Origin of the sequence: Alcanivorax profundi, from assembly GCF_003597125.1 — a bacterium.
GTDB lineage: Bacteria > Pseudomonadota > Gammaproteobacteria > Pseudomonadales > Alcanivoracaceae > Alcanivorax > Alcanivorax profundi.
In genome coordinates this window covers 230,686-342,683 of sequence record NZ_QYYA01000002.1, presented here as the reverse complement: position 1 = coordinate 342,683, position 111,998 = coordinate 230,686, and the positions used below count along the sequence as shown (strand labels likewise).

110 protein-coding genes (2 of these 110 only partly in view) are annotated in these 111,998 nt (G+C 58.4%); 62 read left to right on the top strand and 48 right to left on the bottom strand.

Features of this window, described 5'->3' with window-relative positions:
- The 3 genes from D4A39_RS06825 to D4A39_RS06815 all read left to right on the top strand — a co-directional run.
- Positions 1-1,424: the 3' portion of a hypothetical protein gene (locus D4A39_RS06825; protein ID WP_147393890.1), read on the top strand. Its footprint begins 820 nt before the window's first position; only the last 1,424 of its 2,244 coding nucleotides appear in the window; the start codon falls outside the window, past its left edge; its stop codon occupies positions 1,422-1,424.
- A gap of 104 nt (positions 1,425-1,528) precedes the next feature.
- Entirely contained in the window at positions 1,529-2,179 is a 651-nt protein-coding gene (locus D4A39_RS06820; protein WP_022984871.1) for a TetR/AcrR family transcriptional regulator, read from the top strand.
- A 535-nt stretch (positions 2,180-2,714) separates the two neighbouring features.
- Complete coding sequence (locus tag D4A39_RS06815; protein ID WP_022984870.1) at positions 2,715-2,969, top strand: DUF1841 family protein; 255 nt, start codon at positions 2,715-2,717, stop codon at positions 2,967-2,969.
- A 21-nt stretch (positions 2,970-2,990) separates the two neighbouring features.
- Here D4A39_RS06815 and D4A39_RS06810 read toward each other — a convergent pair whose 3' ends face one another.
- Complete coding sequence (locus D4A39_RS06810; protein WP_022984869.1) at positions 2,991-3,767, bottom strand: SDR family NAD(P)-dependent oxidoreductase; 777 nt, start codon at positions 3,765-3,767, stop codon at positions 2,991-2,993.
- 43 nt (positions 3,768-3,810) lie between these two features.
- Positions 3,811-4,647, bottom strand: coding sequence for a GIY-YIG nuclease family protein (locus tag D4A39_RS06805; RefSeq protein ID WP_081703621.1), 837 nt, complete (start codon positions 4,645-4,647; stop codon positions 3,811-3,813).
- A 51-nt stretch (positions 4,648-4,698) separates the two neighbouring features.
- Between D4A39_RS06805 and D4A39_RS06800 the strand changes: the two genes are divergently transcribed.
- Positions 4,699-5,664, top strand: a complete 966-nt coding sequence (locus D4A39_RS06800) for a helix-turn-helix transcriptional regulator (RefSeq protein ID WP_052017487.1) — start codon at positions 4,699-4,701, stop codon at positions 5,662-5,664.
- Here D4A39_RS06800 and D4A39_RS06795 read toward each other — a convergent pair whose 3' ends face one another.
- A complete protein-coding gene (locus D4A39_RS06795; RefSeq protein ID WP_052017486.1) occupies positions 5,665-6,264 on the bottom strand; it encodes a hypothetical protein in 600 nt (199 codons plus the stop codon).
- A gap of 232 nt (positions 6,265-6,496) precedes the next feature.
- A complete protein-coding gene (locus tag D4A39_RS06790) occupies positions 6,497-7,396 on the bottom strand; it encodes a metal-dependent hydrolase (protein ID WP_022984865.1) in 900 nt (299 codons plus the stop codon).
- A 119-nt stretch (positions 7,397-7,515) separates the two neighbouring features.
- Between D4A39_RS06790 and D4A39_RS06785 the strand changes: the two genes are divergently transcribed.
- Positions 7,516-8,601, top strand: coding sequence for an AraC family transcriptional regulator (locus D4A39_RS06785; protein ID WP_233552433.1), 1,086 nt, complete (start codon positions 7,516-7,518; stop codon positions 8,599-8,601).
- On the opposite strand, the gene D4A39_RS06780 is transcribed toward D4A39_RS06785, so the two are convergent.
- The gene (locus D4A39_RS06780) at positions 8,602-9,525 is read right to left on the bottom strand and encodes an alpha/beta hydrolase (protein ID WP_022984863.1); all 924 of its coding nucleotides are present in this window, start codon (positions 9,523-9,525) and stop codon (positions 8,602-8,604) included.
- Positions 9,526-9,621: 96 nt separating this feature from the next.
- On the opposite strand from D4A39_RS06780, the gene D4A39_RS06775 reads away from it, so the two are divergent.
- Positions 9,622-10,167, top strand: a complete 546-nt coding sequence (locus tag D4A39_RS06775) for a TetR/AcrR family transcriptional regulator (RefSeq protein ID WP_022984862.1) — start codon at positions 9,622-9,624, stop codon at positions 10,165-10,167.
- Between the two features lie 3 nt (positions 10,168-10,170).
- Here D4A39_RS06775 and D4A39_RS06770 read toward each other — a convergent pair whose 3' ends face one another.
- A complete protein-coding gene (locus D4A39_RS06770) occupies positions 10,171-10,797 on the bottom strand; it encodes a TetR/AcrR family transcriptional regulator (protein ID WP_022984861.1) in 627 nt (208 codons plus the stop codon).
- A 27-nt stretch (positions 10,798-10,824) separates the two neighbouring features.
- Here D4A39_RS06770 and D4A39_RS06765 point away from each other — a divergent pair, with 27 nt between their 5' ends.
- The 6 genes from D4A39_RS06765 (at position 10,825) to yghU (ending at position 16,557) form a co-directional block, all read left to right on the top strand.
- Complete coding sequence (locus D4A39_RS06765; protein ID WP_119917742.1) at positions 10,825-11,973, top strand: oxygenase MpaB family protein; 1,149 nt, start codon at positions 10,825-10,827, stop codon at positions 11,971-11,973.
- 161 nt (positions 11,974-12,134) lie between these two features.
- Complete coding sequence (locus D4A39_RS06760) at positions 12,135-13,022, top strand: oxygenase MpaB family protein (RefSeq protein WP_022984859.1); 888 nt, start codon at positions 12,135-12,137, stop codon at positions 13,020-13,022.
- 97 nt (positions 13,023-13,119) lie between these two features.
- On the top strand, positions 13,120-13,623 hold the full coding sequence (locus tag D4A39_RS06755) for a hypothetical protein (protein WP_022984858.1): 504 nt from the start codon (positions 13,120-13,122) through the stop codon (positions 13,621-13,623).
- Positions 13,624-13,746: 123 nt separating this feature from the next.
- Positions 13,747-14,703 carry an MBL fold metallo-hydrolase gene (locus D4A39_RS06750; protein WP_022984857.1) on the top strand — a complete coding sequence of 319 codons (957 nt, stop codon included), beginning with the start codon at positions 13,747-13,749 and terminating at the stop codon, positions 14,701-14,703.
- Between the two features lie 59 nt (positions 14,704-14,762).
- Positions 14,763-15,596: a subclass B3 metallo-beta-lactamase gene (gene bla, locus D4A39_RS06745; RefSeq protein WP_119917741.1), complete on the top strand. Its 834-nt coding sequence runs from the start codon at positions 14,763-14,765 to the stop codon at positions 15,594-15,596.
- 94 nt (positions 15,597-15,690) lie between these two features.
- Positions 15,691-16,557, top strand: coding sequence for a glutathione-dependent disulfide-bond oxidoreductase (yghU, locus tag D4A39_RS06740; RefSeq protein ID WP_119917740.1), 867 nt, complete (start codon positions 15,691-15,693; stop codon positions 16,555-16,557).
- Between the two features lie 13 nt (positions 16,558-16,570).
- Here the strand turns inward: yghU and D4A39_RS06735 are convergent, their stop codons facing one another.
- Positions 16,571-17,509, bottom strand: a complete 939-nt coding sequence (locus D4A39_RS06735) for an AraC family transcriptional regulator (protein WP_119917739.1) — start codon at positions 17,507-17,509, stop codon at positions 16,571-16,573.
- Between the two features lie 162 nt (positions 17,510-17,671).
- Between D4A39_RS06735 and D4A39_RS06730 the strand changes: the two genes are divergently transcribed.
- Positions 17,672-19,759 carry a TonB-dependent receptor domain-containing protein gene (locus D4A39_RS06730; RefSeq protein WP_233552432.1) on the top strand — a complete coding sequence of 696 codons (2,088 nt, stop codon included), beginning with the start codon at positions 17,672-17,674 and terminating at the stop codon, positions 19,757-19,759.
- A gap of 308 nt (positions 19,760-20,067) precedes the next feature.
- Here the strand turns inward: D4A39_RS06730 and D4A39_RS06725 are convergent, their stop codons facing one another.
- Together D4A39_RS06725 and D4A39_RS06720 are read right to left on the bottom strand one after the other, a co-directional pair.
- Positions 20,068-21,519, bottom strand: coding sequence for a protein adenylyltransferase SelO (locus D4A39_RS06725; protein ID WP_119917738.1), 1,452 nt, complete (start codon positions 21,517-21,519; stop codon positions 20,068-20,070).
- A gap of 177 nt (positions 21,520-21,696) precedes the next feature.
- Entirely contained in the window at positions 21,697-22,710 is a 1,014-nt protein-coding gene (locus tag D4A39_RS06720) for a putative solute-binding protein (protein ID WP_022984851.1), read from the bottom strand.
- Between the two features lie 285 nt (positions 22,711-22,995).
- Between D4A39_RS06720 and D4A39_RS06715 the strand changes: the two genes are divergently transcribed.
- From D4A39_RS06715 to D4A39_RS06705, 3 genes are all read left to right on the top strand, one after another.
- On the top strand, positions 22,996-24,369 hold the full coding sequence (locus tag D4A39_RS06715; RefSeq protein WP_119917737.1) for a cytochrome ubiquinol oxidase subunit I: 1,374 nt from the start codon (positions 22,996-22,998) through the stop codon (positions 24,367-24,369).
- Positions 24,366-25,367 carry a cytochrome d ubiquinol oxidase subunit II gene (locus tag D4A39_RS06710; protein ID WP_233192235.1) on the top strand — a complete coding sequence of 334 codons (1,002 nt, stop codon included), beginning with the start codon at positions 24,366-24,368 and terminating at the stop codon, positions 25,365-25,367. The genes D4A39_RS06715 and D4A39_RS06710 overlap by 4 nt, the downstream gene beginning before the upstream one ends.
- A gap of 138 nt (positions 25,368-25,505) precedes the next feature.
- Positions 25,506-26,702 carry a GGDEF domain-containing protein gene (locus D4A39_RS06705; protein ID WP_158586920.1) on the top strand — a complete coding sequence of 399 codons (1,197 nt, stop codon included), beginning with the start codon at positions 25,506-25,508 and terminating at the stop codon, positions 26,700-26,702.
- A 16-nt stretch (positions 26,703-26,718) separates the two neighbouring features.
- Here D4A39_RS06705 and D4A39_RS06700 read toward each other — a convergent pair whose 3' ends face one another.
- Entirely contained in the window at positions 26,719-27,618 is a 900-nt protein-coding gene (locus tag D4A39_RS06700) for a haloalkane dehalogenase (protein ID WP_119917735.1), read from the bottom strand.
- 190 nt (positions 27,619-27,808) lie between these two features.
- Between D4A39_RS06700 and D4A39_RS06695 the strand changes: the two genes are divergently transcribed.
- Entirely contained in the window at positions 27,809-28,714 is a 906-nt protein-coding gene (locus D4A39_RS06695) for a recombination-associated protein RdgC (RefSeq protein WP_119917734.1), read from the top strand.
- 60 nt (positions 28,715-28,774) lie between these two features.
- On the opposite strand, the gene rloA3 is transcribed toward D4A39_RS06695, so the two are convergent.
- Positions 28,775-29,344 carry a retropepsin-like aspartic peptidase RloA3 gene (rloA3, locus tag D4A39_RS06690; RefSeq protein ID WP_119917733.1) on the bottom strand — a complete coding sequence of 190 codons (570 nt, stop codon included), beginning with the start codon at positions 29,342-29,344 and terminating at the stop codon, positions 28,775-28,777.
- 153 nt (positions 29,345-29,497) lie between these two features.
- Between rloA3 and D4A39_RS06685 the strand changes: the two genes are divergently transcribed.
- The 6 genes from D4A39_RS06685 (at position 29,498) to D4A39_RS06660 (ending at position 34,019) form a co-directional block, all read left to right on the top strand.
- Positions 29,498-30,208, top strand: coding sequence for an esterase/lipase family protein (locus D4A39_RS06685; RefSeq protein WP_102792296.1), 711 nt, complete (start codon positions 29,498-29,500; stop codon positions 30,206-30,208).
- Positions 30,205-30,420, top strand: a complete 216-nt coding sequence (locus D4A39_RS06680) for a DUF1653 domain-containing protein (RefSeq protein ID WP_119917732.1) — start codon at positions 30,205-30,207, stop codon at positions 30,418-30,420. The genes D4A39_RS06685 and D4A39_RS06680 overlap by 4 nt, the downstream gene beginning before the upstream one ends.
- A gap of 114 nt (positions 30,421-30,534) precedes the next feature.
- Positions 30,535-31,893, top strand: a complete 1,359-nt coding sequence (locus tag D4A39_RS06675; protein WP_022984842.1) for a DEAD/DEAH box helicase — start codon at positions 30,535-30,537, stop codon at positions 31,891-31,893.
- A gap of 162 nt (positions 31,894-32,055) precedes the next feature.
- Positions 32,056-32,700 (top strand): paraquat-inducible protein A, encoded by a 645-nt coding sequence (locus D4A39_RS06670; RefSeq protein WP_022984841.1) that lies wholly within the window; start codon positions 32,056-32,058, stop codon positions 32,698-32,700.
- Positions 32,693-33,187: a paraquat-inducible protein A gene (locus D4A39_RS06665; protein ID WP_022984840.1), complete on the top strand. Its 495-nt coding sequence runs from the start codon at positions 32,693-32,695 to the stop codon at positions 33,185-33,187. Before D4A39_RS06670 ends, D4A39_RS06665 begins: the two co-directional genes overlap by 8 nt.
- On the top strand, positions 33,174-34,019 hold the full coding sequence (locus D4A39_RS06660) for a PqiB family protein (protein WP_022984839.1): 846 nt from the start codon (positions 33,174-33,176) through the stop codon (positions 34,017-34,019). The genes D4A39_RS06665 and D4A39_RS06660 overlap by 14 nt, the downstream gene beginning before the upstream one ends.
- Positions 34,020-34,189: 170 nt before the next feature.
- On the opposite strand, the gene D4A39_RS06655 is transcribed toward D4A39_RS06660, so the two are convergent.
- The 3 genes from D4A39_RS06655 to D4A39_RS06645 form a co-directional block, all read right to left on the bottom strand.
- The gene (locus D4A39_RS06655) at positions 34,190-34,942 is read right to left on the bottom strand and encodes an SDR family oxidoreductase (protein ID WP_022984838.1); all 753 of its coding nucleotides are present in this window, start codon (positions 34,940-34,942) and stop codon (positions 34,190-34,192) included.
- A 66-nt stretch (positions 34,943-35,008) separates the two neighbouring features.
- Positions 35,009-35,698, bottom strand: a complete 690-nt coding sequence (locus D4A39_RS06650; RefSeq protein WP_022984837.1) for a histidine phosphatase family protein — start codon at positions 35,696-35,698, stop codon at positions 35,009-35,011.
- Entirely contained in the window at positions 35,698-36,528 is an 831-nt protein-coding gene (locus D4A39_RS06645; RefSeq protein ID WP_022984836.1) for an SDR family oxidoreductase, read from the bottom strand. Before D4A39_RS06645 ends, D4A39_RS06650 begins: the two co-directional genes overlap by 1 nt.
- A 144-nt stretch (positions 36,529-36,672) precedes the next feature.
- Here D4A39_RS06645 and D4A39_RS06640 point away from each other — a divergent pair, with 144 nt between their 5' ends.
- Positions 36,673-37,605, top strand: coding sequence for a LysR family transcriptional regulator (locus tag D4A39_RS06640; RefSeq protein ID WP_022984835.1), 933 nt, complete (start codon positions 36,673-36,675; stop codon positions 37,603-37,605).
- 70 nt (positions 37,606-37,675) lie between these two features.
- Here D4A39_RS06640 and D4A39_RS06635 read toward each other — a convergent pair whose 3' ends face one another.
- Positions 37,676-38,155, bottom strand: coding sequence for a winged helix-turn-helix transcriptional regulator (locus D4A39_RS06635; protein ID WP_022984834.1), 480 nt, complete (start codon positions 38,153-38,155; stop codon positions 37,676-37,678).
- A 110-nt stretch (positions 38,156-38,265) separates the two neighbouring features.
- Here D4A39_RS06635 and D4A39_RS06630 point away from each other — a divergent pair, with 110 nt between their 5' ends.
- From D4A39_RS06630 to D4A39_RS06620, 3 genes are all read left to right on the top strand, one after another.
- The gene (locus D4A39_RS06630) at positions 38,266-39,003 is read left to right on the top strand and encodes an SDR family oxidoreductase (protein WP_022984833.1); all 738 of its coding nucleotides are present in this window, start codon (positions 38,266-38,268) and stop codon (positions 39,001-39,003) included.
- A 115-nt stretch (positions 39,004-39,118) separates the two neighbouring features.
- Positions 39,119-39,712, top strand: a complete 594-nt coding sequence (locus D4A39_RS06625) for a 2-hydroxychromene-2-carboxylate isomerase (RefSeq protein ID WP_022984832.1) — start codon at positions 39,119-39,121, stop codon at positions 39,710-39,712.
- A gap of 169 nt (positions 39,713-39,881) precedes the next feature.
- Entirely contained in the window at positions 39,882-41,093 is a 1,212-nt protein-coding gene (locus tag D4A39_RS06620) for a trypsin-like serine peptidase (protein WP_022984831.1), read from the top strand.
- Positions 41,094-41,289: 196 nt separating this feature from the next.
- Here D4A39_RS06620 and speE read toward each other — a convergent pair whose 3' ends face one another.
- Positions 41,290-42,150, bottom strand: a complete 861-nt coding sequence (speE, locus tag D4A39_RS06615; RefSeq protein WP_022984830.1) for a polyamine aminopropyltransferase — start codon at positions 42,148-42,150, stop codon at positions 41,290-41,292.
- Between the two features lie 197 nt (positions 42,151-42,347).
- Here speE and speA point away from each other — a divergent pair, with 197 nt between their 5' ends.
- From speA to D4A39_RS06600, 3 genes are all read left to right on the top strand, one after another.
- Complete coding sequence (speA, locus tag D4A39_RS06610) at positions 42,348-44,231, top strand: biosynthetic arginine decarboxylase (protein ID WP_022984829.1); 1,884 nt, start codon at positions 42,348-42,350, stop codon at positions 44,229-44,231.
- Positions 44,232-44,314: 83 nt separating this feature from the next.
- On the top strand, positions 44,315-44,659 hold the full coding sequence (locus D4A39_RS06605) for a Rieske (2Fe-2S) protein (protein WP_022984828.1): 345 nt from the start codon (positions 44,315-44,317) through the stop codon (positions 44,657-44,659).
- On the top strand, positions 44,659-45,114 hold the full coding sequence (locus tag D4A39_RS06600; RefSeq protein WP_022984827.1) for a DUF4112 domain-containing protein: 456 nt from the start codon (positions 44,659-44,661) through the stop codon (positions 45,112-45,114). The genes D4A39_RS06605 and D4A39_RS06600 overlap by 1 nt, the downstream gene beginning before the upstream one ends.
- A gap of 34 nt (positions 45,115-45,148) precedes the next feature.
- Here D4A39_RS06600 and D4A39_RS06595 read toward each other — a convergent pair whose 3' ends face one another.
- Positions 45,149-45,817 (bottom strand): 2-thiouracil desulfurase family protein, encoded by a 669-nt coding sequence (locus D4A39_RS06595; RefSeq protein WP_022984826.1) that lies wholly within the window; start codon positions 45,815-45,817, stop codon positions 45,149-45,151.
- 37 nt (positions 45,818-45,854) lie between these two features.
- Between D4A39_RS06595 and D4A39_RS06590 the strand changes: the two genes are divergently transcribed.
- The gene (locus tag D4A39_RS06590; protein WP_022984825.1) at positions 45,855-46,805 is read left to right on the top strand and encodes a 2-hydroxyacid dehydrogenase; all 951 of its coding nucleotides are present in this window, start codon (positions 45,855-45,857) and stop codon (positions 46,803-46,805) included.
- A gap of 10 nt (positions 46,806-46,815) precedes the next feature.
- Here the strand turns inward: D4A39_RS06590 and D4A39_RS06585 are convergent, their stop codons facing one another.
- Positions 46,816-47,622 (bottom strand): SDR family NAD(P)-dependent oxidoreductase, encoded by an 807-nt coding sequence (locus D4A39_RS06585; RefSeq protein ID WP_022984824.1) that lies wholly within the window; start codon positions 47,620-47,622, stop codon positions 46,816-46,818.
- Positions 47,623-47,738: 116 nt separating this feature from the next.
- Between D4A39_RS06585 and D4A39_RS06580 the strand changes: the two genes are divergently transcribed.
- Together D4A39_RS06580 and D4A39_RS06575 are read left to right on the top strand one after the other, a co-directional pair.
- Positions 47,739-48,722 carry a ketopantoate reductase family protein gene (locus tag D4A39_RS06580; RefSeq protein WP_081703619.1) on the top strand — a complete coding sequence of 328 codons (984 nt, stop codon included), beginning with the start codon at positions 47,739-47,741 and terminating at the stop codon, positions 48,720-48,722.
- Between the two features lie 25 nt (positions 48,723-48,747).
- On the top strand, positions 48,748-49,167 hold the full coding sequence (locus D4A39_RS06575; protein WP_022984822.1) for a secondary thiamine-phosphate synthase enzyme YjbQ: 420 nt from the start codon (positions 48,748-48,750) through the stop codon (positions 49,165-49,167).
- 117 nt (positions 49,168-49,284) lie between these two features.
- Here the strand turns inward: D4A39_RS06575 and D4A39_RS06570 are convergent, their stop codons facing one another.
- The 3 genes from D4A39_RS06570 to D4A39_RS06560 all read right to left on the bottom strand — a co-directional run bounded on the left by D4A39_RS06570 (position 49,285) and on the right by D4A39_RS06560 (position 50,653).
- Positions 49,285-49,956 (bottom strand): DUF2057 domain-containing protein, encoded by a 672-nt coding sequence (locus D4A39_RS06570; RefSeq protein ID WP_022984821.1) that lies wholly within the window; start codon positions 49,954-49,956, stop codon positions 49,285-49,287.
- Positions 49,957-50,024: 68 nt separating this feature from the next.
- Positions 50,025-50,363, bottom strand: coding sequence for a DUF4870 family protein (locus D4A39_RS06565; protein ID WP_022984820.1), 339 nt, complete (start codon positions 50,361-50,363; stop codon positions 50,025-50,027).
- Complete coding sequence (locus tag D4A39_RS06560) at positions 50,363-50,653, bottom strand: BPTI/Kunitz domain-containing protein (RefSeq protein ID WP_022984819.1); 291 nt, start codon at positions 50,651-50,653, stop codon at positions 50,363-50,365. Before D4A39_RS06560 ends, D4A39_RS06565 begins: the two co-directional genes overlap by 1 nt.
- A 212-nt stretch (positions 50,654-50,865) precedes the next feature.
- Between D4A39_RS06560 and D4A39_RS06555 the strand changes: the two genes are divergently transcribed.
- Complete coding sequence (locus D4A39_RS06555; protein WP_022984818.1) at positions 50,866-51,507, top strand: hypothetical protein; 642 nt, start codon at positions 50,866-50,868, stop codon at positions 51,505-51,507.
- Positions 51,508-51,684: 177 nt separating this feature from the next.
- Here D4A39_RS06555 and D4A39_RS06550 read toward each other — a convergent pair whose 3' ends face one another.
- Both D4A39_RS06550 and D4A39_RS06545 read right to left on the bottom strand, forming a co-directional pair.
- Complete coding sequence (locus D4A39_RS06550; protein WP_233552431.1) at positions 51,685-52,203, bottom strand: mechanosensitive ion channel domain-containing protein; 519 nt, start codon at positions 52,201-52,203, stop codon at positions 51,685-51,687.
- A gap of 17 nt (positions 52,204-52,220) precedes the next feature.
- Positions 52,221-52,862, bottom strand: a complete 642-nt coding sequence (locus D4A39_RS06545; protein ID WP_031226203.1) for an MBL fold metallo-hydrolase — start codon at positions 52,860-52,862, stop codon at positions 52,221-52,223.
- 176 nt (positions 52,863-53,038) lie between these two features.
- On the opposite strand from D4A39_RS06545, the gene D4A39_RS06540 reads away from it, so the two are divergent.
- The gene (locus D4A39_RS06540) at positions 53,039-53,869 is read left to right on the top strand and encodes a mechanosensitive ion channel family protein (RefSeq protein ID WP_119917731.1); all 831 of its coding nucleotides are present in this window, start codon (positions 53,039-53,041) and stop codon (positions 53,867-53,869) included.
- Between the two features lie 129 nt (positions 53,870-53,998).
- Here the strand turns inward: D4A39_RS06540 and D4A39_RS06535 are convergent, their stop codons facing one another.
- Positions 53,999-55,366: a cytochrome P450 gene (locus D4A39_RS06535; RefSeq protein WP_022984814.1), complete on the bottom strand. Its 1,368-nt coding sequence runs from the start codon at positions 55,364-55,366 to the stop codon at positions 53,999-54,001.
- A gap of 154 nt (positions 55,367-55,520) precedes the next feature.
- Between D4A39_RS06535 and moaB the strand changes: the two genes are divergently transcribed.
- From moaB to cobU, 4 genes are read left to right on the top strand one after another with little or no spacing between them, the layout of a single operon-like run.
- Positions 55,521-56,033 (top strand): molybdenum cofactor biosynthesis protein B, encoded by a 513-nt coding sequence (moaB, locus tag D4A39_RS06530; RefSeq protein WP_022984813.1) that lies wholly within the window; start codon positions 55,521-55,523, stop codon positions 56,031-56,033.
- Entirely contained in the window at positions 56,030-57,271 is a 1,242-nt protein-coding gene (locus D4A39_RS06525) for a molybdopterin molybdotransferase MoeA (protein ID WP_022984812.1), read from the top strand. Before moaB ends, D4A39_RS06525 begins: the two co-directional genes overlap by 4 nt.
- A 50-nt stretch (positions 57,272-57,321) precedes the next feature.
- On the top strand, positions 57,322-57,903 hold the full coding sequence (locus tag D4A39_RS06520; protein ID WP_031226201.1) for a PhnA domain-containing protein: 582 nt from the start codon (positions 57,322-57,324) through the stop codon (positions 57,901-57,903).
- Complete coding sequence (gene cobU, locus D4A39_RS06515) at positions 57,900-58,418, top strand: bifunctional adenosylcobinamide kinase/adenosylcobinamide-phosphate guanylyltransferase (protein ID WP_022984810.1); 519 nt, start codon at positions 57,900-57,902, stop codon at positions 58,416-58,418. Before D4A39_RS06520 ends, cobU begins: the two co-directional genes overlap by 4 nt.
- A gap of 63 nt (positions 58,419-58,481) precedes the next feature.
- On the opposite strand, the gene D4A39_RS06510 is transcribed toward cobU, so the two are convergent.
- Both D4A39_RS06510 and cobT read right to left on the bottom strand, forming a co-directional pair.
- Positions 58,482-59,081 (bottom strand): histidine phosphatase family protein, encoded by a 600-nt coding sequence (locus D4A39_RS06510; protein WP_022984809.1) that lies wholly within the window; start codon positions 59,079-59,081, stop codon positions 58,482-58,484.
- A 4-nt stretch (positions 59,082-59,085) separates the two neighbouring features.
- A complete protein-coding gene (gene cobT, locus D4A39_RS06505) occupies positions 59,086-60,153 on the bottom strand; it encodes a nicotinate-nucleotide--dimethylbenzimidazole phosphoribosyltransferase (RefSeq protein WP_119917730.1) in 1,068 nt (355 codons plus the stop codon).
- A 113-nt stretch (positions 60,154-60,266) separates the two neighbouring features.
- Between cobT and cbiB the strand changes: the two genes are divergently transcribed.
- Both cbiB and cobD read left to right on the top strand, forming a co-directional pair.
- Positions 60,267-61,190: an adenosylcobinamide-phosphate synthase CbiB gene (gene cbiB / locus D4A39_RS06500; RefSeq protein WP_022984807.1), complete on the top strand. Its 924-nt coding sequence runs from the start codon at positions 60,267-60,269 to the stop codon at positions 61,188-61,190.
- Positions 61,169-62,173: a threonine-phosphate decarboxylase CobD gene (cobD, locus tag D4A39_RS06495; RefSeq protein WP_022984806.1), complete on the top strand. Its 1,005-nt coding sequence runs from the start codon at positions 61,169-61,171 to the stop codon at positions 62,171-62,173. The genes cbiB and cobD overlap by 22 nt, the downstream gene beginning before the upstream one ends.
- Positions 62,174-62,182: 9 nt before the next feature.
- Here the strand turns inward: cobD and D4A39_RS06490 are convergent, their stop codons facing one another.
- Both D4A39_RS06490 and D4A39_RS06485 read right to left on the bottom strand, forming a co-directional pair.
- Positions 62,183-63,160, bottom strand: a complete 978-nt coding sequence (locus D4A39_RS06490) for an NAD(P)H-dependent flavin oxidoreductase (RefSeq protein ID WP_022984805.1) — start codon at positions 63,158-63,160, stop codon at positions 62,183-62,185.
- A 92-nt stretch (positions 63,161-63,252) separates the two neighbouring features.
- A complete protein-coding gene (locus D4A39_RS06485; RefSeq protein WP_022984804.1) occupies positions 63,253-63,750 on the bottom strand; it encodes a DUF4282 domain-containing protein in 498 nt (165 codons plus the stop codon).
- Between the two features lie 420 nt (positions 63,751-64,170).
- Between D4A39_RS06485 and D4A39_RS06480 the strand changes: the two genes are divergently transcribed.
- Genes D4A39_RS06480 through D4A39_RS06470 form a run of 3 tightly spaced genes read left to right on the top strand, consistent with a single transcriptional unit; the run spans position 64,171 to position 67,554 of the window.
- Complete coding sequence (locus D4A39_RS06480) at positions 64,171-65,100, top strand: metal-dependent hydrolase (protein ID WP_022984803.1); 930 nt, start codon at positions 64,171-64,173, stop codon at positions 65,098-65,100.
- A gap of 34 nt (positions 65,101-65,134) precedes the next feature.
- The gene (locus tag D4A39_RS06475; RefSeq protein ID WP_022984802.1) at positions 65,135-65,971 is read left to right on the top strand and encodes an SDR family NAD(P)-dependent oxidoreductase; all 837 of its coding nucleotides are present in this window, start codon (positions 65,135-65,137) and stop codon (positions 65,969-65,971) included.
- 59 nt (positions 65,972-66,030) lie between these two features.
- Complete coding sequence (locus D4A39_RS06470; RefSeq protein ID WP_119917729.1) at positions 66,031-67,554, top strand: flavin-containing monooxygenase; 1,524 nt, start codon at positions 66,031-66,033, stop codon at positions 67,552-67,554.
- A gap of 61 nt (positions 67,555-67,615) precedes the next feature.
- Here the strand turns inward: D4A39_RS06470 and D4A39_RS06465 are convergent, their stop codons facing one another.
- Positions 67,616-68,227: a TetR/AcrR family transcriptional regulator gene (locus D4A39_RS06465; protein WP_022984800.1), complete on the bottom strand. Its 612-nt coding sequence runs from the start codon at positions 68,225-68,227 to the stop codon at positions 67,616-67,618.
- 126 nt (positions 68,228-68,353) lie between these two features.
- On the opposite strand from D4A39_RS06465, the gene D4A39_RS06460 reads away from it, so the two are divergent.
- The 4 genes from D4A39_RS06460 (at position 68,354) to D4A39_RS06445 (ending at position 73,953) form a co-directional block, all read left to right on the top strand.
- Positions 68,354-69,187, top strand: coding sequence for an SDR family NAD(P)-dependent oxidoreductase (locus D4A39_RS06460; protein WP_022984799.1), 834 nt, complete (start codon positions 68,354-68,356; stop codon positions 69,185-69,187).
- Between the two features lie 31 nt (positions 69,188-69,218).
- Entirely contained in the window at positions 69,219-70,151 is a 933-nt protein-coding gene (locus D4A39_RS06455; protein ID WP_022984798.1) for a ferritin family protein, read from the top strand.
- A 68-nt stretch (positions 70,152-70,219) separates the two neighbouring features.
- Complete coding sequence (locus D4A39_RS06450; protein WP_119917728.1) at positions 70,220-71,788, top strand: flavin-containing monooxygenase; 1,569 nt, start codon at positions 70,220-70,222, stop codon at positions 71,786-71,788.
- Positions 71,789-72,045: 257 nt separating this feature from the next.
- Positions 72,046-73,953 carry a choice-of-anchor I family protein gene (locus D4A39_RS06445; RefSeq protein ID WP_119917727.1) on the top strand — a complete coding sequence of 636 codons (1,908 nt, stop codon included), beginning with the start codon at positions 72,046-72,048 and terminating at the stop codon, positions 73,951-73,953.
- Positions 73,954-74,073: 120 nt separating this feature from the next.
- Here the strand turns inward: D4A39_RS06445 and D4A39_RS06440 are convergent, their stop codons facing one another.
- Both D4A39_RS06440 and D4A39_RS06435 read right to left on the bottom strand, forming a co-directional pair.
- Complete coding sequence (locus D4A39_RS06440) at positions 74,074-74,394, bottom strand: DUF1244 domain-containing protein (protein WP_119917726.1); 321 nt, start codon at positions 74,392-74,394, stop codon at positions 74,074-74,076.
- 19 nt (positions 74,395-74,413) lie between these two features.
- Entirely contained in the window at positions 74,414-75,997 is a 1,584-nt protein-coding gene (locus D4A39_RS06435; protein ID WP_022984794.1) for an ABC-F family ATPase, read from the bottom strand.
- A 176-nt stretch (positions 75,998-76,173) separates the two neighbouring features.
- On the opposite strand from D4A39_RS06435, the gene D4A39_RS06430 reads away from it, so the two are divergent.
- Together D4A39_RS06430 and hemH are read left to right on the top strand one after the other, a co-directional pair.
- Entirely contained in the window at positions 76,174-76,590 is a 417-nt protein-coding gene (locus D4A39_RS06430; RefSeq protein ID WP_022984793.1) for an acyl-CoA thioesterase, read from the top strand.
- Between the two features lie 284 nt (positions 76,591-76,874).
- Positions 76,875-77,957, top strand: coding sequence for a ferrochelatase (hemH, locus tag D4A39_RS06425; RefSeq protein ID WP_022984792.1), 1,083 nt, complete (start codon positions 76,875-76,877; stop codon positions 77,955-77,957).
- 99 nt (positions 77,958-78,056) lie between these two features.
- On the opposite strand, the gene D4A39_RS06420 is transcribed toward hemH, so the two are convergent.
- Positions 78,057-79,070 carry an isocitrate dehydrogenase gene (locus D4A39_RS06420; RefSeq protein WP_022984791.1) on the bottom strand — a complete coding sequence of 338 codons (1,014 nt, stop codon included), beginning with the start codon at positions 79,068-79,070 and terminating at the stop codon, positions 78,057-78,059.
- 122 nt (positions 79,071-79,192) lie between these two features.
- Positions 79,193-79,639: a redox-sensitive transcriptional activator SoxR gene (gene soxR, locus D4A39_RS06415; RefSeq protein WP_022984790.1), complete on the bottom strand. Its 447-nt coding sequence runs from the start codon at positions 79,637-79,639 to the stop codon at positions 79,193-79,195.
- A gap of 177 nt (positions 79,640-79,816) precedes the next feature.
- Between soxR and D4A39_RS06410 the strand changes: the two genes are divergently transcribed.
- The 3 genes from D4A39_RS06410 to D4A39_RS06400 are packed head-to-tail and all read left to right on the top strand — an operon-like array spanning position 79,817 to position 82,953.
- A complete protein-coding gene (locus tag D4A39_RS06410; protein WP_119917725.1) occupies positions 79,817-81,211 on the top strand; it encodes a PhoPQ-activated protein PqaA family protein in 1,395 nt (464 codons plus the stop codon).
- Between the two features lie 27 nt (positions 81,212-81,238).
- Complete coding sequence (locus D4A39_RS06405; RefSeq protein WP_022984788.1) at positions 81,239-82,189, top strand: ABC transporter ATP-binding protein; 951 nt, start codon at positions 81,239-81,241, stop codon at positions 82,187-82,189.
- A 2-nt stretch (positions 82,190-82,191) separates the two neighbouring features.
- Positions 82,192-82,953: an ABC transporter permease gene (locus D4A39_RS06400; RefSeq protein ID WP_031226193.1), complete on the top strand. Its 762-nt coding sequence runs from the start codon at positions 82,192-82,194 to the stop codon at positions 82,951-82,953.
- Between the two features lie 99 nt (positions 82,954-83,052).
- Here D4A39_RS06400 and D4A39_RS06395 read toward each other — a convergent pair whose 3' ends face one another.
- Positions 83,053-84,003, bottom strand: a complete 951-nt coding sequence (locus tag D4A39_RS06395; RefSeq protein WP_022984786.1) for an AraC family transcriptional regulator — start codon at positions 84,001-84,003, stop codon at positions 83,053-83,055.
- Between the two features lie 667 nt (positions 84,004-84,670).
- Here D4A39_RS06395 and D4A39_RS06390 point away from each other — a divergent pair.
- The 4 genes from D4A39_RS06390 to D4A39_RS06375 all read left to right on the top strand — a co-directional run bounded on the left by D4A39_RS06390 (position 84,671) and on the right by D4A39_RS06375 (position 91,598).
- The gene (locus D4A39_RS06390) at positions 84,671-85,867 is read left to right on the top strand and encodes an efflux RND transporter periplasmic adaptor subunit (protein WP_022984785.1); all 1,197 of its coding nucleotides are present in this window, start codon (positions 84,671-84,673) and stop codon (positions 85,865-85,867) included.
- A gap of 126 nt (positions 85,868-85,993) precedes the next feature.
- Entirely contained in the window at positions 85,994-89,170 is a 3,177-nt protein-coding gene (locus tag D4A39_RS06385; RefSeq protein WP_022984784.1) for an efflux RND transporter permease subunit, read from the top strand.
- A gap of 21 nt (positions 89,171-89,191) precedes the next feature.
- Positions 89,192-90,592, top strand: coding sequence for an efflux transporter outer membrane subunit (locus tag D4A39_RS06380; protein WP_052017491.1), 1,401 nt, complete (start codon positions 89,192-89,194; stop codon positions 90,590-90,592).
- Between the two features lie 100 nt (positions 90,593-90,692).
- Entirely contained in the window at positions 90,693-91,598 is a 906-nt protein-coding gene (locus D4A39_RS06375; protein ID WP_119917724.1) for a bestrophin family protein, read from the top strand.
- Positions 91,599-91,692: 94 nt separating this feature from the next.
- Here the strand turns inward: D4A39_RS06375 and D4A39_RS06370 are convergent, their stop codons facing one another.
- Positions 91,693-92,913 (bottom strand): saccharopine dehydrogenase family protein, encoded by a 1,221-nt coding sequence (locus tag D4A39_RS06370; RefSeq protein ID WP_102791850.1) that lies wholly within the window; start codon positions 92,911-92,913, stop codon positions 91,693-91,695.
- 241 nt (positions 92,914-93,154) lie between these two features.
- Here D4A39_RS06370 and D4A39_RS06365 point away from each other — a divergent pair, with 241 nt between their 5' ends.
- Complete coding sequence (locus D4A39_RS06365) at positions 93,155-94,618, top strand: flavin-containing monooxygenase (RefSeq protein ID WP_102791851.1); 1,464 nt, start codon at positions 93,155-93,157, stop codon at positions 94,616-94,618.
- A 24-nt stretch (positions 94,619-94,642) separates the two neighbouring features.
- Here D4A39_RS06365 and D4A39_RS06360 read toward each other — a convergent pair whose 3' ends face one another.
- Together D4A39_RS06360 and D4A39_RS06355 are read right to left on the bottom strand one after the other, a co-directional pair.
- Positions 94,643-95,083 carry a YchJ family protein gene (locus D4A39_RS06360; protein WP_031226189.1) on the bottom strand — a complete coding sequence of 147 codons (441 nt, stop codon included), beginning with the start codon at positions 95,081-95,083 and terminating at the stop codon, positions 94,643-94,645.
- Positions 95,080-95,643, bottom strand: coding sequence for a gamma-glutamylcyclotransferase (locus D4A39_RS06355; protein WP_022984778.1), 564 nt, complete (start codon positions 95,641-95,643; stop codon positions 95,080-95,082). The genes D4A39_RS06360 and D4A39_RS06355 overlap by 4 nt, the downstream gene beginning before the upstream one ends.
- A gap of 78 nt (positions 95,644-95,721) precedes the next feature.
- Here D4A39_RS06355 and pdxH point away from each other — a divergent pair, with 78 nt between their 5' ends.
- Positions 95,722-96,351 (top strand): pyridoxamine 5'-phosphate oxidase, encoded by a 630-nt coding sequence (gene pdxH, locus D4A39_RS06350; protein WP_022984777.1) that lies wholly within the window; start codon positions 95,722-95,724, stop codon positions 96,349-96,351.
- 76 nt (positions 96,352-96,427) lie between these two features.
- Complete coding sequence (locus D4A39_RS06345; RefSeq protein WP_158245798.1) at positions 96,428-97,039, top strand: LuxR C-terminal-related transcriptional regulator; 612 nt, start codon at positions 96,428-96,430, stop codon at positions 97,037-97,039.
- A gap of 13 nt (positions 97,040-97,052) precedes the next feature.
- Here D4A39_RS06345 and D4A39_RS06340 read toward each other — a convergent pair whose 3' ends face one another.
- On the bottom strand, positions 97,053-98,783 hold the full coding sequence (locus D4A39_RS06340; protein WP_022984775.1) for an ATP-binding response regulator: 1,731 nt from the start codon (positions 98,781-98,783) through the stop codon (positions 97,053-97,055).
- A 161-nt stretch (positions 98,784-98,944) separates the two neighbouring features.
- Here D4A39_RS06340 and D4A39_RS06335 point away from each other — a divergent pair, with 161 nt between their 5' ends.
- The gene (locus tag D4A39_RS06335) at positions 98,945-100,492 is read left to right on the top strand and encodes a hyalin (protein ID WP_022984774.1); all 1,548 of its coding nucleotides are present in this window, start codon (positions 98,945-98,947) and stop codon (positions 100,490-100,492) included.
- A gap of 279 nt (positions 100,493-100,771) precedes the next feature.
- Here the strand turns inward: D4A39_RS06335 and D4A39_RS06330 are convergent, their stop codons facing one another.
- From D4A39_RS06330 to D4A39_RS06320, 3 genes are all read right to left on the bottom strand, one after another.
- Entirely contained in the window at positions 100,772-101,689 is a 918-nt protein-coding gene (locus D4A39_RS06330) for a bile acid:sodium symporter family protein (protein ID WP_022984160.1), read from the bottom strand.
- Positions 101,690-101,877: 188 nt separating this feature from the next.
- Positions 101,878-102,753 carry an AEC family transporter gene (locus D4A39_RS06325; RefSeq protein WP_119917723.1) on the bottom strand — a complete coding sequence of 292 codons (876 nt, stop codon included), beginning with the start codon at positions 102,751-102,753 and terminating at the stop codon, positions 101,878-101,880.
- Between the two features lie 122 nt (positions 102,754-102,875).
- Positions 102,876-103,877, bottom strand: a complete 1,002-nt coding sequence (locus D4A39_RS06320; protein ID WP_233552430.1) for a helix-turn-helix domain-containing protein — start codon at positions 103,875-103,877, stop codon at positions 102,876-102,878.
- A gap of 171 nt (positions 103,878-104,048) precedes the next feature.
- On the opposite strand from D4A39_RS06320, the gene D4A39_RS06315 reads away from it, so the two are divergent.
- Positions 104,049-104,933 (top strand): metal-dependent hydrolase, encoded by an 885-nt coding sequence (locus D4A39_RS06315; protein WP_119917721.1) that lies wholly within the window; start codon positions 104,049-104,051, stop codon positions 104,931-104,933.
- A 220-nt stretch (positions 104,934-105,153) separates the two neighbouring features.
- Here D4A39_RS06315 and urtE read toward each other — a convergent pair whose 3' ends face one another.
- The 7 genes from urtE to uca all read right to left on the bottom strand — a co-directional run.
- Positions 105,154-105,849 (bottom strand): urea ABC transporter ATP-binding subunit UrtE, encoded by a 696-nt coding sequence (gene urtE, locus D4A39_RS06310; RefSeq protein WP_119917720.1) that lies wholly within the window; start codon positions 105,847-105,849, stop codon positions 105,154-105,156.
- 108 nt (positions 105,850-105,957) lie between these two features.
- Positions 105,958-106,803 carry an urea ABC transporter ATP-binding protein UrtD gene (gene urtD / locus D4A39_RS06305; RefSeq protein WP_119917719.1) on the bottom strand — a complete coding sequence of 282 codons (846 nt, stop codon included), beginning with the start codon at positions 106,801-106,803 and terminating at the stop codon, positions 105,958-105,960.
- Positions 106,800-107,957, bottom strand: coding sequence for an urea ABC transporter permease subunit UrtC (gene urtC, locus D4A39_RS06300; protein ID WP_102791855.1), 1,158 nt, complete (start codon positions 107,955-107,957; stop codon positions 106,800-106,802). The genes urtD and urtC overlap by 4 nt, the downstream gene beginning before the upstream one ends.
- Position 107,958: 1 nt before the next feature.
- Positions 107,959-109,662, bottom strand: coding sequence for an urea ABC transporter permease subunit UrtB (gene urtB, locus D4A39_RS06295; RefSeq protein ID WP_102791856.1), 1,704 nt, complete (start codon positions 109,660-109,662; stop codon positions 107,959-107,961).
- 101 nt (positions 109,663-109,763) lie between these two features.
- Positions 109,764-111,062, bottom strand: a complete 1,299-nt coding sequence (urtA, locus tag D4A39_RS06290) for an urea ABC transporter substrate-binding protein (RefSeq protein WP_022984154.1) — start codon at positions 111,060-111,062, stop codon at positions 109,764-109,766.
- A 79-nt stretch (positions 111,063-111,141) separates the two neighbouring features.
- Complete coding sequence (locus D4A39_RS06285) at positions 111,142-111,888, bottom strand: GntR family transcriptional regulator (protein WP_102791857.1); 747 nt, start codon at positions 111,886-111,888, stop codon at positions 111,142-111,144.
- Positions 111,889-111,898: 10 nt separating this feature from the next.
- Positions 111,899-111,998: the final stretch of an urea carboxylase gene (gene uca, locus D4A39_RS06280; RefSeq protein WP_102791858.1), read on the bottom strand. It continues 3,524 nt past the right edge of the window; 100 of the gene's 3,624 nt are visible here — the last part of the coding sequence; the start codon falls outside the window, past its right edge; the stop codon is at positions 111,899-111,901.

The following is a 111,998-nucleotide window of genomic DNA, read 5'->3' as shown; positions in this document are numbered from 1 at the left end:
TGATCGCTGTATACGGTGATGGTACGGTCCTGGCTTTCGCTCGCGAGACTGGAGAATTACGCGCGCAATACCGTGTCGAGGGGGATCCCTCTGTTGATAACACGGGGCTTAATCTACCTGAACCGATCCTTGAGGGTGCAGAGAAGGCCATCCGGAAACAGTTTGTTCCGGAAGGCGCGAACTTGCCGGAAGATGCCCGCATCTTTGACACAATTATCGCGGTGGCGCTTGGCGGCGACATGGTGGTTAGCAACTACTATGCGACCGACCCGGATTCTGATCGTATCTGGGTTGCGGCTACTTTGCCGGACGCAGCGGATGGTATTGAAGACGGGGTCGCACGTTTTGGTGCTTTGCACGCACTGACCCTTACTCGTGAGGGCGATCAATTCAGTTTTGAAACAGAGTGTGCTGTCCCGTTTGAGGGAGGGTCGGCTTCGACTCCCGCTGTGCTGCCCGGAGGGGACCGCATTTACACTTCTGACAAAGACGGCAATGCACTGGCATTTGATCAGCGATGTGAGTTGGTGTGGTCAGTCAATGTGGGCGATCAGATTCTGGGTTCGCTGGCTGTTTCGCCATACGACAACTACGTTTATGCGTCTACGGGATCCGGGGTATTCCAGATAGTTGATCATGGCAACAGTGCTGAGTTGGGCTGGTCAGCCAATCTGGATGGTGTTTTCTACGGGGGCGCGGCACTGCTGCCCGTCGCGCAACTGGTTAGCTCCGCTCTTGCGGAAGCCGGATTGTCGGTTCCCGTTCAGCTTCAGGCATCGAATATTGAGATTTCCACTGTTGCTGAAAATGCATTGGTGTTGATTGCCGGGTTGGGTTTTCAAATGGACCCGCAGCGCAGTGAAGTCTTTGCGCCTTTGGTTATGTCAGTGACCATGATCGACCGCATGACCGGGGAGGTAATTAATTCCACCCCGGCACGAGAAGAATCCATTGCTGTTATCGGTATTGATAACGATGGCAGCGTCGTGATTGGTAACTCGCCACTGCGTCGTGGTGCAGTGGTTGGAGTAACAGAAATTCTTGGAAACGGCCTTCTTGGCGAGGCGCTGGCAGATCTGCTGCCCCCTTTGACTGGAGGTGTCACCAAGTATGCTCCGTCATCGCGTTTCGATCTCGCAGCCCGTGATGCGGTGTGCTACGCGGTCCGGAAAGTGCTGGCATGGGAGGTTGGCCGTGACAGCGCTGGATACACATGGCTCGACTCTCCTGAGGCATCGTCTTATCAAGCACTGACCGGGCAGGCGGTGGAGATGTTAGGTCTTGCCAGGGCAGTAGGTGAAATCAGCAGCGACACTTATGCGGGGGTCAGTTATTTAATCAGTGATGCACGAGAGTCGGCGTTAACAGGGGATTTTCGTGCTGCCCACTCAGTTTTAAGAGAGGCGTGTCAACAGCTTGACTGATTCTGGATTCTTTTTGCCCTGCGTAAGCAGGGCTTTTTTTGCCTGTGAGTGCATGGTTGCCTGATCTATACTGACCGGGTGTTTGCAGTCTGGCTGAATCAATAATGAAGCGTTCCTCCCAGGAGAGACCGGGTGATGAAGTAGCAACCCGTCTGGTAAAAACTGCCATCGCGTTGTTTGGTGAAAAAGGGACCAGTGTGTCCCTGAGAGAAGTTCAGCGAAAAGCTGGCGTGCTCAATGAGGCGGCGATTCGCTATTATTTTGGCAAGCGGGAGGCGTTTGTTGAGGCATGTATAGAAGATGTCGCTGCCCGGTTTTTGGTTGTCACTGAGCAGCAATGGCAAACCTTTTCCGAGAAACAGTCCCGCCGAGCCGTGACGGTGCGGGATGTGTCCATGGTATTGGTGAAATCCCTTTACCTGTTCTTGCTGCAGGATCGCGCCAGTGTCTGGTTTATGGCCCGGATGATTCGCGAGGAGGGCGACTTTGGGCAAGATCTTCTGATCCGTTACTTCGGCGAGTTTATCTGGCGATTGGAAGCGGAAATTCGAGAAGTGGTTCCGGATAAGCCCAGGAAACTGGTTCGAATGCACTTGTTTCTTGCCATTAATAGCTCTCTTAACGGCATGGTCGATCAAGGGTTGCTTTGGCGCTTGCCTGATCTGGATGGCAATGAGGGCGGTTTCAGGTTGGACTTCGATGAATTCGCCAAGGGATTTATTGCATACGTTTCTGCAGGGATAGAAGCCAAGTAAGGGCTAATAAGAGTGATTCGGTCTTGATGCGCAGAAAAATGATAACTTTCCCGAAATTCATATAAAACGATTCTGGAGGCCGGTGGAACAGGCCGGTAGTGTGGCGGTGTTCAGGTTCAGGGAGGCAGACTCCGGGGGGAAGGTGCCTCCCTGCCTGGGCAGCTTCTGTGTCTTTCCTGTCTTGTTTCCTCACAGCCTCGTCCCCAAATAGCAATACACTACGCTGCACTGTTCAGGTGCTGCGGTTGTTGCTGTCGAGGTTGGCGATGACGAATACGTTGTTAATCAAACCTGCGGCCACGCGCCTGCAATTCTCTTCGAACCGCGGCGGGGCTCGTCACCGGGTCCGGTATGTGGAAAGTTCGGCGCCGCCGCCGGGACAATGTGGACTGTGTGTCGGGTCGCTTGCAGATCAGCCGGGCCGGCCAGGTGTGTCGTTCCGTGGGGTACGATTTTGTGGTCCGCTCATGGTGGGTAGTTTTTTGCCTTTGCCGGGCCTAACGGTGAAGCGCGTGCGCGATGAACGGGAGTGAGTATGAAAGAGCTGGAACAGGCCGAGGACGATTTCGCCCACAAGGCACTGGTGGAGGCGATTGAAAATCAGATTGCAGAGGGGCACCCCCGTGAGGCGGGCCTGGTGATGATGGCGTTGACCTCCAAAGGGATGGACCACGAGGAGGCACTAACGGCCATGGCTGATGTGCTGGCATCACATATCGCCCGGAGTGATGAAACTGGCACCGGCTTTGACGTGAATGCCTACGCCGCGGATTTGCTTGCCTTGTCGTAGTCCGAAAACCCGGCTTGTTGGCTACCAGGGAATATCGCTGCCGTCCCAGGCGACGAAACGGCCATGATCGTTTTCTCCTGCACCATCGATGATGGCAGCGAGTTGGTGTGCTGATCGTTCGGCCGAGAACAGCTTTCCTTCGGGGACATTGCGTTGATAGGGCTGCGACAGAGGAGTGTCGGTGGTGCCGGGATGCAGTGCCAGCACGGTCAGATTTGGCAGTCGGCGCCGGGTCTCGATTGCCAGGGTACGTAACAGCTGATTCTGTGCGGCCTTACTGGCGCGGTAGCTGTACCAGCCGCCAAGATGGTTATCCTGAATGCTCCCGACCCTGGCCGAGAGACTGGCAAACACGGTGCGTCGCTTGCTGTCGAGCAAGGGGAGCAGGGTGCGCGCCAGCAGAATGGGACCAAAGGCGTTGACCGCGAAACTGCGTTGCAGTGCCTTGAGCGAAATATCTTCCAGCCTTTTTTCCGGGGTCAACGACTGCGCTGGATCATGGAGCATACCCGCGCACTGGATGATGTGATCAGGAATCTGATTGTTGGTTCGCAAGCAGGTTGCCAGATCCTCAAGCTGTTGTTCGTCGGTGATATCCGCATCATGAATGTGCAGGACAGGCCCACCTGTGAGATGTTCGGACTGAAGTTGCAATAGCACCTGACAATGGCTGGCACGACGCGCCACAGCGATCACCGGACTGCCCTGTGACAGCCAATACCTCACAAGAGCAAGGCCGATGCCAGAGCTTGCTCCGGTAATCAGTCGGCTGATGGGGGAAGGCGTAATGGCAGACATTCCGACAGTATGCGGCTGGCGCGACAATGCCCCGTGAAGGGGGTCAGGACATCACGAAGTGCTCGATACCGCGGTTGAGAAACTGTACCAGCATGCGATAACTGTCCAGGTCAAAACAGGGAGAATAGGGCAGGCTCAGGTCGTTGGGAGAAGGGGGCTGCTGCAGGGTGGTGAGATGGCACCACTGACGAATCAGATGATAGTCCTCTGCGTCGTCACTGCGCTCGCGGATCACCAGTGTGCCACGGTAAGGCCAGGCTTGAATCTGGTGGGCCAGCAAGGTGCCCAGCAGGCGCTGGTTATGCTGGTCCGCGGTTTCCTCGCCACAGCACGCGCCACGACAACGGCCCAATTGCCACGAAAAACACGCGCCCTGATGCCGCTCCAGGCCACAGATGGCAGGGCATAACTGGGCATCCTTCACCCATTTTTCCAATGCCTGATGTGCCTGGCGGGGGCTGCGATACAAACCAAAGCAGTCCTGTTGCCATAAGGGGTTGTTATCGGCGGGGCGAAACAGGCCGGGTACCAGAAACCCGTTTGGTGCGGGGTTCAGAACCCAGGTGTGCAATTGCCGGTAGCGTCGTTGGCGCCGATTGAAGATAGGCTGACGCTCCTTGATTTCACGGTTTTCCAGTAACAGGGCGCCCAGTTCGCCTGCGGTTACGGTGAAGTCCACCTGGTCTGTGAGGCCACACATTCTTCTGGCTCGCGGGCTGGGGTTGCTGGCCTGAAAGTGACTCCGCACCCGTTGACGAATATTGATACTCTTGCCGACGTAGAGAAGCTCGCCCTGGTTACCGAAAAACCGGTATACCCCCGGGGAGTCCGGTAGGTCCGTGAATGCTGGGAGAGAGTGCGGAGCGTGGCTGTCATGCATGACATCATTATGAAAAGTACTGGTTGAGGAAAGGGTGAAGGGGTGGCGCGGATGAATGCTCGGCAAGAGGAATGCTCTGGGGTTCTGGATCGGGGAGAGCCTGAGGATCTACTGAGCATGCGTGATGGCGAGCGATTCGCGATTCCCGGAGTGCGGGGCCGCATGGAAAAGCTGGCATTCGGCACTGGCCTGTTTCTGCATCTTGCTGAGCTGGAGGTTGAGCAGGACGCGTTTTTTGCGGTGGAAAACTATATGGCGCCGGGCTGGATCGGGGGCAGCTGGAATATTCTTGGCGAGTTGCAGGTGCAGCCCCCGGGAATGGCCCCGTTATCGTGCGGCGAATCGGATGCCTTGATCATGCGGGTGGATACCACCGGGACGCGGTATCTGTTACCCGCAGGGCAGTTGATTCGTCACATTGGTGTGACGTGCACGCTGGAGTCGTTGCATCAGCGTTTCAATGGAAACCTGCCGGCGGCGTTGGCGCCGTTTGTGCGCAATGATGACGACGTGGTGGATATGCGCGTCACAGAAGTGACCCCGCGAATGCGGAGCGTGGGGGCGGCCATGTTTGCCCGGCAATTGCACGGGGCGGGCCGTCGCTTCCAGTTGGAAGGGCTGGCGATCCTCTTCCTTTACGAGATTATCGACAGTTTTTGTGAGGGACTGGATGATGACAGCGAGGACTTGCCGGATTGGGAGCAGGTAGCGCTGGAGCGCATCATGGTGCGCATCCAGCAGGATCCGGGAGCCCCTTTGGTTGCCCGTCAATTGGCTGACGAAATGGGCATGGCGGAAACGCGATTGAATAGTCTTTTCAAGGCACGCACTGGCAAACGCTGTGCGGAGTTTATTCGTGCCGAGAGGATGGCTTTGGCGAGACGCTTGATCGAAGAAGGGGAGCTTGCCCTGAAACAGGTCGCGCTGCGGGCGGGCTTCAACCACGTCAGTAATTTCTCCCGAGCCTACAAGAGCTGGTATGGCGAAAATCCCGGGCGTGCGCAACGCCGGAGCTAGTTACTCCCCGAACTCTGAAAGTGCCACGCCCACCGTCACGGCGCCGATGGCGTTGCCGGCATCATTGCTGATGGTATAGCTGACCTGGATTTGCCATACCCCGGTTGAGTCATCATGCCGCACAGGGCTGGCGTAATAAGCTCCCGGGCCGGCCAGAAAGGTTTTCACCCACTTGGGCTCGTCCCCCTGCCACAGGTCTGTGGTGATGGCGCTCTGCCCGGCGTTGAGCCCTTGGTTATCCATCACGATGATTTCGGTGATCACTCCTTTCTCTCGAAGGTGCAAGGTACGCAGGAAATCGGAGAGGGGGGTTTCCATCATCAGGGTTATCAAGTCGGCGTTGGATTTGCCGTATTGTGCCCGCCATCGTTCGTCTAATGCCTGTATCTCGGCAGGGTCGAGTTGATGATTGAGGCGATTCTGTTCTTCCACCGCTGCAATCACGGTGGGGGCGGCGGCAATTTCCTTCGCTTTGGCCAGGCCGAAACGAAGGCTGTCCGGCCATGCATCCTGTGCCAGGCAGGCGCTTGCCAGCAGGAGCAGTATGAGGGTAGCCGTGGCTTGAAATCGCGTGATCACATGCCGGTGTTCGGTTGTCACTTTCCTGTACCTGTGTGCCTGGAGATGTGGGGCAGGTGATTATACCCCGGTGCCGGTTTCGGTTATTACAACATGGTCAGGGTCGGGGAAGTCTGTGCAGATTTGTTAACGTCAGGCGGATAGTGGCGTTATCGGGACGAGCCGTGATGGTGGCGGTGATGCGCGGATGTTGCTCTCTGATCTGTCGCCGGCGGCCCTGGAATAGGCCGCCGGTCGTCAGGGTGTCGCTGACTCAGGCCCAGTCACCCAGCCATTTCTTCTTGGCTTTTTCTACCAGGTCTCTGGCGTCGTGGTCCCAAGGGTGGAAGTTGGGGCTGTAGAATTTGAAGTAAGACGGTAGCAACTTCCTGAATACGCCAGGCTTGCCCCACATATAGTTCAGGGTGCTGGTCCATGCCTTCACATTGGTCAGTTGCCCTTCTTCGCGCATCAGCTGGGTCAGATGCATGGTGGTAAAGAACGGAAAGAGAACACTCACCAGCATCATTTCCGTGACCCGGGTGAATTCGCTGCCGCCGATGGCTTTGTAGACATCGAACGCTACCGCCTTGTGTTCGGATTCTTCCACTGCATGCCAGGCCCATACCGGTGCCATGCGCGGGTCCATTTCCTCCAGGGCGTCGTACTTGAGCAGGAACTCTTCGGCCATCAGGGCGGTGAAGTGTTCCACTGCGACGGTGTGGGCCAGCTGGCGTTCCGGGCTCAGTTTTTTGCGCATCAGGTTCATGAAATCGAGAATTTCCTTCTCTAACCGAGCCAGATTCACGCCCTTGTCCTGGAGGAAACCGTTCAGCATTTCATGCTCGCGGGAGTGGTGAGCTTCCTGGCCGATGAAACCCTTGATGGCTTTTTTCAGTTCCGGGTCGGTGATCTCTTTTTCGAAGTAACGCACGGAATCGATAAAGAACCGCTCGCCCGGCGGAAAACCGGCAGACATGGCGGCCAGCAGCAGGGTTTTAACCGGGTTGTTGTCCCACCAGTAGCGGGGCATGTCATCGCTGTTGCTGAACTCAAATTCCGGGCGACGCACCTGCGGGATCATGCCCTTGGGTGTCTTGCTGGCCACGGCACGGATAGCCCCGGCGATCCCCTTGCGTTTGCGGTTCGGTCCAATGGGAACAATGGCATTCATGGCTGTGCTCCTTTCTGCCCGTCAGGGCGTTTTGTCTCAATATGGCCTCTACGGTACTGGTTCCGCCGGGGGCAGCGTGAGATTCTGCATGGACATAATAATTATCATTGGTGGCCAATGTGGCGAGCGACTCCAAGACCGACTCCCTGATTGCCGAGACCCGTGAGCGTCTCGATGCGATGCCTGGCTGGATCAGCCAGCAGACCCAGTCGTCAACGTATCCGCGGGCTTTTCTGGCGGCGGCAGAGGCCCGTGGGGCCGACCGTGCCCAGATGCTGGCGGACGCGGGGCTGGACGCGCAGCGGGTAGAGGACCCGGAGGGGCGTTTGTCGCTGCGTGAAGTCTGGATGCTGGCGGCGGTGACGCGGGTGCGCAGCGGGGATCCCACGTTGGGGTTTGCCTGTGGTGACAGCATGCCCCTGACCGCCCATGGCAATCTGGGTTACGCCTTGTTGTGTGCCGGGACGCCGCGGGAAGCCGTGGGGTTGCTGCAGCGTTTCTGGCACTTGCGTGGGCGGGGCGTGCAGCTGCTGGTCAATGAATCCGACAATGACATGTTCATGGAGCTGGTGCCGGAGTGTGCGTTGCCGCCACGACTGGTGGACCTGATGTTCAGTTCCATTGCCACCAGCATGTTCCGCGGCATGGAATTTCTGATTCGGGATCTGCCGGGGACAGCGGAAATCTGGTTGCAAGGCCCCGCGCCAGATGGGGTGGAGACCTGGCAGGCGCGCTTGCCGACCTTGCGTTTCAGTATGCCCCGGGCGGGTATTCACCTTGTGGGCGACCTGAGTGTGATGGACCAGCCACTGGCCACCGCCAACCCGGAAGGCTTGCGCGCTGCGGTGGCCCAGTGTGAACGGGAGAGTGCTCTCAGCGATCCGGGCGGGGATGTGTTGCGGCGGGTGCGGGCCATGCTGCTGGCCGGGCCCAACGGGTACCCCAGCCCGGTGATGCTGGCCGAGCGGTTGCACATGACCCCGCGCACCTTTCGTCGCCGGCTGCAGGAGCAGGGGTTCAGTTACCAGCAGTTGCTGGAAGAGGCGCGGCGCCGTGACAGTTGCCAGTTGTTGCGGGATCCGGAGCGCGAAATCCGCCGTATCAGTGACCAGCTGGGTTACCTGAACCCGGCCAATTTTACCCGTGCGTTCAAAAGCTGGACGGGCATGACGCCACGGGAGTGGCGTCAGCAGTCCAGTCACTGATCATGCGGTGGTATCCAGCCTGGCAAGAAACGCCAGTTGCTGGCGGATCACATCGCTGAAGGCCGGTTCGAAGTAGGGCTCGAAATGGTTGGCCTGAACGCTGGCGAGGGTCAGGTGAGGGTTGTTCGCCTTGCGGATGGCGTTTTCGACAAACGGTGCCACCGAGTCACCGCTGGCCCCCAGTAGCAGGGTGGGGATGCGGATGTTCTTGAGGTGCTTGATGGGACGATAGGGCCCCATGGTCAGTAGCGACCGCGCCGCCACCCGGTTGTCGTAGGGCCGGCCGATGCTGGTTTCTGCCAGTTGCAGGGCTTTGCCGGCGTCGTCCCGGTCCATGGAGGAGAAGGCGCCGGGCTCGCTGACCACCGGCACGTAAATCGGGTGCCCGGGTTTGAGCAAGTCGGCCAGGGCATACAGGCCGAACCGCAACAACCGGCCAACGGGTACGGCGCGCACGGCGGCCATGCCATCCAGCATGGGCACCTGGGCAATGGCGCCCGCCAGTTCCGGATGCCCGGCGGCCAGCTCGACGGCGTGGCCGCCGCCAAAGGACGACCCCCACAACACGATACGGCGGGGGTCGATGCTTGGCTGGCTTTTCAGGAAGGCCAGGGCCGCATCGCCATCGGCAACCCGCTCTCTTGCTGAAATCACCTGTCGTGGTAGCCCGGCGCTGTCTCCCCAGCTGCGATAGTCAAAGGTCATGACTGCATACCCTGCGCGGGTGAACTCCTCGTAGTACGGCACCGTCAGGGCGTCCTGGATGCCGCCCCAGCCGTGCAGCATGAGGATGGCCGGGAGGGTCTTGCTTGCAGGGTTTGCCGGCCGGTGCAGGGTGGCAGCGCACCAGGTTCCCGCTGAGTAAAAGCCGGTTCGCTGGCTGTCGCAGGTCAGGGTGTTGGGGTTGTGTCGCAGGGCATCCATGGTGGGGCTCCGTTATCTTGTATGGCATTCAAGAGCGCAGGCTAGCATTCTTGAATACCATACAAGATGACCGGGCAGACTGTAGGAGCATGCGCCGTGGCCAAGAACAAGCGCGAGATCGATTTGAAAGTGAAACAGGAAGAGCTGGAGAGCACCGCTGCCCGGCTATTCCTGACGCTGGGGTATGACGGCACCTCCATGAGTCGCATTGCCCGTGAGCTGGGGGTCGCACCGAATACCCTGTACTGGTACTACCCCAGCAAGGATGAGCTGCTGGTCGCTGTGCTGAACCGGCAGATGTCAGCAACCCTGGCGCGCTTGCCGGGCATTGCAGGCCTGCCACTGAAGGACAAGATGGCCTGGGCCCTGCAGGCCTTCGAGCAGAGTCGCGAGTTGGTGACCACGGTGCATGCGCGACTGGAGCAGTCTGCCGTGATTCGGGAATGGCACGAGCAGTTCCATCACTTTGTGGAGGCGGCAGTGATTCATACCCTGGAGGCGGAAGGAGTGGCCCCGGCGCGTGCGGCCATGCTGGCGACGGTAGGCACCTTTCTGGTGGAGGGCCTGCTGGCGCACCCTCACAGTGAGGCGCAGCGGGAGGCGATTCTGCAATGGTTCGCGGTGAGTGCCCTGCCTGACTGACCGCTACGGCTGATAGAAATACCGGCTCATCAGGGTGGCGACTTCGTCCACCATTTCCTCGTCGGTGTAATACGGCACCGGTTCCAGAAGGTGTTGGGAGAGGATGGCGGTGCAGGCATGAAAGGCGGTGTAGATGGCGCGGTCCAGGTTATCCACCTGCAGCCGCTGGCGCTGCTTGATCAGGAAGCGGTGCATGGCTTCCATTAATCGTCGTTCGAATTCCTTGCCTTCCGGCAAGGCGGTCAGCGTGTGCTGGCTGCGCAGTAGTTCGGTTAACACGCCTCCGCTTTGCCGGAATGACTGGATCCCCAGGGTCGCCCACAGCCGCGTGGACTCTTCGATGGAGATGTCCCCCAGTCCGTCCAGAAGGTCATTCAATACCCGTGTCAGGTCGTTCAGGTAGCTCTGCATCAACGCGCTGAGCAGGGCCTGCTTGTGGGGGAAATACTGATACAGGGTGGCGATATTCACGTTGGCCTGGTCGGCCACCTTGTTGGTGGTCAGGGCCTCCAGCCCCTGCTCCTTCACCAGTTCGCCGGTGGCCGCGATGATGCGTTCCACGGTGCGAATGGCCCGCGGCTGGGTGGGCTGTTTTTTCAGGGCGGAGAGGTGGGGGAAAGGCTGTGTCATAAAACCAAGTTTTAACCAAGTATTTGCTTGGATTATCGTCAGGGTGGCGAAAATGGCAAGTACGAGGACACCATGAGCGAATCAGTCATCATCCCGCCCGCCTGGCAACACAAGTACCGCGATGAGGTGATGGATCGCATGCGTTACACCTGTGACCCTCTGGCGGATGCGGTAGCAGAGCGGATTGAGCGGGCCCGACCGTCACAGATGCTGGACGAGGTGTATGCCCGGGCAAAATCCGAGGGCGGCCCCTTTGCTGATTACGTCGATCAGTGCCACAGCACTCCGTCCTGGGTGGACTGGCAGAAAGTAGAGCACGCGGCCCGGGTAAATCTGGGGTTTGCCAACGTCCGCGCGATTGCCTTGCTGGTGAGCAGCCTGGTGGAAGGCTACTCCCTGAGCAAAGCCACCCATGTGCTGATTGCCACGGGGCGCCTGCACCAGGACGTGATGCGGCGGGTGTATGAAACCTCCCAAATGACCCACAACATGAATGTACCCGGCGGGTTGCGGCCGGGGGCCGAAGGCCACCGCACAGTGATGGAAGTGCGCCTGCTGCACGCCATGGTGCGTAAGTACCTGCGTGGGCGAGGCTGGGAAACCGATCAATACGACGAGCCCATCAACCAGGAAGACATGGCTTTCACCATCATCGAGTTTGATTACCTGGCCCTGCGCGGCATGGATCGCATGGGGGCGTCACTGAGCGACGATGACAAGGTGGCCTGCCATCACATGTGGCGTTACATGGCCCATCTCAACGGTGTCTGCGATGACATGCTGACCGACTCGCTCGACGAGGAAATCTATCAATATCAGCGTATCCGCGAACGCCAGTACAACCCCAATGAAGAAGGGCGGCTGTTGGCCCAGGCGGTGATCACGGCGCTGGCAGGGCAGCCGCCGTTCCGGCTGCAGGAATCCCTGCTGTATGAATTGAGCCGTATCTGTCTTGGCGACGAACTGGCGGATGTCTACGAACTGCCGCGCAGCGCATTCTGGTTGCGGGCGGTGCTGGCCTACAAGGCGGCCAACAAGGTGGCGACTCTGGCTCACTACCGGGTGCCGGGGGTGGATCGCATCAGTGAACGGCTGAATGTGCGGATGTTGCGAGCCGCCCTGCACAAGAATTTGCCAGAAGACCCGCAAAAGCGCGCCTTTCGCCATATTTCCTGACCGGGTCGGCGAAACGCCGTCTTTTTTGCCAAAATCTGCGCCTTTTGGTCACGAACAGGCGCGAATCCTTTATTTACCCTTCGGGACAGCAAGGTATACACGGTGTAGCGTTGAAGAAAAACCAATACGCCGCACCGATAGCGGCAACGCGGGAGCGCAACATGACACAGGAACAGACCGTCCTTGGTCCGGATTCATTGATGTGGAAGTACTTCGGTGACAGCCGGGTGTTGATGTTGCTGCCCAGCACGACCACCTTGCAGGTCGCGCATCCGGGTATTGGTGCCGGCGTCGAGCAGCACTCGGCCTACAAGGAAGACCCCTGGGGCCGTGCCGAACGTTCGCTGGCGTTGCTGTGGCCGGTGCTCTACAACACTGCTGAAGGGGTGCGGGATTTCGGTACCCGGTTGCGGGAAATGCATCGCAGCATCAAGGGCACCGATTTCAACGGCAAACCCTATCATGCGCTGAACCCGGAGCTGTACACCTGGGTCCACATCACGACCTACTACGGCATGCTCTACCTGGCCCGTTTCAACGGCGACAAGCTCAGTGAGGCAGACAAGGAACAGCTGTTCCAGGAATGGCTGCAGTTTGGTCGCCAAATGGGGATCCGTGACAAGGACATGCCTGCCACCCGGGCCGCCTACTGGGCGTATCTGGATGACACTATCCGTCACCGGTTACAGGAAAACCCCGCCACCGAGTACGTGGGACATCGCGGTTACTACACCAACCAGCCCAAGCCGCCGGGGATGAAAGTCTCTGACGGGCGCTGGAAGATGTACCAGTATGTCGTGGGCTCGATGACCTGGCATCTCAAGAAAGGCTTTTTCCCCAAGGCCTACCGCGAGCGATTCGGGATTCGCTGGAACTGGTGGGACAAGACCCTGTTCCAGCTGATCAGCCTGACCTTCCGTGCCGTGTGGCCACTGTTGCCCGAAAAATCCCGTTGGGTGCCCCAGGCCTGGAGTGCCATTCAGGACGCCCGTCAGTTTCCGCAAAACTATGGTGGTGAGGCCTCGCTGAAGGTGGCGCGCGCCAGCTGATCCGGGTGTGCGGTGTTTCGGGTTTCCCATTCAGGAGTCTGTTAGGATTCTTGGTCTCTTGGACAGAACACCAACAACACACCACCCGGGGGAATGTATGACACGCGGCCTGCTGTTTTTCTGTCTGGCATTTTTCAGCCTGTCGGCCCATGCCGACTGGACCATGGCGACCTATCATGGCCACCCCTACGCCGGAGCCCATGGTGGGCAGGATGGTGCAGCCAAATTCGCGGTGGGCATGTTGTGCAAACAGGACACCGGGCAGCCGGTGTATGTGTTGGCCCACCGTCGTTTTGTGACCGCCAGCGGTCCCGCCACCACGCTGCCGGCACAGTTCGAGCAGGGCGAGTTGTTACGTGAGTTCCGGGTGGACGGGGTGCACTTTGGTGATCTTGGCGCACGTCATGGCAGCTACGATGCCGACAACAATCTGCTGATCTTTGCCAGTGCGGTGCCGCTTTCGTCTCCGGTGGTTCGCGCGCTCAAGCAGGGCAGGGAGCTGGATGTGGTTTACCTGAACAAGGCGGGCGAGGTGCTGTACGTGTCGGACTTTTCCCTGAAAGGTTCGGCGGCCACGCTTAACCGGCTGCGTTGCCCTTAAACGGAGCCGTTTCCCGGCGGAAAACGACGTATCAGGCGCGCTTTCCGACCTGCGACGGAAGTCCACTGGGGTGGTGAAAAACGCTGTCGTATAGTGAGGCTCCCAGTCATTCCCGGAGCTATCATGTCCTTCCAGGTTTACCAGCCGTTAGCCCACGGTATTACCCGCATTGATACGGCCATGGTCCGTGATGAACTGGCCGCCTGCTACCTGATGGAAGATGACGGCGAGTGCGCCATCATCGAAACCGGCACCCATCACACCGTCCCCATCATCCTTGATCTGCTGGAACAGAAAGGGATCGATCGCCGTCAGGTGAAATATGTGATCCCCACCCATGTGCATCTGGATCATGCCGGCGGGGTGGGTGGCCTGATGCAGGCGTTGCCCGCGGCCACTCTGCTGATTCACCCCCGCGGGGCGCGCCATATGATCGACCCATCCAGACTCAAGGCGGGCGCCACGGCGGTGTATGGTGAAGCGGCGTTTGCCGAGATGTATGGCGACATTATTCCGGTGCCGGAATCGCGAGTGAGGGTGATGCACGATGGCGATCAGGTGACGCTTGGCCAGCGCCGCCTGACGTTTCACGATACCCCTGGCCATGCCCGCCATCACTTCTGTGTCCAGGACAGTGCGTCCAATGGCATTTTCACCGGCGATACCTTTGGTCTGGCCTACCCTTCCCTGGTGACAGAACGCGGCCCCTTCATCTTGCCCACCACTACGCCGGTGCAATTTGACCCGCCCGCGTTGAAAGCGTCGATTCGCAAATTGCTGGCGCTGCAACCGGAGCGCATGTTTCTTACCCATTACGGACTGCTGGAAGCGCCTGCGCGACCGGGGGAGCGCTTGCTGGCCATGGTGGATGACTATGTGTTGCTGGCGGAGCAGGCGGAAGAAGGTGGTGACGATGATCTGATGGGGCGACTGGAACCTGCCCTGCGAGACTATCTGTTCGCTCAAGCCCGTGAGCACGGGGTGAACCTGTCCGATGCGGCCCTGGATGACGCACTGGGGTTTGATATTCACCTGAACAGTCAGGGGTTGGTGGTCTGGCTGCAACAGCGAACGGTGTGAGAACCGGCGTGTCCAACGGTGTTTACGGGAGAATGCCAGTGAGAATACATGTTTCTGTGATGGTGTCCGGCGGGCTGTTGGCATGTGCCGTTGCGCAGGCCGAACCATTACCTCAACTGCAGGCGTATACGGTGCCCGAGCCCTGGCTGGCTCCCATGTCGCCTCTGCCGCTTGCCGACAACGTGTGGCACATCGGGACCGAAGAACTCACGGCGCTGTTGGTGAAAACCGCTGACGGCGCGATTCTGATCGATGGCGGTATGCCGCAAGGCGCAGATATGTTGCTGGACAACATGCGTACGCTGGGGGTTGCACCAGAGGACCTCAAGTGGATTCTGGTGAGCCATGGCCATGGTGACCATGCGGGGTCGCTGGCGGCGATTCAGCGTGCCACCGGCGCCCGACTCGCGGCCAATGCGGAAACCGCCATGTTGATGGCGGCAGGCGGTGCCCACGATATCCATTTTGACGATGAGATTCTTTACCCGCCCGTGTCGGTGGACCGACAGTTGCAGGATGGCGAACAGGTCACCCTGGGCGAGGTGACGCTGACCGGCCATTTTATTCCCGGTCACACTCCCGGCAGCATGGCCTGGACCTGGCAGGCGCGCCGGCAGGGAAAGACAGTCGATATGGCGTATGTGGACAGCCTTACCGCGCCCGGATACCAGCTGTTGGACAACCCGCGTTACCCGCGGATCGTGGACGATTTCAACGCCACTTTTGCCACCGTGAGAGCGCTCCCCTGTGATGTGCTACTGACCCCGCATCCTGGCGCCAGCGGCTGGCACTATGGCGACCCGGCGAGGTCCTCGCCGCTGGATTGCCAGCGTTACGCCGACATGGCAGAACAGGCCCTGCGCCAACAAATCGCGGACCAGCGCCCTGATTGATCCACTGAGCTGAAGGAACAGATCGGATTATTTCCCTTGTTCCACTACGGGCGCCTGCCCATAGTGAAGCCATTAACGTTTATGCGGAGCCAACATGTCTGACGATACCTATACCCCGCCACGGGTCTGGAAATGGGACAAGGAAAACGGTGGCGCCTTCGCCAGTATCAATCGCCCCATTGCCGGTTCCACCCACGACAAGGACCTGCCGGTGGGCAAGCATCCCCTGCAACTGTATTCGCTGGCGACCCCCAACGGGGTGAAAGTGACGGTGATGCTGGAGGAGCTGCTGGAGAAAGGCCATCGCGAGGCGGAATACGATGCCTGGTTGATCAATATCCAGAATGGTGATCAGTTCGGCAGCGGTTTTGTGGACGTGAACCCCAACTCCAAGATCCCGGCGCTGATGGATCACAGCGTGACCCCGCCACGCCGGGTGTTCGAGTCCGGCAGTATTCTGTTGTACTTGGCGGAGCGCTTTGGCGAGTTTCTGCCATCGGATCCTGCGGTCCGTACCGAAACCCTCAACTGGCTGTTCTGGCAGATGGGAAGTGCCCCGATGCTGGGCGGCGGCTTTGGCCATTTCTATGCCTATGCGCCGGAGAAGTACCAGTACCCCATTGACCGTTACACCATGGAAATCAAACGTCAGCTGGATGTGCTGGACCGGCGCCTGGCCGACAACGCCTACCTGGCCGGGAGTGAATACACCATTGCCGATATGGCGGTGTGGCCCTGGTATGGTGCGCTGGTCACCAACAAGGTGTACGAGGCGGCGGAATTTATCGAAGCCCACACCTACACCAACGTACTGCGCTGGACCCACCAGATCGCAGAACGCCCGGCGGTGAAACGCGGGCGCATGGTCAATCGTGCCTGGGGCGAGCCATCAAGCCAGTTGCTGGAACGGCACGATGCCAGCGATTTCGAGTTGAAGACCGTGGACAAGTTGCAAGGCTAGTGCCCCGGCGTTTTCATAGCTCACCGGGGGTGGTGCCAAACGCCCGCTTGTAGGCAGTGATGAAATTGGAGGGGTGGCGATAACCTGCCAGGTAGGCCGCCTCGCCAATGGAGAGCTGCTGTTGGCGCAACAGGTCCCGGGCTCTCTCCAGACGGCGCTGGCGAATGTAGGCCGCAGGCGTCAGTTGATAGTGCTGGCGGAACTGGCGCTGCAGTGAACTCACACTCATGCCGACATGACTGGCGACCTGCTCCAGGCTGTCCAGTGTCTGTAATTCGGCCTCGATAAAATCCCGTGCCCGTTCGACTTTGCGAGGGCCTGAAGGGGCCTGTGTGTCCTTCAGTAATTGCGCCAGGGCGGCATCCAGAATTTCCAGTGCACGGCTTTCCACATGCAGATTCTGCATGAATGAGGTGTAGGGTGAGGGGCGGAAGATTTGTTCCGCCAGCGCGGTCAGGTCAGAAGAGACAGGCCATTCACTGAAGCAGGATGCCTGATGGGTGGCAAACAGCTGGTCGATGCAGCGGCACGCGTGTTCGTCATCGCCGCAGTACTGGTAGAGCCAGGCCTTGGGCACCGACACATTGACCTTGCGCAGGCGGCGCCCCTGGCGAAGTTCGCGCTGCAATTCCCGGGGCTGGTCGCAGACCAGGGCAAAGCCGCTCAACGAGCTGGCCTCAAGGTGGTAGTGGGTCTGATCGACCCGGAACGCCAGCTCACCCTCCAGCAACAGCGTTGCCGAGAGTCCCGCCGGCAGTTCAAAGCTGACCTGGGTATCTTGTCGCTCCACGGCATCGGACGCATGCACCAGAATGCCGGAATGGTGACGTTTGAGGACGAAATCCCCCTCCAGTACCTGCCCATCGCCTTGCGCGGTGTCGCCAACGTGTCGTTGCTCTACGCCGGCCTGGCGTGAGAGCGAGGCGAGCTGTTCCTGACTGATTCCGCTCATGGCTGGATCCCTGATGATTTCGCATAACGGTTTGCGGTTTCCGCAAAGCAGTTAGCGGCGCCGCATTATGCTGTAGTGGCTATCATAAATAATAACAACTCTCATTTGCAGCGATTGCTGTGGCTTGCTGCTGTCCAAATTGTCATAAGTATCGGGGTTTTTATGCGTAAGGTGATGTGGGGGCTGCTGGGCAGCTCCGTGATGGTGGCTGCGCCCGCCATGGCCGAGGAGGCCGCAAACGAGGCCAATGAGCTGGAGAAGGTCTCGGTGTGGGCTACCGAAGTGACGGCCAGCTCGGTGCACATGGATGAACAGGCCATGACGACCCGTCAGGCAGACCACATCAGTGACCTGCTACGCACCGTGCCCGGGGTGGATGTGGGCGGCGCGCATTCGCTCAACCAGCGCATCACCATCCGCAGTATGGATGACAAGGACCTGCGCATCAGTATCGATGGCGCCAACCAGAATACCTACATGTACCACCACATGGGTAACCTGCAGATCAACGCCGACATTCTCGAATCGGTGGATATCCAGGTGGGTAATAATTCCGTGATCAACGGTGGGCTGGGGGGCGTGGTGAAGTTTCGCACCAAGTCAGCTCGTGACCTGCTAATGCCGGGGGACAGTTTTGGTGTGCTGGGCAAGGGCACCTATTCCACCAATGCCTACGAAAGCGCCTCTCTGACCGGCTTTGGAACGTTGGGTGACAGCGCGGATTATCTGGCGTACTACAACTATCTGGACCGGGATAATTTCGAGGTCGGTGGCGGCGTTATCGAAGATGCCAACGGCAATGAAATGCCGGGTACCGATGGCGAAGTGAAAGGCCTGGAAGGCGAGCTCAACAATGCGCTGGTGAAGCTGGGCTGGGATCTTACGTCCCGTCAGCGGTTGACCCTGGGCTTTGAAAGCTACAAGGACGAAGGGGATTACAGCTACCGGCCAGACATGGGGTTGGCGACAGATATCGCCATTGCCAATGGCATCAATGCTCCGCTGACGTATCCCACCGAATTTACCCGCGATACCTGGACGCTGAACTATGACGCGACGCTGGGTAATACCACCCTCGAGTCCACGCTGTTCTACAACGACAGCGAACTGGAGCGGGATGAAACCGGGCTTACCCAATCCACTCTGCCGTTTATTGCGGCCACCGCCGGGGAAGTGTATGGCCAGGCCGAGAACACCGGCCTGAACCTGCTGGCGCGGACCTGGCTGGATGCCGGGATCAAACAGGAGCTGGTGTACGGTGCGGAGGTGATTCGCTATGACACCCGCTACCAGGCGCAGTATGTGAATGGCACCGTTGATGAGTCATCTGAAGATGCCCAGTCCAATGCCGTCTTTGTTGAAGACCGTGTGCATCTGGGCGAGCGCGTGGTGGTGACCCCGGGGGTGCGCTACAACCAATACAAGATCGACTCCGTGGTGGTGGATGACACCTACGATGATGTGACCGGGGCGTTTGCGGTGGACTATCAGGTGATGGATTCCCTCAAGCTGCGGGCCAGCACCACCCAATTGTTCAAGGGGCCGGAAATTGGCGAGGTGTTTGTCGGTGCGGGCCTGTTCGATACTCCCAACCCGGATATCAAGGCCGAGAGCGGCAACAACCACGAGCTGGCGGCGGATTTTGCCAGCGGAGACTTGGGGGTTGATCGCTTCAGCGCCGGGGTCACCGTGTTCCGTACCAACATCGATAACTACATCTATGACAACACCGCCGCTGGCAAGGATAACGTGGGCGACATGCACATCGAGGGTTATGAGAGTTACGTCGGGTTTGAGCAAGGCAACCTGAATGTGCTGCTGACCTATGCCAATGCCAACAGCGATCTGGATGCGTTTGATCAGTACGCTGCGCTGGATGGTGCCCGTATCGATCGCGAGCAGGGCGACAGCATCAGTGTGGAAGTGGATTACTTTATTGCCCCGCTGGATCTAAATCTGCATTGGGACATGGTGAACGTGAACGACCTGCATAATGCCGTGGATCTTGATGGCGCGGGTGTGGATCGCTCCAAGGAAGGCTACACCGTGCATAACGTGTCGGTGATGTGGCTGCCCCGTCAGGTGGAAGGGCTGACCATCACGGCAGGGGTGGACAACCTGTTTGACGAATTCTACGCCTCGCAATCCTCCCGTACCGGGGAAACGTTCCACCCGGTATTTGGCAGCCTCTATCTGCAGGATTTCGAACCGGGTCGCAACATCAAGGCGACGGTGGCCTACCAGTTCTGACGGACCCGCAAAGTTAGACTGTAACGCCTCCCCGGACTTTTCGTGGAGGCGTTTTTTTTGGTGCATTGCAGATTTGAGGTAAAGCCCGATTGGCTCCTCCCGGCTTGCCGCAGGAGCGTCGGTCTCACCCTTCGGGCCGCCCTGCGGGCGTTCCTGGGCTGCGCTCGGTGGCGGCGCGATTGCGGGCCTGGATCAAAAGCGTTTTCACCACAGGGAGCACTGAACTCACAGAGCTAAGCTGTCTTCACTCCCACGGCCTTGTGTGTTCGATGAACTTGCAGTGAACAACGATGATTGCGCCGCGGTGTTCAGGTGCCGCAGAACGTCTGGCACACGCGCTCTTGTGGTTCCGGTGGGCGGCGGTACTGCTCGGGTGCGTCGTCACCATAGGGCTGGCCCAGCACCGCCAGCAGTGCCTTGGCGGGGGCCAAATCGTGCTGTTCTGTCGCGGCAGTCAGGGCTTGCTCGACAAGATGATTGCGCGGAATGACCGCAGGATTGCTGTTGCGCATCAGACACCAGGACGACTCGCGCGGTTTGCTGTTGCGCGCCAGTCTCGCCTGCCAGCGCGTGTGCCAATCAAGAAATGCGGGTTGCTGGCACAGGTCGCTGTCGGGCACCTCGCCGCCGATCAGAGCATGGAAGGTATTGGTAAAGTCGGCTCGGTTGGCCTGCATCCAGTCGAGCAGATCCTGAATCAAGGTGGCATCCATGACGTCCTCGCCGAACAGGCCCAGTTTACGGCGCATCATGGCCAGCCATTTCTGATCGTACAGGGTGCTATAGCCCTTGATGCGATCCGTGGCGATCTCGATGGCCTTGTCCACGTTGTCGTTGATACGGGTCAGCAGGGTTTCGGCAAAACGGCCCAGGTTCCATTGGGTAATGGTGGGTTGGTTGCCGTAGGCATAGCGACCTTGATGGTCAATGGAACTGAACACGGTGTCTGGATCGTAGGCATCCATAAAGGCGCAGGGGCCGTAATCAATGGTCTCACCGCTCAGCGTCACGTTGTCGGTGTTCATCACACCGTGGATAAAGCCCACCCGCATCCACTGGACGATCAGTGAGGCCTGACGCTCAATCACTGCATCCAGCAGCGCCAGGGCGGGGTTGTCGCTGTTCTGTTGATCCGGGTAGTGCCGGGCGAGAGTGTATTGAATCAGGGTATCCATCAATGCTGCGTCTTGCTGGGCGGCTGCGTACTGGAAGGTGCCGACGCGCAGATGGGAGGCAGCGATGCGAGTCAGGATGGCGCCGGGCAAGGCCTCTTCCCGGTACACCGGATCGCCACTGCCTACCACTGCCAGACTGCGGGAGGTGGGCACGCCGAGGGCATGCATGGATTCGCTGATCAGGTATTCGCGCAGCATCGGCCCCAGCGCTGCCCTGCCATCCCCGCCACGGGAAAAGGGGGTGCGCCCAGCGCCCTTGAGTTGAACATCCATCCGGTTGCCGGTGGCATCCAGGTGTTCTCCCAACAGGATCGCGCGACCATCCCCCAGCATGGTCAGGTTGCCGAACTGATGACCGGCATAGGCCTGGGCCAATGGCTCACTACCGGCAATCAGGGTGTTGCCGCTGAACAGGTCAGGACGGGTGCGCAGGGCGTCTGTCTCCAATCCCATTTGCTCCGCCAGAGCGGCATTGAACAACACCATTTCCGGCTGACTGACCGGCTGCGGAGGGCACAGCGAAAACAGCGGCTTGGGCAGTTGTGCGTAGCGGTTATCGAAACGAAATCCAAACGTGGCTGACATGGGCATCCGGGGGGTAATGAATCCGATGCCTACAGGGTAACAGAGTGGCGGTGGGGGAAGAGAGGGGGAGTTCCTCTCCGCCTGGCGGCGGAGAAGACATCGCGGTCGAACGACCGCTCCCACAGAGGCGATATGCTGGCGCTGTCCGTTGACGGGCTCGCGCCAGCAATGGGCTTGTTATTCCACCGGGTTTACACACTCGGCGCGGGAGGGTTCCTGCTTGCAGCGGACTTTCAGCAACAGGGACATCATGTCCTTGTTGTAGACGCCTTGCCGGGTCAGCTCAATGCGTGCTTCACGCATCATTTCGTCGTAACGCAGCTTGTCGGCATTGGGAATGCGGATCCACCATTTGTCGTCGATTTCGCCGCTGGCGTTATCGATCAGTTTCATGGCGCGGTCGAACTGGCTGAACATGAAGGCGCGGGACTGTTCGCCGAAACCCGCGGGGAACTTGTCTTTCTTCAGGATCACCTGGGCACTTAGCTGGCCGAGCACATAATCAAGGATGCCACCATCCGGCGCCATGCCCTTGTACAGTTCCAGGGCGGAATACCCCATCACCGGGGCGAAGCAGATATCGACAGAGCCGTTGTTAAACCGGGTAGAAAAGTTGGTGATGTCGGACATGACCGGAGACATGCCCACGCGGGAGGCCATGCTGGCCTGGGCGCTGTCGTACTCGAGAACGGCGATGGACTTGCCAGCCAGTTCTTCGACGGTATCAATGGTTTTGTCTTTCAGGAACAGGAAGGCGGCACCCAACGGGACCACGCCACCCACTTCGTAGGGGCCGGATACCAGGTGCTGATTGACGCTGGCGTTGCCGCTGGCGATGACGGCAATCACGGTTTTCATGGCGTCGTAGCTGGGAATGGCACCGATGGAATCCATGCTGCCGGTGTAGCTGTTGAATTGACGACCCCGGATGCCGGTGAGAACCGCGGCGTCGCACTGGCCGGCTTTTAAATCTTCCGAGGCGATCTTTTCATCGGTGTAGGGTTTCAGTTCTACATCCACACCCCATTGCACCGCGGCGGTCTTGTAGTCGCGCATGATGTTGTAGGTGTCGCCATTGGCGCCAATGATGTCGAACACGCAGAAGGTGCGCTTGGTTAACGCCATGGCATTACTGCTGAGGCTTAACAGGGCGACAGCGGCCAGGGCTGCCAATCCGGTTGTTGTTTTCATGGTGTGCTCTCCGAGAAGGGTATGGCGGGCACCCAAGACAGGCACCCCTTTCCAGTCAGTGCATTTTGTTGGCTACACGGGCCTGTTGCTGTGCAATCCTTGTTGTGAGCAGAGCAATGAATTGTTGCGGGTGTATACAAAGTGTTAACGACCGTTTGGTCTTGTCGCCCTGTTCACGGCGGCACAGATTGCCGCGGGCAATTTGTCTCATTTACCGTTCATGTCGGTGTGCTACGGTGGGACAGCGCTGTCGTTATCGCTGGCATTCTTGAGGGAGGTGCTCCGGTGGAATTCGATCCGTTTCTGCTCGCCCGGCTGCAGTTTGCAGCCAATATCAGCTTCCACATCCTGTTTCCCACCATCACGATAGGTTTGTGCTGGGTGCTTTTCTATTTCCGGTTGCGATATACCTTTTCCGGAGACAAGGCATGGGAGTACGCCTACTTTTTCTGGGTAAAAATCTTTGCGCTCAGCTTTGCGCTGGGGGTGGTTTCCGGGATAACCATGAGCTTTCAGTTTGGCACTAACTGGCCTGGTTTCATGGAAAGGGCGGGCAATATTGCCGGGCCATTACTCGGCTATGAAGTGCTGACTGCCTTTTTCCTGGAAGCCTCATTTCTGGGAATCATGCTGTTCGGCAAGGATCGCGTTTCCAATCGTATGCACTTGATGGCGACTGCTCTGGTGGCGGTGGGTACCTCTTTCTCGGCATTCTGGATTCTCAGCCTGAATTCCTGGATGCAAACCCCGGCAGGTTACCGACTGGAAGATGGCATTTTCCATGTGGAGAGCTGGTGGGCGGTAATTTTCAATCCGTCATTTCCGTATCGGTTTGCGCATATGTTCAATGCCTCGCTGTTGACTGCTGCGTTCCTGATCATGGGGATCAGCGCCTGGCGTGCCAGGCGCGGTGTGGATGGTCCTGCCACCTGGAAAGTCATGCGTACCGGGGCGGTGATGGCGGCGTTGTTGGCGCCCTTACAGGTCTGGATAGGTGACCTTCACGGGCTCAATACCCTTGAGCATCAGCCCGCCAAAATTGCGGCGATGGAAGGGGTGTGGGAAACCGAACGGCATGCACCGCTGACCCTGTTCGGATTTCCGGACGAGGAGGCTCGCACCACCCATATGGCAATCAAGGTGCCGGGTCTTGCCAGCCTGATCCTGACGCATGAGTGGGATGGCGAGATTCGCGGGCTCAACGAATTCGAAGGCGAGCATCCGCCGGTCGCTCCGGTGTTCTGGGCTTTCCGGGTGATGGTGGGTGTCGGGGTGTTGATGGTGTTGGTCGGGCTATGGTCTGCCTGGCAATTGTGGGTTCGGGGTAAAGAGAGCCGTGAGGGGCAAGGTGTATTGCTGCGCATACTGTCAGTCATGACGTTCTCCGGTTGGGTCGCAGTACTGGCCGGGTGGTACGTGACCGAAATCGGCCGCCAACCCTGGGTTGTGGACGGGTTGTTACGCACGGCAGATGTGGTGGCGGATCACAGTAGTGCGACGGTGGCGGGTACTCTGTTTGGTTATGTCTTGCTGTACCTGTTTTTACTCGTGTCCTACATTGCGGCGCTGCGTTATATGGCGACCAAACCGGCACGCTCCCTGTCGTTGATGCCACAGCAGCGCGCCATGAATGCCGAACGTGCACAAGGAGAGGCATGATGGATCTGGGATACTGGTTACCGCTTTTCTTCGCTGGCGCCATGGGGCTGGCACTACTGATTTACGTCATACTTGACGGTTATGACCTGGGAATAGGCATGCTGCTGCCTTTTGCCGATGACCGGGAAAAAGATGTCATGGTGGCGGCGATCGGCCCGTTCTGGGATGCCAATGAGACCTGGATCGTGTTGGGGGTGGGGATTCTTCTGATTGCCTTTCCCCAGGCGCACGGTGTAGTGCTGACGGCCCTCTACCTGCCGGTGACCATCATGTTGATGGGACTGATTTTGCGGGGGGTGTCATTCGACTTCCGGGTCAAGGCAGGAGACAGGCACAAGGCCAAGTGGAATGCCCTGTTTGCCTTGGGTTCGCTGGTTGCTTCGGTTTGCCAGGGCTGGATGCTGGGGGCCTTTGTTACGGGGCTGACCGGCGATTCCACCAGCACCCTGTTTGCCGCCCTGATTGCGGTGGCATTACCTGCACTCTACATCATGCTGGGGGCGGCATGGTTGTTGATCAAGACGGAGGGAGAACTGTTTCGCAAGGCGGCTCACTGGGGGCGGTTGGCAGTCTGGCCCATGGGAGGATTTCTGGTGCTGATTTCCATCGCGACCCCATTGGTCAGTCAGACCATCGCGGACAAGTGGTTCACCCTGCCCAATGCGATTGGCTTGATGCCCATCCCCATTGCCACGGGCCTTGCCTGGGCTGGACTGATCTGGATCTTTAACAGTCGCCAGATTCTGCATCATGGCTATGGCTGGCTGGCGTTTCTTTCACTGGTGGTGATCTGCGTGTTGGCAGGCATCGGCCTGGCGTACAGCCTGTTTCCCGATATCGTGCTGGGTCAGCTCTCCATCTGGGAGTCCGCGTCGTCCACGGAATCGCTGCTGTTCACCTTCTGGGGGGCGATCATTACGCTGCCCATGATTCTGGGCTATACCGTGTTCATCTACCGGGTGTTCAGGGGCAAGGCCAGCGATCTGAGCTATGAATAATGATCCGCGTTGTGGTTGTTTTCCGACCACTGGCCGGCTTGGCAGGACCAACGCAGAGGTGGAGGGCCGCCGGCAAGTCTTGGCACTGACATAATGACGGCAAGAGTGTGAAACAGGTCACGTCCAAGAATGAAAATAATGACCGATCCGCCTGCCCCCCGTTCCAGATTGCTGAAGCTGCTTGACTGGTCCGACCGGGATAAGTGCCTGCTGCTGTCAGTGCTGCTGTGGGGGTACATGTTTTTTATTTGTGTCTGGCACCAGGTTACGGTTCATCTCACTGAATTCGGTCGCAACTATGTATCGTCGCAGGGGACGGCGATGCTCAACAGCGTGGTACTGATTAATTTGCTGGGCTGGGCGCTGCTGCTGGCATGGGGCGGTTGGTTGCGGCACGGGAACCGGCACTCACGAATCTACCCCAATGTGTTCCTGTCTTTCTTCAGTGTGGGCTTTGTGCTGCTGGGATGGGTGTTCGGCCTCTACAGCCCGATGACAGGAATGGTGCTGATGGGCTCGCCACTGGTCGGTTTTATCCTGTTTGGGTTCACCCGCGTCGCATGGAACTTCGCCTTTACGGTGTGTGTGGTGTTGCTGCTGGCCTGGCTGTCAGTAAGTGGTTACGTAGAACACGCCATTTATTTTGCCCGGGACCCGGTGTCCAAACAGCATTTATCTTACTACTGGATTGCCAGCACTGTGGCATTCATGGTGCCTTTTATCACGTCGGTGATCACCCTTGTGGCATTGTTGCTGGGTCGGTGGGTGCATCGGGAAAAGCAGATTCGTGACCAGGCGCTTCACGATCCCCTTACCGGCCTTTCCAATCGGCGTGAGCTGTTCGCTCAGCTGGCTCACGAGCTGGCGAGAGGCCGCAGAAGTGGACAGTCTCTGACCCTCTGTGTCATGGATCTGGATCACTTCAAGCGTATCAATGACAGCCATGGTCATGGGGTTGGAGACCAGGTGCTGGTTCAGGTGTCGGAGATTCTGCGAGCCTGCCTGCGTGAAACAGATTTGATTGGCCGCATTGGCGGTGAAGAGTTTGTTCTGGCATTGCCGGAGACCGGGGCGGCCGGAGCCGCCACCGTGCTGGAGCGTTGCCGTGAGACCATTGCGTCATCCCCTGTGCCCCTGGAAAGTGGGGACTTCCTGACTGTGACGGCCAGTTTTGGAGCCGTTCTTTGGTTGCCTGGTCATCCCGCAAATCACGCCCTGACGGATACCCAGTTGCTTTCGCGCGCCGATGAAGCCCTGTATCTGGCGAAGGGGGCAGGGCGGAACCGGGTGATGTTCTGGTCTCAGGAGGAGGAAGGTGCTGCGGCGTTCCCCTGATCGCAGCACCGCCGTTTCAGTCCTGGGAGGGCTGAGTGGCAATCAGTTGATTGACGGCCTGGGCAAACGCTACGGGTGAGTCTTCTTGCAGGAAGTGCCCGCCAGTGAGTGTCTGGTGAGGCTGCCCCTTGGCGCCGGGTACCTGCTCCTGCATGTATTTGTCTCCACCACGGGTAATCGGATCGCCATTACTGAAAGTGGTCAGGAAAGGTTTGCGCCATTGTTTCAGTGATTCCCAGGCGGCGCGGTTGGCCTGGGTGGCCGGGTCGTTGGGGGTAACCGGGACCAGCTTGGGAAACGCACGGGCGCCGGCCTTGTATTTACGATTCGGGAAGGGGGCCTCGTAGGCGCGCTTCTCATCCGGACCGAGTTTGCGGAAGCTGGCGGCATCGATAATGCGCGAGACCGGGAACACCGGCGAGTAGATAGCGAAATTCTTCCACAGTTGAAACGCGGCTGGCACGGTCTGGTCACCGGTGGGTAGCATGCCGTTGCCGACCACGATTGCGCGAAAGCGATCAGGGTTTTCTGCGGCCAAGCGTAACCCGAGCAAGGAGCCCCAGTCCTGACAGACCAGAGTGATTCGGGTGAGCGCTAACTGATCCAGAAGCGATAGCATCCAGTCCATGTGGGACTGATAGCTGTAGTCATCGATGCGGGTGGGTTTGTCAGACTTGCCGAAGCCGATCAGGTCTGGTGCGATCACCCGATGACCGGCGGCTGCACAGACTGGGATCATGTGGCGATACAGGTAAGACCAGGTGGGCTCGCCGTGCAGCATCAGTACCGGCGGGGCATCCGCTGGGCCTTCATCAACGTAGTGCATTCGAAGCCCTCCCACATCCACATAGTGTGGGACAAAGGGATAATCCAGCAGGCGTTCAAAGCGGTCGTCCGGGGTGCGCAGGTACTCCATGGGGTGTCCTCGTGGGTACAAAATTCCTGTATTGAATAGCAATGGATGCGATGTTCCGCCATGTCGTTACAGGTCAAATGACGAAGGCGCAGCGGGAGGTTGAGCCCTGGCCGCCATTTCGCTACTGTGGCCAGCCCTCCCTGTGACCCAGGGGCGCCTTTTCCTCGCCCCGGCTTTTGGATATGGAACTATGTGGATCAAGAACCTGATTGTGTATCTGGGCGATGACGCCTTTTCTTTCTCCGTTGGCGAGCTGGACCAGATTCTTGCGGATAACCGCTGCCAGCCCTGCGGCTCGCAGACGCTCAGTACCGAGGGCTTTGTACCGCCGCTGAAAGGTCAGGACCCGATGGTCTATGCGGTGGAGGGGTTTATCTACTGCACCTACCAGCAGACCACGCGCCTGCTGCCCGGGCCGGTGATCAAGGAGTTGCTGGATGAAAAGGTCGAGCACATCCAGGACGAAGAAGGGCGCAAGGTTGGGCGAAAGGAAAAGGCCGAACTGAAAGAGCAGATTACCTTTGAGTTGATGCCGCGTGCTTTTACCCGTTCCCGCCGTACCAATTTGTTGATCGATACCCAGCGCAAGCGGGTGCTGGTGGATGCCTCTTCTGCAACTCGTGCGGAAGAAGTGGTGGCGTGCCTGCGCAAGGCCATCGGTACCCTGCCTGTCGCTTACCCGGCGCCTAATTCTGCCCCTTACACCAGCTACAGCAACTGGCTGCGCGATACCAAGCTGCTGCCCGAGGGCTTTACCCTGGGCGACCGTTGTGAATTGAAAGGCACCAAGGATGAAGGGGCGGCAGTGAAGTTCACTGCGGTGGATCTGGGACAGGAAGAGATTCTCGCCCATCTGGAAACCGGCATGGTGGTCACCCGCATCAATCTGGCCTGGCAGGACAGTCTGGAACTGGATGTGAATGACAAACTGGAGATCAAGCGCATCAAGGCGTTGGATGTCCTGCAGGAAAACATCGACACCCTGGATGCGGATGATGCTGTGGCAGAACTGGAAGCCCGCATTAGCCTGCAGGGAAGTGTGTTACGCGAAGCACTGGACGGTTTGTTCGGTTATTTCGAGGTGAACCCGGCGTAACGGACAACCGGGGCTGTGGCAGGGGCCAGGCTGGGCTGGCCCCAGAATCCTCGTGGCAGGTTAGTCGTTGATGTCCTTGTCGTCTTCCTGATCCTTGTCCAGTTTGACTGGCGAATTCTCGTCACAATCAGGGCTGTGGAGGAAAGTTTCTGTGACATCCAGATAGCCCAGATGTGACAGGGTGCGGCGGCCAAGCAGCACCGGGTAGATCATGTCGGAGCGATCATTCAGGGTGAACTGTTCTTCATAGAGGGTGTCGCCCACACACAGCTTCATCAGTACTACGGGGCGTCGCTCTTCCCCGCCAGCTCCCCGGATTAATACCTTGCGGTAGCGGGGCTTCTCGAAGGTCTTGCTGACAATCTTGCCGGTGGCTTCGTCTTTCACTTTTACCTTGAATCGCACCCAGTTGTCGCCGTCCTTGTCGAAGACCTCCACGTCGGTGGCATGCAGTGAAGAGGTCAGGGCGCCGCTGTCCAGCTTGGTCTTCAGCTCAACCCCCCACGGTTCCAGCGTGGTTTTCTCGACCCAACCGTAAACGTTCTTGGCGCCTTGAGGCTGTTTTGCCATGGCCAGGCCCGATGTACTTAGTAGGGACAGGGCGAGTGCGGTGACGAGACCTTTCTTCATGGAAGCTCCTTGTGATTCCGTGATTCCCTCTTTACGACCGGGGACGGGCCGCTGTGTTCCCCGGCAGGCCGGCTGAGCCAATCGTACCGGACAGGGTTTAACAGTGTTTTTCACAGGGTACCATCTGGACATGAACCGAAAAATGGAACTGCCATGACTGACAAGTTGGCGCCGCCCTCCCTGCGGCTGTTACTGGGAGAAAGCCGGGCGATGATGGCCTATGGGCGTTACCTGTTGCGCGGGATGGGCTATCGCCAGTTACCCCGGGGTAATGGCGAGCCGGTGTTGGTACTGCCAGGGTTCGGTGCCAGTGACGTAAGTACGCGCCCACTTCGAAAAGGGTTGGCGCAGCTGGGCTATACCAGTTATGGCTGGGCGCAGGGCACCAATCTGGGTATGAACCGCAAGCGCAAGTCGTTGCTGGTAAGCCAGTTGCAAGCGATCCACACTCGGCACGGCACGCCGGTGGCGTTGGTGGGCTGGAGTCTGGGTGGGGTGTTCGCCCGTGAGTTGGCTCGAGCGTTTCCGGAACAGGTCAGTCAGGTCTTCACCTTGGGCAGCCCGATCAACCGGGACCCGGAAGCCAACAACGTGACCGCCCTGTTCAAGCTGTTTAACCCAAACCGGCAAAACCCGGATCACGATGCCTTTCAGGCACGGATTACGCCGCCGCCCGTCCCCTGCACGGCGATTTATACCCGTGATGATGGCATTGTCAGCTGGCCGTGCTGTCTGGAGAATGACGGCCCGAATACCGATAACGTGGAAGTGGCAGGGACTCATGTGGGGCTGCCCTGGAACCCCGCGGTGCTGGCGGCCATCGCGGAACGGTTGGCCCGTTACGATAGCGAGAGAGACAAATGACGGAACTGAAGCCCGGCCGTTACCGGCACTTCAAGGGCAATGAATACCAGGTAATTGGTCTGGCCACGCATTCAGAGACCGAAGAGACGGTGGTGGTCTACCGGCCTCTCTACGGGGATGGGGCTCTGTGGGTGCGTCCCCTGGCCATGTTCACCGAAACCGTCGAGCGAGACGGTCAGGTTCAACCCCGCTTTGCCTGGATCGGTGAGTGAAAGGTTGAAACGCGGTCCGGGGCGGACGGCATTCCTGCACTTTTGCTCCCTGAACTTTGAACTTTCAACTCTGGCAGCTGCTACAATGCCCCTTCAACTCCGGAGCTGATTCCCATGTCCACCTTTGCTGATCTGAACCTGCACGAGCGCCTGGTGCGCGCGCTTGACGAACAGGATATTACCGAGCCTACCCCGGTGCAGGCGGCGGCCATTCCCGACGCGTTGGCGGGCCATGATCTGCGGGTGATTGCCCGTACCGGCAGCGGCAAGACTGCCGCCTTCCTGCTGCCCCTGCTACACGGCCTGCTGCAGCATTCCCGCCCCCGTACCGATACCCGGGCGCTGATCCTGCTGCCCACCCGCGAATTGGCTCAGCAGACCCTCAAACAAGTGGAGGCGTTGGCCCGTTACACCTTTATCAAGGCGGCGCTGGTGACCGGTGGGGAAGACTTCAAGGTTCAGGCCGCCAGCATGCGCAAGAACCCGGAAATCCTGATCGGCACCCCCGGGCGTCTGATTGAGCATCTGGAAGCCGGCAACCTGTTGCTGGGTGATCTGGAAGTGCTGGTACTGGACGAGTCCGACCGCATGCTGGACATGGGCTTCAGTGAAGATGTGCTGCGTTTGGCGGCGGAATGCCGCAGTGAACGGCAGACGCTGCTGTTTTCGGCCACCCGTGGTGGCAATGCCATGGACCGGGTCGTGGAAAGTGTGCTCAAGGAGCCGAAGTTCCTGTTGCTGGACACGGTCCGCGACCTGAATGAATCCATTCAGCAACAGATCATCACCGCCGATGATGTGGCGCACAAAGAACGCCTGGTGCAGTGGCTGCTGGCCCATGAGACCTATGACAAGGCGGTGATTTTCACCAATACCCGTGAGCAGGCCGACCGCCTGGGCGGCGTGCTGCGCGCCACCAGTCACAAGGTGTTTGTGCTGCACGGTGAGAAGGACCAGAAAGAGCGCAAGCTGGCCATGGACCGGCTCAAGGATGGCGGCGTGCGTATCCTGGTGGCCACCGATGTGGCGGCGCGCGGTATTCATGTGGAAGGGCTGGATCTGGTCATTAACTTTGACATGCCACGCAGTGGTGACGAATACGTACACCGCATTGGCCGCACTGGCCGGGTTGGCGGTGAAGGCACGGCCATTTCCCTCATTGCGGCCCATGAGTGGAACCTGATGGCAAGCATTCAGCGTTACCTGCGCCAGCAGTTTGAATTCCGCATTGTGGATGCCCTGAAGGGCAAGTTCATGGGGCCGAAAAAACTCAAGTCCAACGGCAAGGCCGCTGGCAGCAAGAAGAAAAAGATCAAAAAGAAAACCGACGCGAAAAAAACCGGAAAGAAACCGCTGAAGAAAAAGGCCGCCGCCAAGCGACCCGCCAAACGCAGCAGCAAACCTGCCGCACCGGATACCCAGGGCGGCTATGCCACGGTGAAGAAAAAGAAAAACCCGGGGCCGCTGGATTAAGGTCATCCTTCCTTCGGGGGCCGCTTTGTTTTGAGCTTGGCGTCAGACGTCAGAGGCTCCCCGCCCCGCTTTATAAAACTCGGTAAAACCCCGGTGTCTTTTCACAGACGGGGTAATCAGGCAATGTCATCCTAGTACTTCTCTCAGGGAAAGGAGCGGCCTTTGCCAGCGGACAGGGATGTGTCCCCCGAACCGGGCACCTTGCAATGCCCGGATTGCCATACCGATCTTGCCTTGCCCTCCGGCAAGGGGCGCGGCACGTGGCGTTGTCCCCGTTGCGACTGTCAGCTAAGTGGTGCCTGGCGCCTGAAACCGGATTCCCTTCTGGCCCTGTCTCTGGCCACTGCCTTCCTGTGGGTCCCGGCCCTGACGTTGCCGCTATTGCGCCTTGAAAACCTTGGCCTTGATAACCACGCCAGCCTGCTCGGTTGCATCTTTGCCCTGATGCATGGCCTGTACTTGCCCGCCGGACTGCTGTTGCTGTTTACCTTGTTGATCATGCCGCTGGCGAATCTGGTTGCTGTGAGTCGGCTGCTATGGGCGGCTCGCCAGCACCAGCCGGTGCCGTCGCCACGCTGGATGTGGGTGTATCGGCAGAGTCGGGAATGGGCCATGACGGATATCTTTTTGCTGGGGATTCTGATCTCCATGACCAAACTGGGCGACCTGGCCACGGTGACCCCGGGCGCCGGCATTGTCTGTCTGGGGCTGGCAGTGCTGTTACGGCTGATCGTGGAAACCCTGGCGCAGCCGGAGCAGTTGCAACGCCTGATTGACCAGCGCGCCGGTGAGGTGAGCGATGCCTGATAAGCCGCACGCCAAAGCGTGGTCGTTACTGGTTGCCGCTACTGTGTGGCTGGTGCCCGCCAATCTGTTGCCGATCATGACCGTCACCCAGGGGGGGCGCAGCAAGACCAGTACCATTGCAGAGGGTATCTGGCAGCTCTTTGACGCGGGCATGCCGGGCATCGCCATTATTGTCATGGTGGCCAGCTTGCTGGTGCCGTTGTTCAAGGTGCTGGTGCTGGCGGTGGTTTACTGGCGCGCGCCGACGGAATCGCAGCCCCTGACCAGTACCCGGGCTTACCGGCTGGTGTACTGGGTCGGGCGCTGGTCCATGCTGGATGTGTTTGTGGTCGCGTTGCTGGTGGCGCTGGTGCAATTTGGCAATCTGGCCAATGTGCAACCGGAGCCCGGCATTCTCGCGTTTGGTATTGCGGTGGTGCTGACCATGTTGTCGGCTCATGCCTTTTCGCCCAATCAACTATGGAACAAGGATCATGGAAACAGCTGAAGTGAAACGCTCGCACTGGCCATCGCCTATCTGGCTGGTGCCCCTGTTGAGCCTGATCGTGGCGGCCTGGTTGTTGTACGACCAGTTGTTGCAGCGCGATGTGCAGATTGAGATCAGCTTTGAAAACGGCGCGGGCATCAAGTCGGGGGTCGAGCTGCGTTATCGGGGTGTGCCAGTGGGCAGCGTGGATGAAATCGTACTCAGTGATGACCTGAAAACGGTGAACGTGCATGCCAGCCTGAATCGTGATGCGGAAAAACTGGCACGGGAAAAAAGCAAGTTCTGGATCGTGGAACCGGAGCTGGGCATTGCCGGTGCCCGTAACCTGGATACCCTGGTGTCGGGGAAATACATTGCCGTAGAACCGGGCGAAGGCGAACCGGAAAAGACTTTCAAGGGATTGGAAACCCCGCCTGACCAACAGCCCGATCTGGGACTCAAGATCACCCTGGTTGCCAACCAGCTAGGCTCCCTGAAAAAGGGCCGCCACATTTACTACCGGGATCTGGAAGTGGGTACCATCGGCGAAAGTGAATTGAGCCAGGATGGTCGCTTTGTTGAAATCCAGGCCATCATCAAACCGGAATACAGCAAGCTGGTGCGCACCAACAGCAAGTTCTGGAACAGCTCTGGCCTGACGGTGGATGTGGGCCTGTTCAAGGGAGCGGAAGTGCAGGCGAGCTCTCTGGAAAACCTGCTACGTGGAGGCATCAGCTTCGCCACCCCACCCGAAGCCGGCAACCTGGCCGGGCCCGGCACCCGCTTCGAGCTGCACCGCGAAGCAGAAGACGACTGGCGTGAGTGGGCGCCGATCTTGAAGTGGCAGGGGTGAGGTAGTGAACAGTTAACAGTGAATAGTGAACAGCGCGCGCAGTAGCGCCGTGCAGAACAAATGTATGAGGCCGCGCCCAAATGTTGGACGCGGCCTCATACGTTTAAAATCCTCAAATCGTTCGGCGCGAACTGTTCACTATTCACTGTTAACTGTTCACTGCCCCTCTACTACATCATCTTCGTCACGACCTTCAGCGGGAAGTGGCGCATGGCGATGCCCATGGGGCCCCAGGGCCAGGCGGGGACGGCGGCGTTGAGGGGTTCTTTTTCGATGGCTTTGACCATGGCCTTGCAGCCGGTTTCCGTGTCGACCATGAAAGGCGTGTTTTTGAGTTTTTCGTTGATCTCTGACTTGATGAACCCGGGGAAAATGGTGGTCACTTCAATGGGCGAATCGATCAGCTCTGCCTGCAGGCCTTCCGCCAGCATGGCCACGCCGGCTTTGGTGGCTGCGTAGGTAGTGAGATTTTTCTTCATGCCACGCATGGCGCTCATGGAAGAAATCATCACCAGGTGGCCGCTGTTCTGGGCCCGGAAAATTTCCATGGCGGCTTCGGCCTGGGCCAGGGCCGCCACAAAGTTGGTTTCGGCGGTCTGGCGGTTGGCATAAAAGTAACCGGTGCCCAGCGGCTGGCCCTTGCCCATGCCGGCATTGATGATCACCCGGTCGATGCCGCTCAGTTCCGTGCGGAAGGCGTCAAACACGGCAAACACCTGATCGTAATCATTCACGTCCAGCGGTTTGATCAGCACGCGAATATTCGGGTGTTTGTTTTCCAGTTCCGCTTTCAGGGTTTCCAGCCGATCCATGCGTCGTGCACACAGGGCCAGGTTGCGCCCCATGGCCGCAAAAATTCGCGCCATGCCTTCGCCAAGGCCGGAACTGGCGCCAGTGATCAGAATCGTCTTGCGTGTCGGCATGGTTATCCCCGCGTTTAATGGTTTGCTGCAGGAGCGCCGCAAGCGACGCTCCTACGGAAAGATGTTCTATCGGTACGTGACCTGATCGCTCGGTAGATGCAGGTGCTCGTTCACCGAGACTAGCCGTAGCTTGCCCGCATTCACAAGAATGCGCGTCACACTGGTGTTGATCAAGGTGCGGTTCCAGGTGATCAGGGCCTCGTCGTCCATGTCCAGCAGGTGCTGGATGATGACGCTGATGGCGCCGCCGCTGGTGAAGACCAGCGCGCTTTCGCCACTGCTGAGGCTGTTGCCCAGGCTATAGGTGCTGGCCAGTACACGCTCGCGAAAGGCGGGCCAGGTTTCACTGTAGGCGCTACGGTCGCTGTCGTCGTTACGCTGCCAGCGTCGCAGGGCTTGTTCAAAATGGGCCTGGAAAACCTTCCGCGGATTAGCCTGTTTGCCCAGCCACTCGGTCAGGGCGGCGCGGTCGTTGGCCATGGGCCAGTCCAGCGCCAATAGCTCGGTATGGTTGTACTCATTGAAGCCGGTGTCGGTGTGCCACTCGGCGGGGAGCCCGAGTTCGCCGAGGGCGGCCTCTGCGGTTTCCCGGTGGCGGCGCATGGTGCCGCAGATCGGGCGGGCAACGCCGAGATCCTGGTTTTGCAGGGCGCGGCCGAGAATACGGCTTTGCTCCCAACCCGGTTCGGAGAGCTGATCGTAGTCTTCCTTGCCGAAGCTGGCCTGACCATGACGAATCAGGTAGATCACTGGCATCAGGCGTTCTCCGCCTTTTCCAGTTTGCGGCGCAACCCTTCGGCACCTTTGAGCATCATGCGGTTGAAGATGGCAGGGACAAAACGCTTAAAGAAGTAGGCGCGCCGCCCGCTTTTGTGTGGCAGCAGGAAGAACTGTTGGTTTGCCACGGCCTGCTTGATCATATTGGCGATCTGGTCGGCGGTCAGCTCATTGCTGGCCAGCAGTTTGTCCACGGTTTCGATCATGCCTGGCTCGGGGCTGCGCATGGATTCGTGCAGGTTGGTGCGGAAGAAGCCGGGGCACACCACCGTGGTGTGGATACCAAAAGGGGCCAGTTCGAAGCGCAGGGTTTCCGACAGGGAAATAACGCCAGCCTTGGTCACGTTATAACTGCCCATCACCGGTGCGTTGAGGAGTCCCGCCAGCGACGCAATATTGACGATATGGCCATGGCCCTGGCGTTTCATCATCGGCACGAACACCTTGCAACCCCGGACTACGCCCTTCACGTTGATATCAAAGATCCAGTCCCAGTCCGCCATGTCGCCACGGTCGATACGGGCCGCGCCTGCCACCCCGGCATTGTTTACCAGCACATCCAGGCCTCCCCATTGCTGCTCGAGCCACTCGCGGGCGTTATTGAGGCTGGCGGTGTCACGCACGTCCACATACTGGAAGGCCAGTTCACCGGGCAGGTCTTTCAATGCGGCCAGGGTTTCGGCAGCGCGCTCTTCGTTCACGTCACCGATCAGTACCCGGGCACCCTCGCGCAACCAGGCTTCGGCCATGGCGCGACCCAGTCCGGAGGCGCCACCGGTGATGAAAATGCGTTGGGAAGTCTGGCTCATGGGGTGTCCTGCTGTGGTGGTTTCGGTCATCGTGCGTGCGTAAGACGACAGCATGGTGGCGTCGTGCAGCTATTCATTGACCGATGCTAGAGAGCGGGCTTCAATAAATCCAATGAATCCTCAAAATGAAACCTGATAAATCCTATGCATGTTTCGCGCTTTGATCTGAATCTGTTTGTGGTGTTCGACGCCATCTATACCGAGGGCTCCCTGACCCGTGCGGCCAAGGTGCTCAACCTGACCCAGCCTGCGGTCAGCCACGCGCTGGGACGGCTGCGCGAGCGCCTGGGAGACCCGTTGTTTGTGCGCCAGGGGAGCCGCATGGTGCCCACCGCCCGGGCCCGGGCGATGGTGAGCCCGGTACGGCACGCGCTGGGCGGGTTTCAGCGTTGCCTCAGTGATGAAGGCGGGTTCGATGCCTCCGACGCCGAGCGGACTTTTGTGCTTGGCCTGCGGGATGGCCTGGAGGGCTGCCTGCTACCGCCGCTGATGGCGCAGTTGATGGAAGAGGCTCCGGGGATTCGCTTGCAGTCGTTGACTATCCGGCGGCGGCAGATGCCCACGGAGCTGGCCAGCGGACGACTGGATCTGGCCTGTGATGTGATGCTGGCCTTGCCGGAGACCATTGAGCATGTGCCGGTCCTGTCCGGCCCCATGGTGGTGATGATGCGGGAGGGGCATCCTCTGGCGGCAGGCATGGACCTGCCGGCCTACCTGGCCGCTCAGCATGTGCTGGTCTCGTCCCGGCGGGAAGGGCCGGGGCTGGAAGATTTCGGTCTTGCCCGGCAGGGCTACCGCCGCCATATCCGGTTACGTTGCCAGCACTATCAGGCCGCGATTTCCACGGTGCAGAATACGGACTTGCTGCTGACCCTGCCCGCGACGCTGGCAGGGCGTTTGTCCCGTGAGAGGATGGTACTGCAGCCGTTCCCTGCGGACCTTGCGGACCTGGAAATGCATCTGTACTGGCATCGTGACCAGGCAGGCGATCCCGCGCATCGCTGGTTACGGCAGAAGGTGCTGGCATTGCTGGAAGAGCAACAGGGCCAGTTGATGCTCAATAATGAAAGAACCTGACCGCGAGTTTCCTGGTTATGCCGCGCAGGAAAGCGAGTCAGCAATCTTGATGCAGCAGCGGCTGGTGAAGTCAGCCTTGATTGTTCATCAGAATCTTGCCTTTCCAGTGGGCGTTTTCCTCCACACGGATATCCTGCGCGGCTACCGTTTCGCCGCAATGGCGACAGTGCAGCTGGGCCTGAAGCGTGTGCTCACATTGTTTATGAATGCGGGTAAGGGGGGCGCCGTGGTCGTCCGCCAGATACTGGTCTCCCCACTGTGCCAGATGCACGATCACCGGGTAGAGATCTCTTCCCATTGAGGTAAGACGGTATTCGTGGCGAACCGGACGTTGCTGGTAGGCAACCTTGTCGAGGATGCCGCCTTCAGTGAGTTTGCGCAGACGGTCGCTGAGCACATGGCGGGTCACCCCCAGCCGTTGCTGAAAATCATCAAAACGGCGCACGCCAAGAAAACAGTCGCGCAGCACCAGCAGTGTCCAGTTGTCGCCGATGATGGCCAGGCTGCGGGCCACGGAGCAGGGCTGTTGGTCGATGTCTTGCCAGCGCATGTGGGCTCTCCGAAAAGGTGTCCCCACATCATACCTGTTTGACAGGTTCCAAAAAAGAACTCACCATGGGTTCTAAATTGGAACTAACTGAGGACTGCCCGGGAGGAGCCATGAGTCAGAAAGAGACAGCGCCGGCCATGCTGGTGATTGGTGCCGGTGATGCCACCGGCGGCGCCATCGCCAAACGTTTCGCCCGGGAAGGGTATCGGGTCTGTGTCGCTCGCCGCACCAAGGAGGCCCTGGCTGAGTTGGTGGCAGAGATCGAGGGTGATGGCGGCTGGGTACGCGCTTTTGGCTGTGATGCCCGCGATGAAGAGCAGATGGTAGCCTTGTTCGATACCATTGAATCGGAAGTGGGGCCACTGGAGGCGGTGGTTTTCAATATCGGTGCCAATGTTTTCTTCCCGATCCGGGAAACGACGGCTCGGGTGTATCGCAAAGTCTGGGAGATGGCGGCATTTGCCGGTTTCCTGACTGGTCGGGAGGCGGCCCGAGTGATGGTGCCGCGCCAGCGGGGGACCATTATTCTCACGGGAGCCACGGCCTCTTTGCGCGGAGGCAAGGGGTTTTCTGCCTTCGCCGGGGCCAAGTTTGCGTTGCGAGCGTTGGCCCAGAGCATGGCAAGGGAGTTGGGGCCGGAAGGCATCCATGTCATTCACCCGGTGATCGATGGTGCCATCGATACCGCGTTTATCCGCGACAACTTCCCGGCCATGTACGCGAAAAAAGCGCAGGACGGTATTCTCAATCCGGAACACATTGCCGAAACCTACTGGATGCTGCATCAACAGCCGCGTGACGCCTGGACCCACGAGATCGATCTGCGTCCGTGGATGGAGACGTTTTGAGTAACACGCAACACCAAAATCCTGCCGTAGGAGCGTCGCTCGCGGCGCGATTCCTGACGTTGGGTTATCGCGCCGCGAGCGGCGCTCCTGCGGACATTCCTGAAAGGACAATATCATGACTCAAAAAATTGAATTTCTGTTTGATGTGGGTAGCCCTACGGCGTACCTGGCCTGGAGCCAGCTTCCGGCCATTGCCGAGCGAACCGGGGCGCAACTGGAACTCAAGCCGATCCTGCTGGGAGGCGTGTTCAAGGCCACCGGCAATGCGCCTCCCGGCGCCGTCCCCGCCAAGGGCATGTACATGATGCGCGATCTGGCTCGCTACGCGAGCCGTTACCAGGTGCCATTGACCATGAACACGCACTTCCCGGTGAACACCATTACTCCCATGCGCGTCATCACTGCTGCTCTGGGTACAGAGCAGGAGCAGCACATGGTGGATGTCATGTTTAACGCCATGTGGAAAGCGCCGTGTAAATTGTCGGAAGTGGACGAGATGACGCGCGTGCTGACGGAGGCGGGGCTGGACGCAGAAGATTGGTTGGCCCGTGCCAGCGATGAGACTGTCAAAGAGCAGCTCAAAGCCAATACCGAAGCTGCGGTAAAGCGCGGTGTGTTTGGCGCGCCGACGATGTTTGTGGGCAATGAAATGTTCTTTGGGCAGGATAGATTGGATTTTGTCGAAGACGCCCTCAAAGGCAGTGAATAACGACAATCAAAAAACGAAGTAGATCAAAGTGAAAAAGGCCATATCCGGCGACGGGTGTGGCCTTTTTTGTTTATATCAATTTTTCTTCCAGTCACGAAAAAAGTTGTTTTGTCGAGATTGTCCATCACAATCAGGAACAGGGTTCTGTAATCAGTGATGGGGATTGGATATGAAAATAGCGGGATTGCTGGCTGCGATGCTCGTTAGTTGGCCGCTTGTCGCTGCGGCGCAGCCTGTTGGTGCGCCCACTATCGAGCATGTGCCTGAGGATCTGGCGGATGAAGTGAAAAGCCGTGGCATCCTTGGCCAAGATGATCGCAGAAGCACCCGTGAGGTGCCTTATTACCTGAAAAAATATACCCGCCGGGTGGGGGAGCTCATTACCTATAACCATCTGGAGTCGGGTGAAACTGCAAAAACGACCTGTACCGGCTCGCTGATCCAGAAGAACTATATTGTGACAGCGGCGCATTGCGCATTCGACAGTCAAGGCAAGCTTCACGAGAACCAGTTCTTCTATCCTGGTATTCAGGAAGGCAGGGTTAACTACGACAAGTACCGGGTTGCTCGGGTCTTTCTGCCCGCCAGCTATACCCATGATGCGAACGAGGATACGGGCAGGGATATAGCAATCATGGAATTGGAGCCGGCAGATAACGGGCGGCATGCCGGGCAGGTTGCAGGTTGGTTCGGCTTTTGGGGGCGTGCCGATTTCCCGGATGGAGAGGTGTCTACCATCGGCTACCCTGGTGACAAGCAGGATGGGCATCAATACTTTCAGGAAGGTTGTCAGGCGGTAAATCGTAACCCTTACAATCACAACGATCTGTGGATTGACTGCGATGTATTTCAAGGGCAAAGCGGGAGCCCCGTACTGATTTACTCCGGGGAGTATGACACGTTCCATGTGCAGGCTGTGATTCAGAGTGAATCTGCCAAAATGAATTTTGGGTCCCGAATCTCACCGGAAAGGGCAAAAATCTTTCGCTATATCACGAAAGGCGAATTCGCGTCGGCGGCCTATCAATCTGAAGGAATTGTCGAGCCCTGGATTCAGATGGATTATGTCAATCAAAATAAGATCTATGTCTACGCTCGAAACGAGTGCAGCGATGAAGATCTTTACATCGCCTACAATTATAAAACCCATGCAGGAGATTGGCGTGCAGGAGGTTTCATGTTATTGAAACCCAAGCATGAAATGCCGGTATTTGATACCGGAAACGGGGTTTATTACCTTTCTGCCCGTAATCCAGAAGGCAAGGTGTTTACGCGAAAAGATATGAACAAGTACTTGTCAAAATATGACATGAACGTGGGGATGCAGAAGTACAGCGTAGACAAGTTCGGAACCTTTACTTACGGATTTGGCTGTCGATAGTTTACGAGCAGGCAGAAAAGCCGCCATCAGTGAATGGGGAAAGATCTTCCCTTGTGCATGCCAGGTTCCCGGTGCTTGGTATGCCTGAACGAAAATGCCCTTGCTTCCAGCGAAGACAAGGGCATTCTTTTTTGTAGCTTGTAGCTTGTAGCTTGTAGCTTGTAGCTTGTAGCTTGTAGCTTGTAGCTTGTAGCAGTTAGCGGTTAATCGCGGCCTGCATGAACGGCGGCAGCACCAGCGCGCCCTTGTGAATGGCGGCAGAGTAGTACCGGGTGTCGAAGCCTTTGTCTGAGGCATCCGTTTCGCGGAATTCGCCCACTTGCGTGTTCTTGCCCGCCATCGTGCAGCTCCACCAGCCACTGGGGTAAACCGGCTGCGGGAAGGGTAGCGTCTGGGTGCTGGTGAAACCCGCTTCGCGCATGTTGGCGTGAAGATCCTTGATGATGGTGTCGCTGTGCAGCAGCGGGGATTCCGATTGCTGCACAATGATGCCGCCCTCGGCCAGCACACGGTGACAATCGCGGAAGAAATCGGCCTTGAACAACCCTTCCGCCGGGCCTACCGGGTCGGTGGAATCAACGATGATCACGTCCACGCTGCCATCTGCGCAGTTGCGCATGTATTGCACGCCATCTTCAAACAGCAGTTCCGCCCGTGGGTCGTCGTTGGACTCGCACAGTTCCGGGAAATACTTCTCCGAGTAGCGGGTGACCATCTCGTCAATATCGATCTGGGTGGCTTTTTCTACGCCGGGATGACGCAGCACTTCGCGCAGGGTGCCGCAGTCGCCACCACCGATGATGACGACCCGTTTGGGATTGGCGTGGCTGAACAGCACCGGGTGCGACATCATCTCGTGGTAAAGGAAGTTGTCACGGGTGGTGAGCATGGTGGCGCCATCGATGGTCATCAGGTAACCGAAGCTGTCGGTTTCCCACATTTCGATGTGCTGATACTCGGTCTGCACTTCTTCCAGCTTCTGCTTCAAGCGCAGGCCGAAAGCGGTGCCAGCGGTGTCAAAGTGCTCGTAAAACCAGTTGTTTTGGGTGCTGCTCATGGGCCTTTCCAGTGGGTGGGAGCCAGTGGGCTCCCGAGGTGGACAATAGTCGCGATTGTAAGACCTGTGGCCCCCCTGTCAAAGCCTGATTCCTTGCCCCAAAAAGGGATGCGACAAGCGGTGGCAGGCAGGCATAATGGCGACAGTTTTCCCCTTTGCGGTGGCCGGTGACGGCCTCGCCCGTTTCAGGACAGGTAATGACCGATTCAAGCTCCATTCCCGCCAGTGAGATCTACAACGTGGATCGCTGGGGCGACAGTTACTTCCGTATCGATGAGCATGGCGAGCTGTGTGTTCGTCCCAATGGTGAGCAGGGTGGCCAGGCGACGCTGGAAGCCGTGTTGCAGGCCTGTCGTGAGGCGGGGCTGCGGGCGCCGGTGCTGGCGCGCTTTTCCGGCATTCTGCGCCAACGGGTCAAACTGTTGGCAGGGGCCTTCCGTGAGGCTATCGATGGCCATCGCTACGACGGGCAATACACCCCGGTCTATCCGATCAAGGTGAACCAGCAGCGCCGGGTAGTGCACGAAATCATTCGGGCTCGCGAAGAGGGCGAGCGTATCGGGCTCGAGGCAGGCTCCAAGCCAGAACTGCTGGCGGTACTGGCGTTGTCCAATCCGGGCGACACGATCGTCTGTAATGGTTACAAGGATGCCGAATACCTGCGTCTGGCGTTGATGGGCGAAAAGCTGGGCTTCCACGTGAATATCGTGGTGGAAAAGATGTCCGAGCTGCCTGCGCTGCTTCGTATTGCCGATGAGCTGGGTGTGGCCCCGCGGATTGGTCTGCGGGTGCGGTTGATGAGCATCAGCAAGGGCAACTGGCAGAACACCGGGGGCGAGAAGTCCAAGTTTGGCTTGAGTGCCCCGCAGCTGATGAGTGCGCTGGCGCACTGCCGTGAGGCGGGTCGACTCGACTGTGTGAAACTGCTGCATTTCCATCTGGGTTCCCAGGTGGCGAATATCCAGGATATCAAGGCAGGTATGCGTGAGGCGGCCCGGTATTACACCGAAATGCGTGCGCTGGGCGCGCAGGTGGAGACCGTGGATGTGGGCGGCGGTCTGGGTGTGGACTATGAAGGCACCCACTCACGTTCCTACTGTTCAATGAACTATGGTGTGGCGGATTATGCCCGTCATATCGTCCAGACCCTGCAGCAGCAATGTCAGCAACATGGCGTTCCTGAGCCGCACATCATTTCCGAGTCCGGGCGCGCACTGACGGCGCACCATGCGGTATTGCTGGTGAACATTACCGACCAGGAAGCCCAGAAGCCGGTCGCGGTCACCTTGCAGCCAGGCGACGAATCTATCCCGGAGCTGCAACAGCTGTGGGATCTTCAGGTTGCCCTGCAGGGCGAGGCCGGGAATTTGCTGGAGCGGTTTTCCGAAGTGGTGGGAGCCTGGCAGGATATCCACCAGCGCTACATCGCCGGCGATTTGGGGCTGGATGCCCGCGCCCGGGGGGAGCAGCTGTATGTGAACGGCTTGCTGGCCCTGCGCAGCCGCCTGAATCCGTTGCGCAAACAGCAACGGGAGCTGCTGGATAACCTTAACGAAACACTGGCGGACAAGCTGTTTGTGAACTTTTCAGTGTTCCAGTCGGTGCCTGATGTGTGGGGCATCAATCAGGTGTTCCCGGTACTGCCATTGTCCGGGTTGAATCAGCCGGTGACGCGTCGTGCCGTGTTGCAGGACATTACCTGTGATTCCGACGGGCGTATTGACCAGTTCGTGGACGGCGAAGGGGTGGAGTCATCCTTGCCGTTGCCCGCTGAGATTAACGGTCACCTCGGCATTTTCATGGTAGGGGCGTATCAGGAAATCCTTGGCGACATGCACAACCTGTTTGGAGATACCGATTCGGTGGATGTGGATGTCACCGATGCCGGCGAGATTGTTCTCGATCATGCCATACAGGGCGATACCGTCAGTTCGGTGCTGCGCTACGTGAACTATGACCCGGACCGTTTGCTTGAGTCGCTGGAGCAACACTGCCGCCAGGCCCATCTCAGCGATGATGAGCAAGAGGGATTCATCGAACTGGTACGGGATGGTCTGGCAGGGTATACCTATCTTGAGTAACGAAAAGCGAGGCGTATCGACAAAGGTCATATAAACCGTCCATACGTCAGATTTTTGATTTTCCAGCCAGCAAGGAGAGCGCCATGCGTTATGAACTCTGTGCCAGCCAGGAGATCCCCGAAGGCCAGAGCAAGGCAATGAAAGCCGGGGAAACCAAACTGGTGGTATACCACTTGAGTGATGGCTTTTATGCCACCCAGGCCCGTTGCCCCCATGTCTTTGCTTCGTTAGGCAAAGGCAAGATTCTCAAGGATAAATGTGTGCAATGCCCGCTGCACCGGGCGGAGTTTGATATCCGTACGGGAGAGGTGGTGAAGTGGGCAAACTTTCCGCCGGGGGTGCAGATGCTGAATGTGGTGCGTGGCGAAAAACCCCTGGATACTTGGCCCGTGTCAGAAGAAAACGGCCAGCTTTACGTGGAGATTTGATGGCCCTCAGCAAGGAAGAGCAACAGCGAGCAGCACTGGAGCGGCTGGAGAAATTCAGCCGCTTCACCGACAGCAGTATTGGCATTCCGTTTACCCGGTTCCGTTTCGGAGCCGAAGCCCTGATTGGCCTGATCCCGGGCATTGGTGATGCGGCGGGTCTGGCGCTGGCCAGTTATGTGCTGCTGGAAGCGCAACGCGCCGGCGCCAGCAAGGCCGTGAAGCTGCGTATGTTGAGAAACATGCTGATCGATTTTCTCGGGGGCCTGCTGCCAGTAGTCGGGGATGCCTTCGATGCGATCTATAAGGCCAACACCCGAAACACCGAGTTGCTGCGAAACTATCTGGAAAAACAACTGGAAGTCGAACCGCCCCCCAAACCCTTCCCCTGGTGGACTCTCATCTGGTTATCCGTACTGTTTGCGATTCTGACCGGCGGGTTGACGTTGATTCTTTAATGCGGTTTTCGCTGTTAACTGTTCACTAGATCTTCTAGTGCATCGCCTGACTCAGCCGGGAAAGGTAATGCTGAAAGTGTGTTTTCAGTGGCTCATTAAGGGCGTCGCTTTGTGTTAGCCGTTCCTGTAACCAGCTGCCCTGATGGTCGTTGTGGTGCCACTGCTGGTAGCAGAATACCTGTAGCACGAACTGTTGCAGGAAGGCGGGTTTTTCCAGGTCGGTTTCGTTGGCCAGGGCAATGCGGGGATACAGTTCGTGCAGCTTTCGGGCGAAGGCGCCGGAGCCGATACCATTATCGTTGCCGTATTCGTCATGCAATGGTGTGGTGAGATGGCCGCAACTGGGTGAGCGGGCTTTGAGAATAAAACCGCACAGCGGCTCGCCCAGGGTGCTGGCAACGTCCTCCAGCGCGTCGGTAAAATCCCGTGAGGGATCGTCAACGGCCTTGACCCGTTGGCCCTGTTCGGTCTGAACCACCTGGATGGGGGCACGCGGAATGCCCAGCCCGATACTCACTTCCGGGCAGGTTTCCCGAAAACGCAACAGCGGTGCGAGCTGGTGCATGACGATGCCGTTGCGTTTGTGGTCGCCGTCGTAGCGGACGTTCTGCCCGGTGAGACAGGCGCTGACACCAATCACCGGTTTCTGCCATTCCTGCTGTGGCAAGACGATCCCCACTTGTTGCAGCAGATCCGTTAGCATGGGCCTTCTCCTTTTTCTCCGCTGAAGGACTTTGATCATGCAAGGCGTCTTTCTCGATACGGAAACCGTTAACCCCGAGCAACTGGACTTCTCTGCGCTAGAGGCATTGATGTCCTGGACCTTCCATCCTTTCACTGCGCCTGCGGAGCGCATTGCGCGTTTGCAGGGGGCCGAGGTCGTCATCACCAACAAGGTGGTGCTCGATGCTGACACCCTGGCGGCCTGTCCGTCCCTCAAGCTTATCTGCATTTGTGCCACGGGTACCAATAATGTGGATCTACCGGCGGCGAAAGCCCAGGGCATTACCGTGTGCAACGTGAGCGGCTATGCGCGGGCGTCTGTGGCGCAGCATAGCCTGATGTTGATGTTGACCCTTGCCACCCACTGCGTGCAGTACGATGCGGCGGTGAAACGGGGTGAATGGAGTGCCGCACGGCAGTTTTGCCTGCTGGATTACCCGATCATGGAGCTGGCAGGTAAAACTCTGGGGATCATTGGTTTCGGAGATCTGGGCCGGGAAACGGCTCGGCTGGCGGAGGCCTTCGGTATGGAGATTGCCGTGGCGCAATCATTCAGCGGAGCGAGCCATGAGGGGCGCCTGCCGCTCAACGAGCTGCTGCCCCGGGCCGATGTGCTGAGCCTGCACTGTCCGCTGACGGCACAGACCGAGAAGCTGGTGAATGCGGCGTTTCTGGCGCAGATGAAAGCAGGGGCGCTGCTGATCAATACCGCCCGCGGTGGCCTGATTGATGAATCGGCCCTGGCGGACGCCCTGCGCTCGGGGCATCTGGGCGGTGCCGGGCTGGATGTGCTGAGCAGCGAACCCCCTTCCCGTGATCATGTGCTGCTGGCTGACGATATCCCCAACCTGATCCTTACCCCGCACAACGCGTGGGGCACCCGGGAGTGTCGCCAGCGATTGCTGGATGGTGTTGTCAGCAATATCAGTAGCTGGCAGGCGGGCGCGCCTGCCAACGTGGTGAATTGAGGGGGGCGGCTTACCCCTTCTTCTTTAGCCGGCTGGCCAGCAGTTTGTCCATGCCCCTGAACAGCGGTTGCGGCAGGTTGGTGATCGGCCCGGGCGCGGCGGCGAGCAGTACGCTGCCGAGCTTGCCCATGGGGCGGGCGATACGGGACGGTCGTTTCTCGCAGGCTTCCACGATCCAGCCTGCGGCCTTCTGCACGTGCATCATGGGCATGTATTTATAGATGGCCGTCCGCGATGACATGGGGGTGCGAACCATGGGGAAATACACCACCGTCGTGGTGATCCCCTGATGGCCCATCTCCGCCTGCAGGGAGCGGGTGAAGGACTCCAGCGCGCTCTTGCTGGCCAGGTAGGCCGAGAACAGCGGGATGGGAATCTGGGTGGAGAGGCTGGAAATGTTCACCACATGCCCGTGCCCCTGCTCCAGAAAACGGGGCAGCAGTTTCAGCGTCATGGCCACGGCGCCGATATAGTTCAGCTGTACGGTGCGTTGAAAGTCGTGCAGGCGATCCAGTGACTGTTCAATGGGGCGGCGGATTGAGTGAGCGGCATTGTTCACCAGCGCATGAATGTCCTGCTGCTCACGCAGAATCTGGTCGGCACAGGCTTCAATCGCTTCGCTGCTGCTGAGATCACAGGGGTAGATGGCACAGTAGGCGCCTTCTTCCTCTACGCGCTGCTGGACTTCGCGCAGCTGTTCTTCCCGGCGAGCAACAAGACACAGTCTGGCGCCGCGACGGGCCATCAAAACGGCTGCCTCGGCGCCAATGCCGCTGGAGGAACCGGTTAGAACAATGGTCTGGCCTTTGAGTTTCATGGGTTACTCTGATGTGTTGGCGATGATGGATTGGCCCCGTTGCCCGTGTTTTTAACGGGAAATAAGCTCTAGTGTTGTCAGTCCAGACAGCATGCAGTCAGGTTGACAGGGCAATCATGAATATTCTTATCCTCGGCGCCGGCGCCGTTGGTCTAGTGTACGGGCAATGTTTTGCGCGGGCAGGTCATCGTGTGACGTTTTTCATCAAGCCTCATCATCGTAAGGCGCTTGAAGAGGGAGTCATAATGATCCGCAAGCGTCGTCTTGGTGGTGACAAGACGACAAGGTTTGCTGAGTTTTCGCTGATGTCTGAATGGGAAGAGGTGGCAGAATCGACCTGGGATCAGGTGTGGTTGGCCATCCCCTCCGATGCCCTTCGCGACTTGCCGTTGGCACACATTCGCGATGCCATCGGTGGGGCTTCCCTGGTGATGCTGCAGCCCAGTGAAACTGACTACCTCACACTGCGGAAGTATTGGGCTGCTGAACAGATCGTCAAAGGGATGATCAACATGATCAGCTATTATCCGCCCTTGCCGGGGGAGAGCGAGCCAGAACTGCGCGGAGGGATCGATGTCGCCTATTATTTGCCCCCCTCTGCCACCCCTTTATCGGGTGATCGTGCGCGTGTGGCGGTGTCGGTTTCGTTGTTGAAGGGCGGAGGGCTGGCAGCAAAGCACGTGGGGGATGCTGTCGCAACATCACGCCTGCCGAATGCCTTGCTCATGACATTCTTGTGTGCCCTGGAGTTGAGTGATTGGGAATTCTCCCGTCTGAGGCGCGACAAGCCTTTATTGACAGAGCTGGTTCAGGCCCAGAAAAGCCTGCTTGTGCATCTTGCTGACCCGTCACAGGCTCAAGATGTCACTACCGGGCGGGCGATGCGAAGCAGTGCTCGCTTGTTATCCGTTTGGGGGTATCGCGTCTTGCTCGGGGTGGCGCCTTACGCACTTCCGTTTTCGCTGGAAGCGTATTTGAAGACCCATTTCATGAAAGTGCGGGTCCAAACCGGTCTGTACATGAAAGATTACTGTCAGCAGTGCGATGCACCTGCACTGAAAAACCTATATCAACGTTGTTTTGGCCAGAGGGCGGGCTGAGCGTCCGCAAAGGCGGGAAAACGGTATGTGGATTCAACGAACGCTGACCCTGTCGGCTCGGCCCCGGGGATGCCATCTGGTTACCCGAGAGGTACTGGAGCGATTGCCAGAGTTGGTCAATCTGGAGGTCGGGGTGCTCCATCTTTTCATCCAGCACACCTCGGCGTCATTGGCCATTAATGAAAATGCGGACCCGGATGTCCGCGATGATCTGGAGCGCCACCTGAACGTGATGGTGCCCGAAAATGCGCCTTACTATGCTCACACCCTGGAAGGGCCGGACGACATGCCAGCACATATCAAGAGCGTGCTGATCGGGCCGTCTCTCAGTGTGCCGATCAGCCGTGGTCGACTGGCGTTGGGAACATGGCAGGGCATTTATCTGTGTGAACACCGTGACCAGGGTGGAGGCCGCAGGCTAGTGGCGACGGTTCAGGGGGAATAAAGGGAAGCGCAGTTTCGCGCTGTGAGTTTTGAGTTGCGAAAATCAAAGGGAAAACCACCGCGCCTGTGAAGGGGGGTGGTTTTGCTCTTCGAAACCCGAAACTCCTTTCGCGTTGTGTTACTGCGATATCCATTGCAGGAACTCGCGGCGTTCTTCCGGGGTTGCCTGATTCCATTGGGCCTTCAGGGTATCCAGGTAGGTTGCCTGAGCTGCCTGAGCCGCAGGGGCTGCGGCTGCTGCACCAGTGGCCAGGGGGGCGACGCTGTTGGTGGTGGGCGTCGTGACTTCTTCACCCGTGATAGGCGCCATGAAGCCTCGCTTCAGCACCAGCTTGCTTTTTTCGGCCGCTACTTTCTGTCCGCTGGCGGGGTTTTCTGCCCAGCCGTGAAAGTTGTCTTCCATGGCGCGGGCCGCTTCTACATCCTGTGGTTTGTCGAATCCGAGAACCCATATCTCACCGGGTTTTCCATCGACCACAAAGTTTGCCGGGTTGGTTTTGACGATTTCGTGATTGTCTGCGTCCAGCTGCCAGAGCTCCTTGTAGTAGGCAAGAATCTCGTAGCGACCTGGAGCTACCTTCAGGTCTTTGTACTCAGTAGAAAAGAAGGTGTTGACGCCTTCTACCTCTTCACCGTTGATCGTAAAGACTTCCAGTTCGCTGGGAACACGAACCGTGACAATGCTGCTGTCGGAGCGGGCAGGGCCATCATAGAGTTGGACGACCGGACTGCGGGCGCAGGCAGACAGGAACAGACTGACAAGGGTGAAAGTGGCAATGCGCAACAACATGGTTTCTCCTGGGTAGCAGGGCCCGCCAGTCTGGCGGGCAAAGATGGCAAAGGGGTGACAGAGATGAATCAGAAACCCCAGCTTTCAATTCGGGCCGGCGCCCTGTCCTGGTTCAGGGCGGTGAGTCCTCTGGCGCAACGGATAATCCACCAGAGAGTGGCAAAGGCCATGACCAGCCAGCCCACAAAGGCCAGGGTGGTGATGCCGGCGATAACAACATAGAGCAGTCCGATCCAGAACGTTCGGTACTGGAAACGAAAATGTTCGCGCAAAGGCGGCGGAGTGTCACCGGCATTCAGGTGTGCCAGTATCGCGCCGGCAACGGCTGTGAGGCCGCCGGTGATCAGGCCTGCCAGGTGAAGAACATAGATGATGCGGACCAGGCTGGTTTTGCTGTCAGGTGTCATCAGTGGGTCTCTTTGATGGACGCTTTCGCTGGATCATGGCCGTTACAGGTGTTGACGCAGGCGTCCATGGTGTCGAACGGCACGCTGCCCTGGCAACCGCCCCAGATAAAGGTCTGGCAGGCGCCGGTATTGGCATCATAGTAGTAACGGGGGATCGAGGCCCTGCAGATGCCTGATTCCGGCGGTTGAAAGCAGCTGTCCGGTAGCGTGCCAGACCCCGGTTTGTTCCCGGACTCGCACCCTGTCATCCCGGCAAGCGCGAGAATGAGGGGAATCATCAGGTATCGCATGGCTGTCGTTCCTTGATGAATAGGGCGCTCTCGAGGATACGGCGAGAACGCATTCGCCTGACCGCTACTTTACCGGAGTCTTGGTCTGGCGGTAACCGGTTCATGTTATCCGCCGTCATTGTCCTCTATGCTGGAGTTTGCAGTCTTTCTGATCGTGACGGGGGTTTGGGGTGAAAGGAATAGCGGCAAGTGTGGGTTTGGCTGGGATATTGATGGCAGGACATGGCTTGGCCGGGGAAACCCAGTACATGTTTCTGCAAGCGGGCAAGCTGCAGCTGAGCGACGCTGACAGCACCGTAATTGCCAATGGCGCTACCCTGGAAGGGGACTACGATGACCTGCCTTTCTTTACCGGAGGAGTGCAGAAAATTCTGGGGGGCTCGGACCGTTTTCGTTATGGCTATGAAGGCGGGGCGTTGATCAGCTGGCAAAATGATTCGGTGAGCTATTCCGGGGTGGTGGATGGTGGGGCTACGGTGAATATCAAGGTTGAAAATGAGATGTTCCTGTTTGGCACCATGCTGGGTGGGTATGGCGATATCAATATCCGTGACCGTGCCCGTTTGTTCCTGTCGGGCGGCCCCATGCTGCTGCTCGCGTCTCTTAAGCAGGATCAGGAAGAGCCCTATCCCCAGCCGCTTTCCTCAACCGTGGTGGTGAGGGGAGACGACCGGGATTTCAGCTTCGGCTATGGTGCCTACGCGTCACTGGGGCTGATTTTTTCGGTGGGTAGTACGTCCGAGTTTGGCGTGGTGGTGCGCGAGCAGGCCGTGGAAATGGATTTTAATGATGCGATCGCGGAGTTCCCCTATGACGGTACCCAGTACATGATCAGCTTTGGGTATCGGATGTAGGGTGAGAGATGAACTTTGACGGGCAAGTTACTAGCTACAACGCGGGAAGGTTATTCAGAGGCTCCTTTGTCCTGCAACGTTAGAGGCCGCGCTCAAGTCCTGGGCAGGGCCTCATTGCTTTCAGAACCTGTCAAACTCTGTCGCGTTGCAGTTGGTCGCTTGAAGTTTGCGCTTTCCTTAATCCGGCCGCATGTGCTTCTGGTCGCGGGGCAGGGTGTCGTTTTTCAGACGGATCACCGTTTTCTGCAGGAGCAGATTGTTGGGCAGGGTGTAGCGGTGACCAAGCTCGTCCTGCACGGTGATAAAGATCAGACCCATGTGTCGAATCTGCCCTGTCACGGTATTGTCCCCGTCCAGCAGGCGGATGCGATCACCTACCCGGTAAGGGGCACTGAAGAACAGGATGATGGCCGCGGTGGCGTTGCTGAGCATGGACCAGCTGGCGAACAAGGCGACACCCAGCAGGGCCATCAATGAGGTTGCGAAAACCATCAGGCCATCGCCTTTCAGCCCCCACAGCACACCGATAGCGATCAGGCTGATGACCAGGCTGGCACTGTTGATAACCACGGCGGTCTGAAAAATGCGGGCCCGGGTGTAGTTACGACGCCGGCCCAATCGTTTGGTGATTCCGCGCAGCAGGATGGACAGCGCCCACCCCAGCAGGGCAATCACCACGGTGAGCCCCCACTTCATGATGATGGATTCCATAGCTAACCGTGTTTACCTGAGACAAAGGGGTTGTTGGCACGCTCGTGGCCAATGGTCGACATGGGGCCATGGCCGGGAATAAATGAGACGTCGTCGTCCAGCGTGAGCAGCTTGTCCTTGATGGCGTTGATCAGGGTATCAAAGTCGCCCTTGGGAAAATCAGTACGACCGATAGAGCCGTTAAACAGCACATCCCCGACCACCACCAGCTTGCTGTCGGGCTGGTAAAACACCACATGTCCTGGCGTATGGCCGGGGCAATGGCGCACTTCAAAGTGTGTTTCACCCACGGTGACGGTATCGCCATCTTCCAGCCAGCGGTTGGGAGTGAAGGGGCGGGAGGCCGGGAAACCCATCATCTGCGCCTGCTGGGGCAGCATGTCGATCCAGAACTGGTCGTCCCGGTGGGGACCTTCAATCGGAAGCCCGAGGGTCTCGGCGAGTTCGGCCACCGCGCCCACATGATCCAGATGGGCATGAGTCACCAGAATCTTCTCGGGGGTGCCGCCGACCTGTTTTAGTGCATCCAGAATGCTGTTGAGGTCGCCGCCGGGGTCGACGATGGCAACCTTGTCGGTGGATTCGCACTTGAGGAAAGAGCAGTTCTGTTGAAACGGGGTCACCGGCAGGATGGCGTACTTCATGGCTGTCTGTTCGGCTGTCTGGGGGTGAATGTGACCGGCAGTATAGCCGGTTCCCCGTGGTGCCTGCATGTCCGGACCAGTAAAAATATTTGCAAATTCAGACCTGGGTGGGGTTTGCGGTTTGCAGGCGAGTGCTATTTTAAGCTTTCCAACAATATACCCCGAGGAAGGGAATCATGGACATGGAACAAATCCAGCCATATGTGGACAAGGCGATTGAGCTGGGCATGGCGTACCTGCCCAAGGTAGTGCTGGCGGTAATTACGCTGGTGGTGGGGTTCTGGATCATCAAGCGGATTGTCGGTGGCATGAACCGGGTGCTGGGACACAAGGCGATTGATGATTCCCTGCAGAAGTTTCTTTCCAGCTTTCTGGACGTATTGCTGAAGATTCTGTTGTTGGTGGCCGTGGCGGGCATGGTCGGGGTGGAGACCACCTCCTTTATTGCCATGCTGGGTGCAATTGGCCTGGCAGTGGGGCTGGCCTTGCAGGGAAGTCTGGGTAATCTGGCGGGAGGGGTGCTGATCCTGTTTTTCAAACCCTATCGGCTGGGCGACATTATCGAGGCGCAGGGATATACCGGCCGGGTTCACGATATCCAGATTTTTACCACGATTCTGATCACTTACGATAACCAGCGTATCGTGATTCCCAACGGGTTGATGTCCAACGGCTGCATCAAGAATATTTTCTGTGAGCCCCAGCGCCGTGTGGATATCGAGTTCGGTATCAGTTATGGCGACAGCATCGAAGAGGCGCGCAAGGCTATTCAGTCTGTCATCGAAAGTGATGACCGCATTCTTTCCGGTGGCAGTTTTGATCCGAATATCTTTGTGTCAGCCCATGCCGATAGCAGCATCAACATGCTGACCCGAGTGTGGGTGAATTCCGAGGATTACTGGCCGGTGTATTTCGGGCTGTTTGAGCAGGTGAAGTATGCGTTCGACCAGGCCGGGATTACCATTCCGTTCCCGCAGCGGGATGTGCATTTGTACCAGCAATCCTGAGTTCAAAGTCTAAAGTTGAAACGCGGATTAGCCTGGAGTCACTGAAAGGCAACAGGCCGCGACCATTTCTGGTCGTGGCCTCTTGCCTCAGGGATTATGAGTGACCCTCACGCGGTTTAACGTTCAACGTTAAACTCGTTTCTCGATCGTCACCGGCAATCCATCCTTGGGCATGATGAGGGGCACTTGCTGGGTGGGCAGTTCATAGTCCTCTTTTGCGCGTACCCGGTAGCGCTGCAGGAAGTGGTAGAGGAAGGTTTTGGTCTGCAGCTCGGCAAAATTCAGCCCCAGACATTTGTGATGGCCGCCGCCGAAGGGGACCCACTGATAAAAGTGTTTCTTGTGTTCTGCCCGTTCGTCACTGAAACGTTCCGGATCAAAGCGGAGCGGTTGGCTCCAGTATTCTTCCATGTAATGGGTGTACAGGGTGGAGATGTTCACCAGCGTATTTTTCGGCAGTAGGTAGCCCTGGTATTCCACCTCTTTCACCGTACGGCGAGGGAAAGTGGTGAGCGGGGGGCGCATACGCAGTGTCTCGCGGAATACCCAGCCGGTTTTTTCCAGCTTGCCCAGATCATCATAATCCAGCGCGGTTTTACCCAGTCCCTTCATTTCTTCTACCAGGATTTCCTGCCACTCGGGGTGTTTGGCGAGCATGTAGATGATTGAGCACAGGGTGCTGGTGGTGGTGTCGTGGGCGGCGAACAACAGGAAGATCATGTGGTTCATCACGTCCCGATCGGTCAGGCCGCCTTCTTCATCTGCCGCCTTGCACAGTTCGCTGAAGAAATCCGGGGTGTCGCTGTTGCGTTTTTGCGGGATCAAACCAGTGACAAAGTCTTCCAGATAGCGACGCCCTTTCATGCCCCGGTGCCACAGCAGGCCCGGGATTTCCAGTCGGACCACGGCCAGTGAGGCTTCGGTGGTATCGATGAAGGACTGGTTGACTCTGTCGGATTCCGGTCCCATTTCCAGGCCGAAGAAAATTTGCGCGCCTACATCCAGCAACAGTGTCTTGATGTGCTCCAGGAATTTCATTTCCGTGCCGGCGGGCCAGTCCTGAATTTCCGTGCCGATGTGGTGATTCATGCGATCCAGGTAACTGGCCAGTGCCGGTTTCTTGAAGGCCTGTTGCATGATGCGGCGATGAAACTTGTGATCGGCAAAGTCCCGCAGCATCAACCCATCGGTAAACAGCTTCTCCAGGATGGGGTTCCATGCCGCCCGGCTGGAAAATGCGTGCTCGGGATCCTTAAGGACAAACTCGTTGGCGTCCGGGCCCAGCAGGGTGACGCCACGCTGGAATAGCACCGAGCCCTTGAAGACAAGACCGTACTGCCGGGCACGATCGGTCACCAGCTTGTGGTAGTCCTTCAAAAAAGGCACGGTTTCGCCGAGCAGCGGCCAGCCGTAGTCCCCGGGGATATTATCCAGCTTGCGCTGGGGCATACGTGGTAATTGTGCGGCCTCTTGCTGGGCGGCTTCCATACGGTTCATGACGGCACTCCCGATAAACACTTTGTATAGGTTGAATCTACCCCCGGTGTGCCAGGGTGAACAGAGGCCTGTCGGCAACGGTCAATCGGTGCTGTCCTGTCCAGCCCCGGGGTTGAGGCGTGGTAGTATCTGCGCATCTGCAAGGAGAGAATCTATGTCCAAGCCTGCGGCACAATTCGAGCCCCTGGCCGTGGCGGTGTTGACCGTCAGTGATACCCGCACCCCGGAAACCGATACTTCTGGCGATCTGTTGGTGCAGCGTCTCCAGGAGGCGGGCCATACCTTGGTTGCCCGACAGATCGTCAAGGACGATGTCTACCAGTTGCGCAAAGTGGTGTCGGACTGGATTGCCGATGAGCAGATCCAGATCGTTTTGACCACCGGCGGCACCGGGTTTTCCGGCCGTGATTCCACCCCGGAAGCGCTGTCGGTGTTGTTCGACAAGCACATTGAAGGGTTTGGGGAATTGTTTCGGCAGGTCAGCCTGGAAGAGATCGGTTCTTCCACCATTCAGTCCCGCTGTCTGGCCGGGTTGGCCAACCGTACGGTGATCTTTTGCCTGCCGGGTTCCAACAATGCCTGTGCCACCGGCTGGGATCGCATCATCAGTGAGCAACTGGATGCCCGCCACCGTCCCTGTAATTTTGTCGCTCAGGTGCGTCGATGAGCCAGATTCCTGCGGTGCTGATGCCGGTAGAGGACGCCTTGTCCCGGCTGCTGGACAGCATGCGCCCGTTTTCTGCCGTGCAGGATCTGGTGTTGGGTGAGACCCGGGGGCAGTACCTGGCCTCGGATGTGGCGGCACGGGTGGATGTGCCGGCGTTTGATAATGCCGCGGTCGATGGTGTGGCGTTGCGCTACCAGGATCTGGCCGAGCCTGGCCTGACATTGCCGATGCCCTTGCGGGTGGCGGCGGGTGATCCGCCCTGCACCCTGATGCCCGGGCAGGTGGCCCGTATCTTTACGGGCGCGCCGGTGCCCACTGGCGCAGACACGGTGTTGATGCAGGAAGACTGCGAGATCGCCGATGGCCGGGTGCGGTTGCCAGGCAGGGATGACGTCACCCAAGGTCAGAACATTCGTCCTGCGGGTCAGGATGCCCGTCGTGACGCCATTGTGATTGAGCGCGGCCAACGCCTGACGCCCCAGGCTGTCGGCTTGATCGCATCGGTGGGGGTGCCCCAGGTAACGGTGAGTGCACCGCGGGTTCTGATCCTGACCAGTGGCGATGAATTGCAACGCGCCGATGAGTCACCGCTACCAGGCAAGATTTACGACAGTAACGGCCCGCAGCTGGAACAGCTGGTGGTGCAAAGTGGTTTCCCTGCGGTGCGGCGGGAGCACTTGCCTGATGATCCGGCGATTATCAGCGACACCCTGACCCGCTATCTTACTGATGCCAGTCAGCGCCCGGACGTGATCATTTCAACCGGCGGAGTATCGGTGGGGGAGGAGGATCACCTGCGTGCGGTGCTGGAGGCCAAAGGCTCGCTGGACTTCTGGCGGTTGGCAATCAAACCGGGCAAGCCGTTTACCTTTGGCCAGGTCGATGGGATTCCTTTTTTTGGGTTACCCGGTAACCCCTCTGCCGTGCTGGTCTGCTACCTGACGCTGGTCTTGCCGGCACTGCGTCGTGCCTGTGGGGCGCAAACGGTGCTGCCTGCGCCGCAGACATTACCGGTGAATTTTTCAGTTAATAAACCGGGCAAGCGTCAGGAATATTTGCGTGTGCGGTGCCTGCAGGAAGACGGTGAGTTGCGATTGCAGCAACACCCCAATCAAAGCTCGGGCATGCTCAGTTCTGCCGTGTGGGCGGATGGCCTGGCAGTGGTGCCGGTGGGGCGTACCGTGTCCCCCGGAGATCGGTTGGCGTATTTTTCGTTTGCTGACTTGTTGGGTGGCTAAACCCTGTTTATGCCAGCGCGTGACGCCGGTACGTTTTGGAGAAGATGTTCATGTCCCTGGAATCCACCTTGTTGGCCCGTGCCGATTCAACGTGCGAGCTTTGTGCTGCCGGTAGCGCGCTTTCGGTGTATGCCGTGCCCCCGGCGTCTGATGGCAGTGAAGCGCAAAGCGTCCTGCTGTGTGAAACCTGCCAGTACCAGATCGATAACCCGGGTAACGAAGACGCCAATCACTGGCGTTGCCTGAATGACAGCATGTGGAGCCAGGTGCCGGCCGTGCAGGTACTGGCCTGGCGAATGCTCACCCGGTTGCGGGCGGAGGGCTGGCCGCAGGATCTGCTGGATATGCTGTATCTCGAAGACGATGTGCAGGCCTGGGCGCAGGCCACGGGGGAGGGGCAAGACGCCGTGGCAATGGTGGAGCATCGCGACAGCAATGGCGCGGCGCTGCACGCCGGCGATACGGTTACCCTGATCAAGGACCTGAATGTCAAAGGCGCCAATTTCACCGCCAAGCGGGGCACGGCGGTGAGAAATATTTCATTGGTGCAGGATAACCCCGAGCAGATCGAAGGCCGGGTAGAAGGCCAGCGGATCGTCATACTGACCCAGTTCGTGAAGAAGACAGGATGAGGCGGTCACTGATCCTCGGCGGGATTCGCTCCGGTAAAAGTTCGCTGGCAGAACGTCTGGTTACTGAGCAGGCCGACCCGGTGGTGTATGTGGCGACCGCCACGGCCGGTGATGGCGAAATGAGTGACCGGATCCGCCGCCACCAGTTGCGTCGTCCGCCGCAATGGGGGCTGGTAGAAGAGCCGCTTGCCCTGGGGGCGTTGCTGAACCGTCAGGCCACGCTGACACCGCCCCCGTGTGTGCTGATTGATTGCATGAGCCTGTGGGTGAGCAACCTGCTGCACGCCGGGGACACGGTGTTCGTGCGCGAGCGGGACAGTTTTCTGGCCGCCCTTTCCCGTTACCCCGGCCGTGTCGTGGTGGTCAGCAATGAAGTGGGCTTGGGAATTATCGGCATGGATCCCCTGACCCGCCGTTTCGCGGATGAGTTGGGTTGGCTGAACCAGTCCCTGGCGCGCAAGTGTGACCGGGTCTTGCTGTCTGTGGCAGGCATCGCCCAGACGTTAAAGGGATAAGTCCGGCTGTAGGCGCGCGGGTCATTCGCGCCGCCAGCCAGCGGTGTTATTCCGGCGTTATTTTTAATCCCCGAGCCTGACCAAACAGCTCAGGGTGCCGTGCGGGGTGTCATCAATGCGCACCTGTGAGCGGCAGGCAAACGGAACCTGGAAGCCCGCCATGGCGTTGCTGGGGGTGAGACCAAGCACATGCGCCAGCACCATTCGAATGACGCCGCCGTGGCAGACCAGTAACACGTGCTTTCCTGCCAGTGCGTCACTCCAGTGTTGCCAGGCTGCACCGATGCGGTGATGAAAATCCTGAATGATTTCCGCATTCGGAGGCGGAAAATTTTCTGCATCGCGCCAGAAGTTGGCCTGATGGTCACCGTATTCCCGGGCCACCTGCTCTCGCGTTTTGCCTTCCCAATCGCCAAAACTGATTTCCTTGAAACCCTCTGCGACAGTAACGGGAATGTTCCGTTGTTCTGACAGCTCGCAGGCGAACTCGCGACAGCGCAGCAAAGGCGACGTGAGGATGTGGTCCCACTGTTCGTGTTGGCCAATAGCGTCTCGCATTTGCTGCCAGCCCAATTCACTGAGTGGGTCATCCCTGTGACCGCGATACTTGTGGCCACCGGCGGGCTCGCCGTGGCGGATCAAATCGAACAAGGTGGTTGTCATGGGGTTATCCGTCTGCGTTGCTGACGCCGGCATCGGCAAAGGTGGCCATCTGGTTGTGCAGGGCGCAGGCGCTGCGAATCAGGGGGACCGCGACGGCAGCACCGCTGCCTTCCCCAAGGCGCATACCCAGATCCAGCAGCGGCGTTGCCTCAAGGGCGTCCAGGATGCGTTGGTGTCCTGGCTCCCGGGAGCGGTGGGCAAACAGCAGCCAGCAAGACAGCGCCGGGCGTAGCTGCACGGCACACAGCGCTGCGACGGAGACGATAAACCCGTCTACCAGCACCGGAATGCCGCGAGCGGCGCAGCCGATCAGGGCGCCGGTGATGGCCGCAATTTCAAAGCCCCCAAGGGACTGCAGGCAGGTCAGGGGCGTCGCGTCATCGTCGTGCTGCTGATAATGTCGCGCCAGCGCCTGCTGGATGATCGCCGCCTTGTGCTGGACGCCCTGGCGATCAAGGCCGGTGCCGGGGCCGGTCAGATGGGTTGGGTGTTCTGCCAGCAGCGCGCAGGCCAGTGCGCTGGCGCTGGTGGTATTGCCGATGCCCATCTCGCCGGCGATAAACAGCTGACAACCGCGCTCAAGAGCCCGGGCGGCACTGCGGTCCCCGGCCGCCAGCGCAGCGGCAAGTTGTTGGGCATCCATGGCGGATTCCCTGGCCAGGTTGGCGGTGCCGGCAGCGACTTGTTCGTCTATCACTCCGGCGCTCAAGGGGGGGGCGCAGACGGTACCGGTATTGATCACTTCCAGAGCCGCGCCCAGCTGCCGGGCCATCACGCTGATGGCGGCGCCGCCGGTGACGAAGTTGGCAATCATCTGTGCGGTGACCGCCTGGGGAAACAGGGAAATGCCCTCGTCACAGACACCATGGTCACCGGCAAAAACCGCAATCTGTACCTGCTCTGCGTTGGGGGTGTCGGTGCCTTGCAGGGCGGCCAGCCGAACGGCCACGTTTTCCAGTTCGCCCAGCGAACCGGCAGGTTTGGTCAGTTGCGATTGGCGTGCCAGTGCCCGCTGGCGGTGGGTGTCGCTGGGGGTGGCAAGCTCGGCGAGCCAGGGGGATGAGGTGGTCAATGGGTGCTCCCGGCAGGGTGACAGCAGAGGGGAAGCGGCAAATCCTCTGCCCCCATCGGGGGGAGTGTCAAGTACACTGCCGGGCTTCACGGATGGTATCGCAAGGAAGAATCGTGTCCCTGACCCTGTATCTGTTCTGTCTGTTGGGCCTGCTGCTGGATGCCGTTGTGGGCGAGCCCCGTCGGTGGCACCCGCTGGTGGGCTTTGGCAAGCTCGCCGACGCTCTGGCACGGCGGGTGAACCGGAACCCGTCGGGTCGCTGGGCGGTGGCGGCGGGTGGGCTGGCGGTCGTCCTGCTGACCGTGCCGGTGCTGGCGATGCTGGTGGTGGTGTTTGCACTGTTGCCCGCGTGGGGCGACGGGATGGTCTCTGTTATCGGGCTGTGGCTGGTGGTCGGGCGTCGCAGCCTGGTGGAGCATGCATTGGCGGTGCAGGTGCCATTGCAAGCCGGTGAATCCGCGTTGGCGCGTGAGCAGGTGGGCAGGATTGTCAGCCGGGATTGCTCTGCGCTGGATGAGGCGGGCATCGCCAGAGCGGCCACCGAGTCGGTGCTGGAGAACGGTGCCGATGCCCTGTTCGCGTCGCTGTTCTGGTTCGTGGTGGCAGGGTTGCCGGGGGCGCTTTTGCACCGCCTGGTCAACACCCTCGATGCCATGTGGGGCTACCGTAATGCGCGCTTCGAACGGTTTGGCAAGGTGGCGGCGCGGCTCGATGATGTCATGGGCTGGCTGCCCGCCAGGCTGACGGCATGGGGGTATGCCCTGTGTGGCCATTTGCCCCGGGCGCGGCGTTGTTGGCGTCGCCAGGCGCCGGCCTGTGACAGCCCCAATGCCGGTCCCGTGATGGCCGCGGGTGCCGGGGCGTTGGGCGTCCTGCTGGGTGGGCCTGCGCACTATCATGGGCAATACAAGGACAAGCCGGTGCTGGGTGAAGGGCGGCCGGCCACGGCCGAGAGTATTGGCGCGGCGATACGCTTGCTGCATCGCACCTTGCTGCTGTGGCTGGGAGCGATGGCATGCCTGGTGTGGCTGACATGAGCGGCGAGCATGGTGGGCAGTTGCATCGCGCGGCAGCCCGTTACGGCATTCCGGTCACCGACTGGCTGGATTTGTCTACTGGTATCAGCCCCTGGTCCTGGCCTGTGCCGTCGTTGCCCGAGACAGTCTGGCAGCGGTTACCCGATGAAGAGGACGGCCTGGTGGCCAGCTGTCGTGAGGTATTGTCGTTGTCTCCGGAGGCCGGTTGTTTGCCGGTGGCAGGTAGTCAGGCGGCGTTGCAGACACTGCCGTCGCTGCGGCGCCCGTGCCGGGTGGGGGTGCCCGTGCCGGGCTACCGTGAGCACGCACTGGCCTGGCAGCGCCAGGGCCACACGGTCGTGCCGCTGGCGCCGGACACCATAGAGGACGCCCTTCAGGGGCTGGATGTGCTGGTGTGGCTGCAGCCCAACAACCCTACCGGGCTGTGGTTACCTCTTGAGCGCTTGCTGGCCTGGCAGGAGCAATTAGCGGCACGGGGGGGCTGGCTGGTGGTGGACGAGGCGTTTGTAGAAGCCTCAGCGGCGCCGTCCCTGGTCGGTGAGGTGGGGCGTCCCGGGCTGATCGTGTTTCGCTCACTGGGCAAGTTTTACGGTCTGGCCGGCGCGCGTGCAGGGTTGATGCTGGCGGAGCCGGCCCTGTGTGATGCTGTGCAAAGGAGCCTGGGCCCCTGGGCATTGAGCCACCCCGCCCGCCATATCATGGCCAGAGCCCTGCTGGACCGGCACTGGCAGGCGCAGCAACAAGCGCGGTTGCGTCTGGCGCGGGTTGCACTGGACCGAGTCTTGAGCGACGCGGGGTTTGTGCCTGCGGGCGGGTGTGATTTGTTTGCCTGGTGCCCGGAGGCTAAAGCGGGTGTCTGGGCTGAGCGGCTGGCGCGCCAGGGCATTCTGGTGCGCGCCTTTGATACGCCATCGGCGCTCCGGTTCGGGTTGCCGGGGGATGAGGCTGCGCGGGCTCGCCTGTGCCAGGCGTTGGCCCGCTAGCCGCGACGGCTATTGCGCCAGCAGTCGTTGTCGGGCGCTCTGGTATTCCTGCTTCAATTGATCAATGCGCTGATGGGCGGGTAGGACCGCCTTGACGGCACCAATGCCCTGACCGCTACCCCAGATATCTTTCCAGGGTTTGGCGCCGCGGGTTTTGCTGTTATCGGTTTTCTCGGCAAAGTTCATGGACGAGGGGTCGCTGCTTGGCAGGTTGTCCGGGTCCATGCCTGCGGCGGCAATGGAGCTGCGCAGATAGTTGCCATGGACGCCGGTGAACAGGTTGGAATAGACGATGCCGCTGGCGCCGCTATCCACCACTGCCTGCTTGTAATTGTCCGCGGCATTGGCTTCTTCGGTGGCAATGAAAATGGAGCCGATATAGGCCAGATCTGCCCCCATGGCCTGGGCGGCAAGAATGGCGGCGCCATTGCCGATCGCGCCGGACAGCAGCAGGGGGCCGTCGAACCATTCACGAATTTCCTGCACCAGGGCAAACGGGGACTGCACTCCTGCATGACCACCGGCACCGGTGGCAACGGCAATCAAACCATCGGCACCTTTATCGATAGCTTTGCGGGCAAAGGCGTTGTTGATGATGTCGTGAAACACCAGGCCGCCGTAGCCGTGGATGGCCTCGTTGACATCCTCCCGGGCGCCCAGCGAGGTAATGATCAGCGGTACCTGGTGCTTCACACACAGGGCGAGATCCTGCTCCAGCCGTGCATTGGACTTGTGCACGATGAGGTTGACGGCAAAGGGGGCCGAGGGTTGTGAGGGGTTGTCCTGATCCCAGGCCTCGAGTGCTTCCCGGATCTGGATCAACCAGTCCTCAAGTTGCCCGTCTTCGCGGGCGTTCAAGGCGGGGAAAGAGCCGACAATGCCCGCCTTGCACTGGGCAATCACCAGTGCAGGGCTGGAGACAATGAACATGGGAGAGGCAACGACGGGCAGTTGCAGTCGCGCCTTCAGCAGGGTGGGCAGTGTCATGGTGAATCCTCAATTACATGCTGCCTTACATACTGCGATAAAAGCGCGAAAACTGTCATTGCTGCGGTAGGCCGCAGGTGACAGAAAAACGGTCAATCCCTGTCATTTCCTTCGCGCCCGCGCAGCGCTTTCAGCAGGCGGGCGGGAAAGCCTGCCGAACGTAATATCGGGCTCACATGCATTAGCCCTTCATGAATGTCGCGCACCTGCTCGGTCAGTTCATCCACGTGGCCGGTAATGCCATCCACCCTGACAGAGAGATCCGAGACCTGGTCCGGCAAGGCGTCCATGCGCTCGATAATGCGCATGATGCGATGGGCCATGATCAGGTATTCTAGGGCCGCGCGAATCACCGCGACAATCACCAGCAAGGCCAGCGGGGCAATGGCGGCGGCGATGATGCCGGCGGGCATGGACCACCAGAAGCAGACCCCCACGACCGTGACCACAACCACCAGCGCGCCAAGTATCAACAGCAGATAAAACAGCGGCATCAGCTGCATGGTCAGATAACGGTTAAAGCGCCAGTCCGCCAGGTTGGGGATGCGGGAGGTAGAGGGATTGGGATGGTCCGGGTTGGGCGTGCGCATGCGGCGTCCTGTGATTCTTGTTGTGTATTCAGTCTAGGGGAGTAGGGGGCAAAAGTGTGCCTCTGTGGCGCAGAATTCTGCTGGGTTTGAGTAACCCCAGGCTCTGATTCGGGTCGGTTTTATCTGTTCTATATCCGAACGCAGGGACGGCTTTTGTGGATAAGATGGAGAGAGTGGTTCGGAGGGGGAGACGGAAGGAATCGCCTGGGCTTTGTTTAACTCTATAAAAATCAGTAGCTTGCTGTTTTTTGGTGATAATTTTGAGGTGCCTTGGAGGGTTGCGGTATCCGGGGCCAAAGGGGCCATTTAGCCGAGTTGAAGCCGAACAAGCATTCGATCTAATGTTGCCACCAGAAAATGTAACAGTTAGCGGGGTGGCTACCAGATGGCGCTGCCCCCTGCCATCGACAGGTGACCCAGATGCAGACCGCAACCATTCATCAGTACGTGCCGAAAACCGCCAAGCCCCGTGCCGAAGTGCCGATCCGTCATATGGATTTCCAGTTTTCAGCCGACGGGGTGGATACCCAGTTTTTCCGCAACACCGAGCTGGCCACAGCAATCTTCGAGGCGCTGTCCATCTTCCTGACTTTTGGCGAAGACCTGGTCATCGACACCGCCCGCTATCATCGCCAGTTCGTGAAGGACCCGGAGCTGAAACGGCAGGTAACATCCCTGATTGGACAGGAAGCGATCCACTCGAAAATGCATAACGAGTTCAATGATGCGCTGGCCAAGCATCGTTTCCCGGTGGGCTTCTACCGCTTTCTGGCAGACAACGTCTTTGAATACGGCTTCAAGCGGTTGCCCAATCGCATGCAGCTGTCCCTGATGGCGGGCATCGAGCATTTCACCGCGGTGCTGTCGGAATACATGATGAAGCACGAAGATATTTTCTTTGAAACGGAAGATGAAAAGCAGCGTGCCCTGTGGATGTGGCACATGCTGGAAGAATCCGAGCACAAGGACATTGCCTACGACGTGTTCCAGGAATTGTCCGGTAACTATGCGTTGCGGATATCCGGTTTTGCGTTGGCCACCTTCACCATCATGTTCCTGGTGCCGCTGGGCGGTGTCTTTATCCCGATTTTTCGCAACCCGCTAAACATGGTCCGCCCGCGCTACTGGAAGGATGTGCGGCACAGCCTTGCCTTGTTGGCGGGGCCGAAGGATGGCGTTTTTGGCAGCACCATGAATCACATCATGGATTACCTGCGTCCAGACTTTCACCCGAATGATCACGACACCTCAGCGTATCTGGAGTACTACAAGGAAAAGCTGCTGAACCCGGAAACCGGTTTGCTGACCCCTTACCTGACCAAGGAATTCGTCCCGCCGGTGCGGGCCTGATTTCCCCTGAACACGCCTTCTTGAGTGGAACATTATGTTGAAGCTGATCAAACAACGCTTTTCCCGGCCCAGCACTAACGCCCGGGCGGTAGTCACCGGCGCAGGCAGTGGCATTGGTCGCAGCTTTGCCCTGGAGCTGGCGCGCCGCGGTGGTGCGGTGGTGTGTGCGGATCTGAATCTGGCCAATGCCGAAGAAACGGTTGCCATGATTCGGGAATTGGGTGCGCAGGGGTGGGCGGTTGCCTGTGATGTGGGCAAGGCAAAGCAGGTGGAGGCGCTGGCGAAGGAAGCCGAGGCCTTGCTGGGCGGCCCGGCGACGCTGGTGATCAACAATGCCGGCGTCGGCATTGGTGGCAAGTTTGATGAGTTGTCCCTGCAGGACTGGAAATGGGTAATGGATGTGAATCTGTGGGGTGTGGTCCACGGTTGCCATTATTTCGTACCCGGCCTGAAAAAGCAGGGTGGCGGGGCCATCATCAATGTGGCGTCGGCGGCATCCTTTACGGCCGCGCCGGAAATGAGCGCCTATAACGTCACCAAGGCCGGGGTGCGCGCCCTGTCCGAAACCCTGTATGCGGAACTGAAAAAGGACAACATTCGCGTCAATGTGCTGTGCCCGACCCTGGTGCCCACCAACATCATCAAGGATGGCCGTATCCCGGAGCGGTATTCCAGACTGGCAGACCATGCGTTGATGAACTACGCGATGACTACCAGTGACAGTGTGGCAAAACTGACCCTGAACCGGCTCGACAAAGGGGAGCTTTACACCACGCCGCAGGTAGACGCGAAGCTGTTCTGGTTGATGAAGCGTGCTTCGCCGGATCTGTATGCCCGATTCCTGGGCTTCTCTTACCGGTTTCTTGGCTGATGCGGCCGGACTTGAACCGCGAACCACCCGAACACGAAAAGAAAAGAGGCAGAGACCCTATGGCTGAGAACAAGGCTCAGAACAAGGCAGCGTCCCCGGTGTCGCCTGTTTATGATTCCCTGATTGTCGGCGCCGGCATTTCCGGCCTGGCGGCAGCGATCAAGCTGCGTAAAGAAGGCTATACCGACTTCAAGATTATCGAGAAGGCCAGCCAGGTCGGCGGTACCTGGCGTGAGAATACCTATCCCGGTTGCGGTTGTGATGTGCCGTCGTCACTGTATTCCTATTCGTTTGCGTTGAGCAGCAAATGGAGTCGCCTGTTTGCCAAGCAGCCAGAAATCCTCGCCTACCTGAAAGAGGTGAGCGACGATTTTGGCATCACCCCGCTGATTGAATTCAACACGGACCTGGAACAGGCGCGCTGGGATGACAGCCGTGACCTGTGGGTGCTCAATACCAGCAAGGGGGAATACCTGGCCCGCACCGTGGTGTTTGCCACCGGGCCGATCACCGAATCGCAGATTCCCTCGCTGCCGGGGCTGGAGACCTTCAAGGGCGAAATGTTCCATTCTGCCAAGTGGAACCATGATTATGACCTGACCGGAAAACGGGTCGCGGTGATTGGCACCGGTGCGTCTGCGATCCAGTTTGTGCCGGAAATTCAGCCCAGGGTAAAAGAGCTGTTCGTGTTTCAACGCACGGCCCCCTGGGTGCTGCCCAAGCCGGACCTGCCGTTGAGTGAGACCAGCAAAAGCGTGATTGAGCGGTTACCCGCGATCCAGCACGGCTGGCGCAAAGCGGTAGCGGGCTCCCTGAATGTGATCAACTTCGGGCTGCGCAATCCGAACGTGCTCAAGCCGGTGAGCAGTGCCGCCAGGCAGCTGCTCAGGCTGCAGGTGGATGACCCGGTGTTGCGCAAGGCCGTGACACCGGATTTCACTTTGGGCTGCAAGCGGATTCTGTTTGCCAACAACTATTATCCTGCCTTGCAGGCGGAGAATACGAGCCTGATTCCCCATGGTCTGGTGGAGGTCGACGGCAACACGGTGATTGCCGCCAACGGTGAACGCCATGAGGTCGATGTGATTATCTGGGGCACCGGTTTTGATGTGTCTCATCCGCCGATAGGCCGCAAGGTCTTCAACGCCAAGGGTGAGCGCCTGTCCGACCTGTGGAAAGACAGCTCGCCGGAAGCTTATCTGGGCGCAGCTCTGGCCGATGTGCCCAATGCCTTCCTGGTGCTGGGGCCTAACGTGTTGGTGTATGACTCTTTCATTGTGCTGGCCGAGGCTCAGCTGGATTACATCATCGATGGGCTGAAAAAAATCCGTGATCGCGGGATCAGTCGCCTTACCATTCGCCCTTCGGTGATCGAACAGCACAACCAGAAAGTGCAGAAACACCTGAAGGGGACGGTGTTCAACAGTGGTGGCTGCAAGAGCTACTACCTGGACCAGAATGGCCGAAATTTTGCGGCCTGGCCCTGGTCACTGAAAGCCCTGAAAAAGCGCCTGTCCCGTTTCCGGCTCAAGGATTACGAGGTGGTGTATCAGCAACAGAAAGCCAACCGCAAGGCGGCGTAACACTGTTGCAGGAAGGGGCTGATTTAGCCCCTTTTTTCTTTCCCCTGTTACTGCGTGTTCTTTATTCCTTCTGGCTGAGTGTGTACTCGGCGTAGCCACTGAGCGTGTCCCCCAGCACCGCCACCAGTTCCTCAAAGGTCTGGGTGGGGTTTCGGGCGGACAGGTGACGAATCACCGTGTAGATGCCGCCGTTGATATAGAAATAGGCGAGGCCGGGGATATTGGGCAGTTTCAGCAGTTCCGGGTGGTGCATCAGATACTGGGTAAAGAAGTCCATCAACGTGCGGGAGATGGGGGCCTGATAGATCACCATGTCCATGCTGAACGCGTGGCGGGCAAAACGCAGGTAGAGCTCGTTGTTCTCTTCCAGAAAGTCGCGGAAGTTGAAGAGCAGGGTATGGATGGCACCGCGAATATCCATGCGCACCATCTTTGGCACCAGTGGATGAATCATGGCCACGGTGTCTTCCACAAAACGCTCCGATGCGGCCTGCACGATGGCGTTCTTGTCGTCGAAATATTCGTACAGTGAACCCACGCCGATCCCTGCCCGCTCAGCAATGTGACGGGCCGTAATGCCGGCTGGTCCCTGGTCGGCAATGGTCAGCAGAGTGGCCTCAATGATGGCGTCTACGGTGGCTTTGGAGCGTTGTTGTTTGGGTTTTCTGGCCATGGGGGTAATCCGAATTGTATCCGAACGAGCATTCGCTTTATTGTTACATCAGTGAATGTAACAGTAAACGTTTGGCTGTGCCATCGGCCCCGTACCGGCGGCAGCCTTCAACGAGGATCGGACACCATGTTCGGTAAACAAGACAAACTGATTAACCACGCCATGGCCGTAGTCACCGGCGCGGGCAGCGGCATTGGCCGGGCGTTTGCAGAAGCGCTGGCGGCGCGCGGCGGCGCGGTGGTGTGTGCCGATATCAACCTGGAGACCGCCCAGCAAACGGTGGACCGGATTACCGCGGCCGGCGGACGGGCATGGGCGCTGCGTTGCGATGTCAGTGTGCGTGCAGAGGTAGAGGCGCTGGCGGAGCAGGCCCAGGCGCTGTTGCCTGAACCGGTCAGTCTGGTCATCAATAACGCCGGCGTGGGTGTGGGTGGCAAGAACATCGGCGAGATTTCCCTGGAAGATTGGGAATGGACCATGGGCATCAACCTGTGGGGCGTGATCTACGGCTGTCACGTTTTCGCCCCGTTGCTGAAGCAGCAAGGGCGGGGCGGGATTATCAACGTGGCGTCCTCGGCCAGCTTTGCCGCCGCCCCACTGATGGGGCCCTACAACGTGACCAAGGCGGGGGTGCTGGCCCTGTCCGAGACACTGGCAGCTGAAACCGCTGGCACCGGCGTCAATGTGACGGTGCTGTGTCCCACGGTGGTCAACACCAACATATTTAGCGCGGGTCGCATTCATGGCGGCGTGCCGCCGGTGCTCAATCGCATTATCGAACTCACGGGCGTGTCTGCCGAGGGGGTAGCGGATACCACCCTCAAGGCACTGGCCCGTGGCCAGCTGCATGTGCTGCCCCAGTTCGATGCGCGCATGATCTGGCGCGCCAAGCGTTTGCTGCCCGCAACCTATACCCGTGGCGCCGGACTGCTCAGCCGTCTGGCCGCTGCCAAACTTTAATTTTTCACCCTGTACCCGGGAGGAATGCATCATGGCTTCCATCGACCTCGACAAAATGCTTGCCAAAATCAAGAGCACCCAGTGGGCCCTGTCAGACATTGACTGGGATGCCCCGGGGGCGGAACTGATTACCGAAGAGCAATGGCCAAAACTGAAAGAGTTCATGGCCGATCTTATGTGGATTGAACATGTGGGGGCTCGGGCTTTTGCGGCGTTGGCCAAGAAAGCCCCAACCGATACCTTGCGAGAAATCTACAGTTACTTTCATGCAGAAGAGCAGCGACACGCCAATGCCGAGATGGCCTTGATGCGTCGCTGGGGCATGCTGGAAGGGGATGAGATTCCGGAGCCCAACGTCAACCTGCGCATCATCATCGAGTGGCTGGATCGTTTTGCTGATGAGATGCCTGTATACGTACTCGGCACTGTGGTGCCCATGCTTGAAATCGCGCTGGACGGTGCCCTGTGTACTTTCCTGCTCGAGACCGTGAAAGACCCGGTTTGCCACCAGGCATTCGAGAAGATCAACGATGATGAGTCCCGCCATCTGGGCGTGGGTTTCACCGTGATGGAAATGCAGGGTCGCAGTGCGTCATACATCAAGATGGTGCAAATGATGGCGCGAGTGATGGATCCCCGTCTGATTCTGGGTATCGCCTCTTATATGCCACTGCTCAACAAGATGCGCGATAACGTGATTGCGATGGGCCTGCCAGAAGAAAAACTCTACAAGGCCATGCAGAAGTTTGAACGTATTGGTGGGCGAACCGAAGAAGGGCGTCGTAACCCCTGGTTCCAGTTGATCAAGCAGCACGGCCGCTGGGTGACCAATCGTAGCAACAAGGTGTACCACGTGCCGGTGGATGCGCTGGTGAAAATTACTGGCATGGTGCCCCGGAAAGCCTTGCCTGCGGTGCCTTCATGGGTGAAGGAGCTTACCTACGAACCCACCGCAACACGTTAATCCTGTTGTCAGCATAGCCGCCCGGCGGGTGCCGGGCGACACGACCCTGTAGCACGAGTTTGAACGTTATGAGCACGACCGAAGATTCCAAAAAAACGGCTAAACCCAAGGCGCCACGCAAGAAAGCGGCTGCCGCACGCAAGACGACGGCCCGAAGAAAGTCGACAGCAAGAAAAAAAGCGCCAGAAAAACCCCTGTCGGTTCTTATCGTCGGCGCCGGGTTTGCCGGCTTGGGCATGGCCATTCGCTTGAAGCAAGCGGGTATCGAAGACTTCATTATTCTGGAGCGTGGTAACGCGGTAGGGGGTACCTGGCGTGACAACCAATATCCGGGTGCGGCCTGTGATATTCCCTCGAATCTGTATTCCTATTCCTTCGCGCCGAATCCCAACTGGTCGCGCAGTTTCTCCGGCAGCGAAGAAATCCTCGACTACGTGCATCACCTGGTCGCGGAGTTCGGCTTGGAAAAGCACATCCGTTTCGAGCAGAACGTGGCCGAACTACGCTTCGACGAGACGAAAGGCATCTGGACGGCGACCACGGATAAGGATGTTGTCTTCACCGGCCGTGCGGCGGTGATGGCTCAAGGGCCGCTGGCCAATTGCAGCTTTCCGGCGATTACAGGCATTGAGGATTTCAAAGGGAAAAAAATCCACAGCGCCCGCTGGGATCATGATTACGACTTTTCCGGCAAGAATGTGGCCGTGGTGGGCACCGGTGCCAGCGGGATCCAGATCATTCCCGAGTTGGTCAAGGTTGCCAAACACGTGAAGGTGTTCCAGCGGACGCCGGGTTGGGTGATGCCACGGCCTGACTTTTCCACGCCGGAATGGAACAAGCTGTTGTTCCGCAAGGTGCCTGCCAGTCAGCAGGCCATGCGTGAACTGCTGTATTGGAGTCATGAAAGCATGGCCCTGGCGGTGATCTGGAATTCGCCGCTGACGCGAATCGCGGAGCGCATTGGCAAGTGGCATCTTCGCCGTCAGGTAAAAGACCGCTGGTTGCGTCGTCAGTTGACCCCGGATTTCACCATCGGTTGCAAACGGGTACTGGTTTCCAACGATTACTACCCGGCTTTGCAGAAAGATAATGCGAAACTGATTACCTGGCCTATTGCCCGAATCAGCGAAGAGGGTATTCGGACAGTAGAAGGCATTGAACATCAGGTGGATTGCATCGTGTTTGCCACAGGCTTTGATGTGAGCCACTCCGGCACGCCGTTCCCGGTGCTGGGACGGGGTGGCCGCGTCATGGGCGATGACTGGAAAGGTGGCGCCCAGGCCTATAAGAGCATCAATGTGTCCGGCTATCCGAATCTGTTCCTGACCTTCGGTCCCAATTCGGGTCCGGGCCATAACTCTGCACTGGTGTATATGGAGTCGCAGCTGGAATATGCCCTGAAAGGCATCCGCAAGATTGTCGGAGAAGACCTGAAGATGCTGGATGTGAGAGAAGACGCCCAGCAGCGTTTCAATAAGAGCATCCAGAAGCGGTTGGCGAAAACCAACTGGAATTCCGGCTGCAAGAGCTGGTATCTCACCGAAGATGGTTTCAATGCCACCATGTATCCGGGCTTTGCGACCCAGTACGCGACCCAGATGTCGGAATTCAAAGAAGAAGACTATCAAACCGCCTGATGGGAATCGGGTAGGGAGTGGTGTACTCCCGTGGTTGTTCCGGTGAACGCGGGCCTTTGGCCCGCGTTTTTTTATGGTGGATTGTGGGTTGGGCAACCGGAATTTTTCTTCTCCTTCGCGATGCCCTTGCATATTGCCCGACGTGGCGTACCGAGCTGAGCCAAAAAACTGTCACACGGATGTCGTTCAACCTTAACCCCTGATCGGTAAAACGCAGTGTTCACCATTGCGTACCAATACAACCGAAGGGGATACCGATGAAATCCTGGCATTATTTGGGGGCTGTCACGCTGGCAGCGATGCTGGCTGCCTGTGGCGGCGATGACAACAACGAAACTGATAGTGCTAACGAAACCGGTGATTCGGTGGCAGAGGTAACGCCAGCTTCCATCAAGCTGGCGTTGTCGGGGCGTTATCAGGCGGGCAGTTTTGATGCTTCGGCAGCTGAAATTCCCGCTTACGATGCCGCGAGCCAGCGGTTGTTTGTGGTTAACGCTGAAGCGGGCGAACTGGACGTGCTGGACATGAGTGTCCCTTCCGCGCCGGAAAAAGTGGGCAGTATCAATGTGTCTGCCATCGCTGCCGGTGCTGAGGTGAACAGCGTGGCGGTAAAAAATGGGCTGGTGGCGGTTGCGATCGAAGCAGACCCCAAAACCGATAACGGTTTCGTAGCCATTTACCAGGCTGATGATTTGACCTTGCTGGACAGCATTGAAGTCGGCCCCCAGCCGGACATGATTACCTTTACGCCGGATGGCATGACAGTGCTAACCGCCAACGAAGGTGAGCCCAACGATGATTACAGCGTGGACCCGGAAGGCTCCATCAGCATTATCAACGCGACAGATACGGGCTCTTTGACGGTGAGCCACGCTGACTTTTCCGACTTCACTGCCGCCGATCTGCGTGACGCCGGGGTGCGTATTTATGGACCGGGTGCGTCTGCTGCCCAGGATCTGGAGCCGGAGTACATTGCCGTTTCTGCCGATGGGGCAACCGCATGGGTCACGCTGCAGGAAAACAATGCGCTGGCCAAACTCGACATCGTCACGGCCACCGTCACTGACATTCTTCCTCTGGGAGAGATCGACCGCAGCCAGGCCGGCAAGGGTATTGATGCCAGCGATGATGATGAAGTGATTGATATCAAGACCTGGGGCGGTGTTGTGGGGCTTTACCAGCCGGATGCGATCCATGCTTACAGCGCCAATGGCAGCACCTACCTGGTGACCGCCAACGAAGGGGATGCCCGTGCCTGGGGTGAGGATAACGATGCCTACTGGGGGGAAGAGGCCGATGATTCGGAAGATCCGCCGGTGCTGTGTGAGCCGGATGCCAGCCAGGGCTTTGTGGAAGAGTTTCGCGTAAAGCACCTTGTCCATACTGATGGCTTTGATCGTCGCTGTGGTGATGACATGCCTCCCCAGTTGCGTGAACTGGCAGCGGGTGCGCTGCTGGATCCGACGGTGTTTGGTTACTGTGGTGCTGTCGCGGGTGACCCGCAAGACTGCCGTGATGATGATGTGCTCGGCCGATTGAATATTACCTGGACAGCCGGCTACAAAACCGATGCGGCGGGCGACCCGGTGATGTACACCGCCGCTGGGGTTCAGGATGATGCGGGTGATCGCATCATGTACGACACGCTGTACAGCTACGGCGGCCGTTCTTTCTCCATCTGGGATGAAGACGGTGTGCAGGTGTTCGACAGTGGTGATGCCATTGAGCAGTTCCTCGCCGGCGACGATTGCAAGCTGGGGAGTGACCGGTCCATCAACTGCAAGACCTGGTTCAACAGTGGCCATGACGAAAGTGGCGCCATGGATAGCCGTAGTGATGCCAAGGGGCCGGAACCGGAAGGCCTGACCATCGGTGTGATGGGGGAAAAAACCTTCCTGTTCCTGGGGCTGGAACGCATGGGGGGCGTGATGGTGTATGACATCACGGATCCGACCGCACCGATTTTCCAGGACTACCTGAACAGCCGTGAACTGTGGGACGGAGAAGACCCGGATAATGGTAACCTGGCCGGTTTCGGTGATCTGGGTCCGGAAGGGCTGGTCTTCATTCCCGCCAGCGATGCGCCGGAAGGCAAGCCGCTACTGGTCGTAGGTAATGAGGTCAGCGGAACCACCGCGGTGTATGAGGTGGAAATCACTGAGTGATTTACCTGCCTGCGGCCCGTGTTATGCGGGTCGCTGGATGTGATGCCCGGTTTTCATTTGAGGTCGCATCGACACAAAGGGCGTAGGGGGTAACCTTTGCGCCCTTTGTGCTTTCCCGTGTTAACAGGATGCTTGGATTTTGCGCTTCTGTTTGGCTTCAAACGCTGCCAGTTGTTCCGGTGTGGCGGGTGCTTGAAACTTGTCCTTCCATTCGCTGTAGGGCATGCCGTAGACCCATTCCCTGGCCTGCTCATAATCCAGTTCTGCTTGCTGTTCGCTGGCGGCCGCAGAGAGCCACTTGGACAAACAGTTTCGACAAAAGTCCGCCAGGATCATCAGGTCGATATTCTGTACGTCCTTGTGCTCATCCAGATGCTGCAGCAAACGCCGGAAGGCGGCGGCTTCCAGTTCGGTTCTGGTGGTCTGGTCGATATCGGTCATGGGGGCTCCTGCTCTGTGTTCAGACATCTATGCTACGCAGGTAGTCATCGTAGCTGCCACTGAAGTCACGAATGCCTTGCGGGGTAATTTCCAGAATGCGCGTGGCAAGGGAACTGACGAACTCCCGGTCGTGACTCACGAAAATCAGTGTGCCCGGGTAGTTCTCCAGTGCCAGGTTCAGGGACTCGATGGATTCCATGTCCAGGTGGTTGGTGGGCTCATCGAGCAACAGCACGTTGGGCTTGGTCAGTGTCAGTTTGCCGAACAGCATGCGGCCCTGTTCGCCACCGGAAATCACCTTGACGGATTTTTTTACTTCGTCGTTGGAAAACAGCATACGCCCCAGAGCCGCACGCACGGCCTGTTCGCCGTCGGCGGTCCATTGTGCCATCCAGTCGAACAGGATCATGTCGTCGGCAAAGTCATGGCTGTGATCCTGGGCAAAGTAACCCAGCTCGGCGGCTTCTGCCCATTTGACTGTGCCGCTGTCGGCGTTCAGATCGCCGGCCAGACAGCGTAGCAGGGTGGTCTTGCCGATGCCGTTGGGGCCGATGATCGCGACCCGTTCACCGGCTTCGATCTGCAGGTTGAGATCCTGGAACAGGGTCAGATCCTCAAAGCCCTTGCCCAGCCCTTCCACAGTCACTGCCTGGCGGTGCAGTTTTTTGGTTTGCTCAAAGCGGATGTAAGGGCTGACCCGGCTGGAGGGTTTGACCTCTTCGAGCTGGATCTTGTCGATCTGGCGGGCCCGGCTGGTGGCCTGCTTTGCCTTGGAGGCATTGGCAGAGAAGCGGCTCACGAAGCTTTGCAGCTCGGCGATTTCCTTCTTCTTCTTGGCGTTGTCCGCATGCAGGCGTTCGCGTGCAGCGGTGGCAGCAGTCATGTACTCATCGTAGTTACCCGGGAACAGGCGAAGCTCGCCATAGTCCAGATCTGCCATGTGGGTACAGACGCTGTTCAGGAAGTGGCGGTCGTGAGAGATGATGATCATGGTGCTGGATCGCGCCACCAGAATATTTTCCAGCCAGCGAATGGTGTGGATGTCGAGGTGGTTGGTCGGTTCGTCCAGCAACAGCACGTCCGGGTCAGAGAACAGTGCCTGGGCAAGCAATACCCGCAGTTTCCAGCCGGGGGCTACGGCGGTCATGGGGCCGGCGTGCTGTTCTTCCGGAATCCCGAGCCCAAGTAGCAGATCCCCTGCCCGAGCCTCTGCGGTATAGCCGTCCATTTCGGCAAATTTCATTTCCAGATCGGCCACCCGCATGCCGTCTTCTTCGCTCATTTCCGGCTGGCTGTAGATACGATCGCGCTCGGCTTTGACCTCGGCCAGTTCCGTGTGCCCCATGATCACGGTATCCAGCACGGTGTGTTCTTCAAACGCGAACTGGTCCTGGCGCAGCTTGCCGAGGCGGTCATTGGTATCAATCATGACCTGGCCACTGCTGGGTTGCAGTTCGCCTCCCAGAATTTTCATGAAGGTGGATTTGCCGCAACCGTTGGCGCCAATCAGGCCGTAGCGGTTACCGTTGCCGAATTTTACGGAGACGTTTTCGAACAGCGGCTTGGCACCAAATTGCATGGTGATGTTGGCAGTAGAAATCAAAAGACAATCCTGTAGAAACGCAGCGGCAGGCGGGCCTGCACCGGGGTGAAAGAGGCGGCATTGTACCGGCTCGGGCAGCAAAACACAGGCCCGCCGGGCAGATCGCGGGCAGGTGTTCGATTTGCACCTACTCACGGGTATGATTGATGCCTTTGCGCTGAACCACTGAGGATCCCATGTTTGAACTGACTGTGACGCCCCGTTTCTACGAAACCGACGCCTTTGGCCACGTGAATAACACGGTGGTGACGGGCTGGTTTGAAACCGCCCGCTCTCCGCTGTTTGAGCTGTTCAACACCGAAGGCAACAAGCCTGCAGAGTTGCCCCTGATCCTGGCCCGTATCGAAGTGGATTTTGTCGGGCAGATCTACTACGGCAGCGACGTGCTGCTGCGCACCGGCATTGAGCGGCTGGGGAACAGTTCCTTCGTGGTGCTGCATCAGGCATGGCAGAACGGCAAGCTGGTGGCGCGGGGCAAGGCCGTTCAAGTGCATTTCGAGCACGACAAGCAGGCGTCCTCGCCGATCCCGGTGGCATTCCGTCAGGTGCTGGAGCAGCATCTCGGAGCGTTGCCGGAGGAAAAGTCGCTGTGAGCGTTGAGTTATGCGCTGCGAGTAAGGTCAACAACCAGGGCATTGATGATAGAGAGGGCTCTGTGGTGGTCGTTCGGCCACGATGGTGCGTAGAGCCTTCCCCGCTCGCGGTGCAACCACTGCTCCCGCAGAGAGGGGATGCGATGCTCTGGGAGGTTCAGGTTTTGAATGTGGCGTCAGTCGAGCCCCTATCTCCCTCATAGGCACGGACATCATGGCGTCTTGACGCCATATCGCTACACTATTGCTCATCGCAAGAGCCACTTTCAGTGAGAGAGAGCCGAATGGCCTACCAGGGACAGAGCAACTTTGACCACCGTCAGCCGCGAAAAATAGGCGTGCTGATTACCAACCTGGGTACCCCTGATGCCCCGAAAACGGGTGCATTACGTCGTTACCTGCGTGAATTCCTGTCCGACCCGAGGGTAGTAGAAGTCCCTCGATTCATCTGGTTTTTCATTTTGAACCTGGTGATTCTGGTGATCCGCCCGCCGCGCTCTGCCCATGCCTACAGAACGGTATGGACCGACCAGGGGTCTCCGCTGCTGGTGCACAGTGAGAACCAGCTAAAGGGGATTCGTGAGCGCTTGCAGCAACAGTATGGTGACGATGTGGTGGTGAGGCTTGGCATGCGTTACGGCAATCCCTCTATTCCCAGCCAGCTGCAGGCAATGGAAGAGGAGGGCGTTCGGCAACTGCTGGTGCTGCCGTTGTACCCACAATATTCAGGGTCGACCAACGGCTCTACCTTTGATGCTCTGGCCAGGGACTTCATGCAGCGGCGCTGGTTGCCCGATCTGCGTTTTATCAGTCACTACCCTGACTACCCGCCTTATATCCAGGCTATGGCAGCTCATATTCGTGCTTTCCGGGAACGGCAGGGTTGTGCCGAGAAACTGATTTTCAGTTATCACGGCGTCCCCAGACGGTATCTGGATAATGGCGATCCTTACTTTTGTGAGTGCCATAAAACCTCCCGTTTATTGGCGGAAGCCCTTGGGCTCGGCCGCGACCAGTGGATGACGACATTCCAGTCCCGCTTCGGCCGTGAAGAGTGGCTTCAGCCCTACATGGATGCCACCATGAAATCATTGCCGGGAGAAGGCGTGAAGTCGGTACAGGTTTTTTGCCCTGGTTTTTCTGCGGATTGCCTGGAGACCATCGAAGAGATTGATGTGGAGAACCGCGGTTATTTTGAGGATGCAGGCGGGGAATCCTTTGCCTATATTCCTGCGCTCAATGCGGAGCCTGTGCATCTGGATGCACTCACCCGTTTGATTGAGGATAACCTGCAAGGTTGGCGCCAGGAGGATAATTCTGTGGCCGCGAGAGAGGGACGTGCTGCACGAGCGAACGCCATCGGTTAAGGCCTTTTACGGCGCAACAAAACACACCAAAACACCCGCCCGATTGGCGGGTGTTTTGCTATCAAGCCGGTGGTTGTTTACCGGACCCTTGGCGTTTTTTCAGGCTTTCAGCTGCCGGATCAGCTCGTCGGTGAACTCGGTGGTGCTGGCTCTGCCGCCCAGGTCCGGGGTGACTACATCGCCAGCTCCCACCACCTGCCGTACCGTACGGCGTAGCTGTTTTGCCTTGTCGTGCAATTCGATGTAGTCGAGCATCATGGCGCCAGCAAGAATAATGGCGGTAGGATTGGCGATACCCTTGCCTGCAATATCCGGCGCACTGCCATGCACAGCCTCGAACAGGCCACCGTGTTCGCCAATGTTGGCGCCGGGGGCTACACCCAGGCCGCCGATCAGGCCGGCGCACAGGTCAGAGAGAATATCGCCGAACAGGTTGGTGGTAACGATTACGTCGAAGCGGTGCGGGTTCATTGCAAGTTGCATGGCGGTGGCGTCTACGATCATTTCTTCGTGTTCCAGCGCCGGGTAGTCCTCACGAACTTTGCGAGCCACGTCAAGGAAGAGTCCTGAGGTGGATTTCATGATATTGGCCTTGTGCACCACGGTGACTTTCTTGCGGCCTTGCTTCATGGCCGTGTCGTAGGCGAAACGCAGCAGACGTTCGGATTCAGTGCGAGTGATTCTGCTGCGCAGTTCAGCGGTCTCTCCATCTTCACTGACGGTCTGCCCCAAGCCAGAATAAATCCCCTCAATGTTTTCCCGGATAGTCATGATATCCACGTTGTCGTAGCGCGATTTCACTCCCGGAATGGAGAGCGCGGGCCGCACATTGGCAAACAGGTCAAAGGTTTTGCGCAGGGTCACGTTCACGGAGGTGAAACCTCCCCCCACTGGCGTGGTGATGGGGCCTTTCAGCGCCAGACGGTTGCGCTTGAGGGTGGCCAGCGTCTCCTCCGGAACCAGATCCAGCCCCTTGTCCAGTGCGGTTTGCCCTGCGATGGCGTACTCAAAATCGAGTCCACAGTTCAGTGCATCCAGAACACGGACGGTGGCATCAACGATGTCGGGTCCGATGCCATCGCCGGGGATAACGGTTACGGTGTTGTCATTCATACGGGCTCCTGACTGCGGGGAAGGTGACGGGTGTGACCATTTTGCCCGCTCAAGGTTGCAAAATGAATGCCGACAAAGGTCGCAGGGCGCTCGGAGAAAGAGGGGGCCAGTGTTGTGAGAGGCTATATATGTGGACCGGGACCCTTTTCGGATAGCTCGTCACAGGGGTTGCGCAGTCGGCAGGCCTTGATGGAAAGACAGCCACAACCGATGCACTGATCCAGCTGGTGACGCAGGACGGTCAGATCATTGATGCGCTCATCCAGCTGCACGCGCCAGCGGGCGGACAGCCGTTTCCAGTCCCGGGCGGTGGGCGTTCTGCCATCGGGGAGTTCGCTCAGGGCCCCGGCGATTTCTGCCAGTGGAATGCCAATGCGTTGTGCCACCTTGATCACCGCCACCCGGCGCAAGACGTCCCGATGGTAGCGTCGCTGGTTGCCGGCACTGCGCTGGCTTTGAATCAGGCCTTTGGTTTCGTAGAAGTGCAGGGCAGACACCGCCACCCCACTGCGTTCCGCCACTTCACCTACGGTAAGTGCCTTGCCGTGATCTTCCGGATTGATACGCATAGTCTGGTCTCCGGGCCATGCTGTTCGCGTAAAACCTCAATGAATATTGAGGTTTTACGCGGGTGACCGGGAGGATGCAAGGCTCCCGGTCGTTGCGCAAACCGCGATGGCGGCGCATCCCGTTGTGGGAGATTGGTGTAGGGTACGGGCGGGCAAACACGAGGCCGGGGTAACGCAATGAAATGGATGATGGCTGTGTGGTTGGTGATGGCCCTGCCGATGGGGGTATCAGGCAAGCCGGCGGCACCGGTCGACTGGCAGCATTACCACAGCAAGGATGGCTGGTGGGTGGACCACCATTTTCTGCTGGTAGAGTCCCAGCAGTGGTTGACGCCATCGCAAGTGGATCAGCCAGCGTGGCAGCATGAGGTCTCGATTTCCGTGCCGTGGTCTGCCGCTTGTCCCGGCCGCGAGCGGGACGACCACACAGCGCTGGTGATCATCAGTGGTGGTGACCGGCCCGGAGCGGTGCTGCGGGAATCGCCCGGCAGCTTGTCCACGGCATTGGCGCTGATCTTCTGCCGGCCGGTAGTCGAGATACGTCAGGTGCCGAATCAGCCGTTGGTCTTCAGTGCCGATGCCACGGCGACCCCCCGCCGCGAAGACAGCCTGCTGGCCTGGACCATGGATCGCGCCGCGCGAGTGGGCGATATGGCGCCTGTCCAGCACGCCATGGTCACAGCGGTACGACGCTCTCTGGATGCGGTGCAGGCCTTCAGTGCGCAGCAGCCGGGGCTCGAGCCGGTAGTGGATTTTGCCCTGCTGGGGTCATCCAAGCGCGGCTGGACCGCCTGGCTGGTGGCCGCCGAGGACCCGCGTATTCGCGCGCTGGTGCCGGTCTCCATCGATATGCTCAACCTGGCGAAGCAGTTCGATCATCAGCATCGCGCTTACGGTGAATACACCCCGGCATTACGCGCCTTCAGTGAGCAGGGCATTGATTGCCTGATCCGGGCAGGGCCCGGCAAGGCCATGTTGGCAACGGTGGATCCTTATGCGTTACGGGATCGATTGTCCTTGCCAAAGCTGGTGATCAACGCGTCCGGGGACGCCTACTTTGTCAGCGACAGCAGCCAGTTTTATTTTGCCGACATGGGGCCGAATCGCTGGCTGCGCTATACCCCCAATAGCGGCCATCGCCAGGGTGATAGCCTCGACCGGGTGGTGCGACTCAGTCAGGTGGCCAACTGGCTGGACGTTATTCTGGAGGGGCGAACGCCCCCCAATGTGAGCGCACAGCTGGAGAACCCGCAGTGGGTCATCACCCCGTCAGAACCGCCGCGATCCATGCTGCTGTGGCAGGCGGTGAACCCCTCCGCACGGGATTTTCGCCAGCAGAGTATCGGTAATGGCTGGCACGCCACCGAGCTGGATGCGGATGATGACGGGCGTTACCGGGTTGATCTGACTGACCCGGACAAGGGCTATCAGGCCTGGTTTGTCGAGGCGCGTTTTGGTGGTCGGCTGGCAATCAACCAGCAGGTGGTGACCACCGATATTCAGGTCAGGCCACAGGCCTTGCCTTATCCTCCACGCGAGTGTGATTCGCACCGCGCTGACACGGATCCATGACATAATGTGCGCCCGAGGAGAAAAGCCATGACAGCTGTTATTTCCGTTCAAGGCCTCAACAAGGTTTATGGTTCCGGGTTTCAGGCCCTGAAGAATGTGGATCTGGATATCCAGGCCGGTGAAATCTTTGCTCTGCTGGGCCCCAACGGGGCAGGCAAGACTACCCTGATCAGTATTATCTGCGGCATTGTGAATCCGTCTGAAGGCACGGTGCTTGCCGATGGCCACGATATCGTCAAGGACTACCGGGCGGCGCGCAGTGCCATTGGCCTGGTGCCACAGGAGTTGTCCACCGATGCGTTTGAAACGGTGTGGGCCACGGTGAGTTTCAGCCGCGGTTTGTTCGGCAAACCGCGCAACGATGCGCACATCGAGAAAGTTCTTAAATCCTTGTCGTTGTGGGACAAGAAGGACAACAAGATCATCACCCTGTCCGGCGGCATGAAGCGTCGTGTGATGATTGCCAAGGCGTTGTCCCACGAGCCGAAAATCCTGTTTCTGGACGAGCCTACCGCCGGTGTGGATGTGGAGTTGCGCCGTGAAATGTGGGAGATGGTACGCCAGCTCCGCGAGCAGGGGGTGACGATTATCCTGACGACCCACTACATCGAGGAAGCCGAAGAAATGGCGGACCGGGTCGGGATTATCAACCGTGGGCAAATCATTCTGGTGGATGACAAGGCGCGCCTGATGGAAAAACTGGGCCGCAAACAATTGACGGTGCAGTTGGCCGAACCTTTGTCCGCTTTGCCGGGCTCGCTGAATTACGAATCCCTTGAGCTCAGCGATGACGGCTATGCCATGGTGTACACCTACGATGCCAATCAGGAGAGCACCGGGATTGCCGAGCTGCTGCGCAAGCTCAGTGATGAAGATATCGAGTTCAAGGACCTGCATTCCCGGCAGAGCTCACTGGAAGATATCTTTGTGGATCTGGTGAACAGCACCGCGTCAGCACAATCGGGGAGCGCCCAATGAAAGTGAATTTTTACTCCATCAAGGCGATTTATACGTTTGAAATGGCGCGTACCTGGCGAACCTTGATGCAGAGTATTGCCTCGCCAGTGATTTCCACGTCGCTCTACTTCGTGGTGTTCGGCTCTGCCATTGGTTCGCGCATGGTGGAGATTGATGGTGTCAGCTACGGTGCGTTCATCATTCCCGGGTTGATCATGCTGTCCCTGATGACACAGAGCATTTCCAATGCGTCATTCGGCATTTATATGCCTACCTTCTCGGGTACCATTTATGAAGTGCTTTCGGCACCGGTTTCCTACGTGGAAATTGTTATTGGCTATGTGGGCGCCGCGGCGACCAAGTCCACTATCCTGGGTATCCTGATTCTGATCACTGCCCGGTTGTTTGTGGATTATGAAGTGCAGTATCCGGTGCTGATGATCAGCTTTCTGTTGTTGACTGCGATCACCTTCAGCCTGTTCGGTTTTATCATTGGGGTATGGGCTGATACGTTTGAAAAACTGCAAATCATCCCGTTGATGATCATTACCCCGCTTACCTTCCTCGGTGGGAGTTTTTATTCCATCGATATGCTGCCGCCATTCTGGCAAACGGTGACGCTTTTCAATCCCGTGGTGTACCTGATCAGCGGTTTCCGCTACAGCTTTTTTGGGACTGCTGATGTCCATATCGCCGTCAGTCTGGGGATGACCGGGTTGTTCCTGGCCATTTGTCTTGGCCTGGTGTGGTGGATCTTCAAAACCGGTTATCGGCTCAAGAGCTGAGTATTGCGGTTCGGGCACAAACCGAGCCAGATTCGGACCGATAAAAAAGAGGCCGCGTCCAGGGATGGAGGCGGCCTCTTGCGTTTGCCATGGGCCAGATCAGGCGCTGATCTGTTCGCCACGTAATTTCGAAACGTCCGCTTTGGGCGGGGCGCCGAACATGCGGCTGTACTCACGGCTGAAATGGGAGGGGCTTTCATAGCCGACCCGGTAGCTGGCGGTGGCCGCCTCCAGCCCTTCCGTCAGCATCAGGCGACGGGCTTCATGCAGGCGCAGTTTCTTCTGGAACTGCAGCGGTGACATGCGGGTAACCTGTTTGAAACTGTGAAACAGGCTGGACTCGCTCATGTTGGCAGAGTCGGCCAGTTCCTTGACCCGCAGGGGTTCAGCGTAGCGATCCTTGAGGGTCGAAATAACCCGGGAAATGCGATTGGCCTGGGAATCGGCAGCAACAAACTTGCGCATCCGTGGTCCCAGTTCGCCGATCAGGGAACGGTAAATGATTTCCCGCCGAGCCAGTGGTGCCAGTACCGGAACGTCTTCAGGTGAATCCAGTAATCCGAGCAGGCGGTACAGGGCGCCCTGCATGGCCGGGTCCATCTGTGTCATGCACAGGCTGCAGCCCATTTCGGAGCAGCTGGCATCGGGATCCATCTGTGCCACCCGGTCACCGAGCTCCAGCACCAGATCGGTGACTTCCTGGGGATCAATGCTGATTTTGGCGGCCAGATAGGGACGGGCTTCACAGGCATCCACAATCTGGCCCAGCACCGGCAGATGCACCGAGTTGGCTAAATAGCTCATGGGGCCGTAGACAATTTCCCGGTCGCCCAGCGTAACGGTCTTGGTGCCCTGGAGAATAAAAATCAGCGAGGGATCGTACACCGTGGAATTGCAGCTGGTGAGGCCATCTGAACGGTACAGGGAGACACCTTCAATCGGGGTCTCGTGCATGCCGGGCTCACGGGCCCATCGTTCGACTACCTGGGTCAGTTGCTGCTGAGGCGTGGCGCTGAGATTTCTGGGTAATTCAGGGGTGCGTGATGTCATGGTGGCCTCCTGTGGCAGCCAGTATAGGGCTGGCTGGGTCGGGCTGTGTCCCCATTCAGACATTTTCTGCAGAAATAGGCAATGACTGCGCAGAAACTGGCAAGCGGACTTTATCTGACCGCAGGAATGGGCAGTCGATTGTGCCTGGCGCCTGTGTCTCGAATTCGCACGTGGATTTCCTTTCTTGTGTCCGTATGCCCCATTTTTAGCGGGATTTTCCGGTTTTTTAACGGTTTTCCCTCTAAGAAAGACGGCGCCGGCCGTGGTCACTTACCTGAAACTCTAGCGTCACCGTGGCGTAACTCGGGACGAAATTGGTCCCCTGATGAGGCGCTGATTCTTTGCCAAAACAGAAATGGGCAATCATAGAACAGGAACCCGCTACCCGGATTCCTGCTCCCGGGCCTACGCTTTCGCTCCAGGGTTGCATGACGGGCGGTTGGAAATTCTTGCCGCAGCCTGCGCAGCCATTCTTCGCCTCTTCGACATGCGTTCCATGTTTTTGCCCGTCACAGCAACAGGCAAAAACAATGTTGACCTCAAGCTAGCTTGAGGAAATAGAGTGCGCAGTCATAGCAGATTGGTCTGCTTTGTACGTGGGCGATCGGGATTGTCGAAATGGGCAGGCCGGTTGGACTCACAAAGAGTGATAGCGGGAGTCACGGAAATGGAAACGATAAGTGGAGAAACGGCCACTGGGGCCGGGTTGTACTGGGGTGTTTTCGCGGCACTGATGGCGGTGATTTTTCTGGCGGGTTGTGATGCCCGAAGTGAAGCCGGGCAACAGCCAATGCCGGCACCGGAGGTTGATGTGGCAAACGTGATAGCAGAACCGGTGACCCTGTGGGAGTCCTTTACCGGGCGGGTGGTGTCACCGGAAACGGTGGAGTTACGGCCCCGAGTCAGTGGGTATATTGACAAGGTTGCCTTCGAGGAAGGGGCGCTGGTCGAGGAGGGCGATCTGCTTTTCCAGATTGATCCCCGCCCTTACCAGGCACGGGTGCAAGCCGCTCGTGCGCAGCTGGAGCAGGCACGCAGCCGTTTGACCCAGGCGCGTAGTGAGGCCGTGCGAGCCAGCACCTTGCTGGAAAGCCGGGCCATTTCCCAGGAAGAGTATGACCAACGCAGCACTGCGTTGCTGAGTGCCAAGGCGTTGGTCAATGCGGCGCAGGCGGCGCTGGATACCGCCGAGCTGGATCTTCAGTACACCCGTGTGACGGCACCGGTGAGTGGCCGGGCAGGCCGCGCCATGGTCACTCGCGGCAACCTGGCCAACGCGGACCAGACACTGCTGACCACGGTGGTATCGGTGGACCCCTTGCACGTGTATTTCGAGGCCGACGAACAATCTGCCCTGGAAAGTCAGCCGGTGCTGGCGTTGGCTCCGTCGCCGACGGTACGCATCGGGCTGGCAGGGGAGAGTGGCTATCCCCATCGGGGCACGCTGGATTTTATCGACAACCGTCTGGATCGCAGCACCGGGACCTTGCAGTTCCGCGCGGAGCTGGCCAATCCGGATGGCATTTTTAAGCCCGGCCAGTTCGCCCGTGTTGAAATGCCTGTGGCAAAGCTGGATCAGGCCGTGATGGTGAACCGCAAGGCGGTGTTGACTGACCAGAACCGTCGTTTCGTCTACGTGGTGGCCAGCGACAATACCGTGGCGAGGCGGCAGGTCGAAACCGGACGGCAGGTCGATGATCTGCAGGTGATTCGTCGTGGTTTGCAGCAGGGTGACCAGGTGATCGTCAACGGTCTCCAGAAAGTGTTTGGTGATGGCATGCCGGTACAGCCCAGACAGGTAGCGATGCGTGAATCTGCCGCCCCGGCTGGCCAGGCCAGTGCCATCGCCGCAGCACAACCCTGAGACACGCGACCCCCTAATTTCTCATCCACATTGGCGATCAGGCTGGCCTTTGCCGGCCTGACGCAATAACTCCGGGAACGACACAATCCGGCAGGCTCGCGCCTGGCCGGCAGGAGGCGTATTGCCATGAATTTTTCACGATTCTTTGTCGACAGGCCGATTTTTGCCGCGGTGTTGTCGATCATCATTTTTGCGGTAGGGGCCATCTCGATCCCCAGTCTGCCCATCAGTGAGTACCCGGAAGTGGTGCCACCTTCTGTGGTGGTGCGTACGGTCTATCCGGGCGCCAACCCCAAGGTCATTGCGGAAACCGTGGCAACGCCCCTGGAAGAAGCGATCACCGGGGTGGAAGGCATGATGTACCTGAAGTCGGTAGCGGGCTCCGACGGGGTGCTACAGATGACGGTGACATTCCGTCCGGATATTGATGCCGATGATGCCACCGTGCGGGTGCAGAACCGGGTCAGCCAGGCCCTGGCGCGGCTGCCGGAAGATGTTCGCCGGCAAGGCGTTACCACGCAGAAACAGTCGCCCACCTTCCTGATGGTGGTGCATCTGACCTCGCCGGATGGCCGTTACGATACGCTTTACCTTCGCAACTATGCGCGCTTGCATGTGCGTGATGTGCTGGCCCGGATTCGCGGCGTGGGCGAAGCGCAGATTTTCGGGGGTGGCGATTACGCCATGCGTGCCTGGCTGGACCCCGACAAGGTTGCCGCACGGGGGCTGACCGCCAGCGATGTGGTCGGCGCCATGCGCGAACAGAATGTGCAGGTGTCCGCCGGTCAGCTGGGCGCGGAACCCATGCCCGGCAGTGACTTCCTGACCCTGATCAACGCGCAGGGGCGGTTAAGCACGCCGGAAGAATTTTCCGATATCGTGATCAAGAGCGGTGCCTCGGGCGAAATCGTGCGGCTGTCGGATGTGGCCCGGCTGGAACTGGGGGCAGGGGACTACACGCTGCGCTCGCAACTGGACAGCAAGGATGCCGTGGCCATTGGTATTTTCCAGTCCCCCGGGGCCAATGCGCTGGAGATCCGTGAGCAGGTGATTGCCGCCATGGACGAAATCGCCACCCGCTTTCCTGAGGGGGTGAAGTACGAAACGGTGTATGACACCACGATTTTCGTCAGTGATTCCATCAAGTCGGTTATCCAGACCCTGCTGGAAGCCGTGTTGTTGGTAGTGCTGGTGGTCACCCTGTTTTTACAGACCTGGCGAGCCTCGATCATTCCATTGCTGGCGGTACCTGTGTCGGTGGTCGGGACTTTCGCTGCGCTTTATTTGCTGGGGTACTCGATCAATACCCTGACCCTGTTCGGACTGGTGCTTGCCATTGGTATCGTGGTGGATGACGCCATCGTGGTCGTGGAGAACGTGGAGCGCAATATCGAAGAGGGGCTGGCGCCCCTGGCCGCTGCGCACCAGGCCATGAAAGAAGTGTCCGGGCCCATTGTGGCCATTGGTTTGGTGCTGTGTGCGGTCTTTGTGCCGATGGCGTTTCTGGATGGGGTGACCGGGCAATTCTACCGGCAGTTTGCGGTGACCATTGCCATCTCCACGGTGATTTCCACCATTAATTCCCTGACCCTGTCACCGGCGCTGGCGGCCATGTTGCTCAAGCCTCATGACGCGCCCAAGGACCGACTGACGCGCATTATCGATAGCTTGTTTGGCTGGATCTTCCGGCCCTTCAACCGGTTCTTCAATGCCAGTTCACAGCGCTACGAGAGCGGTGTTTCGCGCTCGTTGCATCATCGTGGCGTGGTGTTTGTGATTTATGCCTTGTTGCTGGCCAGCACCGGTTTGATGTTCAAGGCTGTTCCGCCTGGCTTTATTCCCATTCAGGACAAACTGTATCTGATTGCCGGGGTGAAATTACCGGAAGGGGCATCTCTGGAACGAACTGATCAACTGCTGCAACAGGTGGTGGATATCGGCCTGGACACCGAGGGTGTCGCCCATGCGGTGGCGTTTCCCGGGCTGAATGCCCTGCAGTTTACCAACACCTCCAATACCGGTTTGGTGTTCTTTCCGCTGGCGCCTTTTTCAGAACGCAGCCGCACTGCCGAACAGATCAATGCCGAGATCAACCAGAAAGTGGGCGCGTTGAAAGAAGGGTTTGCGTTTTCCTTCATGCCGCCACCGATTCTGGGCCTGGGTAACGGATCCGGCTACCAGATGTTTATCGAGGACCGCGGCAACCTGGGCTATGGCGCGCTACAGGATGCGGTTAATGCCTTCCAGGGGGCGGTATCCCAGACCCCGGGCATGGGGTTCCCGATTACCAGTTACCAGGCCAATGTGCCGCAGCTGAATGCCGAGGTGGATCGTCTCAAAGCCAAGGCCCAGGGAGTGCCGTTGACGGAGTTGTTCGATACCTTGCAGACCTATCTCGGGTCCAGCTACGTGAACGACTTCAACCGCTTTGGCCGCACCTGGCAGGTCGTGGCCCAGGCCGATGCGCCGTTCCGTGACAGCGTCGAGGATATCGCCAACCTCAAGACCCGCAATGTGAACGGCGAGATGGTGCCGATCGGTTCCATGGTCACTATCAGCGAAGATTTCGGACCGGATCCGGTGTTGCGCTACAACGGTTACCCGGCCGCTGACCTGGCCGGCGAAGCAGACCCGCGGTTGCTGTCATCGGCTCAGGCCATGGCGGTTCTCAATGGCATTGCCGAGCAGGTTCTGCCTGCGGGGATGAGTTTTGAGTGGACCGACCTGAGTTACCAGCAGGCCACCCAGGGCAATGCCGCCTTGCTGGTCTTCCCACTCTCGATCCTGTTGGTGTTTCTGGTGCTGGCGGCCCTGTACGAAAGCTGGACGTTGCCACTGGCGGTGATCCTGATCGTACCGATGTGCATGCTGTCTGCGTTGATGGGGGTGTGGTTCTTCGGTGGCGACAACAACATTTTCGTCCAGGTGGGTCTGGTGGTGTTGATCGCATTGGCTTGCAAGAACGCCATCCTGATTGTGGAGTTCGCCCGCGAACTGGAGATGGAAGGCAAAAGTGTGGTGGATGCCGCGCTGGAAGCCTGCCGCCTGCGTTTACGGCCGATCATCATGACTTCCATCACGTTCACTGCCGCGGTGCTGCCGCTGGTGCTGGGCAGTGGTGCCGGGTCTGAAGTGCGTCAGGCCCTGGGTATCGCGCTGTTCTTCGGCATGCTGGGGGTGACCCTGTTCGGTCTGTTCCTGACACCGGTTTTCTATGTGGTGTTGCGCAAGCTCGCTGGCAGCAAGCCGCCGGTAGCCCATGACCCTGACACCACGCCAGCCCTGTCTGACGGCAATCACTGAGACATGATGAAGGAAAGCAACATGACTAGATCATCAATGCTTGCGGCGTTCCTGCTGTTGTCAGGTTGCGCGGTGGGTCCGGACTACCAGGTGCCGGAGACGCCGGCGCCGGCCCATTTTCAGGCGCCTCACGATGGCGGGGCCTTTGCGGACGTCGAGCAGCAATTCTGGCAGGGGTTTGATGACCCGCTACTGTCAGAGCTGCTCAACCTGACCCTGGCCGACAACCTGGATTTGCAGGTGGCACTGGCACGATACGAGCGCTCTGCGGCGTTGCTGTACGGTGCCCGCCGTGAGCAGTGGCCGTCACTGACGGCGTCGGCAGCGGGGGCAGAGCAGCACCTGTCAGCGGTGGAGCAGCTGGGTGGCCCAGAGCGGGTGGAGCGCTACCAGGCAGGGCTGAATGCCAGCTGGGAGCTGGACCTGTTTGGGCGCTTGCGTCGGGCCAGTGAATCGCAGGCGGCAGAACTGCAGGCCACCGGTGCGGATCTGGCGGCGCTACAGGTGGTTCTGGCAGGACAGGTGGCCAACACCTATTTCAACATGCGTGGCTTGCAGCAGCGTTTACAGGTGGCCAACCAGAACGTGACGTTGCAGGAAGAGACGCTGGCCATTGTCACGGCCCGGGCCGATGCCGGTCGGGCGACGGAATTCGACAAGGTTCGGGCGCGGGCCCAGCTGGCGCGCACACGAGCCGCCCTCCCGGAGCTGGAGGCGGCGCTGCGCGCGGACATGCATCGTCTTGCCGTTCTGACCGGGCAGCCCCCGGCGGCCTTGCTGGAGCGTTTGGTGCCGCTCAAGCCGTTGCCCGGCAGTGTCCCGGTGATTCCGGTGGACAGCCCCGGTGATGTGCTGCGCCGGCGGCCGGACATCATCGCTGCCGAACGTCGCCTGGCGGCGGCAACGGCACGCATTGGTATCGCCACCGCTGACCTGTATCCGCGCTTCACGCTGAGCGGGTTGTTGGGCTCGGTGGCTGCCGAGCCGGGTGACCTGTTTCAGGGAGCATCGGAGTCGCGCCAAGTCGCACTGGGGGTGGACTGGACCTTTCTGGATTACGGCAAGGTGCGGGCGCGTATTGATGCTCGGGATGCCGAAGGCCAGGCCGCGCTGGCGTCCTATCAGCAAGCCGTGCTGGCGGCACTGGAAGAAACAGAAAACCGGTTGGTCCGTTATCAGCAACTGCAGACACGGGTTTCGCGTCTTGCCTCGGCGTCAGAGGATGCCCGGCAGGCCGCCGCACTGGCCCGCACCCGCTACGAGCGGGGCTTTATTGGCTACTTTGAAGTGCTCGATGCGGAGCAGGAGCTGACCGAAATCCGTGACGCAGAGGTGCGCAGCCGCACCGATCAGGTCAAGGCCATGGTGGATGTCTATCGTGCCCTGGCGGGGGCGCCGGCCCCGGCCGTGCCCAAGACATAGATCACGGCGCTGGCAGCGCTGACCGCAAAAGGCGAGCCGCGAGCGAATCCCGTATCATGGGTTCGCTGCTCGCCTTTTTTATTGCTGACGGACCCGCCCCATGATTGTTCGTGATCGCCCCAATGCTATTGCCCTGCTGTTTACCCTGCGAGGATCAGTGGTGCCGGAAATCCTGCCGCACATTGTCTGTGTGGCGTTGTTCTCGGTGGTATGGACTGCGCTCAGTCGCTGGCATGTGGTGGAGCTGGGCAGTCTGACGATCATGCCGGTGACATTGCTCGGGATTGTGCTGTCCATCTTGCTGGGTTTTCGCAACAACGCTTCCTACGACCGTTGGTGGGAAGCGCGCAAACAGTGGGGGCAGATGGTCTACGAGATTCGCAGTCTGGCCCGGGCCAGTCGGGCGTTGCTGGCAGAGGCGCCACGGCGGCGTTTATTGCACCAGATGCTTGCCCATGCCCATGCGCTGAAAGGCCAGCTGCGGGAAGAAGATGGCATGGCAGAGGCGGCGCGCTGGTTGTCGGAGCAGGACAGCGAGGCACTGGCCGGCAAGCGGAACCGGGCCGATGCAATTCTGGCACTGGCCGGTGAGGGGCTGGCAGTGCAACACCAGAGCGGCGCGCTCGACAGTGTGGCGTTCAAGGTGCTGGATGAGAGACTGACTGCGATCAGTGGCATCCAGGCGGCCTGCGAGCGCATTGCCTCTACCCCTCTGCCGTTTGCCTACACCCTGCTGGTGCACCGCACTGCCTACGTCTATTGCTACTTGCTGCCGTTTGTTCTGGTCGGGGCGTTGGGGTGGGCGACGCCGGTGATGGTGGCAGTGGTCGCGTATACCTTCTTCGGCATTGACCGATTGTCAGAACATCTTGAAACCCCGTTTGGCCGGGACCCGAATGATTTACCGCTGGATGCGCTGTGCCGGATCCACGAAATCTCGGTGGCCGAAGCGTTGGGAGACACGGCACCGGAGCCGTTGCCAGTAAAGGATTTCCAACTGCAGTAATCCGTTAACCACGGATGTCTGTCAGAAAGGCTCCGGTACAGCCGCTTGCCTGACTGCCGAGGGCGATGTCCAGGCAAGCGGTGCAAGGCAGTGATCAGATGACCTCAAAGGTCATGCCGGCGTGGGCTTGCAACCGTGACAGCAGTTTTTCGCCCAGCAGCGAAGAGGTGGTCCAGAAGCCGCCGGGGGCATCGTCCGGGATGTCCTTGGCCAGACAGGCGCCGGCTTGTCCCAACAACTTGGCAGTGGAGCCGTAACCCGGATCCGCATCGCCAGTGACCTTGACGGTAAGGGTGTCGCCCTGATCCGTGTGTCCGGCCAGACGAATATCATAAAAACCGGCTTTCTGGGCTTCCGGGCTGGGACCTTCTCCGGGCTGAGGCACCACAAACTTGTTCAGCGCCCAGCGGGTGGGTGCCAGCGCGGCCGCACCGAAGAACAGACCGGTTCCGACGCCGATACCCAGGGCTTTTAGCCGCCCGCCGATACCATCGCCGGTAAGCATACCCTCGTTATAGGTCATGGCGGGGCTGTAGCCGTTGAGGGCATTGGAGCGATGCACGATACGACTGTTGATGGCATCCATGACAAACGGAGCCACCCAGGCGCGAAAGTCGTCGTCGTATTCGGGCATGGCAATACTGTGCTGGCGGGCCGTCAGGCCATGGTCCGCCGGGCATAGCAGGTAAGGGTTAGCCAGCTTGCGGCGCAGCTCCGGGTCGCCAGCGGCTTCTTCGGCAATGTTCATCATGCTGGCCACGGTGCCACCCGATACGCCGCCTTTGGCTACCTTGACGCGCATGCCAACGCGCGTCGCCGGTGCGTTGAATTGCTTTTTCGCCTGTTGCTGAAGGAAAAAGACGCCCATGTCAGAAGGAATGGAGTCGAAACCACAGCAATGCACAATGCGGGCTCCGCTGGCTTTGGCGGCGGCTTCGTATTTTTCCAGCATGTCGGCGATCCATTGCGCTTCGCCGGTGAGATCGCAGTAATCCGTGCCCGTGCTCGTGCAGGCACGAATCATGGGTTCGCCGTACAGTGCGTAGGGTCCTACCGTGGAAATCACCACGGCGGTGTTCGCACACAATGCTTCCAGGCTGGCATCGTCATTGGCGTCGGCGGTGATCAGTGCAAGTTTGTCCGCCTTGCTGCCGAGAGCTTCTTTGACCTGCTGCAATTTGGTTTCAGAGCGTCCTGCCGCAGCCCATTTGAGTTCGCCATCCACACCATAGGTATCAGTCAGGTACTGGCACAGAATCTGGCCCACAAAGCTGGTGGCACCGAAGACAATCACGTCATAGGTTGAATCACTCATGAGAACTCCCTTGGCGAATGAATACAAAGAAAGTCAGCCTACCCATTGTTGCTGTGAATGTATGTGGCAATTGTGCCAAAAAGGCCGATTTTGCCTGGAGAGTGTCGCGATTGGCGTGTTGGTCTGGAGGCCGTTGTCTGGGATCCTTCTGGTCGGGGCGCGGTTACAAAAAACAGTTGTCGCGCTCAGGTGGTTGCGTTGCTATAGGCAGTACATTCCAGAAAACGGTCGGGAGAGCGGTATGGCGAACCACAAGAAGCCGGAGGTGGATGTTCTTATCATTGGTGCGGGCCTGTCCGGAGTCGGTGCGGCTTGCCACCTGCAGCGCGAATGCCCGCAAAAAACCTTCATGCTGATCGAGCGGCGCAAGGCCATCGGTGGCACCTGGGACCTGTTCCGCTATCCGGGTATCCGGTCTGATTCCGATATGTTCAGTTTTGGCTACGGATTTCGACCCTGGAATGAATTCAAGGTGCTGGCCGATGGTGCTTCGATTCGGGATTATATTCGCAATACCTCTGATACTTTTGAGATCACCCCGCACATTCGTTTTGGCCGCAAAACCCTCAACGCCGACTGGTCCGCGGAGCAGCAATGCTGGACGGTGTCGATGGTGAATGAAGATAACGGCGAAGACGAGACGGTGACGGCCCGTTTTCTGATTGGTTGTACTGGCTATTACAACTATGACAAAGGCTATTTGCCGGATTTCCCGGGACAGGAACGTTTTGCCGGGCAATGCATTCACCCCCAGCAGTGGCCTGAGGGGCTGGACTATGCCGGCAAGAAAGTGGTGGTGATTGGCAGTGGTGCCACCGCGGTGACGTTGGTGCCTGCCATGGCTGGCGAGGCGGCTCATGTGACCATGTTGCAGCGCTCTCCATCGTATATTTTTTCACTGCCTTCGCAGGACAAGCTGTCTGAGTGGCTGGAAAAGTTTCTGCCTCCCGATTGGGTCTTTGGGCTGGCTCGCTGGCGCAATATCAAACTGCAACGATTGCTGTACCGGGCAGCAAAACGCTATCCCAACCCGGTGCGACGTGTGTTGCTGGGAAATGTGAAACGGCAACTCAAGGGGCAGGTCGACATGGCCCATTTTTCCCCCCGCTATATGCCCTGGGATGAGCGGCTGTGCGCGGTGCCGGATGGTGACCTGTTCAACGCCTTGAGAGAAGGCAAGGCGTCGGTGGTCACGGACCAGATTGAGACCTTTACCGAAACGGGCATCCAGTTGCAGTCCGGGCGGCAGCTGGAGGCCGATATCATCGTCACGGCTACCGGTCTGAATTTACAGGTGCTGGGAGGGATGACGTTGAGTCTTGACGGAGCCCCGGCTGACGTCAGTGAGCGGCTGACCTACAAAGGCGTGTTGCTGGAAGGCATGCCGAACATGGCCTGGATATTCGGGTATACCAATGCCTCCTGGACCCTGAAGGCAGATATCGCCTCGGCCTATGTTTGCCGCTTGTTGAATCATATGGAGCTGGAGGGGCACGGGGTGGCGGTGCCAAACGCCGATGACACCCTGAAACGGGATGACACCTCTATCATGGATGCGCTTGCGTCGGGGTATGTGAAGCGTTCCAGCCACAAGCTGCCGCGTCAGGGGCGACACCATCCCTGGAAAGTCATGAACCACTATGCCCGTGACCGGCACATGCTGCTGGAAGAACCGGTGGAGGACGGTGCGCTCCATTTTTATTGAAATGGAGGCGGGCTCGTGCGGGAGCTAGCCACAGCATTTCTTGAATTTTTTCCCGCTGCCACAGGGGCAGGGGTCATTGCGGCCTGGCTTCAGGGGGGTGACAGAAGGCTTGCCCGCCAGATAAAACCAGTGCCCGCCTTCGCGAACAAAGCGTGAAATTTCTTCCAGTACACTGAATGTTTGCCCGATCCGGCAGATGGCGCGAAAGTGGACGCTGCCATTGTCGCCGTCTTCATCGCTGTCCAGGATATCAAGATTGACCCAGTGCTCGTCGCTATCCAGCGACAGGTTGGTGGGGCGAGTCTCGGTATGCCAGCTGCGGCTCAGGTAATCGGTGTCTCCCCGGGCAAAGGCGCAGAATCGTGAACGCATAAGCGCTTCCGGATGGCTGGCGGGGTGCCCCTGGTGGAGTGGCTGGCAGCAGTCGGCATAGTCACGACCGGAGCGGCATTCACACCGAGTCATTGGTTTGTCTCCCGCAGGTATTTCTCGATGGCAAAGACATGCTCATCGCTGGCCTCCAGTTGCCGCAGCGCGTCTGCCAGCTGCAGCAGGTAATCACGGTTGCTGCCACTGGGGCCGTGGCTGCGGGCAATATGCTCGGCAATGGCCTTCTCATCGGACTCCCCAAGGAAGGCAGCGTTATCTGCCGTAGCGATATACACCAGCCCCTCGGCCTGCTGGTTGTCTGCAAAGGTCATGGTCGTCTGGAAGCGCAGATAGCCGTTTTTCTCCCGATGATCCAGATGCCCGAATGTGTCCGGGGTGATGCGGTAGGCCATGCCCACGCAGGCGGTGCCGGGGCTCTCGATCAGGGTAACGACCCGGCCGGGAAGCTCCGGAGTGCCTCGGTGGTCATGTGAGCCCTGCCAGAACCGGCGTGTCCAGCCCTGGATGGTGGCGGGGCGGCGCTCGAGAAAAGGAAAGTCCGCCTTGTAGATCAGTGATCCGTAGCCAAACAACCACACTGGTTGGTGAGGGTCGAGAGTGTGCCGACGGCGATTTTCTTCTGAGGTGTCCAGCATGAAATTGATCCCGGTTCGTTCCCTTCACGATGGGGGCGCTATACTGGCCGCACATTCTGACGGGCAATGGGAACAGACATGAAAGATGTGCGCGAAGAGTATCATGCCGACGGGCTGACGGAAGCCTCTCTCCATGATGATCCGCTGGAACAGGCCCGGCGCTGGGTCGATGAGGCGATAGAGGCTGCCCTGCCTTTACCTAACGCCATGACACTGGCGACGGTCAGTGCCGATGGTCAGCCGTCGTCGCGGGTTGTGCTGCTCAAGGGTATTGAGGCTGGGGGGTTTACTTTCTTTACCCACTACGACAGTCGCAAGGGAGAAGAGATCGCTGTCAATCCGAAGGTGTCTTTTACCATGTTCTGGCAGCCGTTTGATCGCCAGATGATTGTGATCGGCGAGGCGCACAAGGTCGACCAGCAAGAATCGGACAGTTATTTCGCTTCCCGTCCCTATGCCAGTCAGATCAGTGCGGCAATTTCCCCCCAGAGCCGGCCGGCCAGTCGTGCATGGCTGGAAGACGAAGTGGCACGCCTTGAGCAGGCGTTCCCCTCTGCGCCGGTCCCACGCCCTGCCCAGTGGGGCGGATACCGAATTGTTGCTCACGAAATACAGTTTTGGCATGGCCGTCCGAGCCGCCTGCATGACCGCTTCCGTTATCAGAGGCAGGAGGACGGAAGTTGGTTGCGGGAACGCCTTGCTCCCTGAGCAGGCAGGTTGCTGTCGTGGCTTTTCTGTGTGGCTCTAGTAAGCTTTGCAGCGGTACCGGGACAAGGTAGTAACGTTGAAAATACTGATAGTAGATGATCACAGGCTATTCGCTGACGCCTTGAGTATCACCCTGAAAAATGCGTATCCGGAAGCGGACATTACTACCTGTGAGCAACCGCGATGGTTGCTGGAAAACCGACAGCAGCTGCCGCAATTCAATCTGGTTATCCTGGACCAGGCCATGCCTGACCTCGATGGGCTCAGCCTGCTGGGTGTCGTGGGCCGGTTGATGACAGATGCCAAGGTGCTTGTCTGCTCCGGATCCGCAACAGAAGTGACGGTGCGTCGTGCCCTGCAGTTGAAGGTGAATGGGTTCGTGGACAAGAGCGAACCTGTGGAGAAAATCCTGCTTGCCATCAGGGAGGTGATGGCGGGTCGTAGTTATTACTCCGAGTCATTTCGGTTGATGGCAGGAAACGCGGCAGAGGAAACCCTGACACTGACCCGGCAGCAGTTGGCGATCCTGGCCATGTTGCAGGAAGGGCATGGTAACAAGGAAATTGCACGTCAGTTGTTCGTCAGCGTGAATACAATCAAGACACACCTGCGACTCCTGTATGAAAAGCTGGAGGTATCCAACCGTACGGCATGCATCGACAAGGCGAGAAACCTCGGGCTTATCTGATCCTTGCCAGCCGTTACTTCTCTCTCAGCATGTCTTCCAGTTTCTGGATCAACGTGTCTGCGGCCACCGGCTTGAACAGGACATGCCTCTCATTCGGTAAAGCCTGAATGAAACCGGGGTCGGTATTGCCGGTAATAATCAAGGTGGGTACCGATTGGCGAAACCTGGCGCTGATCGCTTCAATGACGGAACCTGCGTTGGTGTCAGGCCCGATCTGATCATCGGTGATGACCAGCGAAGGTGGGGCGTCACTGCTTTCAAGGCGCTGCAGGGCGGATTCCAGGGTGTGGTGTGCAGACACGGTAGCGCCAAGACTTGAGAGCAGCCCTCCAAGAGCTTCGGTGACACGCTCATCATCATCAATTAATAGTATCGTGAGACTTTCGAACCAGGAGTGATCGCTAATAACACTTCCGGTATCGTCGATCGCATGGGTTGCAGCAGCCGGTAACGTGAGGGTGAAGGTTGTTCCCCTGCCTGGTTCAGAGATCATGGCGACGGGAATGTCGCACAATGCACTGAGCCGGCTGACAATCGCCAGTCCCAGTCCCAGTCCGTTCTGAATGGAGCGGTGATCGTTGTCTATCTGCATGAATTCTTCGAATACCTCGGCCTGGTATGCCTCATCAATCCCGATCCCCGTATCCGTTATTTCCAGCAGCAATTCCTGCCCTGTAACCCGTGCGCTGAGGCTGATCTCGCCCTCCGGGGTGTACTTGAGTGCATTGCTGAGAAGATTGCGGACAATTCTCGCGAGCATGACCCCATCGCTGAAAACGTGTTGCCCGGAAAGATCATGGAGGCGAAGAGACAGCCCTTTGGCAAGGATCTGTGGGGAAATTTCGTCGATGATCGGCTGTAACGTATCCAGCAAGTTGATGATGCGTTTCTTCGGTGTCAGACGGTGTGACTGCAGCCGTGACAGCATCAGCAGATGGTTCAGTAGCTCATTACAGGAGGCAATGGCGGTGTCCAGTTTTGCCACAATATCAGGCTGGGGGGTGTCGCTATTTTTCAGCATGGCGGCATAGAGGGTGGCCGCTTGCAAAGGCTGGCGAAGATCATGGCTTGCTGCCGCAAGAAAGCGGGTTTTACTGCTGCTGGCCTTCGTGGCTTGTTCGCTGGCTTGTTCGGCTTCGATGCGCAGGGCGATGTTGCTTATCTGGGAACGATGCATGTACAGGCTGAAGCCGCTCATGGAGACAAGACTGACCACCGGGATAAGCTTGATGATGAGCGGAGCATCGGGGACGTAAATCAGAATAAAAAAAAGCCAGGATAGAAAAACCGGTGTAATAAAACTGATAAAGATATCCGGATATACGCCCATGGAAACGGACGGAATAGACGTGGCAACAGAAAGGATGACCAGACAGGTCAGAACCGTGACCGGGGTTACTCCCGGCAAGAACAGATACGGAAAAGAAGACCAGAGAGCGGCCCAGATAATCGCCATATAGAGGTTGAGGTGGTGCCACTTCCGGGTTTTTCCTGATTCGATGGCGCGATGTCGATTATAGAAACGAATAAGGAAAATGGACTGTAAACCGACCAAAAATAACAGTGCATACCAGGCGAGGAATGGGGGTTTCTGGATCATGTCAAGGAAGAAGAGAGGCAGGGATCCGGCAATAATGGAGGAAAGCGCCATGCGTGAGCCTACTTCTTCCATAAACAGATTGTGTCGCTCTTGAAGAATCCGCTGGCGGTTGTTCGGTGCCGAACAGGGCAAGGTATCAGGCATGGTCGTATTTTTTTTAAAAGGTGTGATTGCAGTCTAGCTCGATTAGTGCGGCTTGTAAGTGCTGCCATGGCGAATTCACCCGTCAGGGTGAAGAGCGGCGAGATTCCAGGGTGCTCTAATGGTCGCCTCTCTGGGATGCGTCATTAATCGGGGTAAGCGTAATGATCAACAAGCAACTGACTCAACTGGCTGCGGCTATCGGCGTGGCTTCTATGATGACTGCCTGTGGCGGCGGTTCCTCCAGTTCCGGCGGCACGACAGTTGCTGCCGGCGGCAAGGGATTTGTGGTTTTTCCCGCAGCCGAAAGTGCGGGTGCTGTCTTGGTGCGAAGCGCCACTCCGCGGGCGGCCCTGTTTGCCGAATATCTGTACAGAACTGACGGTACCCCTGCCGGGACCACAAAGATCGTTGATGGCAGCAATAACGGTTTTGAAGTTGGCCGCTTTGGCGGTGGTTACATGGCGGATCTGGACGGCAAGATCTACTATGCGGGCAAGGACAGCTCTGGCGATGTGGAGCTGTGGGTCACTGATGGCACTGGCGCCGGCACGGAACGTGTTGCTGATCTTTATACCGGTGGCAGTGGTCAGCCACACAATATGGTTCCTGTGGCTGACAAATTGTTTATGAATGCGGTAGTGGATGATGCCAGCGGTGTGGGGCGAGAGCTGGTGGTTTTCGATCCCGCTTCCGGGGCATTCGAGGCGTTGACCTCGACTATTGATGGTAACCCGACCAGTAGTAATGCGCCTGAGTCGCTGACACCGGTGGAAGACGGTCTGTTTTTTTATGACCAGGATGCTGGCGATGTGTACTTTACCGATGGCTCGGTGGCAGGGACACTGAAAATCGCGACCAGTAACGACAACATTACCAACCTGAATAGTCCGCTGTCGAAATATCCTGAACTCATTGGGGATGATGATTGGATTGGCTACAAGGGCAAGCTGCTGTTTACCGGGCGTTTCAACGCAACCGATGCGCAAACGCGTCTCTACGAAATGGATCAAGATGGCAATATCAAAGAGATTGCCTTTGAAAATAACGGCTACACGGTACAGCTCGATATCACCCAGAATGTAGTTACCAGCAACGGCAAGGTGTATTTCGTTGCGGATGCAGGAGCCAATAACCCGGATCTGCATATCTTCGAATATGATGGCAGTTCCGTCGTTAGACTGACCGGTAGCGAAGGCAGCCGTCCTTATAATGACAGTCTGGTAGGCACGTCACTGGGTGTGTTCATGTATGTGGAGATGGCCGGGCTGCCTCCGTACCTTCTGCGTGTGGATAACACTAATGGTCCAGCAGGTGTTACGGCCGCGCTGCGTGGAAGCGGAGATTATTCCTTCGCTGATGTGGGTTACATGGTGGAGGCAAACGGTACGGTATTCTTTAGTGCTTACACCGAAGATGCTGGTGGCAGTGATTTCGGTACCGAACTGTGGAAAACCGACGGCACCCAGCAGGGGACAGAACTGGTTAAGGATATCAATGACACCATGGCGGGCGCAGACTCGCAGCCTTTCCCGCTGACATTCATGTATCAGGTTCCGCCGACGGTGAATCAAGGCCTGGGAAGCAAATACCTGTTCGTGGCGAATAACGGCAGTGAAGGTTTTGAGCCCTGGGGGTCTGATGGATCCGAGGCGGGCACCCTGCTGCTGAAGGATATCAGTGCGGGCAGTGGGAGTAGTGTCATCGACTAATTCAGTTAACAGTGAACAGTTAACAGCGGCGCGATAGCGCGTCGTTGTTACTTCCAGGAAGGAGGCCGCGACCATGTTTTGGCGCGGCCTTTTTGCGTTTAAAAGACAAGGAAAAAGCAAAACAAATACTTGACAGGTTATGCCGGTCGCGCAGCCTTCACTGTTGTTCACTGTTCACTGTTCACTGTTCACTGTTCACTGTTCACTGTTCACTGTTCACTGTTCACTGTTCACTGTTCACTGTTCACTGTTCACTGTTCACTGTTCACTGTTCACTGTTCACTGTTCACTGTTCACTTGCTTGCGCCATAACGCTGCCAGCAATGAGCCTGACAGGTTGTGCCAGACACTGAACAACGCGCCGGGTAAGGCGGCCAGTGGCGTGAAGTGTTTGACGGCCAATGCCACGCCGAGACCGGAGTTCTGCATACCCACTTCGATGGCCAGGGTACGGGCAGTGACCTTGTCCTGACGAAGCAGGCGGGCGATGCCATAGCCCCCCGCCAGCCCCAGGGCATTGTGCAAGGCGACGGCAACAAAGACGGCGATGCCGGCCTCGGCCATCCGCGACTGGTTCAATGCCACGATGATGCCGATGACCACCACGATGGCGATGACGGAGAGCAGCGGAAAGAGCTCTCTTGCGGTAGCCAGTTGGCGTGGAAAAAACGTATTGAGGGCGCTGCCTGCGACCACCGGGATGACCACGATCTGGAGCAGTGACACCAGCATTCCTTCCACTGGCACCGGAATGCGCTCACCCAAATAGCACCAGGTGAGCAAGGGGGTGGCAATCACGGCAATCAGGGTGGATACCAGGGTGATGGAAACGGATAACGCCACATTCGCCCGCGCCAGATAAGCGATCACATTGGAGGCGGTGCCGCCAGGACAGGCTCCGACCACCACCAGTCCGATCAGCAATTCCTGGGGGAGCTGCAAGGCTCGCCCTATTGTCCAGGCCAGCAAGGGCATCAGGCTGTATTGCAGTGCGACTCCAAGGGCAATTACGCCGGGGCGTTTAAAGACCTGCCGAAAATCATCCCAGCGTAACGTCAGTCCCATGCCGAACATGATCAGCATTAGCAGGGGGACAATGGCCGGCTTGCCTGCGACCAGCCACTGCGGTTGCCACCAGGCCAGCAGGGAAAACACTAATGCCCAAAGGGGGAAGAGTTGGGTGAGTCGCGGGATCATGGTGGTGCAGGCCCTCGTTATTTGCTTTGGATCCAGGTGTTGAGTGTTTCAAGTTACAAGCTTCAAGTTGCAAGACGGTCGGATTCAGGGCGTTTTGCAATGCCCTGCCTGGGTTTTAATGTGGGGCGCGGGCACGGCGCGTCAAAACCACACCATGTCTGGCCGCGCCTTGTCGCGTGAAGCTTGCTCTACAACGCCAACGTCAGCAAAAACGGTAACATCAAAAATGCCATCAATGTGGAGAATACCACCATGGCGGCCACTTCTTCGGCACCCCGTTGGTAGGCCTTGGCCAGCAGGTAGTTGAACACAGCCACAGGCATGGTGGACTCGATCAGCACCACCCCGCGAAGAGCCCCTTCCAGAGCCAGCGCTTCCGCCACCGCGAACCCGACAGCAAACCCGATCAACAAGCGCAGTGCGGCAAATGCGGCGCCTTTGCCTGCATGGTGTACTTTTAGTTGCGATAACGAGACCCCCAGTGTGATCAGCATTAACGGGATGGTCAGGTCACCGATCAGTGAGACGGTGTTGTACAGCCACTGCGGTAATGTCAGCTCGAAGCCCACCATGGCCACGGCAAGGAACACCGAGACAAGAATCGGGTGGCGGAACAGTTTTACGGATAGGCCCTGGCCGCTGACGATGGCAAGTCCGAGGGAAAAGTGCGCTACCGAATAGAGCATCATCCAGGCCAGCGACAAGGCCAGCCCCGCCTCACCAAATGCCAGCATGCAAAGGGGAATGCCCATGTTGCCCGTATTGGCAAACGTCAGAGAGGGAAGGAAGACCCGGAAGGATTGCCCGCTCAGGCGAATGGCCAGAGCGGACAGCGCCAGTGTCAGCGCCAGCACCAGTAACGCCAGCCCGCCGACTTTGGTGAGCGCCGCCATGTCCAGGTCCGTTTTTCCCAGTGTGGCGACAATCAGGCAGGGTGTGGTGACGGTGGTCACCAGTGAGGTGACCATCTGGGTATCAAAGGGTTTGCCTGCTCGAGACCAGAAATAGCCAAGGCCAGCGCAGAACAGCACTGGGGCGATAATATTCCACAGGGTTAACAGCATGGTCTTGATTCACAGGCAGGCAGTTCGTTGGAGGCAGTGTGTAAGGTCAGGTCCGGGCTGTCCAGGGGTACCCTCATCCAGACCAAGCGGAGTAAGCGCGGAGTGATTCATAGACTCCCTGGCTACCGGCTGTGTTTGCGGTACTGTCCAGGGGTGAAGCCGGACCATTGCCTGAAGGCATGGCTGAAGTTGGTCTGGTCACTGTAACCGAGCTGTTCGGCTATCTCATCCAGAGGAAGTGTGGTGCCCAGCAACAGACGCACTGCTTTTTCTTTGCGAATATCGGTGAGCACGGTCTGGAAGCTGGTGTTCTCGGCAGCCAGTTGCCGTTTCAAGGTGCTGCGCGACATATTCAGCGCCCTGGCTGCACTTTCCTGATCCATGGTGGGCTCGGATGCGCTGATCAGTTGACGAAGGCGTGTCACCAGCGGCTGCATGTTTTGTCTGCGTTGCATCCTGTCCTCACAGTCTTTGACAAGCCGCCGGTGGGTAATGGCATCGGCAAAGTGTGAAGATAATTCCAGTGCAGACAGGGGGAAGGCGATACTCGAAACCAGCGCGTTCGCCTGCCAGTTTTGACAGGTTGCCGACTCGATCATGGTCAGCGAACCACGGTATACCGATGCAAGGTTTACCCGTGCCGAAAATGTGTGCCCCGTCAGTAGTCGTGACAGCTTGCAGAGTGCGGCGCAGCCATACAGAACCAGAAGTTCATCAAGCAGTGCTGAACCACTGTGGGGGATAATCTGAACATAACCATGATCTGCCGTTTCATAGAATTGGAGCGTAACCGCGTCCGATAACAGGGGCAGAAAGGTGTGAAGCGTCAGTGCATCACGCAGCTGTGGCGCGGTCATGATCAGCAGGCTCAGATTTCCCTGACTCGTCAGGGTTACCTGATCACCAAACGCCACTGCCAGAGATTGCGGCTGTATTTCTGGCCAGGCGAGCAGCAGCGCTTCCAGTGACTGGGGGGTGAGTCGGGCGCTGTCCAGCTGCAGGGGATCCAGCCCGGTTTTCTTTAAATGCTCTTCCAGATACTGCGTGATCGATTCCGGCAACAGGCCCGAACCCATGAGCTGTAAAAGATAGTGGCCTGGAATGTAGGGACTGGAAGCCGACATAGGCACCTTTGGAGGGTGGGCTAAATTCACAATAAATGAGGCCGCAGGCACATGGGGCACTGGGGCATCTCTGTCCATGATTATATTGACATCATCCAATGGCAAGGTGAGGGAAATAAAAGTCTCTCGTTTGTTTATTGGTCAACACAATAATATGCCGGGAGAGATGCGATGAATGCGGTTAACCGGATTGGTACAAAGGTTCGTCGTCTTGCAGGGGCGACGGTCGGGATTCCGCCGCGGCAGGTCGACTTTCAGTTTGATGAGGATGGTCCGCGTTATATGTATGCAGACAATGCCACTGCCTCATTGTTTTTTGCGGTGCTCTCCGGCTTTTTCCCACCGGGAGAAATGTTCTTTGTAGAGTCAGTTCGTCATTATCGTGACCGAATTGCTGACGAAACGTTGAAAGCCCAGGTGTCCGGCTTCATCGGTCAGGAGGCGATCCACAGTCGGGAACACGAACGGTTGAATGCCTTCCTGACCGCAAGAGGATTGGATACCGCGCCGGCGGAACGGGCGGTGAAAGCAGGGTTGTGGCTGCTATCGAGACTGTCACATCGGCAACAACTTGCCTGTACCACCTTCATGGAACATTTTACCGCGGCATTGGCGGAGCAACTCCTCACCGACGAAGCCTTTCGCAGCCAGGCAGATCCCGAATTGCTGAAACTGTGGGAATGGCATGCGCTTGAAGAGCTGGAGCACAAGGCAGTGACGTACGACGTTTACAACCTGGTCGGAAACGCCTGGTATCAGCGAGTGCTGTCGCTACCCTTGGTAGCGGCAAGCCTGACGCCTCCACTGCTGGCCAGCTGGATCTGGATGATGGTGCGTGAGGGGAGTATCAAGGACTGGCGTGACTTGTCCCGGGGAGCATCCCTGCTGCTGGGAAGAAAAGGCTTTGTAACGCGAACCCTTCCTCATATGCCGGCATTTTTTACACGCCGGTTTCACCCTGATCAACACGATACTTCATCACTGGAGCAAGAGTGGAGAGAGAAGTTGTTTGGAAAAGAAGGGGAGATGCTGTCGTTATGGCGCAACCCGATCTGAAACCGTTTATAGCGGGAGAGGGTGCCGAGTCCGGAAAGCATGCCTGGAAGGCTGAGACGGTTCCGGTCGGGTGATGCTGGCAGCAGGATGAAGACCACAGCGCAGGATTCCGTCCGCATGAATCAGTGCTGTGGTCTTCGCCATGCTGGCATGGGCGCGGGGTGGTCGATCTGGTTTTAGCTGTTAACTATTCACTGTTAACTGTTCACTAATCCCCCCCTCAAACAGTCAAAAATTCCTTGATCAACCTATCATCCAGCTCCCCCATGGCTCCTTCTGCAACTTTGCTGCCGCGGTCAAGAATGGCAAAGCGATCGGCGGTGGCGCGGGCAAAGTGCAGTTTCTGCTCGACCAGCAGCACGGTAAGACCTTCTTCCTTGTTGAGCGTCTTGATGACCCGACCAATCATGTCGACGATGTTGGGCTGGATCCCCTCGGTAGGCTCATCCAGGATCAGCAGTTTCGGATCCAGGGCCAGCGCTCTGCCGATAGCCAGCTGTTGTTGCTGGCCGCCAGACAGGTCTCCGCCACGACGGTTACGCATTTCATGCAGCACCGGGAACAGTTCATAAATCCGGTCAGGGATTTTCTTGCTGCGATCCGTGCGTGCCTGCAGTCCGGTTTCCAGGTTCTCTTCCACCGTCAGCAATGGAAAAATTTCCCGCCCCTGAGGAACATAACCGATCCCGGCTCGGGCGCGCTCTTCGGCTGCCAGACGGGCGAAATCTTCACCGTCAAATTCAATTCTGCCGCTTTTCACCGGCAACAAGCCCATGATGGTTTTCAGTAGCGTGGTCTTGCCCACCCCGTTACGGCCCATCACACACAGGCACTCGCCCTGGGTGAGGCCAAGGTCCAGATCCCAGAGGGTATGGGATTCGCCGTAGTATTGGTTGACGTTGTTCAATTTCAACACGGTTTTTACTCCGTAAAAAGCGACGAGCTATGAGCTTTTAGCCAACAGGAAAACCAAGATGAATGAATGGTTGTCTCGCAGCTGGAAGCTCATGGCTTGAAGCTGAATTTATTCACCCAGATAAACTTCAATCACCTTCGGATCGTTCTGTACCTGATCCATGGTGCCCTCTGCCAGTACGCTGCCCTGATGCAACACGGTAACGGTGCTGGCGATGGAGCGGATGAATTCCATGTCGTGTTCGACCACCACCACGGAATGTTTGCCTGCCAGGCTTTGCAGCAGTTGCCCGGTGCGCTCCACTTCCTGGCGGGTCATGCCGGCAATGGGCTCATCGACCAGTAGCAATTGGGGTTTTTGCATCAGCACCATGCCGATTTCCAGCCACTGCTTCTGGCCATGGGACAGCAGGCCGGCCACCTTGTGGCGGTCGTCCAGCAGGCCGACCTGAGCCAGGGTTTCCTCGATCCAGCTTTTCTGCTCGCCGCTCATGCGGGTGAATAGGGAGTGCCAGGTGCCCTTGGCATCGTTCATGGCCAGTTCCAGATTTTCAAACGCGGTGTGCTCCGGGAACACGGTGGGTTTCTGGAACTTGCGACCGATGCCGGCGGTGGCGATTTCGGTTTCGCTGAGCCGGGTCAGGTCCAGGGTCTGGCCAAAGAAGCAGGTGCCGCTGTCGGGCCGGGTCTTGCCGGTAATCACATCCATCATGGTGGACTTGCCGGCGCCGTTCGGGCCGATAATACAACGCAGTTCGCCGGTCTTGATGTACATCGTCAGGTCATTGAGCGCCTTGAAGCCATCAAAGCTGACAGTGATATCTTCCAGATACAGAATGTTTTTGCCGGCCCCGGAATCCAGCTGGCCCGGTGCCACTGCGCGGGTACCCTGGCGCATGAAGTCGAACACCTGATCGCGGCGAAAGGTTTCCCGCAGATTGTCCAGTGCACTCATGAGTGTTCTCCTTGTGCCGCTGGCGTGTCATCAGTGTCGCCGGTTTTAACAAAACGTTTTCGCAGACGCTCCCAGTGCTGGCTCACCAGGCCGACAATGCCCTGGGGCAGGAACACGGTCACCGCCACGAACAAGCCACCGAGGGCGAACAGCCAGGCTTCAGGCATGACGCCGGTGAAGACGGTCTTGCCGTAGTTCACCAGAATGGCACCGATCACTGCGCCATACAGCGTGGCGCGACCACCCACGGCAACCCATACCACCAGCTCAATGGAATTGAGCGGTGAGAATTCGCCGGGGTTGATGATGCCGACCTGGGGGACATACAGCGCACCGGCAAGGCCGGCCAGAATGGCGCTGACCGTGAACACCCAGAGTTTGTAGTGTTCGGTACGGTAGCCGACAAAACGTGCGCGGGATTCGGCATCACGCACGGCCAGAACAACGCGACCAAGCTTGCTGCCGGTAATCCAGCGGCACAGCACAAAGGCGCTGGCCAGGGCTACAGCGGTGGCTATCAACAGGCCAACGCGGGTGGCGTCTGACTGTAGTGAAAAGCCGAGCAGATCCTTGAAGTCGGTGAGACCGTTGTTGCCACCAAACCCGAGCTCGTTACGGAAGAACGCGAGCATCAGGGCGTAGGTCAGTGCCTGGGTGATGATCGACAGGTAGACACCGGTGACCCGCGAGCGGAAGGCCAGCCAGCCGAACACGAAAGCCAGCAGCCCGGGGACCAGCAGAATCATCAGGGCTGCAAACCAGAACTGGTCGAACCCGTGCCAGTACCAGGGTAACTCCTGCCAGTTGAGGAATACCATGAAGTCTGGCAACTCCGGGTTGCCATACACGCCACGGTCGCCAATCTGGCGCATCAGGTACATGCCCATGGCGTAGCCTCCCAGCGCAAAGAAGGCGCCATGCCCCAGGCTGAGAATGCCGCAGTAACCCCACACCAGATCCAGCGCCAGGGCCAGCAGGGCATAGCACAGGTACTTGCCAAGCAGCGTGACCGTGTAAGCACTCACATGCAGTGCCGAATCCGGTGGGAAGATCTGGTTGAGCAGGGTCACCAGCAGGGTGGCGCCAAACAGCACACCCATGAAGGTGCGGGCGGTGCGATCACTGAGTGCACCTTTGAACGTTGAGTCTCTCATGTTATTCCTCCGCTGCCCGGCCACGTTGCGGGAAGAGTCCGCGGGGTTTGCGCTGGATAAACAGGATGATGAAGATCAGCACAATGATTTTTGCCAGTACGGCACCGGCCATGGGTTCCAGCAGCTTGTTGGCGATACCGAGTCCAAAGGCGGCGGTGAGGGTGCCCCACAGATTGCCGACACCACCAAACACCACCACCATGAACGAATCGATGATGTAGCTCTGACCCAGGTTGGGCCCCACATTGGTGAGCTGGGCCAGGGCGACCCCGGCCACCCCGGCGATGCCGGAACCCAGACCAAAGGTGAGGGCGTTGACCCGCTCGCTGCGGATACCCAGTGCCCGCGCCGTGGTGCGGTTCTGGCTGACGGCACGCACCTGCAGGCCCAGACGGGTGCGCTTGAGCAGCGTCAGCAGCGCCAGGAAGACGGCCAGGGCAAAGAAGATGATGTAAAGACGGTTGTAAGTCAGCGAGAACACCGGGTTGATTTCCAGTGCGCCACTCATCCATTCCGGGGTAATCACGGTGCGGTTGAGAGGCGAGAAAATCACCCGCACGGCCTGTTGCAGGATCAGGCTGACACCAAAGGTCGCCAGCAGGGTTTCCAGCGGGCGGCCGTAAAGGAAACGGATGACAAAGCGTTCGATCAGAATCCCTGTCAACGCAGAGACCAGAAATGCTGCCGGGATGGCAATCAACAGTGACCATTCGTGGCTGTTGGGCAGCAGTTGCTGCACCACGTAGGTGGTGTAGGCGCCGAGCATGATCAGTTCGCCGTGGGCCATGTTAATCACGCCCATCACCCCGAAGGTGATGGCCAGGCCGATGGCCGCCAGCAGGAGTACCGAGCCGAGGCTCAGGCCGAAGAACACTGTGTCAGCGGTCTGGAACGTGCTGATGCGGGCATCGATCTTTTTCAGGGCCTGTTCCAGTGCGCGGGTTTCTGACGCGTTGTCGGTAACGCTCAGGCGGCTGTTGAGACTGTTCTTCACTTCTGGATGCAGGTTCCCGGACAGGGCATCGATGGCATTCAGGCGTGCGGTCAGGTCGTCGCTTTGCAGGGCGGCAATGTTGAGAGCGGTCTCAATTTGATCGAGTACCCGCTGGCTGGATTCCTGCTCCCGGCGCTCACCAAGGGCAGTGAGCATTTCCGGGTCATCATTGCCGATCAGCTGGCCAGCGGCCTGATAGCGAACATCACTGTCCGGGTCGTTCAGACCGGACAGGGCCAGCTGGTTGTTGATCACGGTACGCAGGCGATTGTTGATTACCACCGGGCGCGCCGCCCGGCTGTCCACGTGCCCCACTACCTCTTCGGTCGTCGGGTCGCGCAGTTCCCACTGGCCGTCCTGTTTTTCCCCCAGGGCGATGGTGTCGTCCTTGCGGTTGTGGACCAGCTCCCGGTTCATCAGTGCATTCAGCAGTGGAATGACTCGCGGATTGTTCTGGTTGGCCAGCTGACGGATGGCCGCTTCTTTATCGTCGAAGCTGCGGCTGGTCAACTGATCGAGAATCTCGTTGATGGTGGGTGGTGCGACGACGCGGTTCGACTCGTCGGCGTCCATCATGTCGGTGCCTGAGTTCAGGCCTTGCTCGGTCTGGGGTGGCACTGTTGTGTCTTGCAGCGCCTGTTCTGCCCAGCTCACACAGGTCAACAACATGACAAGCATGGCGACCAGCGTTTGGCTGAAACGGTAACCCATGACGGCCTCCTTACAGAGCGTCAGATTTGCGTTAAATAAAAAGCGTACTTTTTTATAAGGTGGCACCGGGAGTGACCCCGGTGCCGTTTTCTTTTGTGGTGTTACTCGGCAGCAGCGCCGCCACAGCTCTTGGTTTTGGTGTTGTAGTTGCCGCACTTGACTGGTGCGGTCCAGTCGGAGATCAGGTCCTTGGAGCCCGGCAGGTAGTCAGACCAGGCATCACCTTTCACCAGACCGTCGGTTTCCCAGACCACAGCGAACTGGCCGTCATCCTGGATTTCACCGATCAGTACCGGCTTGGACAAATGGTGGTTGGCGTTCATCACGGCCATGCCGCCGGTCAGGTTCGGGGTCTCGATGCCGATCATGGCGTCAGCCACTTTGTCGGTATCGGTGGACTTGGCTTTCTCTACCGCTTTCACCCACATGTTGAAACCAATGTAGGTCGCTTCCATGGGGTCGTTGGTGACGCGCTTGTCGTCGCCAGTGAAGGCATGCCACTGCTCGATGAACTTCTCGTTGCTGTCGTTGTAAACGCTCTGGAAGTAGTTCCAGGCGGCCAGGTGACCTACCAGCGGGCCAGTGTCGATGCCGGACAGCTCTTCTTCACCCACGGAGAAGGCGACTACCGGGATGTCTTCTGCGCTAACGCCCTGGTTGCCCAGCTCTTTGTAGAACGGCACGTTGGCATCACCGTTGATGGTGGAAACCACAGCGGTCTTCTTGCCCTGGCTGCCGAAGCTCTTGATGTCGCTGACGATGGACTGCCAGTCGGAATGACCGAACGGGGTGTAGTTGATCATGATGTCGTCGGCGGCTACCCCTTTGGCCTTCAGGTAGGCTTCGAGGATCTTGTTGGTGGTACGCGGGTAAACGTAGTCAGTACCGGCCAGCACGAAGCGTTTCACGCCCAGATCATTGATCAGGTAGTCCACTGCCGGGATGGCCTGCTGGTTCGGCGCTGCACCGGTGTAGAACACATTCTTGGAGGATTCTTCGCCTTCATACTGAACCGGGTAGAACAGCAGCCCGTTCAGTTCTTCGACCACCGGCAGGACCGATTTACGGGACACCGAGGTCCAGCAGCCGAAGATCACATCCACGCCTTCCTTGGTGATCAGCTCGCGGGTCTTTTCTGCGAACAGCGGCCAGTTGGAAGCCGGGTCAACCACTACGGGCTCCAGCTTCTTGCCCATCACACCACCTTTCTTGTTCTGCTCTTCGATCATCATCAGAACGGTGTCTTTCAATGTGGATTCACTGATCGCCATGGTGCCGGACAGGGAGTGAAGTACCCCGACCTTGATGGTGTCGGCAGCCATCACCGCGCCACTGTAGACAATGGCCGAGGAGGCGATAACGCCGGCGGCCAGTTTTTTCATGGATTGTGAAAAACTCATGGTGTTTCCCCTTGCGTTTGAAGTTGGTTTATCCATTTCCTGTAGTCCCCGGACCGAGTCGATCCAAGCAAAGCAACCTTCACTCGTCATGAGCGATGGTGGTATCCCCCCGAGGTACGCTGTTGTTGTCGACCGCCTGCAACTGACTGCGTGCATTGGCCTCGTGCAGCATGTGCACGGTGATTTTTCGTACTTCGTTTCGGGATTCTTCGATGTGGGCACGCAGTAGCATCTGCGCTTGCTCCACCCGGCGGTGCAGGATCGCATCCAGCACTGCCGCATGTTCTTCATAGGTGGCTTCCACGCGTGGTGGCTTGGTGAAATCCAGCCGCCGGATAATGCGTAGCCGCTCGGTCAGATCCTGGTGAATGCGCGCCATTTCCTGGTTACCTGCGGCTTCCACCAGTTGTTCATGAAAACGCTCGTCCATGCCGCTGACGGTGGGGCCGTGATCGAGCCGGTCGGCCGGGTCCACGCACCACAGGTTGACCAGTTCATCGAGGGTGTTCTGTTCCTGTTGCTCGCAGAGTTTGCGCACCGCTGCGCATTCAAGAATGGTGCGCACGTCATAGAGCTCTTCGAAGTATTTGAAGTCGAAGGGTTTGACCTGCCAGCCGCTGCGGTACAACACATCCACGTAGGATTCCCGTTGCAGCCGGAACAGGGCTTCACGCACCGGGGTGCGGGAGGCGCCCATCCGCTCAGCAACTTCGTTTTCACTGAACCGGTCGCCGGGCATCAGGCGAAAATCAAAAATGTCCTGCTTGAGTTGCAGGTAGATGCGCTCAGCCAGGTTTTCGCTTTTACGGGCGGTGCGTGCGTTCATCATGGCCTCCTCAGGCAACCGCCTCGGTATCGATCACCAGTACTGGATCGCCGGCATTGATGATGGCGCCGGGCTGGCAATGCAGGCCGGTAACCTTGCCGCTGGCATTG

What these genes read in the sequence shown, in the direction of transcription:
- urtD (WP_119917719.1), bottom strand. Translation starts at nt 106,803, where the DNA reads ATGAGTGCACTGGACAATCTGCGGGAAACCTTTCGCCGCGATCAGGTG.
- D4A39_RS06820 (WP_022984871.1), top strand. Translation starts at nt 1,529, where the DNA reads ATGAAGCGTTCCTCCCAGGAGAGACCGGGTGATGAAGTAGCAACCCGT.
- D4A39_RS06445 (WP_119917727.1), top strand. Translation starts at nt 72,046, where the DNA reads ATGAAATCCTGGCATTATTTGGGGGCTGTCACGCTGGCAGCGATGCTG.
- D4A39_RS06420 (WP_022984791.1), bottom strand. Translation starts at nt 79,070, where the DNA reads ATGAATGACAACACCGTAACCGTTATCCCCGGCGATGGCATCGGACCC.
- D4A39_RS06340 (WP_022984775.1), bottom strand. Translation starts at nt 98,783, where the DNA reads ATGCCTGATACCTTGCCCTGTTCGGCACCGAACAACCGCCAGCGGATT.
- D4A39_RS06540 (WP_119917731.1), top strand. Translation starts at nt 53,039, where the DNA reads ATGGACATGGAACAAATCCAGCCATATGTGGACAAGGCGATTGAGCTG.
- D4A39_RS06565 (WP_022984820.1), bottom strand. Translation starts at nt 50,363, where the DNA reads ATGACACCTGACAGCAAAACCAGCCTGGTCCGCATCATCTATGTTCTT.
- D4A39_RS06535 (WP_022984814.1), bottom strand. Translation starts at nt 55,366, where the DNA reads ATGAACCGTATGGAAGCCGCCCAGCAAGAGGCCGCACAATTACCACGT.
- D4A39_RS06645 (WP_022984836.1), bottom strand. Translation starts at nt 36,528, where the DNA reads ATGAGCCAGACTTCCCAACGCATTTTCATCACCGGTGGCGCCTCCGGA.
- D4A39_RS06555 (WP_022984818.1), top strand. Translation starts at nt 50,866, where the DNA reads ATGGCAGGACATGGCTTGGCCGGGGAAACCCAGTACATGTTTCTGCAA.
- D4A39_RS06725 (WP_119917738.1), bottom strand. Translation starts at nt 21,519, where the DNA reads ATGTCAGCCACGTTTGGATTTCGTTTCGATAACCGCTACGCACAACTG.
- D4A39_RS06355 (WP_022984778.1), bottom strand. Translation starts at nt 95,643, where the DNA reads ATGCTGGACACCTCAGAAGAAAATCGCCGTCGGCACACTCTCGACCCT.
- D4A39_RS06650 (WP_022984837.1), bottom strand. Translation starts at nt 35,698, where the DNA reads ATGCCAGTGATCTACCTGATTCGTCATGGTCAGGCCAGCTTCGGCAAG.
- urtC (WP_102791855.1), bottom strand. Translation starts at nt 107,957, where the DNA reads ATGAGAGACTCAACGTTCAAAGGTGCACTCAGTGATCGCACCGCCCGC.
- D4A39_RS06815 (WP_022984870.1), top strand. Translation starts at nt 2,715, where the DNA reads ATGAAAGAGCTGGAACAGGCCGAGGACGATTTCGCCCACAAGGCACTG.
- cobD (WP_022984806.1), top strand. Translation starts at nt 61,169, where the DNA reads ATGCCTGGTGTGGCTGACATGAGCGGCGAGCATGGTGGGCAGTTGCAT.
- D4A39_RS06585 (WP_022984824.1), bottom strand. Translation starts at nt 47,622, where the DNA reads ATGAAACTCAAAGGCCAGACCATTGTTCTAACCGGTTCCTCCAGCGGC.
- D4A39_RS06430 (WP_022984793.1), top strand. Translation starts at nt 76,174, where the DNA reads ATGTTTGAACTGACTGTGACGCCCCGTTTCTACGAAACCGACGCCTTT.
- D4A39_RS06510 (WP_022984809.1), bottom strand. Translation starts at nt 59,081, where the DNA reads ATGACAACCACCTTGTTCGATTTGATCCGCCACGGCGAGCCCGCCGGT.
- D4A39_RS06335 (WP_022984774.1), top strand. Translation starts at nt 98,945, where the DNA reads ATGATCAACAAGCAACTGACTCAACTGGCTGCGGCTATCGGCGTGGCT.
- D4A39_RS06395 (WP_022984786.1), bottom strand. Translation starts at nt 84,003, where the DNA reads ATGACATCACGCACCCCTGAATTACCCAGAAATCTCAGCGCCACGCCT.
- moaB (WP_022984813.1), top strand. Translation starts at nt 55,521, where the DNA reads ATGTCCAAGCCTGCGGCACAATTCGAGCCCCTGGCCGTGGCGGTGTTG.
- D4A39_RS06750 (WP_022984857.1), top strand. Translation starts at nt 13,747, where the DNA reads ATGTCCTTCCAGGTTTACCAGCCGTTAGCCCACGGTATTACCCGCATT.
- D4A39_RS06385 (WP_022984784.1), top strand. Translation starts at nt 85,994, where the DNA reads ATGAATTTTTCACGATTCTTTGTCGACAGGCCGATTTTTGCCGCGGTG.
- hemH (WP_022984792.1), top strand. Translation starts at nt 76,875, where the DNA reads ATGGCCTACCAGGGACAGAGCAACTTTGACCACCGTCAGCCGCGAAAA.
- D4A39_RS06440 (WP_119917726.1), bottom strand. Translation starts at nt 74,394, where the DNA reads ATGACCGATATCGACCAGACCACCAGAACCGAACTGGAAGCCGCCGCC.
- D4A39_RS06660 (WP_022984839.1), top strand. Translation starts at nt 33,174, where the DNA reads ATGGAAACAGCTGAAGTGAAACGCTCGCACTGGCCATCGCCTATCTGG.
- D4A39_RS06655 (WP_022984838.1), bottom strand. Translation starts at nt 34,942, where the DNA reads ATGCCGACACGCAAGACGATTCTGATCACTGGCGCCAGTTCCGGCCTT.
- D4A39_RS06800 (WP_052017487.1), top strand. Translation starts at nt 4,699, where the DNA reads ATGAATGCTCGGCAAGAGGAATGCTCTGGGGTTCTGGATCGGGGAGAG.
- D4A39_RS06710 (WP_233192235.1), top strand. Translation starts at nt 24,366, where the DNA reads ATGATGGATCTGGGATACTGGTTACCGCTTTTCTTCGCTGGCGCCATG.
- speE (WP_022984830.1), bottom strand. Translation starts at nt 42,150, where the DNA reads ATGAGCAGCACCCAAAACAACTGGTTTTACGAGCACTTTGACACCGCT.
- D4A39_RS06460 (WP_022984799.1), top strand. Translation starts at nt 68,354, where the DNA reads ATGTTCGGTAAACAAGACAAACTGATTAACCACGCCATGGCCGTAGTC.
- D4A39_RS06365 (WP_102791851.1), top strand. Translation starts at nt 93,155, where the DNA reads ATGGCGAACCACAAGAAGCCGGAGGTGGATGTTCTTATCATTGGTGCG.
- D4A39_RS06315 (WP_119917721.1), top strand. Translation starts at nt 104,049, where the DNA reads ATGAATGCGGTTAACCGGATTGGTACAAAGGTTCGTCGTCTTGCAGGG.
- D4A39_RS06730 (WP_233552432.1), top strand. Translation starts at nt 17,672, where the DNA reads ATGCGTAAGGTGATGTGGGGGCTGCTGGGCAGCTCCGTGATGGTGGCT.
- D4A39_RS06780 (WP_022984863.1), bottom strand. Translation starts at nt 9,525, where the DNA reads ATGGATGCCCTGCGACACAACCCCAACACCCTGACCTGCGACAGCCAG.
- D4A39_RS06450 (WP_119917728.1), top strand. Translation starts at nt 70,220, where the DNA reads ATGAGCACGACCGAAGATTCCAAAAAAACGGCTAAACCCAAGGCGCCA.
- yghU (WP_119917740.1), top strand. Translation starts at nt 15,691, where the DNA reads ATGTCTGACGATACCTATACCCCGCCACGGGTCTGGAAATGGGACAAG.
- D4A39_RS06760 (WP_022984859.1), top strand. Translation starts at nt 12,135, where the DNA reads ATGACACAGGAACAGACCGTCCTTGGTCCGGATTCATTGATGTGGAAG.
- D4A39_RS06390 (WP_022984785.1), top strand. Translation starts at nt 84,671, where the DNA reads ATGGAAACGATAAGTGGAGAAACGGCCACTGGGGCCGGGTTGTACTGG.
- D4A39_RS06380 (WP_052017491.1), top strand. Translation starts at nt 89,192, where the DNA reads ATGACTAGATCATCAATGCTTGCGGCGTTCCTGCTGTTGTCAGGTTGC.
- D4A39_RS06545 (WP_031226203.1), bottom strand. Translation starts at nt 52,862, where the DNA reads ATGAAGTACGCCATCCTGCCGGTGACCCCGTTTCAACAGAACTGCTCT.
- D4A39_RS06480 (WP_022984803.1), top strand. Translation starts at nt 64,171, where the DNA reads ATGCAGACCGCAACCATTCATCAGTACGTGCCGAAAACCGCCAAGCCC.
- D4A39_RS06700 (WP_119917735.1), bottom strand. Translation starts at nt 27,618, where the DNA reads ATGGAGTACCTGCGCACCCCGGACGACCGCTTTGAACGCCTGCTGGAT.
- D4A39_RS06735 (WP_119917739.1), bottom strand. Translation starts at nt 17,509, where the DNA reads ATGAGCGGAATCAGTCAGGAACAGCTCGCCTCGCTCTCACGCCAGGCC.
- D4A39_RS06320 (WP_233552430.1), bottom strand. Translation starts at nt 103,877, where the DNA reads ATGTCGGCTTCCAGTCCCTACATTCCAGGCCACTATCTTTTACAGCTC.
- D4A39_RS06580 (WP_081703619.1), top strand. Translation starts at nt 47,739, where the DNA reads ATGAATATTCTTATCCTCGGCGCCGGCGCCGTTGGTCTAGTGTACGGG.
- D4A39_RS06465 (WP_022984800.1), bottom strand. Translation starts at nt 68,227, where the DNA reads ATGGCCAGAAAACCCAAACAACAACGCTCCAAAGCCACCGTAGACGCC.
- D4A39_RS06370 (WP_102791850.1), bottom strand. Translation starts at nt 92,913, where the DNA reads ATGAGTGATTCAACCTATGACGTGATTGTCTTCGGTGCCACCAGCTTT.
- D4A39_RS06665 (WP_022984840.1), top strand. Translation starts at nt 32,693, where the DNA reads ATGCCTGATAAGCCGCACGCCAAAGCGTGGTCGTTACTGGTTGCCGCT.
- D4A39_RS06590 (WP_022984825.1), top strand. Translation starts at nt 45,855, where the DNA reads ATGCAAGGCGTCTTTCTCGATACGGAAACCGTTAACCCCGAGCAACTG.
- D4A39_RS06600 (WP_022984827.1), top strand. Translation starts at nt 44,659, where the DNA reads ATGGCCCTCAGCAAGGAAGAGCAACAGCGAGCAGCACTGGAGCGGCTG.
- D4A39_RS06595 (WP_022984826.1), bottom strand. Translation starts at nt 45,817, where the DNA reads ATGCTAACGGATCTGCTGCAACAAGTGGGGATCGTCTTGCCACAGCAG.
- D4A39_RS06620 (WP_022984831.1), top strand. Translation starts at nt 39,882, where the DNA reads ATGAAAATAGCGGGATTGCTGGCTGCGATGCTCGTTAGTTGGCCGCTT.
- D4A39_RS06625 (WP_022984832.1), top strand. Translation starts at nt 39,119, where the DNA reads ATGACTCAAAAAATTGAATTTCTGTTTGATGTGGGTAGCCCTACGGCG.
- D4A39_RS06520 (WP_031226201.1), top strand. Translation starts at nt 57,322, where the DNA reads ATGTCCCTGGAATCCACCTTGTTGGCCCGTGCCGATTCAACGTGCGAG.
- D4A39_RS06330 (WP_022984160.1), bottom strand. Translation starts at nt 101,689, where the DNA reads ATGATCCCGCGACTCACCCAACTCTTCCCCCTTTGGGCATTAGTGTTT.
- D4A39_RS06630 (WP_022984833.1), top strand. Translation starts at nt 38,266, where the DNA reads ATGAGTCAGAAAGAGACAGCGCCGGCCATGCTGGTGATTGGTGCCGGT.
- D4A39_RS06770 (WP_022984861.1), bottom strand. Translation starts at nt 10,797, where the DNA reads ATGACACAGCCTTTCCCCCACCTCTCCGCCCTGAAAAAACAGCCCACC.
- D4A39_RS06455 (WP_022984798.1), top strand. Translation starts at nt 69,219, where the DNA reads ATGGCTTCCATCGACCTCGACAAAATGCTTGCCAAAATCAAGAGCACC.
- D4A39_RS06720 (WP_022984851.1), bottom strand. Translation starts at nt 22,710, where the DNA reads ATGAAAACAACAACCGGATTGGCAGCCCTGGCCGCTGTCGCCCTGTTA.
- D4A39_RS06375 (WP_119917724.1), top strand. Translation starts at nt 90,693, where the DNA reads ATGATTGTTCGTGATCGCCCCAATGCTATTGCCCTGCTGTTTACCCTG.
- cobU (WP_022984810.1), top strand. Translation starts at nt 57,900, where the DNA reads ATGAGGCGGTCACTGATCCTCGGCGGGATTCGCTCCGGTAAAAGTTCG.
- D4A39_RS06810 (WP_022984869.1), bottom strand. Translation starts at nt 3,767, where the DNA reads ATGTCTGCCATTACGCCTTCCCCCATCAGCCGACTGATTACCGGAGCA.
- urtA (WP_022984154.1), bottom strand. Translation starts at nt 111,062, where the DNA reads ATGAGTTTTTCACAATCCATGAAAAAACTGGCCGCCGGCGTTATCGCC.
- D4A39_RS06475 (WP_022984802.1), top strand. Translation starts at nt 65,135, where the DNA reads ATGTTGAAGCTGATCAAACAACGCTTTTCCCGGCCCAGCACTAACGCC.
- D4A39_RS06325 (WP_119917723.1), bottom strand. Translation starts at nt 102,753, where the DNA reads ATGCTGTTAACCCTGTGGAATATTATCGCCCCAGTGCTGTTCTGCGCT.
- D4A39_RS06360 (WP_031226189.1), bottom strand. Translation starts at nt 95,083, where the DNA reads ATGACTCGGTGTGAATGCCGCTCCGGTCGTGACTATGCCGACTGCTGC.
- D4A39_RS06575 (WP_022984822.1), top strand. Translation starts at nt 48,748, where the DNA reads ATGTGGATTCAACGAACGCTGACCCTGTCGGCTCGGCCCCGGGGATGC.
- D4A39_RS06560 (WP_022984819.1), bottom strand. Translation starts at nt 50,653, where the DNA reads ATGCGATACCTGATGATTCCCCTCATTCTCGCGCTTGCCGGGATGACA.
- urtB (WP_102791856.1), bottom strand. Translation starts at nt 109,662, where the DNA reads ATGGGTTACCGTTTCAGCCAAACGCTGGTCGCCATGCTTGTCATGTTG.
- bla (WP_119917741.1), top strand. Translation starts at nt 14,763, where the DNA reads ATGGTGTCCGGCGGGCTGTTGGCATGTGCCGTTGCGCAGGCCGAACCA.
- D4A39_RS06755 (WP_022984858.1), top strand. Translation starts at nt 13,120, where the DNA reads ATGACACGCGGCCTGCTGTTTTTCTGTCTGGCATTTTTCAGCCTGTCG.
- D4A39_RS06570 (WP_022984821.1), bottom strand. Translation starts at nt 49,956, where the DNA reads ATGTTGTTGCGCATTGCCACTTTCACCCTTGTCAGTCTGTTCCTGTCT.
- D4A39_RS06695 (WP_119917734.1), top strand. Translation starts at nt 27,809, where the DNA reads ATGTGGATCAAGAACCTGATTGTGTATCTGGGCGATGACGCCTTTTCT.
- soxR (WP_022984790.1), bottom strand. Translation starts at nt 79,639, where the DNA reads ATGCGTATCAATCCGGAAGATCACGGCAAGGCACTTACCGTAGGTGAA.
- D4A39_RS06640 (WP_022984835.1), top strand. Translation starts at nt 36,673, where the DNA reads ATGCATGTTTCGCGCTTTGATCTGAATCTGTTTGTGGTGTTCGACGCC.
- D4A39_RS06405 (WP_022984788.1), top strand. Translation starts at nt 81,239, where the DNA reads ATGACAGCTGTTATTTCCGTTCAAGGCCTCAACAAGGTTTATGGTTCC.
- D4A39_RS06635 (WP_022984834.1), bottom strand. Translation starts at nt 38,155, where the DNA reads ATGCGCTGGCAAGACATCGACCAACAGCCCTGCTCCGTGGCCCGCAGC.
- D4A39_RS06805 (WP_081703621.1), bottom strand. Translation starts at nt 4,647, where the DNA reads ATGCATGACAGCCACGCTCCGCACTCTCTCCCAGCATTCACGGACCTA.
- D4A39_RS06525 (WP_022984812.1), top strand. Translation starts at nt 56,030, where the DNA reads ATGAGCCAGATTCCTGCGGTGCTGATGCCGGTAGAGGACGCCTTGTCC.
- D4A39_RS06550 (WP_233552431.1), bottom strand. Translation starts at nt 52,203, where the DNA reads ATGAAGTGGGGGCTCACCGTGGTGATTGCCCTGCTGGGGTGGGCGCTG.
- D4A39_RS06490 (WP_022984805.1), bottom strand. Translation starts at nt 63,160, where the DNA reads ATGACACTGCCCACCCTGCTGAAGGCGCGACTGCAACTGCCCGTCGTT.
- D4A39_RS06410 (WP_119917725.1), top strand. Translation starts at nt 79,817, where the DNA reads ATGAAATGGATGATGGCTGTGTGGTTGGTGATGGCCCTGCCGATGGGG.
- D4A39_RS06285 (WP_102791857.1), bottom strand. Translation starts at nt 111,888, where the DNA reads ATGAACGCACGCACCGCCCGTAAAAGCGAAAACCTGGCTGAGCGCATC.
- D4A39_RS06485 (WP_022984804.1), bottom strand. Translation starts at nt 63,750, where the DNA reads ATGCGCACGCCCAACCCGGACCATCCCAATCCCTCTACCTCCCGCATC.
- D4A39_RS06675 (WP_022984842.1), top strand. Translation starts at nt 30,535, where the DNA reads ATGTCCACCTTTGCTGATCTGAACCTGCACGAGCGCCTGGTGCGCGCG.
- D4A39_RS06470 (WP_119917729.1), top strand. Translation starts at nt 66,031, where the DNA reads ATGGCTGAGAACAAGGCTCAGAACAAGGCAGCGTCCCCGGTGTCGCCT.
- D4A39_RS06680 (WP_119917732.1), top strand. Translation starts at nt 30,205, where the DNA reads ATGACGGAACTGAAGCCCGGCCGTTACCGGCACTTCAAGGGCAATGAA.
- D4A39_RS06705 (WP_158586920.1), top strand. Translation starts at nt 25,506, where the DNA reads ATGACCGATCCGCCTGCCCCCCGTTCCAGATTGCTGAAGCTGCTTGAC.
- rloA3 (WP_119917733.1), bottom strand. Translation starts at nt 29,344, where the DNA reads ATGAAGAAAGGTCTCGTCACCGCACTCGCCCTGTCCCTACTAAGTACA.
- D4A39_RS06685 (WP_102792296.1), top strand. Translation starts at nt 29,498, where the DNA reads ATGACTGACAAGTTGGCGCCGCCCTCCCTGCGGCTGTTACTGGGAGAA.
- pdxH (WP_022984777.1), top strand. Translation starts at nt 95,722, where the DNA reads ATGAAAGATGTGCGCGAAGAGTATCATGCCGACGGGCTGACGGAAGCC.
- D4A39_RS06605 (WP_022984828.1), top strand. Translation starts at nt 44,315, where the DNA reads ATGCGTTATGAACTCTGTGCCAGCCAGGAGATCCCCGAAGGCCAGAGC.
- D4A39_RS06790 (WP_022984865.1), bottom strand. Translation starts at nt 7,396, where the DNA reads ATGAATGCCATTGTTCCCATTGGACCGAACCGCAAACGCAAGGGGATC.
- speA (WP_022984829.1), top strand. Translation starts at nt 42,348, where the DNA reads ATGACCGATTCAAGCTCCATTCCCGCCAGTGAGATCTACAACGTGGAT.